The organism is Streptomyces sp. NPDC002867 (assembly GCF_053591895.1).
On sequence record NZ_JBSFUR010000011.1, the window covers coordinates 1 to 110,397 of the forward strand.

At 71.8% G+C, this 110,397-nt stretch carries 106 protein-coding genes, 5 pseudogenes and 1 riboswitch (1 of these 112 only partly in view); of the genes and pseudogenes, 53 read left to right on the top strand and 58 right to left on the bottom strand.

Annotation, left to right across the window (positions count from 1 at the left end; translation table 11 throughout):
* Positions 1-413: 413 nt before the first annotated feature.
* Positions 414-1,055 (bottom strand): DNA-3-methyladenine glycosylase, encoded by a 642-nt coding sequence (locus tag ACWD0A_RS13330; protein WP_451297567.1) that lies wholly within the window; start codon positions 1,053-1,055, stop codon positions 414-416.
* Positions 1,056-1,128: 73 nt separating this feature from the next.
* Between ACWD0A_RS13330 and ACWD0A_RS13335 the strand changes: the two genes are divergently transcribed.
* The 3 genes from ACWD0A_RS13335 to ACWD0A_RS13345 all read left to right on the top strand — a co-directional run bounded on the left by ACWD0A_RS13335 (position 1,129) and on the right by ACWD0A_RS13345 (position 3,193).
* Positions 1,129-1,911, top strand: a complete 783-nt coding sequence (locus ACWD0A_RS13335) for a sporulation protein (RefSeq protein WP_451297569.1) — start codon at positions 1,129-1,131, stop codon at positions 1,909-1,911.
* Positions 1,912-1,954: 43 nt separating this feature from the next.
* Positions 1,955-2,491 (top strand): YbhB/YbcL family Raf kinase inhibitor-like protein, encoded by a 537-nt coding sequence (locus tag ACWD0A_RS13340; protein WP_451297571.1) that lies wholly within the window; start codon positions 1,955-1,957, stop codon positions 2,489-2,491.
* 192 nt (positions 2,492-2,683) lie between these two features.
* Complete coding sequence (locus ACWD0A_RS13345; RefSeq protein ID WP_177148973.1) at positions 2,684-3,193, top strand: HNH endonuclease; 510 nt, start codon at positions 2,684-2,686, stop codon at positions 3,191-3,193.
* A gap of 95 nt (positions 3,194-3,288) precedes the next feature.
* Here the strand turns inward: ACWD0A_RS13345 and ACWD0A_RS13350 are convergent, their stop codons facing one another.
* The 4 genes from ACWD0A_RS13350 to ACWD0A_RS13365 all read right to left on the bottom strand — a co-directional run bounded on the left by ACWD0A_RS13350 (position 3,289) and on the right by ACWD0A_RS13365 (position 6,613).
* Positions 3,289-4,062 (bottom strand): sulfite exporter TauE/SafE family protein, encoded by a 774-nt coding sequence (locus ACWD0A_RS13350; RefSeq protein WP_451297573.1) that lies wholly within the window; start codon positions 4,060-4,062, stop codon positions 3,289-3,291.
* A gap of 79 nt (positions 4,063-4,141) precedes the next feature.
* The gene (locus ACWD0A_RS13355) at positions 4,142-5,101 is read right to left on the bottom strand and encodes an SPFH domain-containing protein (RefSeq protein ID WP_365991747.1); all 960 of its coding nucleotides are present in this window, start codon (positions 5,099-5,101) and stop codon (positions 4,142-4,144) included.
* A gap of 204 nt (positions 5,102-5,305) precedes the next feature.
* Positions 5,306-5,737, bottom strand: coding sequence for an NfeD family protein (locus tag ACWD0A_RS13360; RefSeq protein WP_451297575.1), 432 nt, complete (start codon positions 5,735-5,737; stop codon positions 5,306-5,308).
* An 84-nt stretch (positions 5,738-5,821) separates the two neighbouring features.
* Positions 5,822-6,613: an ABC transporter ATP-binding protein gene (locus ACWD0A_RS13365; protein WP_451297577.1), complete on the bottom strand. Its 792-nt coding sequence runs from the start codon at positions 6,611-6,613 to the stop codon at positions 5,822-5,824.
* Between the two features lie 165 nt (positions 6,614-6,778).
* Between ACWD0A_RS13365 and ACWD0A_RS13370 the strand changes: the two genes are divergently transcribed.
* Positions 6,779-7,564: a hypothetical protein gene (locus tag ACWD0A_RS13370; protein ID WP_451297579.1), complete on the top strand. Its 786-nt coding sequence runs from the start codon at positions 6,779-6,781 to the stop codon at positions 7,562-7,564.
* Between the two features lie 164 nt (positions 7,565-7,728).
* On the opposite strand, the gene ACWD0A_RS13375 is transcribed toward ACWD0A_RS13370, so the two are convergent.
* Genes ACWD0A_RS13375 through ACWD0A_RS13385 form a run of 3 tightly spaced genes read right to left on the bottom strand, consistent with a single transcriptional unit; the run spans position 7,729 to position 9,619 of the window.
* Positions 7,729-7,806 (bottom strand): chaplin family protein, encoded by a 78-nt coding sequence (locus tag ACWD0A_RS13375; RefSeq protein ID WP_451297862.1) that lies wholly within the window; start codon positions 7,804-7,806, stop codon positions 7,729-7,731.
* Positions 7,807-7,836: 30 nt separating this feature from the next.
* Positions 7,837-8,481 carry a response regulator gene (locus ACWD0A_RS13380; RefSeq protein ID WP_451297581.1) on the bottom strand — a complete coding sequence of 215 codons (645 nt, stop codon included), beginning with the start codon at positions 8,479-8,481 and terminating at the stop codon, positions 7,837-7,839.
* Complete coding sequence (locus ACWD0A_RS13385) at positions 8,474-9,619, bottom strand: GAF domain-containing sensor histidine kinase (protein ID WP_451297583.1); 1,146 nt, start codon at positions 9,617-9,619, stop codon at positions 8,474-8,476. Before ACWD0A_RS13385 ends, ACWD0A_RS13380 begins: the two co-directional genes overlap by 8 nt.
* A 183-nt stretch (positions 9,620-9,802) precedes the next feature.
* Here ACWD0A_RS13385 and ACWD0A_RS13390 point away from each other — a divergent pair, with 183 nt between their 5' ends.
* The 3 genes from ACWD0A_RS13390 to ACWD0A_RS13400 all read left to right on the top strand — a co-directional run bounded on the left by ACWD0A_RS13390 (position 9,803) and on the right by ACWD0A_RS13400 (position 12,593).
* The gene (locus ACWD0A_RS13390) at positions 9,803-10,498 is read left to right on the top strand and encodes an SDR family NAD(P)-dependent oxidoreductase (RefSeq protein WP_451297585.1); all 696 of its coding nucleotides are present in this window, start codon (positions 9,803-9,805) and stop codon (positions 10,496-10,498) included.
* Positions 10,495-11,583 (top strand): S-adenosylmethionine:tRNA ribosyltransferase-isomerase, encoded by a 1,089-nt coding sequence (locus ACWD0A_RS13395; protein ID WP_451297587.1) that lies wholly within the window; start codon positions 10,495-10,497, stop codon positions 11,581-11,583. The genes ACWD0A_RS13390 and ACWD0A_RS13395 overlap by 4 nt, the downstream gene beginning before the upstream one ends.
* A 278-nt stretch (positions 11,584-11,861) precedes the next feature.
* The gene (locus tag ACWD0A_RS13400) at positions 11,862-12,593 is read left to right on the top strand and encodes a transglycosylase SLT domain-containing protein (RefSeq protein WP_451297589.1); all 732 of its coding nucleotides are present in this window, start codon (positions 11,862-11,864) and stop codon (positions 12,591-12,593) included.
* Positions 12,594-12,694: 101 nt separating this feature from the next.
* Here ACWD0A_RS13400 and ACWD0A_RS13405 read toward each other — a convergent pair whose 3' ends face one another.
* On the bottom strand, positions 12,695-15,217 hold the full coding sequence (locus ACWD0A_RS13405; protein WP_451297591.1) for an FHA domain-containing protein: 2,523 nt from the start codon (positions 15,215-15,217) through the stop codon (positions 12,695-12,697).
* Positions 15,218-15,526: 309 nt separating this feature from the next.
* Between ACWD0A_RS13405 and serB the strand changes: the two genes are divergently transcribed.
* Positions 15,527-16,753: a phosphoserine phosphatase SerB gene (gene serB, locus ACWD0A_RS13410; RefSeq protein ID WP_451297593.1), complete on the top strand. Its 1,227-nt coding sequence runs from the start codon at positions 15,527-15,529 to the stop codon at positions 16,751-16,753.
* 65 nt (positions 16,754-16,818) lie between these two features.
* Here the strand turns inward: serB and ACWD0A_RS13415 are convergent, their stop codons facing one another.
* From ACWD0A_RS13415 to ACWD0A_RS13430, 4 genes are all read right to left on the bottom strand, one after another.
* Positions 16,819-17,370 carry a SixA phosphatase family protein gene (locus ACWD0A_RS13415; RefSeq protein WP_451297595.1) on the bottom strand — a complete coding sequence of 184 codons (552 nt, stop codon included), beginning with the start codon at positions 17,368-17,370 and terminating at the stop codon, positions 16,819-16,821.
* Positions 17,371-17,442: 72 nt separating this feature from the next.
* On the bottom strand, positions 17,443-17,646 hold the full coding sequence (locus ACWD0A_RS13420; protein ID WP_451297597.1) for a hypothetical protein: 204 nt from the start codon (positions 17,644-17,646) through the stop codon (positions 17,443-17,445).
* 166 nt (positions 17,647-17,812) lie between these two features.
* Positions 17,813-17,929, bottom strand: a complete 117-nt coding sequence (locus tag ACWD0A_RS13425) for an SGM_5486 family transporter-associated protein (RefSeq protein ID WP_256355980.1) — start codon at positions 17,927-17,929, stop codon at positions 17,813-17,815.
* Between the two features lie 4 nt (positions 17,930-17,933).
* Positions 17,934-19,235 (bottom strand): CynX/NimT family MFS transporter, encoded by a 1,302-nt coding sequence (locus ACWD0A_RS13430; protein WP_451297599.1) that lies wholly within the window; start codon positions 19,233-19,235, stop codon positions 17,934-17,936.
* A gap of 114 nt (positions 19,236-19,349) precedes the next feature.
* On the opposite strand from ACWD0A_RS13430, the gene ACWD0A_RS13435 reads away from it, so the two are divergent.
* Positions 19,350-20,036: a FadR/GntR family transcriptional regulator gene (locus ACWD0A_RS13435; RefSeq protein ID WP_451297601.1), complete on the top strand. Its 687-nt coding sequence runs from the start codon at positions 19,350-19,352 to the stop codon at positions 20,034-20,036.
* On the opposite strand, the gene ACWD0A_RS13440 is transcribed toward ACWD0A_RS13435, so the two are convergent.
* The 3 genes from ACWD0A_RS13440 to fabG form a co-directional block, all read right to left on the bottom strand.
* Complete coding sequence (locus ACWD0A_RS13440) at positions 19,999-20,382, bottom strand: hypothetical protein (RefSeq protein ID WP_451297603.1); 384 nt, start codon at positions 20,380-20,382, stop codon at positions 19,999-20,001. The genes ACWD0A_RS13435 and ACWD0A_RS13440 overlap by 38 nt on opposite strands.
* A 179-nt stretch (positions 20,383-20,561) precedes the next feature.
* Complete coding sequence (fabI, locus tag ACWD0A_RS13445) at positions 20,562-21,329, bottom strand: enoyl-ACP reductase FabI (protein ID WP_307716158.1); 768 nt, start codon at positions 21,327-21,329, stop codon at positions 20,562-20,564.
* Between the two features lie 4 nt (positions 21,330-21,333).
* On the bottom strand, positions 21,334-22,053 hold the full coding sequence (fabG, locus tag ACWD0A_RS13450; RefSeq protein ID WP_307716157.1) for a 3-oxoacyl-[acyl-carrier-protein] reductase: 720 nt from the start codon (positions 22,051-22,053) through the stop codon (positions 21,334-21,336).
* A gap of 208 nt (positions 22,054-22,261) precedes the next feature.
* Between fabG and ACWD0A_RS13455 the strand changes: the two genes are divergently transcribed.
* From ACWD0A_RS13455 to tyrS, 3 genes are read left to right on the top strand one after another with little or no spacing between them, the layout of a single operon-like run.
* Complete coding sequence (locus tag ACWD0A_RS13455; protein WP_451297605.1) at positions 22,262-23,824, top strand: TldD/PmbA family protein; 1,563 nt, start codon at positions 22,262-22,264, stop codon at positions 23,822-23,824.
* On the top strand, positions 23,824-25,221 hold the full coding sequence (locus ACWD0A_RS13460; RefSeq protein ID WP_451297607.1) for a metallopeptidase TldD-related protein: 1,398 nt from the start codon (positions 23,824-23,826) through the stop codon (positions 25,219-25,221). The genes ACWD0A_RS13455 and ACWD0A_RS13460 overlap by 1 nt, the downstream gene beginning before the upstream one ends.
* A gap of 54 nt (positions 25,222-25,275) precedes the next feature.
* Positions 25,276-26,547 (top strand): tyrosine--tRNA ligase, encoded by a 1,272-nt coding sequence (gene tyrS / locus ACWD0A_RS13465; RefSeq protein ID WP_451297609.1) that lies wholly within the window; start codon positions 25,276-25,278, stop codon positions 26,545-26,547.
* A gap of 108 nt (positions 26,548-26,655) precedes the next feature.
* Here the strand turns inward: tyrS and ACWD0A_RS13470 are convergent, their stop codons facing one another.
* Positions 26,656-26,934, bottom strand: coding sequence for a GlsB/YeaQ/YmgE family stress response membrane protein (locus tag ACWD0A_RS13470; protein ID WP_451297612.1), 279 nt, complete (start codon positions 26,932-26,934; stop codon positions 26,656-26,658).
* A 223-nt stretch (positions 26,935-27,157) separates the two neighbouring features.
* Here ACWD0A_RS13470 and ACWD0A_RS13475 point away from each other — a divergent pair, with 223 nt between their 5' ends.
* Both ACWD0A_RS13475 and ACWD0A_RS13480 read left to right on the top strand, forming a co-directional pair.
* A complete protein-coding gene (locus ACWD0A_RS13475; RefSeq protein WP_451297864.1) occupies positions 27,158-27,520 on the top strand; it encodes a DUF3099 domain-containing protein in 363 nt (120 codons plus the stop codon).
* Positions 27,521-27,711: 191 nt separating this feature from the next.
* Positions 27,712-27,954 (top strand): hypothetical protein, encoded by a 243-nt coding sequence (locus tag ACWD0A_RS13480; protein WP_177148951.1) that lies wholly within the window; start codon positions 27,712-27,714, stop codon positions 27,952-27,954.
* Here the strand turns inward: ACWD0A_RS13480 and moaA are convergent.
* The 3 genes from moaA to ACWD0A_RS13495 all read right to left on the bottom strand — a co-directional run bounded on the left by moaA (position 27,937) and on the right by ACWD0A_RS13495 (position 31,062).
* Positions 27,937-28,926: a GTP 3',8-cyclase MoaA gene (gene moaA, locus ACWD0A_RS13485; RefSeq protein WP_307716151.1), complete on the bottom strand. Its 990-nt coding sequence runs from the start codon at positions 28,924-28,926 to the stop codon at positions 27,937-27,939. The genes ACWD0A_RS13480 and moaA overlap by 18 nt on opposite strands.
* Before the next feature lie 151 nt (positions 28,927-29,077).
* Entirely contained in the window at positions 29,078-30,700 is a 1,623-nt protein-coding gene (locus ACWD0A_RS13490) for a solute symporter family protein (RefSeq protein WP_451297614.1), read from the bottom strand.
* Positions 30,697-31,062: a DUF485 domain-containing protein gene (locus ACWD0A_RS13495; protein WP_177148948.1), complete on the bottom strand. Its 366-nt coding sequence runs from the start codon at positions 31,060-31,062 to the stop codon at positions 30,697-30,699. Before ACWD0A_RS13495 ends, ACWD0A_RS13490 begins: the two co-directional genes overlap by 4 nt.
* A 274-nt stretch (positions 31,063-31,336) precedes the next feature.
* Here ACWD0A_RS13495 and ACWD0A_RS13500 point away from each other — a divergent pair, with 274 nt between their 5' ends.
* Positions 31,337-32,869 (top strand): S8 family peptidase, encoded by a 1,533-nt coding sequence (locus tag ACWD0A_RS13500; RefSeq protein ID WP_451297616.1) that lies wholly within the window; start codon positions 31,337-31,339, stop codon positions 32,867-32,869.
* 86 nt (positions 32,870-32,955) lie between these two features.
* Positions 32,956-34,338: a CoA transferase gene (locus tag ACWD0A_RS13505; RefSeq protein WP_451297618.1), complete on the top strand. Its 1,383-nt coding sequence runs from the start codon at positions 32,956-32,958 to the stop codon at positions 34,336-34,338.
* A 3-nt stretch (positions 34,339-34,341) separates the two neighbouring features.
* On the opposite strand, the gene ACWD0A_RS13510 is transcribed toward ACWD0A_RS13505, so the two are convergent.
* Positions 34,342-35,064, bottom strand: coding sequence for a VIT1/CCC1 transporter family protein (locus ACWD0A_RS13510; protein ID WP_451297620.1), 723 nt, complete (start codon positions 35,062-35,064; stop codon positions 34,342-34,344).
* A gap of 137 nt (positions 35,065-35,201) precedes the next feature.
* Between ACWD0A_RS13510 and ACWD0A_RS13515 the strand changes: the two genes are divergently transcribed.
* The 5 genes from ACWD0A_RS13515 (at position 35,202) to ACWD0A_RS13535 (ending at position 40,078) form a co-directional block, all read left to right on the top strand.
* Positions 35,202-36,332 carry a DEDDh family exonuclease gene (locus ACWD0A_RS13515; RefSeq protein ID WP_451297622.1) on the top strand — a complete coding sequence of 377 codons (1,131 nt, stop codon included), beginning with the start codon at positions 35,202-35,204 and terminating at the stop codon, positions 36,330-36,332.
* Between the two features lie 63 nt (positions 36,333-36,395).
* Positions 36,396-36,629 (top strand): hypothetical protein, encoded by a 234-nt coding sequence (locus tag ACWD0A_RS13520; RefSeq protein ID WP_005319131.1) that lies wholly within the window; start codon positions 36,396-36,398, stop codon positions 36,627-36,629.
* An 84-nt stretch (positions 36,630-36,713) separates the two neighbouring features.
* A complete protein-coding gene (locus tag ACWD0A_RS13525; protein ID WP_451297624.1) occupies positions 36,714-37,502 on the top strand; it encodes an SURF1 family cytochrome oxidase biogenesis protein in 789 nt (262 codons plus the stop codon).
* A 30-nt stretch (positions 37,503-37,532) separates the two neighbouring features.
* The gene (locus ACWD0A_RS13530; RefSeq protein ID WP_451297626.1) at positions 37,533-39,317 is read left to right on the top strand and encodes a glycoside hydrolase family 15 protein; all 1,785 of its coding nucleotides are present in this window, start codon (positions 37,533-37,535) and stop codon (positions 39,315-39,317) included.
* Positions 39,318-39,322: 5 nt separating this feature from the next.
* Positions 39,323-40,078 (top strand): SDR family oxidoreductase, encoded by a 756-nt coding sequence (locus ACWD0A_RS13535; RefSeq protein WP_451297628.1) that lies wholly within the window; start codon positions 39,323-39,325, stop codon positions 40,076-40,078.
* Between the two features lie 51 nt (positions 40,079-40,129).
* Here ACWD0A_RS13535 and amaP read toward each other — a convergent pair whose 3' ends face one another.
* From amaP to ACWD0A_RS13560, 5 genes are read right to left on the bottom strand one after another with little or no spacing between them, the layout of a single operon-like run.
* Entirely contained in the window at positions 40,130-40,711 is a 582-nt protein-coding gene (gene amaP / locus ACWD0A_RS13540) for an alkaline shock response membrane anchor protein AmaP (protein ID WP_451297630.1), read from the bottom strand.
* Positions 40,712-40,730: 19 nt separating this feature from the next.
* Positions 40,731-41,381 carry a DUF6286 domain-containing protein gene (locus ACWD0A_RS13545; protein ID WP_451297632.1) on the bottom strand — a complete coding sequence of 217 codons (651 nt, stop codon included), beginning with the start codon at positions 41,379-41,381 and terminating at the stop codon, positions 40,731-40,733.
* Complete coding sequence (locus ACWD0A_RS13550; RefSeq protein ID WP_451297634.1) at positions 41,378-41,725, bottom strand: hypothetical protein; 348 nt, start codon at positions 41,723-41,725, stop codon at positions 41,378-41,380. The genes ACWD0A_RS13545 and ACWD0A_RS13550 overlap by 4 nt, the downstream gene beginning before the upstream one ends.
* Positions 41,726-41,731: 6 nt before the next feature.
* Positions 41,732-41,923, bottom strand: a complete 192-nt coding sequence (locus tag ACWD0A_RS13555; RefSeq protein WP_307716139.1) for a hypothetical protein — start codon at positions 41,921-41,923, stop codon at positions 41,732-41,734.
* A gap of 11 nt (positions 41,924-41,934) precedes the next feature.
* Positions 41,935-42,429, bottom strand: coding sequence for an Asp23/Gls24 family envelope stress response protein (locus ACWD0A_RS13560; RefSeq protein WP_451297636.1), 495 nt, complete (start codon positions 42,427-42,429; stop codon positions 41,935-41,937).
* 90 nt (positions 42,430-42,519) lie between these two features.
* On the opposite strand from ACWD0A_RS13560, the gene ACWD0A_RS13565 reads away from it, so the two are divergent.
* Positions 42,520-43,188, top strand: a complete 669-nt coding sequence (locus ACWD0A_RS13565; protein WP_451297638.1) for a hypothetical protein — start codon at positions 42,520-42,522, stop codon at positions 43,186-43,188.
* Positions 43,189-43,266: 78 nt separating this feature from the next.
* Here ACWD0A_RS13565 and ACWD0A_RS13570 read toward each other — a convergent pair whose 3' ends face one another.
* The 3 genes from ACWD0A_RS13570 to ACWD0A_RS13580 form a co-directional block, all read right to left on the bottom strand.
* Positions 43,267-44,058, bottom strand: coding sequence for an enoyl-CoA hydratase/isomerase family protein (locus tag ACWD0A_RS13570; RefSeq protein ID WP_451297640.1), 792 nt, complete (start codon positions 44,056-44,058; stop codon positions 43,267-43,269).
* A 135-nt stretch (positions 44,059-44,193) separates the two neighbouring features.
* Positions 44,194-44,415: a helix-turn-helix domain-containing protein gene (locus ACWD0A_RS13575; protein ID WP_005319113.1), complete on the bottom strand. Its 222-nt coding sequence runs from the start codon at positions 44,413-44,415 to the stop codon at positions 44,194-44,196.
* 391 nt (positions 44,416-44,806) lie between these two features.
* Positions 44,807-46,405, bottom strand: coding sequence for an ABC-F family ATP-binding cassette domain-containing protein (locus ACWD0A_RS13580; RefSeq protein ID WP_451297642.1), 1,599 nt, complete (start codon positions 46,403-46,405; stop codon positions 44,807-44,809).
* Between the two features lie 366 nt (positions 46,406-46,771).
* Between ACWD0A_RS13580 and ACWD0A_RS13585 the strand changes: the two genes are divergently transcribed.
* The gene (locus ACWD0A_RS13585) at positions 46,772-47,179 is read left to right on the top strand and encodes a VOC family protein (RefSeq protein WP_451297644.1); all 408 of its coding nucleotides are present in this window, start codon (positions 46,772-46,774) and stop codon (positions 47,177-47,179) included.
* A 33-nt stretch (positions 47,180-47,212) separates the two neighbouring features.
* On the opposite strand, the gene ACWD0A_RS13590 is transcribed toward ACWD0A_RS13585, so the two are convergent.
* The 3 genes from ACWD0A_RS13590 to ACWD0A_RS13600 all read right to left on the bottom strand — a co-directional run bounded on the left by ACWD0A_RS13590 (position 47,213) and on the right by ACWD0A_RS13600 (position 50,652).
* Entirely contained in the window at positions 47,213-48,661 is a 1,449-nt protein-coding gene (locus ACWD0A_RS13590) for a hypothetical protein (RefSeq protein WP_451297646.1), read from the bottom strand.
* Between the two features lie 80 nt (positions 48,662-48,741).
* Positions 48,742-49,863 carry an alpha/beta hydrolase gene (locus ACWD0A_RS13595; RefSeq protein WP_451297648.1) on the bottom strand — a complete coding sequence of 374 codons (1,122 nt, stop codon included), beginning with the start codon at positions 49,861-49,863 and terminating at the stop codon, positions 48,742-48,744.
* 114 nt (positions 49,864-49,977) lie between these two features.
* Positions 49,978-50,652, bottom strand: coding sequence for a class II aldolase/adducin family protein (locus ACWD0A_RS13600; RefSeq protein ID WP_451297650.1), 675 nt, complete (start codon positions 50,650-50,652; stop codon positions 49,978-49,980).
* Positions 50,653-50,862: 210 nt separating this feature from the next.
* Between ACWD0A_RS13600 and ACWD0A_RS13605 the strand changes: the two genes are divergently transcribed.
* The 7 genes from ACWD0A_RS13605 (at position 50,863) to ACWD0A_RS13635 (ending at position 59,467) form a co-directional block, all read left to right on the top strand.
* Positions 50,863-52,089: an anion permease gene (locus ACWD0A_RS13605; protein ID WP_451297652.1), complete on the top strand. Its 1,227-nt coding sequence runs from the start codon at positions 50,863-50,865 to the stop codon at positions 52,087-52,089.
* A gap of 12 nt (positions 52,090-52,101) precedes the next feature.
* The gene (locus ACWD0A_RS13610; protein WP_451297654.1) at positions 52,102-52,323 is read left to right on the top strand and encodes a hypothetical protein; all 222 of its coding nucleotides are present in this window, start codon (positions 52,102-52,104) and stop codon (positions 52,321-52,323) included.
* Positions 52,324-52,471: 148 nt separating this feature from the next.
* A riboswitch (cobalamin riboswitch) is annotated at positions 52,472-52,618 on the top strand.
* 89 nt (positions 52,619-52,707) lie between these two features.
* Positions 52,708-53,658, top strand: coding sequence for a cobalamin biosynthesis protein (locus ACWD0A_RS13615; RefSeq protein WP_451297656.1), 951 nt, complete (start codon positions 52,708-52,710; stop codon positions 53,656-53,658).
* A complete protein-coding gene (locus tag ACWD0A_RS13620; protein ID WP_451297658.1) occupies positions 53,655-55,187 on the top strand; it encodes a cobyric acid synthase in 1,533 nt (510 codons plus the stop codon). Before ACWD0A_RS13615 ends, ACWD0A_RS13620 begins: the two co-directional genes overlap by 4 nt.
* Before the next feature lie 256 nt (positions 55,188-55,443).
* On the top strand, positions 55,444-57,474 hold the full coding sequence (locus ACWD0A_RS13625) for a putative cobaltochelatase (protein ID WP_451297660.1): 2,031 nt from the start codon (positions 55,444-55,446) through the stop codon (positions 57,472-57,474).
* Positions 57,474-58,082 carry a cob(I)yrinic acid a,c-diamide adenosyltransferase gene (gene cobO, locus ACWD0A_RS13630; protein WP_177148904.1) on the top strand — a complete coding sequence of 203 codons (609 nt, stop codon included), beginning with the start codon at positions 57,474-57,476 and terminating at the stop codon, positions 58,080-58,082. Before ACWD0A_RS13625 ends, cobO begins: the two co-directional genes overlap by 1 nt.
* Positions 58,076-59,467, top strand: a complete 1,392-nt coding sequence (locus ACWD0A_RS13635) for a cobyrinate a,c-diamide synthase (protein ID WP_451297662.1) — start codon at positions 58,076-58,078, stop codon at positions 59,465-59,467. The genes cobO and ACWD0A_RS13635 overlap by 7 nt, the downstream gene beginning before the upstream one ends.
* A gap of 11 nt (positions 59,468-59,478) precedes the next feature.
* On the opposite strand, the gene ACWD0A_RS13640 is transcribed toward ACWD0A_RS13635, so the two are convergent.
* Positions 59,479-60,198, bottom strand: a complete 720-nt coding sequence (locus tag ACWD0A_RS13640; RefSeq protein WP_451297664.1) for a ZIP family metal transporter — start codon at positions 60,196-60,198, stop codon at positions 59,479-59,481.
* Between the two features lie 107 nt (positions 60,199-60,305).
* Between ACWD0A_RS13640 and ACWD0A_RS13645 the strand changes: the two are divergent.
* Positions 60,306-60,719, top strand: a pseudogene (locus ACWD0A_RS13645) (cobalamin biosynthesis protein); the annotation flags it as partial.
* 98 nt (positions 60,720-60,817) lie between these two features.
* A complete protein-coding gene (cobC, locus tag ACWD0A_RS13650; protein ID WP_451297666.1) occupies positions 60,818-61,918 on the top strand; it encodes an Rv2231c family pyridoxal phosphate-dependent protein CobC in 1,101 nt (366 codons plus the stop codon).
* A 70-nt stretch (positions 61,919-61,988) separates the two neighbouring features.
* Here the strand turns inward: cobC and ACWD0A_RS13655 are convergent, their stop codons facing one another.
* Positions 61,989-62,933, bottom strand: coding sequence for an SCO1860 family LAETG-anchored protein (locus ACWD0A_RS13655; RefSeq protein ID WP_451297668.1), 945 nt, complete (start codon positions 62,931-62,933; stop codon positions 61,989-61,991).
* Positions 62,934-63,248: 315 nt separating this feature from the next.
* Positions 63,249-64,334 (bottom strand): amidohydrolase family protein, encoded by a 1,086-nt coding sequence (locus tag ACWD0A_RS13660; protein ID WP_451297670.1) that lies wholly within the window; start codon positions 64,332-64,334, stop codon positions 63,249-63,251.
* A 105-nt stretch (positions 64,335-64,439) separates the two neighbouring features.
* Here ACWD0A_RS13660 and ACWD0A_RS13665 point away from each other — a divergent pair, with 105 nt between their 5' ends.
* The 5 genes from ACWD0A_RS13665 (at position 64,440) to thpD (ending at position 69,057) form a co-directional block, all read left to right on the top strand.
* Entirely contained in the window at positions 64,440-65,537 is a 1,098-nt protein-coding gene (locus ACWD0A_RS13665) for a pyridoxal-phosphate-dependent aminotransferase family protein (protein WP_451297672.1), read from the top strand.
* Between the two features lie 347 nt (positions 65,538-65,884).
* Positions 65,885-66,433: a diaminobutyrate acetyltransferase gene (gene ectA, locus ACWD0A_RS13670; protein WP_307716119.1), complete on the top strand. Its 549-nt coding sequence runs from the start codon at positions 65,885-65,887 to the stop codon at positions 66,431-66,433.
* Between the two features lie 23 nt (positions 66,434-66,456).
* A complete protein-coding gene (ectB, locus tag ACWD0A_RS13675) occupies positions 66,457-67,725 on the top strand; it encodes a diaminobutyrate--2-oxoglutarate transaminase (protein ID WP_451297866.1) in 1,269 nt (422 codons plus the stop codon).
* A gap of 33 nt (positions 67,726-67,758) precedes the next feature.
* Positions 67,759-68,157 carry an ectoine synthase gene (locus tag ACWD0A_RS13680; protein ID WP_177148896.1) on the top strand — a complete coding sequence of 133 codons (399 nt, stop codon included), beginning with the start codon at positions 67,759-67,761 and terminating at the stop codon, positions 68,155-68,157.
* A 3-nt stretch (positions 68,158-68,160) separates the two neighbouring features.
* On the top strand, positions 68,161-69,057 hold the full coding sequence (thpD, locus tag ACWD0A_RS13685) for an ectoine hydroxylase (RefSeq protein WP_451297675.1): 897 nt from the start codon (positions 68,161-68,163) through the stop codon (positions 69,055-69,057).
* 73 nt (positions 69,058-69,130) lie between these two features.
* On the opposite strand, the gene ACWD0A_RS13690 is transcribed toward thpD, so the two are convergent.
* Positions 69,131-70,201, bottom strand: a complete 1,071-nt coding sequence (locus tag ACWD0A_RS13690) for an alkene reductase (RefSeq protein ID WP_451297677.1) — start codon at positions 70,199-70,201, stop codon at positions 69,131-69,133.
* Between the two features lie 151 nt (positions 70,202-70,352).
* Here ACWD0A_RS13690 and ACWD0A_RS13695 point away from each other — a divergent pair, with 151 nt between their 5' ends.
* A complete protein-coding gene (locus ACWD0A_RS13695) occupies positions 70,353-70,862 on the top strand; it encodes a MarR family winged helix-turn-helix transcriptional regulator (protein WP_451297679.1) in 510 nt (169 codons plus the stop codon).
* Between the two features lie 10 nt (positions 70,863-70,872).
* On the opposite strand, the gene ACWD0A_RS13700 is transcribed toward ACWD0A_RS13695, so the two are convergent.
* Entirely contained in the window at positions 70,873-71,931 is a 1,059-nt protein-coding gene (locus ACWD0A_RS13700; protein WP_451297681.1) for an aminotransferase class V-fold PLP-dependent enzyme, read from the bottom strand.
* Positions 71,932-72,006: 75 nt separating this feature from the next.
* On the opposite strand from ACWD0A_RS13700, the gene ACWD0A_RS13705 reads away from it, so the two are divergent.
* Entirely contained in the window at positions 72,007-72,498 is a 492-nt protein-coding gene (locus ACWD0A_RS13705; RefSeq protein WP_451297683.1) for a GNAT family N-acetyltransferase, read from the top strand.
* A gap of 27 nt (positions 72,499-72,525) precedes the next feature.
* On the opposite strand, the gene ACWD0A_RS13710 is transcribed toward ACWD0A_RS13705, so the two are convergent.
* On the bottom strand, positions 72,526-73,236 hold the full coding sequence (locus tag ACWD0A_RS13710) for a DsbA family oxidoreductase (protein WP_451297685.1): 711 nt from the start codon (positions 73,234-73,236) through the stop codon (positions 72,526-72,528).
* A 122-nt stretch (positions 73,237-73,358) separates the two neighbouring features.
* Positions 73,359-73,703 carry an ArsR/SmtB family transcription factor gene (locus tag ACWD0A_RS13715; protein WP_451297687.1) on the bottom strand — a complete coding sequence of 115 codons (345 nt, stop codon included), beginning with the start codon at positions 73,701-73,703 and terminating at the stop codon, positions 73,359-73,361.
* A gap of 103 nt (positions 73,704-73,806) precedes the next feature.
* Here ACWD0A_RS13715 and ACWD0A_RS13720 point away from each other — a divergent pair, with 103 nt between their 5' ends.
* From ACWD0A_RS13720 to ACWD0A_RS13730, 3 genes and pseudogenes are all read left to right on the top strand, one after another.
* The gene (locus ACWD0A_RS13720; protein ID WP_451297689.1) at positions 73,807-74,784 is read left to right on the top strand and encodes a quinone oxidoreductase family protein; all 978 of its coding nucleotides are present in this window, start codon (positions 73,807-73,809) and stop codon (positions 74,782-74,784) included.
* 67 nt (positions 74,785-74,851) lie between these two features.
* Positions 74,852-74,977, top strand: a pseudogene (locus ACWD0A_RS13725) (ketopantoate reductase family protein); the annotation flags it as partial.
* An 82-nt stretch (positions 74,978-75,059) separates the two neighbouring features.
* Positions 75,060-75,851, top strand: coding sequence for a ketopantoate reductase C-terminal domain-containing protein (locus ACWD0A_RS13730; RefSeq protein WP_451297691.1), 792 nt, complete (start codon positions 75,060-75,062; stop codon positions 75,849-75,851).
* Here the strand turns inward: ACWD0A_RS13730 and ACWD0A_RS13735 are convergent.
* Positions 75,767-76,234: an N-acetyltransferase family protein gene (locus ACWD0A_RS13735; protein ID WP_451297693.1), complete on the bottom strand. Its 468-nt coding sequence runs from the start codon at positions 76,232-76,234 to the stop codon at positions 75,767-75,769. The two genes, ACWD0A_RS13730 and ACWD0A_RS13735, sit on opposite strands and share 85 nt — an antisense overlap.
* 168 nt (positions 76,235-76,402) lie before the next feature.
* Positions 76,403-77,932, bottom strand: a complete 1,530-nt coding sequence (locus ACWD0A_RS13740) for an aldehyde dehydrogenase (NADP(+)) (RefSeq protein ID WP_451297695.1) — start codon at positions 77,930-77,932, stop codon at positions 76,403-76,405.
* A 169-nt stretch (positions 77,933-78,101) separates the two neighbouring features.
* On the opposite strand from ACWD0A_RS13740, the gene ACWD0A_RS13745 reads away from it, so the two are divergent.
* The 6 genes and pseudogenes from ACWD0A_RS13745 to ACWD0A_RS13770 all read left to right on the top strand — a co-directional run bounded on the left by ACWD0A_RS13745 (position 78,102) and on the right by ACWD0A_RS13770 (position 84,866).
* Positions 78,102-78,872: an IclR family transcriptional regulator gene (locus tag ACWD0A_RS13745; RefSeq protein WP_451297697.1), complete on the top strand. Its 771-nt coding sequence runs from the start codon at positions 78,102-78,104 to the stop codon at positions 78,870-78,872.
* 171 nt (positions 78,873-79,043) lie between these two features.
* Positions 79,044-80,030, top strand: coding sequence for a hypothetical protein (locus tag ACWD0A_RS13750; RefSeq protein WP_451297699.1), 987 nt, complete (start codon positions 79,044-79,046; stop codon positions 80,028-80,030).
* Positions 80,031-80,086: 56 nt separating this feature from the next.
* Positions 80,087-81,331, top strand: coding sequence for a sensor histidine kinase (locus ACWD0A_RS13755; protein WP_451297868.1), 1,245 nt, complete (start codon positions 80,087-80,089; stop codon positions 81,329-81,331).
* On the top strand, positions 81,328-81,984 hold the full coding sequence (locus ACWD0A_RS13760; protein WP_451297701.1) for a response regulator: 657 nt from the start codon (positions 81,328-81,330) through the stop codon (positions 81,982-81,984). The genes ACWD0A_RS13755 and ACWD0A_RS13760 overlap by 4 nt, the downstream gene beginning before the upstream one ends.
* Positions 81,985-82,086: 102 nt before the next feature.
* Complete coding sequence (locus ACWD0A_RS13765; protein ID WP_451297703.1) at positions 82,087-83,535, top strand: peptidoglycan D,D-transpeptidase FtsI family protein; 1,449 nt, start codon at positions 82,087-82,089, stop codon at positions 83,533-83,535.
* 138 nt (positions 83,536-83,673) lie between these two features.
* Positions 83,674-84,866, top strand: a pseudogene (locus ACWD0A_RS13770) (MFS transporter).
* A 38-nt stretch (positions 84,867-84,904) separates the two neighbouring features.
* Here the strand turns inward: ACWD0A_RS13770 and ACWD0A_RS13775 are convergent.
* From ACWD0A_RS13775 to ACWD0A_RS13795, 5 genes and pseudogenes are all read right to left on the bottom strand, one after another.
* The gene (locus ACWD0A_RS13775; RefSeq protein WP_451297705.1) at positions 84,905-85,876 is read right to left on the bottom strand and encodes an antibiotic biosynthesis monooxygenase; all 972 of its coding nucleotides are present in this window, start codon (positions 85,874-85,876) and stop codon (positions 84,905-84,907) included.
* The gene (locus ACWD0A_RS13780) at positions 85,873-88,599 is read right to left on the bottom strand and encodes a molybdopterin-dependent oxidoreductase (protein ID WP_451297707.1); all 2,727 of its coding nucleotides are present in this window, start codon (positions 88,597-88,599) and stop codon (positions 85,873-85,875) included. Before ACWD0A_RS13780 ends, ACWD0A_RS13775 begins: the two co-directional genes overlap by 4 nt.
* Positions 88,596-89,423, bottom strand: a complete 828-nt coding sequence (locus ACWD0A_RS13785; RefSeq protein ID WP_451297709.1) for an FAD binding domain-containing protein — start codon at positions 89,421-89,423, stop codon at positions 88,596-88,598. Before ACWD0A_RS13785 ends, ACWD0A_RS13780 begins: the two co-directional genes overlap by 4 nt.
* A 442-nt stretch (positions 89,424-89,865) precedes the next feature.
* Positions 89,866-91,021: pseudogene (locus ACWD0A_RS13790) on the bottom strand (hypothetical protein).
* Positions 91,018-91,880: pseudogene (locus ACWD0A_RS13795) on the bottom strand (5-dehydro-4-deoxyglucarate dehydratase). Before ACWD0A_RS13795 ends, ACWD0A_RS13790 begins: the two co-directional pseudogenes overlap by 4 nt.
* A gap of 115 nt (positions 91,881-91,995) precedes the next feature.
* On the opposite strand from ACWD0A_RS13795, the gene ACWD0A_RS13800 reads away from it, so the two are divergent.
* Complete coding sequence (locus ACWD0A_RS13800; RefSeq protein WP_451297711.1) at positions 91,996-93,231, top strand: TerD family protein; 1,236 nt, start codon at positions 91,996-91,998, stop codon at positions 93,229-93,231.
* A 45-nt stretch (positions 93,232-93,276) separates the two neighbouring features.
* On the opposite strand, the gene ACWD0A_RS13805 is transcribed toward ACWD0A_RS13800, so the two are convergent.
* From ACWD0A_RS13805 to ACWD0A_RS13815, 3 genes are all read right to left on the bottom strand, one after another.
* Positions 93,277-94,935 (bottom strand): TROVE domain-containing protein, encoded by a 1,659-nt coding sequence (locus ACWD0A_RS13805; RefSeq protein ID WP_451297870.1) that lies wholly within the window; start codon positions 94,933-94,935, stop codon positions 93,277-93,279.
* A 217-nt stretch (positions 94,936-95,152) separates the two neighbouring features.
* Positions 95,153-96,568 (bottom strand): alkaline phosphatase PhoX, encoded by a 1,416-nt coding sequence (locus ACWD0A_RS13810; protein ID WP_451297872.1) that lies wholly within the window; start codon positions 96,566-96,568, stop codon positions 95,153-95,155.
* Positions 96,569-96,948: 380 nt separating this feature from the next.
* Positions 96,949-98,451, bottom strand: a complete 1,503-nt coding sequence (locus tag ACWD0A_RS13815) for a hypothetical protein (protein ID WP_451297713.1) — start codon at positions 98,449-98,451, stop codon at positions 96,949-96,951.
* 358 nt (positions 98,452-98,809) lie between these two features.
* On the opposite strand from ACWD0A_RS13815, the gene ACWD0A_RS13820 reads away from it, so the two are divergent.
* Positions 98,810-100,648, top strand: a complete 1,839-nt coding sequence (locus ACWD0A_RS13820; protein ID WP_451297714.1) for an endonuclease/exonuclease/phosphatase family protein — start codon at positions 98,810-98,812, stop codon at positions 100,646-100,648.
* A gap of 149 nt (positions 100,649-100,797) precedes the next feature.
* The gene (gene dapA / locus ACWD0A_RS13825; RefSeq protein ID WP_451297716.1) at positions 100,798-101,706 is read left to right on the top strand and encodes a 4-hydroxy-tetrahydrodipicolinate synthase; all 909 of its coding nucleotides are present in this window, start codon (positions 100,798-100,800) and stop codon (positions 101,704-101,706) included.
* A 56-nt stretch (positions 101,707-101,762) separates the two neighbouring features.
* Here the strand turns inward: dapA and dapD are convergent, their stop codons facing one another.
* Positions 101,763-102,785, bottom strand: coding sequence for a 2,3,4,5-tetrahydropyridine-2,6-dicarboxylate N-succinyltransferase (gene dapD, locus ACWD0A_RS13830; protein ID WP_451297718.1), 1,023 nt, complete (start codon positions 102,783-102,785; stop codon positions 101,763-101,765).
* A 300-nt stretch (positions 102,786-103,085) separates the two neighbouring features.
* Between dapD and ACWD0A_RS13835 the strand changes: the two genes are divergently transcribed.
* Entirely contained in the window at positions 103,086-104,105 is a 1,020-nt protein-coding gene (locus ACWD0A_RS13835; RefSeq protein WP_451297720.1) for a hypothetical protein, read from the top strand.
* Positions 104,106-104,163: 58 nt separating this feature from the next.
* Here the strand turns inward: ACWD0A_RS13835 and ACWD0A_RS13840 are convergent, their stop codons facing one another.
* Complete coding sequence (locus ACWD0A_RS13840) at positions 104,164-105,126, bottom strand: esterase/lipase family protein (RefSeq protein WP_451297722.1); 963 nt, start codon at positions 105,124-105,126, stop codon at positions 104,164-104,166.
* Between the two features lie 272 nt (positions 105,127-105,398).
* Between ACWD0A_RS13840 and ACWD0A_RS13845 the strand changes: the two genes are divergently transcribed.
* Entirely contained in the window at positions 105,399-106,715 is a 1,317-nt protein-coding gene (locus ACWD0A_RS13845) for a PucR family transcriptional regulator (protein ID WP_451297724.1), read from the top strand.
* A 15-nt stretch (positions 106,716-106,730) separates the two neighbouring features.
* On the opposite strand, the gene ACWD0A_RS13850 is transcribed toward ACWD0A_RS13845, so the two are convergent.
* The 7 genes in view from ACWD0A_RS13850 to sufD are tightly spaced (at most 50 nt apart) and all read right to left on the bottom strand, a layout consistent with a single transcriptional unit that may run on beyond the window.
* On the bottom strand, positions 106,731-107,096 hold the full coding sequence (locus ACWD0A_RS13850) for a VOC family protein (protein ID WP_451297726.1): 366 nt from the start codon (positions 107,094-107,096) through the stop codon (positions 106,731-106,733).
* A 50-nt stretch (positions 107,097-107,146) separates the two neighbouring features.
* Complete coding sequence (locus tag ACWD0A_RS13855; protein ID WP_177148866.1) at positions 107,147-107,485, bottom strand: metal-sulfur cluster assembly factor; 339 nt, start codon at positions 107,483-107,485, stop codon at positions 107,147-107,149.
* A complete protein-coding gene (gene sufU, locus ACWD0A_RS13860; protein ID WP_307716086.1) occupies positions 107,482-107,952 on the bottom strand; it encodes a Fe-S cluster assembly sulfur transfer protein SufU in 471 nt (156 codons plus the stop codon). Before sufU ends, ACWD0A_RS13855 begins: the two co-directional genes overlap by 4 nt.
* Before the next feature lie 9 nt (positions 107,953-107,961).
* Positions 107,962-109,218 carry a cysteine desulfurase gene (locus tag ACWD0A_RS13865; protein WP_451297729.1) on the bottom strand — a complete coding sequence of 419 codons (1,257 nt, stop codon included), beginning with the start codon at positions 109,216-109,218 and terminating at the stop codon, positions 107,962-107,964.
* Positions 109,215-109,979 (bottom strand): Fe-S cluster assembly ATPase SufC, encoded by a 765-nt coding sequence (gene sufC, locus ACWD0A_RS13870; RefSeq protein ID WP_451297731.1) that lies wholly within the window; start codon positions 109,977-109,979, stop codon positions 109,215-109,217. Before sufC ends, ACWD0A_RS13865 begins: the two co-directional genes overlap by 4 nt.
* A 7-nt stretch (positions 109,980-109,986) precedes the next feature.
* Positions 109,987-110,304 (bottom strand): non-heme iron oxygenase ferredoxin subunit, encoded by a 318-nt coding sequence (locus ACWD0A_RS13875; RefSeq protein WP_177148862.1) that lies wholly within the window; start codon positions 110,302-110,304, stop codon positions 109,987-109,989.
* Positions 110,304-110,397 carry the final stretch of a Fe-S cluster assembly protein SufD gene (sufD, locus tag ACWD0A_RS13880; protein WP_451297733.1) on the bottom strand. The gene runs 1,130 nt beyond the window's last position, so 94 of the gene's 1,224 nt are visible here — the last part of the coding sequence; its start codon lies beyond the right edge, outside the window — the gene reads right to left on this strand; the stop codon is at positions 110,304-110,306. Before sufD ends, ACWD0A_RS13875 begins: the two co-directional genes overlap by 1 nt.

The following is a 110,397-nucleotide window of genomic DNA, read 5'->3' on the forward strand; positions in this document are numbered from 1 at the left end:
CATCCGGAGATGGACGGGGTATCAACATATCTGGCGTTGATTTTTGGCACGCTGTTGAGTTCTCAAGGAACGGACGCTTCCTTCGTACTCACCCTCAGAACCTTCTGGGGCTTTCCTCCGGGCGCTTCCCTTCGGTCTTGCGTTTCCGACTCTATCAGACTCTTTCGTGTCCGATTCCCGGCCGGCGGGATCGCTTTCGGTTCTTCGCTTTCGCGTTTTCCCTTTCGGCGTGGCCACTACTTTAGCTGATTTCCCCGGAGCCTCATAATCGAGTCGATCAGGTCGAATTTCGGCATGCCGAAATCGCACCCGTTCGGGTTCGTCGTCAGTAGTGGATGGCCGCTCCGGAGCTGCTGAAAAGCAGTGCCCCGTTCAAGCGGCTCGGGCTACGTTAGGCGTCTCGCCGTACCGAGTCAAGTTGCCCTGCGGCGCGGCGTGTGGGCCCGATACGGGCTCACCGTGGGGTCGCCCTCGATCCAGAAGCGCCACGGGTGGTACGCCCCTTCGCCGCCGACACCCGTCCGTGGGCCGTTGCGGACCTGGTCAGGGGAGGGCGGGCGGCCCTGGAGGAGGGTCAGCGGCCCGGCGGGACCGTCGCAGAGGTCCGCCCCGTTGAGGGCGCGGTCGACGTCGAGGGCCGTGGCCAGACGGGCCGGGCCTTTGGCCAGTTCCTTGTCATGGCGGGCCGAGATACGTCGACGGCGAGTGAGCTCCGCGCCCACCTGGATCTCCCCCGCCCGCAGGAGGATTCCGCTCGCCTTGCCCTCGGGGCCGCACACCACGTTGAGGCAGTGCCACATGCCGTAGGTGAAGTAGACGTACGCGTGTCCGGGCGGGCCGAACATCACCTCGTTTCGGGCGGTCCGGCCGCGGTAGGCGTGGGAGCCGGGGTCGGACTCGCCCGCGTACGCCTCCACCTCGGTGAGGCGCAACTCGATCGGGCCGTCCTCCGTCATGCGGATCAGCGTGCGGCCCAGCAGTTCGGGCGCCACTTCCAGGACCGGGCGGTCGAAGAAGGAGCGGGCCAGCGGCGTACGGTCGAAGCTCTCGATCATTGCTTCGAGCGTACCGGGGAACCGACTACGGTCGTCGGGCGTATGTAGGGGTCAGGACCTAGAAGGAGTGGACATGGGCTTCAAGAAGCTGCTCGCGAGCCTCGGCGCCGGTGGTGCGTCCGTCGAGACGGTGCTCACCGAGGAGAACGTCGTTCCGGGGGGAGTCGTCCAGGGCGAGGTGCGTATCCAGGGCGGTTCGGTCGATCAGCAGATCGAGGGGCTGTCCGTCGGCCTTCAGGCGCGTGTCGAGGTCGAAAGCGGTGATCAGGAGGTCAAGCAGGACGTCGAGTTCACCAAGCAGCGGCTCGGTGGCGCGTTCGAGGTCAAGGCCGGCGCGGTGCACGTGGTGCCGTTCGGTCTCGAGATCCCGTGGGAGACGCCGGTCACGTCGATCGCCGGGCAGCAACTGCGCGGGATGAGCATCGGTGTGACGACCGAGCTGGAGATCGCGCGTGCCGTGGACTCGGGAGACCTCGACCCGATCAACGTGCATCCGCTGCCGTCGCAGCAGGCGATCCTCGACGCGTTCGTGCAGCTGGGCTTTCGTTTCAAGAGCGCGGACATGGAGCGCGGTCACATCCGCGGGACGCGGCAGCAGCTGCCGTTCTACCAGGAGATCGAGTTCTTCCCGCCGCAGCAGTACCGCGGGCTCAACCAGGTCGAGCTGACGTTCGTCGCGGACGACCGCGAGATGGACGTCGTCCTGGAGATGGACAAGAAGCCGGGTCTGTTCAGCGAGAGCAGCGACTCGTACAAGGCGTTCAAGGTCGGGCACCACGACTTCGCGGCGACCGACTGGGCCGCTTACCTGAACCAGTGGCTCGCCGACGTCGGTGGCCGTCGCAACTGGCTCTAGGCTCGGGGCCAGGACGCAGGACAGCCGAATCGGAGGTTTTGACGTGACCGAGCTGAAGCGTGCGCCGCTTCCGCACGACTTCCACCCGCCGGTGCCGTCGTTCACGGTGGTGAGCGACGACATCGAGCCGGGGTCGGTTCTGAAGGACGCCCAGGTCTACGCGGCGGGCAACACGTCCCCGCATCTGCGGTGGGAGGGCTTCCCGGCGGAGACCAAGAGCTTCGCCGTGACGTGTTTCGATCCGGACGCTCCGACGGGCAGCGGTTTCTGGCACTGGGTCGTGTTCGACATCCCGGCGTCGGTGACCGGGCTTCCGGCGGGCGCGGGCACCGGGAAGTTCGAGGGGCTGCCCGAGGGCGCGATCCAGGCCCGCAACGACTACGGGTCGAAGGACTTCGGGGGTGCCGCTCCCCCGGCCGGTGAGAAGCACCGTTACGTGTTCACGGTGTACGCGGTGGACAGCGAGAAGCTCGGACCGGACGCGGACGCCTCGCCTGCGGTGGTGGGCTTCAACCTGCGTTTCCACACGCTCGCCCGCGCGCACGTGATCGCGGAGTACGAGGGGCCCGCCGAGAGCTGATTGTTCGTTTTCCGTTTGCCCTGCCCTGGTCTTGGAGAGATCAGGGCAGGGCAGTTTTGTTGCCGGGGGCCGGGGGTTCGCTCTCCCGGAAGGCACAGATATTGCGTTGTCCATCTCGGCGCGCCCGGCGAGAGTTGATCCGAGCCCGATGCCCGCCGACGGGGCTGGGCCGGCGAACGGGAGGTGGGCGAGATGCGGGACACGTTGGTGCTGAATGCGAGCTTCGAGCCGCTGTCGACGGTGACACTCAACCGCGCGGTGGTGCTGGTGCTCCAGGACAAGGCCGTCGTCGAGCAGGCCCACCCCGGTCTCCGTGTCCGCGCGGCCGCCGTCGATCTTCCGGTGCCCCGGGTGATCAGGCTCTGCAGATACGTACGGGTGCCGTTCCGAAGACAGGCGCCGTGGTCACGGCGGGGTGTGCTGGTCAGGGACCAGCACCGGTGCGCGTACTGCGGCAGGCGCGCGACGACCGTGGACCACGTGGTGCCGAAGTCGCACGGTGGTGCCGACTCCTGGCTGAACACGGTGGCCTCGTGTGCCGAGGACAATCACCGCAAGGCGGACCGTACGCCGGAGCAGGCGGGTATGCCGTTGCTGCACCAGCCGTTCGTGCCGTCGCCGGCGGAGGCGATGCTCCTCGGGATGAGGTCGGGTGAGCGGGCGGCCCTGCCGGACTGGCTGGCGGCGGACACCGCCGCGTAGCCCGCGACGGCGGCCGTGGTGCAGGCGCCGTGGTGTCTCGTGAGGGAGCCCGTCCCCGTACGGATCGGGGGCGGGGCTCCCTCGCGTACCGGCGCTCAGCGCAGGAGCAGCTGCACGATGGCGCTGGTGCCGACGACCACGATGAACACGCGCAGTGCGGTGGGGTGCAGCTTGCGGCCGATCTTCGCGCCGAACTGGCCGCCGATCGCCGAGCCGACGGCGATGAGGAGGACGGCGGTCCAGTCGAAGTCGGCGACGAAGAGGAAGAACAGTGCGGCGATGCTGTTCACGATCGCCGCGAGGACGTTCTTGACGGCGTTGAGACGCTGGATGGTGTCGTCGAGCAGCATGCCCATGAGGGAGAGGTAGATGATCCCCTGGGCCGCGGTGAAGTAGCCGCCGTACACGCTGGCGAGCAGAAGGCCGCCGAAGAGGACGGGCCCGCCGTCGGTCTTGGTGAGGGTGCCGTTGCGTGCGCGGCGGCGCTGGACGGCGGTCGAGATGCGGGGCTGGAGCACGACGAGGACCAGGGCGAGCGCGACGAGGACGGGCACGATCGTCTCGAAGGCGGTCGACGGGAGCATCAGCAGCAGGACGGCTCCGCCGAGGCCGCCGATCGCGGCGGCGATGCCGAGGCGCGTCACGAGGGGCCGCTGGCCCTTGAGTTCCTCCCGGTAGCCTATGGCGCCGCTGACGGAACCCGGGATGAGCCCGAGGGCGTTCGACACCGTGGCGGTGACGGGCGGCAGCCCGGTGGCCAGCAGTACGGGGAAGGTGATCAGGGTCCCCGAGCCGACGATGGTGTTGATGGTGCCGGCGCCGATTCCGGCGGCGAAAATCGCCAGTGACTCCCAGATGGACAACGCCATCTCCTCCACGATCGGTGAGACGCCTCCCCGCCATCAAGGTCGAGGGGCCTCAACGATCATGCACGAAGGGATGCCGGCGTCAGTCGATGGGGGGCTGTTCGCGGCGCTCGGTGCCGCTGCCGTTCCCGTTGCCCGCCTTGCTCGGTCCGCCGCCCATGCCGGCCATCGGGTTGAAGTTTCCCATGGCTCCGGAGAGCCCCTTGAGGGCGTCGCCGATCTCGCTGGGCACGATCCAGAGCTTGTTGGCGTCGCCCTCGGCGATCTTCGGGAGCATCTGGAGGTACTGGTAGGCGAGGAGCTTCTGGTCGGCGTCTCCCGCGTGGATGGACTCGAAGACCGTACGGATGGCCTGGGCCTCGCCCTCGGCGCGCAGGGCCGCCGCCTTGGCCTCACCCTCGGCGCGGAGGATCGCGGACTGCTTCTCGCCCTCGGCGGTGAGGATCTGCGACTGCCGGATGCCCTCGGCGGTGAGGATGGCGGCGCGCTTGTCCCGGTCGGCGCGCATCTGCTTCTCCATCGAGTCCTGGATGGAGGTGGGCGGCTCGATGGCCTTGAGCTCGACGCGGTTGACGCGGATGCCCCACTTGCCGGTGGCCTCGTCGAGGACTCCGCGGAGCGCGGCGTTGATCTCCTCACGGGAGGTCAGGGTCCGCTCCAGGTCCATGCCGCCGATGATGTTCCGCAGGGTGGTGACGGTGAGCTGCTCGATGGCCTGGATGTAGCTGGCGACTTCGTAGGTCGCGGCCCGGGCGTCGGTCACCTGGTAGTAGATGACGGTGTCGATGTTGACCACCAGGTTGTCCTGGGTGATCACCGGCTGGGGCGGGAAGGGGACGACCTGCTCGCGCAGGTCGATGCGGTTGCGGATGGAGTCGATGAAGGGGACGACGATGTTGAGGCCCGCGTTGAGAGTGCGGGTGTAGCGTCCGAACCGCTCCACGATGGCGGCGCTGGCCTGCGGGATGACCTGGATCGTCTTGATCAGGGCGATGAAGACCAGCACCACCAGAATGATCAGGACGATGATGATCGGTTGCATCGCGTTCCCTGTGCCCTTCGCTGCCGGATGATTCTGCGATTTCTGCGGATCGAGCTGAGGTCGGATCTGACGGCCGTGATGATCAGTTTCCCAGAACAGAGGCTGTGCTGCGGGCAGTTCGGAAGGTTCGGTCCGTTCGGTCCGTTCGGTCCGTTCGCCGGGGGGTGGCTGCGGTCGTCGTCGCGTGGAGTGCCGTCGCCGCGCTCACATCACGACGGCGGTGGCTCCGTCGATCTCGACCACGTCGACCTGATGGCCCTGCTCGTAGGACATGGACGCGTCGAAGGAGCGGGCGGACCAGATCTCGCCGGCGAGCTTGATGCGGCCGCCGTTGCCGTCGACCCGTTCGACGACGACGGCCTGACGGCCTTTCAGGGCATCGACACCGCTGGCGAATCGCGGGCCCTGCTGGGCTCTGTGTCGGGCCGCGATGGGGCGTACGACCGCGATGAGCGCGACGGACACCGCGGCGAAGACGAGGACTTGAGCCACCGATCCGCCGCCGAGCGCCGCGACGACGGCCGCGGCCACGGCTCCCGCGGAGAACATTGCGAATTCGGGCATCGCGGTCAGCACGAGCGGAATGCCCAGTCCGACCGCGCCGATCAGCCACCACACCCATGCGTCGATGTCCACGTGGTCATGGTAGGTCCGCCGGTCACGGTCCGGACAGGGGGCGACGCGGGTCGCGCGTGCTTCTGCCCCTGTTTCTCAGGGAGTTCAGCCGAGCGGGAGGCCCTGCGCGGTCCAGCGCTCGCCGTTGCGCTCGACGACGAGCGGGAGGCCGAAGCAGTGGGAGAGGTTGCGGGAGGTCAGCTCGGTCTCCATCGGGCCGGCGGCAAGTACCTTGCCCTGCCGGATCATCAGGACGTGGGTGAAGCCGGGCGCGATCTCCTCGACGTGGTGGGTCACCATGATCATGGAGGGCGCGTACGGGTCGCGGGCGAGCCGCCCGAGACGGCGCACCAGGTCCTCGCGGCCGCCGAGGTCCAGGCCGGCGGCGGGCTCGTCGAGGAGGAGCAGCTCGGGGTCGGTCATCATGGCGCGGGCGATCAGGGTGCGCTTGCGCTCGCCCTCGGAGAGGGTGCCGAACCTGCGGTCGAGGTACTCGGTCATGCCGAGCCGGTCGAGGAAGGCACGGGCGCGCCGCTCGTCGACCTCGTCGTAGTCCTCGTGCCAGGTGGCGGTCATGCCGTACGCGGCGGTGAGGACGGTCTGCAGGACCGTCTGGCGCTTGGGGAGCTTGTCGGCCATGGCGATGCCGGCCATGCCGATGCGCGGGCGGAGCTCGAAGACGTCGACGCCGCCGAGCTGCTCACCGAGGATCCGGGCGCTGCCGCTGCTGGGGAAGAGGTAGCTGGAGGCGATGTTGAGCAGGGTGGTCTTGCCGGCGCCGTTGGGGCCCAGGATCACCCAGCGCTCACCCTCCTTGACCGACCAGGAGACGTCGTCCACCAGAGCGCGTCCGTCGCGGACCACGGATACGTCCACCAGCTCCAGTACATCGCTCATGAGCGCGTTGTCTCCCCATGCAATCGTCGAGGCCTTCGGGTGCGTGTGGGCGGTTTGTGCGCCTGTGGGCACAGCACCCAGGGAAAACCTACGCCACCTGCCGGGCGCTCCGGTCGCCCGGTCCCGTGCTAGGGGGTGCCCGCCGGGCACGCCTAGGCTGGGAGCATGCTTTCGGAACCGCGTTCAGGCCGCTTGGCGGCATGGGGAAGCGCCCTTTTGGCCGGACTTGTCTCACCGGACGACGCCGTGCACGCGATCGTCGGCGACGATGCCGTGCACCGGGTGGAGGGACTGCCGGGCGAGGCCGGTCCGGTCGGGCTGACGCTCGCGCTCGGGCGGCTGCGGGCGCTGGGCGTGACCGGTTACCGGGTGGCTCTGCCCGCGCCGGGGCATCCGCTCGGACTGAGCGGCCCGCCCGAGTTCAACGCGCGGGCGCTGGAGACCGAGGAGGCCGTCGTCGCGACGGGAGCGGCGTACGGGCTGGTGCCGGAGATCCGCGAGGCGGGTCCGGCCGGAGACGTGCACGTGGACGTCCTGTGGCACTGCCTGCCGGTGCAGGAGGCGCCGCCCGCGGACGTGCCGTCGCTCGGCGAGGCGGAGCGGGAGCTCGCGGAGGCGCTGCGCGAGGCGACGTCGACGCTGACCCGTCTCGATGTGGCCGCGTCGGGGCCGCTGGCGGAGGCGGCGGTGGACGCGTACCGGGCGCGCTCGGAGCGCGGGGCGGCGGAGACGCTGGCTCCGGGCTACCCGCCGCGTGCGGTGCGGGTGTTGGAGCTGGCGCAGCGGATCGGACTACTGATCTCGGTGGCGTACGAGAACGGGCACGGCGGTGCGGTGAGCGCGGCGGAGATGGCGGCGCGGGGAGAGGCGCTGCGGCCGGTGGAGCGGGTGGCGCGGAGGGCGCAGGTGGCGGCGTACAACGCGTATGTGGAGGAGCGGCAGCGGGGGTGACGTGTCCTCCCGAGGCCGGGGCTCCGCCCGGACCCCGTGACGCCCTGCGCGCGGTGACTCCTGCGGCCCTGCGGCCGGGGAGCCGCCCGCGTCGGCCGACGGGCACGTCGGCTCGCGGCCGTGGTCCGTCGGGCGCCGGCGGCCGGCCGCCCGGGGCCGGGGCGTCAGGCGTTCAGGCTCGTGGTGCCGGAGGCCGGGTCGAGGAGGCCGGACACGTTCACCGTGTGGCCCGAGACGTTCAACGGACGTGGACCGGACCCTGACCGTCCGGGTCAGCCGGTCAGTCCGTGCCGCACCGCCCAGAGCGCCGCCTGGGTGCGGTCGGCCAGGTCGAGCTTCATGAGGATGTTGGACACGTGCGTCTTCACCGTCTTCTCGGAGAGCACCAGCGCCCTGGCGATCTCCCGGTTGGACCGGCCGTCGGCTATCAGCCCCAGGACCTCGCGCTCCCGCTCCGTGAGGTTGCCCCCGCGGCCCGTGCCGCCCGGTGAGTCGTCCTCGGACAGCAGCGCGCCCGCGACCTCCGGCTGGAGCAGGACGTGGCCCGCGTGGACCGAGCGGATGGCGCCGGCCAGGGCCTCCGGGTCGACGTCCTTGTACACGAAGCCCGACGCGCCCGCGCGCAGCGCCGGGACCACCGTGCGCTGCTCGGTGAAGCTGGTGACGATCAGGACCTTGGCCGGGTTGGCGAGCTCGCGCAGCTTGCGCAGGGCTTCGATGCCGTCCATGCCCGGCATCTTCACGTCCATCAGCACCACGTGGGGCTTCAGCTCCTCGGCCCGCGCGACGCCCTCCGCACCGTCGCCGGCCTCCCCCACCACCTCTATGTCGTCCTGGACCTCGAGGAACGTGCGCAGCCCGCGCCGCACCACCTGATGGTCGTCGACCAGCAGCACGCGGATCTTCCTGTCAGCCACCGGGGACCTCCATCTCGACCGTGGTGCCTTTGCCGGGCTCCGATTCCACGCTGAGTCTGCCGCCGACGCCGCCCGCCCGGTCCCGCATCGACACGAGCCCGAGATGGCGCCCGGCCCTGCGCACGGTGCGGGGCTCGAACCCCTTGCCGTCGTCGGTCACGCTGAGCAGGGCACCTTGGCCGCGGCGTACGAGCACGACGTCGACCCGGTCCGCGCCGGAGTGGCGCAGCGCGTTGTGCAGGGCCTCCTGGGCGACGCGCAGCAGGGCCTCCTCCTGGGCGGCGGGCAGGGCCCGCACCCCGCAGGTGTCGAAGGTGACCTTGGCGGTGTGCGCACGGTCGAGGACCTGGATCTGGGTGCGCAGCGTGTTGACGAGGCCGTCCTCGTCGAGGGCCGCGGGCCGCAGCTCGACGACGGCGGCGCGCAGCTCGTCGGCCGCTTCGGCGGCGAGCTCGGCGACCTGCTGGAGCTCGCCCTTCGCCCTGCCCGGGTCGCGGTCCACCAGGGCGGCGGCGGCCTGGGCGGTGAGCCGCAGGGAGAAGAGCTTCTGGCTCACCGCGTCGTGCAGCTCGTGGGCGAGGCGGGAGCGCTCCTCGGCGATGGTCAGCTCGCGGCTGCGCTCGTACAGCCGGGCGTTGGTGAGGGCGATGGCCGCGTGCTGGGCGAGGATGCCGAGCAGTTCCTCGTCGTCCTCGGTGAAGCCGCAGCCTCCGTCCTGCCTGGGGCAGCGCTTGTTGGCGAGGAACAGCGCGCCCATGACCTCGTCGCCATCCTTGATGGGCAGGCCCAGGAAGTCGGACATCTCGGGATGGGCGGACGGCCAGCCCTCGAAGCGGGGGTCCTTGCGCACGTCGGCGAGCCGCTCCACCTTCGCCTCCTGCAGCATCGCGGCGAGGATGCCGTGCTGGCGCGGCAGGGGGCCGATGGCCTTCCACTGGGCGTCGCTGACGCCGTCGACCACGAACTGCGCGAAGCCGCCGTGGTCGTCGGGCACACCGAGCGCCGCGTACTCCGCGTCGAGGAGGTCGCGGGCGGAGGCCACGATCGTCTTGAGCACGTCGCGCACCTCGAGATGCCTGCTCATGGCGAGGAGCGCGGTGCTCACGGCGGCCAGGCCGGAGCTCGGTCGGTGACTCATGACCTCACCGTACCGGCGGGCTGTGACAGTGCGTATCGGCCCCGGGACCGCCCCCGCCTAGGCCGGGGGGCGTAGGCCGAAATGCCCCTGCGGGAAGGGGCCGCGGCACGAGGCGGCGGGCCCCTCCGCGTTCCTACGTTGGCGGCACCACACAGGAGCGGTACGGCGAAGGGGATGGGTCTCATGCCGGTTGCGGTGATCACAGGGGCGTCGAAGGGGCTGGGCCGCGCGCTCGCCGCCGGTCTCGCCAGGGAGGGCTGGGACCTGGTGCTCGGGGCCCGCACCGGGGACGTACTGAAGGAGAGCGCCCGGCTGGCCGGTGTCCACGGCACACGGGTGGTGCCGGTGGCGGGGGACGTCACGGACGCCGCGCACCGTGCGGCGCTGGTGGCGGCGGCCGCTGAGCTGGGCGGCCTCGATCTGGTGGTCAGCAACGCGAGCGCGCTGGGAGCGGAGCCGCTGGTGCGGCTGGAGGCCCTGGCCCTGGACGGGCTGCGGGCGGCGCTGGAGACCAATGTGGTCGCGGCGCTGGGTCTGGTGCAGGAGGCGCTGCCGATGCTGCGCAGGTCGCCGGCGGGGGCGGTGGTGGCGGTCAGCTCCGACGCGGCGGCGGAGGTGTACGAGACGTGGGGCGGCTACGGGGCGTCGAAGGCGGCGCTCGACCAGCTGGCCGCGGTGCTGGCCGTGGAGGAGCCGGGGCTGCGGGTGTGGAGCGTCGATCCGGGCGACATGGCGACGGACCTCTATGCGGCTGCTGTCCCGGACGACGACGAGCCGCGGCCGTCTCCGGGGTCCGTGGTGCCCGCCTTCCTGCGGCTGCTCTCGCAGCGTCCGGCCAGTGGCCGGTACACCGCTGCCGCGCTGCTGGGGTCCCGATGAGGACGGTGCCGGAGGGAAGGGTCGTGCTGGAGGCGCTGAGGGTCCCCGAGGAACTGTCCGCGCGGGTGCCCGCGGAGGAGCGGGGTGCGGGGCGCGACGACGTACGGCTGCTGGTCTCACGCGGGACGCGGGTGTCGCACCACGCGTTCCGCGATCTCCCGGGGCATCTGCGGGCGGGTGACGTGCTGGTCGTCAACACGTCGTCGACGCTGGCGGCGGCGGTGGACGGCCGGGTGGGCGGCGAGCCGGTGGTGGTGCACTTCTCCACGCAGGGGGACGACCTGCGGTGGGCGGTGGAGCTGCGGCGCCCGGACGGCTCGGGGAGTACGGCCCCGCGCCCGGGCGGGCCGCGCGGCGCGGTGGTCCGGCTGCCGGGCGGCGCGCACCTGGTGCTGGAGGAGCCTCTGGCGCCGGGGGCGCGGCGGCTGTGGTGGGCGTCGGTGTCGGTCGGCGTGACGGGGCTGCTGGCGCGGCACGGGCGGCCGATCCGCTACGGGTACACGGCCGGGGACCAGCCGCTCGCCGCGTACCAGACGGTCTTCGCGCTGCCCTCCGCCGACGGTTCGGGGTCGGCGGAGATGCCGAGCGCCGCGCGGCCCTTCACCGCGCCGCTGGTGGCGGAGCTGGTGAGCCGGGGCGTGCAGTTCGCGCCGGTCACGCTGCACACGGGCGTGGCGTCGACGGAGGCGCACGAGCCGCCGTATCCGGAGCGCTTCGACGTGCCGGCGACCACGGCGTGGCTGGTGAACGCGGCCCGGGCGGCGGGCGGCCGGGTCGTGGCGGTGGGGACGACGGCGGTGCGGGCCCTGGAGTCGGCGGCGGACCCGGCGGGGGTGGTGGCGCCCGCGGCGGGGTGGACGGATCTGGTGGTGACGCCGCGGTGGGGGGTGCGGGTGGTCGACGGCCTGCTGACCGGGCTGCACGAGCCGGCGGCGTCGCATCTGCTGATGCTCGGAGCGATCGCCAGCGAGGCGGCGCTGACCTGCGCGTACTCCGAAGCGCTGAGGAATCGCTATCTCTGGCACGAGTTCGGCGACGTCCATCTCGTGCTTCCGGACGACGCCCCTCACTCACTGGATTGCTGAAGCAACACACGGTGAGACCGTCGCGTGCCCGATGTGAGCCCGCGCATAGGACGTAGGTCACTTACGAACCTCTTTAGTGCGTATATAAAGGGCGCGTGAGCGGGGACAGGAGGCATGAATCGGACGTTTGGGATCAACGTGATCCACTACCGCGGATCGTACGTCACACCTTTGCCAGCGGATTTTGCTGCCGCTAAGAATTGCCGACGTCGCTTCCGAACAGCGCAGAGCCGAACCGGCCTGGAGCGACTTTCCGCTATTCGAAGAGGTACGTCTGTATGTCCGCGTTCAACACCGCCGCTCTCCGTCGTCTCCGATCGCGCAAGGCCGCGGTCACCGGTGTCGCCGTCGCCGCTTCCGCCGCTCTGGCGCTGTCCCTGGCTCCCGCCGACGCCGAGGCCGGCACGACGACCGAGGTGGCCGCGGCCGCCCCCGTGGCCTTCAAGGTCAACGAGAAGCAGGCCGCCGCGGTGCAGGAGAGCATCGCCAACCAGCAGACCGCCTTCGAGGCCCAGCTCAAGGCCGCGCAGGCGAAGAAGAAGGCAGAGGCCGCCGAGGCCAAGAAGCAGGCCGAGGCGAAGAAGAAGGCCGAGGCCAAGAAGAAGGCGGAGGCCGCCGCGAAGAAGCGTGCCGCCGAGCAGGCCGCCGCCAGCCGGTCCGCCGCGCGCAAGCCCGCGAAGGTCACCTACCCGAACAACCTGGACGGCTGGATCCGCGAGGCGCTGTCCATCATGAAGAAGCACGACATCCCCGGCACCTACGAGGGCATCCACCGCAACATCATGCGGGAGTCCAGCGGTAACCCGCGTGCCATCAACAACTGGGACATCAACGCGATCAACGGTGTCCCGTCGAAGGGCCTGCTGCAGGTCATCAAGCCGACCTTCGACGCGTACCACGTGCCGGGCACCAAGCACGACCAGTACGACCCGGTCGCCAACATCGTCGCCGCCTGCAACTACGCGGCCGACCGCTACGGCTCCATGGACAACGTGAACAGCGCCTACTGAGGCACTGCCGAGGCCACCGCGACGAGGCGGTAGCAGACATACGCCGAAGGGCGCACCCCGCGCGGGGTGCGCCCTTCGGCGTCGTCAGTGGACGTGTGCCGTCACTTGCGCATCACCTCGGGCTCGTGGCGGCGCAGCAGGCGCTGGACCACGAAGCCGCAGATGACGCCGATGGCGAGCAGGATGGTCATGTTCATGCCCCACTGGCCGGCCGTGTGCTCCCACAGCGGGTCCAGGTCGGTGGGGTTCTTCGGGTCCCACGGCGGCATGAGGTGCGCCAGGTCCAGCGTGGTGCCGGCGCCGGCGATGGCCCAGCGGGAGGGCATCAGCCAGGCGAACTGCTCCAGGCCGGGCGAGCCGTAGACCTGGAAGAGGATGCCGGTGAAGACGACCTGGACGATGGCGAACATGACCAGCAGCGGCATGGTCTTCTCGGCGGTCTTCACCAGCGAGGAGATGACCAGGCCGAACATCATCGAGGTGAAGCCGAGCGCGATGACGACGAGGCAGATCTCGACGGCCGGCGGCATGATCAGGCCCTCTTCGGGCAGCCTGCGGGTCGCGAAGCCGATGCCGCAGATGATGACGCCCTGCAGGGCGGTGATCAGGCCGAGGACGATGACCTTGGACATCAGGTACGCCGAGCGGGACAGGCCGGTCGCCCGCTCCCGTTCGTAGATGACCCGTTCCTTGATCAGCTCTCGTACGGAGTTCGCGGCGCCGGAGAAGCACATGCCGACCGCCAGGATCAGCATGATCGTGCCCGCGTCGCCGTTGAAGCGGGACCTGCCGTCGTCGGGGGCGGCCAGGCCGAAGTCGGCCGGGATGACGACGGAGACCAGGCCGAGGACGGCCGGCAGGATCACCATCAGGCCCATGAAGCCCTTGTCGGACGCGATCACCGACGAGTAGCGGCGGATCAGGGTCCACAGCTGGGAGCCCCAGCTCTGCGGCTTGGGCGGGTTCATCTGCTGCGGCGGCGGCATGTTGACCGCCTGCGGGGCGACGGCGTCGAGGTCGGCCGCGTACATCTGGTAGTGCTGCGAACCCCGCCAGCGGCCGGCCCAGTCGTAGTCGCGGTAGTTCTCGAACGCGGAGAACACGTCCGCCCACGTGGTGTAGCCGAAGAAGTTGAGCGCCTCCTCCGGCGGGCCGAAGTAGGCGACGGAGCCGCCGGGCGCCATGACGAGGAGCTTGTCGCACAGCTGGAGCTCGGCCACGGAGTGGGTGACCACCAGGACGGTGCGGCCGTCGTCGGCGAGGCCGCGCAGCAGCTGCATGACGTCGCGGTCCATGCCCGGGTCGAGGCCGGAGGTCGGCTCGTCCAGGAAGATCAGCGACGGCTTGGTCAGCAGCTCCAGGGCGACGGAGACGCGCTTGCGCTGACCGCCGGACAGGGAGGTGACCTTCTTGTCCTTGTGGATGTCGAGCTTGAGCTCGCGCAGCACCTCGTCGATGCGGGCCGCGCGCTCGGCCGGCGTGGTGTCCGCGGGGAAGCGGAGCTTGGCCGCGTACGTGAGCGCCTTCCGGACGGTCAGCTCCTTGTGCAGGATGTCGTCCTGCGGGACCAGACCGATGCGCTGGCGCAGCTCGGCGAACTGCTTGTAGAGACTGCGGTTGTCGTAGAGGACGTCGCCCTGGTTGGCGGGCCGGTAGCCGGTCAGCGCCTTGAGCAGGGTGGACTTTCCGGAGCCGGACGGGCCGATGACGCCGATCAGGGACTTCTCGGGGACGCCGAAGGAGACGTCGCGCAGGATCTGCTTGCCGCCGTCGACCGTGACGGTCAGGTGACGGGCGGAGAAGGAAACCTCACCGGTGTCGACGAACTCCTCGAGGCGGTCACCGACGAGCCGGAACGCGGAGTGACCGACACCGACGATGTCGTTCGGGCCGATGAGGACCGTGGACGACTTGGCGATCGGCTGGCCGTTGACGTACGTGCCGTTGTGGGAGCCGAGGTCGCGGATCTCGAAGCGGCCGTCGGGCGTCGCGACGAATTCGGCGTGGTGGCGCGAGACCTGCAGGTCGGAGACGACCAGCTCGTTCTCGAGCGCACGACCGATGCGCATCACGCGGCCGAGGGCCAGCTGGTGGAACGTCGTGGGGCTGCGGTCGCCGTAGACCGGCGGAGCGCCCTCGGCCTTCTGCACCCCCTGCTGGTGCGGGACCTGGGCCGGCGGCTGCGCCTGCGGGGCCGGCGGGTGCTGCCAGCCCTGCTGGGCAGCCTGCGGCGCCTGGCCCTGCGGCCAGCCCGGCTGCGGGGCCGGGGCCTGCTGGGCGGCGGCCTGCTGGGGGGCGGCGGCCTGGGCGCTGTAGGCGGCGGCAGCGGTGAGGCTGAGCCGCGGACCGTCGGTGGCGTTGCCCAGATGCACGGCCGAGCCGGCGCCGATCTCCATCTGGTGGATCCGCTGGCCCTGCACATAGGTGCCGTTGGTGCTGCCGTGGTCCTCGATGACCCAACTGCGCCCGCCCCAGCTGATCGTGGCGTGCCGCCACGAGACCCTGGCGTCGTCGATCACCAGGTCACCCTGCGGGTCGCGGCCGAGGGTGTACGACCTGGACGGATCGAGGGTCCAGGTCCTTCCGTTCAATTCCAGTACGAGTTCCGGCACTCCATGCCCCACTAGTTGTCCCCCGAGCTACCCCCGTTGCCGGGAGTCTAGGGATGGCGAACATCGTGGGGAACTATTTCAGGCCGGGGTCCGTATCCGAAACTCGGGCCTTGTAACGGCAGTGTTCGGTACGGAGTTGGGACCTTCGTGGCCGGTCGGGGACACCCCGCGGGGCGGCACATCGTCCGCACTGCCCGCGGACGGTGTTCAACAGTGCGTAACCATGACGAACCGGGGCGTAAGCGGCGTCCGGGGCGCGAGTGTCCGGCAGGCGGGACAGGAGGTGGGATCGCGCCCGCCGCCCGATACGGTGGTAGCACCATGAGCGCATCGCAGCCCCCTCTCGACACCGACATCCCGACCCTTCTCGTCAAGATCTTCGGGAAGGACCGTCCCGGCATCACGGCCGGGCTCTTCGAGACCCTCGCGGCCTACTCGGTCGACGTGATCGACATCGAGCAGGTTGTCTCTCGGGGACGCCTCGTCCTGTGCGTGCTCGTCACCGCGCCGACGGCCGGCGGTACGACGGAGGGCGAGCTGCGGGCGACCGTGCACAGCTGGGCCGAGGCCCTGAAGCTGCAGGCCGAGATCATCTCGGGTACGGGCGACAACCGGCCGCGCGGCAGCGGCCGTTCCCACGTGACCGTGCTCGGTCACCCGCTGACGGCCGAGGCCACGGCGGCCATAGCGGGCCGGATCAGCGGCATGGGAGCGAACATCGACCGCATCTTCCGGCTGGCGAAGTACCCCGTGACCGCCGTGGAATTCGCGGTGTCCGGCGTGGAGACCGAGCCGCTGCGCACCGCGCTGGCCACCGAGTCGCACGAGATCGGCGTCGACGTGGCCGTCGTGTCGGCGGGCCTGCACCGGCGGGCCCAGCGCCTGGTCGTGATGGACGTCGACTCCACGCTCATCCAGGACGAGGTCATCGAGCTGTTCGCGGCCCATGCGGGCTGCGAGGACGAGGTGGCCGCGGTGACGGCCGCGGCGATGCGCGGCGAGCTGGACTTCGAGCAGTCCCTGCACGCGCGGGTGGCGCTGCTGGAGGGCCTGGACGCGTCGGTCGTGGACAAGGTGCGTGCCGAGGTACGGCTCACGCCGGGGGCGCGGACCCTGATCCGTACGCTGAAGCGGCTCGGCTTCCAAGTGGGCGTCGTATCGGGTGGGTTCACCCAGGTCACCGACGATCTCAAGGAGCGCCTGGGCCTCGATTTCGCGTCGGCGAACACCTTGGAGATCAAGGACGGCAAGCTGACCGGCCGGGTCGTCGGCGACATCGTGGACCGGGCGGGCAAGGCGCGGCTGCTGCGCGCCTTCGCGGCCGAGGCCGGGGTGCCGCTGGCCCAGACGGTCGCGATCGGTGACGGTGCCAATGATCTGGACATGCTGAACGCCGCGGGGCTCGGGGTCGCGTTCAACGCCAAGCCCGTGGTCCGCAAGGCCGCGCACACCGCGGTCAACGTGCCCTTCCTGGACACGGTGCTGTATCTGCTGGGCGTCACCCGCGAAGAGGTCGAGGCCGCCGACGACGGCACCGAGGAGCACTGAGCGCGCGCTGCGCGATACGGAGGCCCCGGCGCACGGTGTGCGCCGGGGCCTCGCCGTTCCGGGGCTCAGTCGTGCGGGGTCCAGTAGTCGAGCAGCTTGCCCACACCGTGCTCCACCGACTTCCAGGAGCCGGTGAACGAGACGATGGCGAACGCCGAGGTCGGGAACCCGTCCTTGGTCATCCGGGCCAGGGCGTCACCCTCCGCACTGCCCGCGAGGGCGTCGGCGAGGGCGTGCATACCGGGGTTGTGGCCGATGACGAGCAGGTCGTCGACCTCGTCCGGGGTCTCGTTGAGCAGGGCGATGAGCTCTCCGAGGGAGGCGTCGTACAGCCGCTCCTCGTAGACCGTCTTCGGGCGGTGCGGCAGCTCGTGCACGGCGAGCTTCCATGTCTCACGGGTTCTGGTCGCGGTGGAGCACAGGGCCAGGTCGAAGGCGATACCGGTGTCGGCGAGCCTGCGGCCGGCCACGGGGGCGTCCTTGCGGCCGCGCTCTGCGAGCGGGCGATCGTGGTCGGACACCTGGGGCCAGTCGGCCTTCGCGTGCCGGAGGAGGACGATCCTGCGGGACTCGGAAGATCCGGGGGGAGTCCCCCCGGAGGACACAGCGGCGCTCATGCACCCCAGCTTCGCATGAAATCAGCCAACGGGCGCAGGGTGTTGACGCGCTCTCCCCCGAAGGGGAACGCGTCAGCGGACCAGGATCCGCAGGATCTGCCGCAGGAGGTCACCGGCCGCCGGATCGTCCCCGGCCGCGTGCGCGTCCCCGGGGACGGCGATGAGCGTCAGCAGTGCGGCGAAGGCGAGCACGGGCAGGACGAGGGCCCACCACGGCAGCCTGGCGACGACGCCCGTGGCCGGGGAGTGGGACCGGGTGTGCGTGTGGGCCGCCATGGCCGCCTCCGTCAGGTCCGAGGTCGAGTACCTCGAACGTACGGATCATGAAGCGCCGTGCCCATCCGGTGACCCACCCACTTCACCCTGAGCCCGACCCCCTAGGGGTCAGTGGTGCAGGCACCACCCCTTTTGCTCGCCACTTATGCGGCCGGGACCGGCCCTGTCACGGGGCCGCGACCGTGGCGATGATCGCGATCACCACGCCGATGAGAAGCATCGCGCCGAAGACTCCGAGGAGCTTCTTCTGGCCGTTCTGGGGGTTCGGGTCGAGCACTGGCATGGGATCAGTCTCGCACCCGCGTCTCGTCCTCTATCGTCCGGTCCCGTCCTGCCATCACGCCCACGATCATCTGGGGCACCAGCAGGCCCGCCATCAGCCCCAGCGGCAGTGCCCAGCCGCCGCTGTGCTGGTAGAGCACGCCCACCAGCAGCGGGCCCGGGATGGAGATCAGGTAGCCGGTGGACTGGGCGAAGGCCGACAGCCGTACGACCCCGGCGCCCGTGCGCGAACGCATGCCGATCATGGTGAGGGCGAGCGGGAAGGCGCAGTTGGAGACGCCGAGCAGCAGCGCCCAGAGCCAGGCGCCCGCCACCGGCGCGAGGAGCAGGCCGAGGTAGCCGGCGAGTCCGCACACGCCCAGGGCGATGACGATCGGGCCCTGGTTCTTCATGCGGCCGGCGAGACGCGGGATGACGAAGGCGAGCGGCACGCCCATCACCATGGTGACGGCGAGGAGCACTCCCGCGGTGGAGGCCGAGACGCCCGCGTCGCGGAAGATCTGCGGCATCCAGCCCATCGTGATGTACGCGCCGGTGGCCTGGAGCCCGAAGAAGCAGCCGAGGGCCCATGCGGTGGGGCTGCGGGTCACGCGGGGCGCGGGGACGTTCTCGGCGGCTGCCGCACCGGCGGCGTACGGGCGTGCGCGGTCCCGGTCGCGCACCAGGCCGATCCAGGGCAGTACGGCCACCGCGGCGACCGCGGCCCACACCGCGAGCCCGACGCGCCAGCTGCCGCCCAGGGCCTGGGTGACGGGCACGGTCGCGGCGGCGGCGAGCGACGTGCCGAGCGCCAGGGCCATGGAGTAGAGGCCGGTCATCGAGCCGACCCGGTCGGGGAAGTACCGCTTGACGATCACCGGCATGAGGACGTTGCTGACGGCGATGCCCATGAGCGCGAGCGCGCTGGCCGCGAGGAAGCCCGGCGTGCCGCCCGCGAACGGACGGACCAGGAGCCCGGCGGCGATGGCCGCCATGCCGGCGCAGACGACGACGGCGGGTCCGAAGCGGCGGGCCAGCCGGGGGGCGGCGACGCCGAACACGGCGAAGCACAGCGGCGGTACGGACGTGAGGAGTCCGGCGACGCTGCCGCTCATGTGGAGCCCGACGCGCGCCTCTTCGAGGAGGGCGCCGAGGCTCGTGATCGCGGGCCGCAGGTTGAGGGCGGCGAGGACGATGCCGACGACGACGAGCCGGGTGGTCCACACCGCGCGCCGCGCCGCGGCCTCCGGCGCGGCGGCTTCCAGGGCTGCGGCGGAGAAGGGGAGCGCCGTGGCGGCATGGCGGAGGGTCCGGGTCTCGTCGGGCATAGGACCATCATAGAATCATGGGATGATTGGTTGTCCAATCCCGTACGGACCGGGTTCCCCGTGGCCGGGTCCGCGTACGACCATGAGTGGGCGACTTCCACGACAAGGAGCACCATGGCGCTGTCCTCTCCCCGGCGTTCCGCGCTCTCGGACCAGGTGATCGCCGAGCTGCGGAACCAGATCACCTCGGGCGAGTGGCCGGTCGGCTCGCGTATCCCGACCGAACCGGAACTGGTCGAGCAGCTGGGCGTGGCCCGCAACACCGTCCGTGAGGCGGTGCGCGCGCTCGCCCACAACGGCCTCCTGGACATCCGCCAGGGCTCGGGCACCTATGTGATCGCCACCAGCGAGCTGGCCGGCGTGATGCACCGCCGGTTCGCCGGCGCCGACCCCCGTCATGTCGCCGAGCTGCGCTCCACGCTGGAGTCGGCGGCGGCCCGGCTCGCCGCCGAGCGGCGCACCGCGAAGGACCTCAAGCAGCTGGACACGCTGCTGGCCCGCCGCGAGGAGGCGTGGGCGTCGGGCGACGCGGAGCAGTTCGTCACGGCCGACGGGACCTTCCACCTGGCCGTGGTGGCCGCCTCCCACAACGAGGTCATGACCGAGCTGTACGCGGACCTGGCGGACCTGCTGCGCGACTGGCTGCGCGGCGACGTCGGCGGCGAGCTGCGCGAGGAGAACTACATGGACCACGCGCGGATGGTGGAGGCGATCCGGGCCGGGGACGGCGAGGCAGCCGCCGCGGAGGCGGCGGGCTACCCGTTCATGTGCCTGCGGCGGCCCGCTGCGGCCGGTGGCTGATCCAGGCGGCCCGGATCTCCTTCCAGCAGCGCTGGGTGAGCTCCGCGTACCCGGCGGGGCGCAGCTCGACCGGCACCGAGTCGGCGTCGACGTCCCACCAGCGTGCGCACTCGACGTGCAGCTGCACGCGGTCGGCGGCGGGATAGGGGTTGTGGCAGTAGGCGGTGACCTTGGAGCCCTCGATCACCGTGCCGCAGTCGGCCCGGTAGTCGGGGGGCTGCTCCCGCGTGTGCTGCCGGAGGCTCTGCCGTTCCTGACGACTGCCGGTCTGGGACGCCGTCGGTGTCGCCCACAGCAGGACCGTCACTGTGGCGAGTACGGCGGCTTGACGCCAGTTCGTACGCACAAGCAGTACCCCCTCGGCCGAACTGCGGCGCGAGCGCCGCAAAAGCACCACAAGGAAGAGTTGCCCCTCCAGCATCACCGCGGCCCGGTCGCACCGCCCACCCGTAGGGCCGAACGGGCGACGCCCCGCCCCCCGCGCGGTGCGGGGAACGGGGCGTCGCTCTTGTACGTCGTGCCTGGTCAGGCGCCCATGATGTGCACGCCGCCGTCGACGTGGACGATCTCACCGGTGGTCTTCGGGAAGAAGTCCGAGAGCAGGGCGACCACACCGCGGCCGGCCGGCTCCGGGTCGGACATGTCCCACTGGAGCGGGGAGCGCTCGTCCCAGACCTTCGCGAGGTCCGAGAAGCCCGGGATGGACTTGGCGGCCATCGAGCCGAGCGGGCCCGCCGAGATCAGGTTGCAGCGCACGTTCTGCTTGCCCAGGTCACGGGCGAGGTAGCGGCTGGTGGCCTCCAGCGCGGCCTTGGCCGGGCCCATCCAGTCGTACTGCGGCCAGGCGAACTGCGCGTCGAAGGTCAGGCCGACGACCGAGCCGCCGTTCTGCATCAGCGGCAGGCAGGCCATGGTCAGCGACTTCAGCGAGAACGCCGAGACGTGCATCGCGGTCGACACGGACTCGAACGGCGTGTTGAGGAAGTTGCCGCCGAGCGCGTCCTGCGGGGCGAAGCCGATGGAGTGGACGACGCCGTCGAGGCCGCCGAGCTCCTCGCGCACCACGTCCTCGACGCGGGCCAAGTGCTCGTCGTTGGTGACGTCGAGCTCGATGACCTTGGCCGGCTTCGGCAGCTTCTTGGCGATGCGCTCGGTCAGGGTGGGCCGCGGGAAGGCCGTGAGGATGATCTCGGCGCCCTGCTCCTGGGCCACCTTCGCGGTGTGGAAGGCGATGGAGGACTCCATCAGCACACCGGTGATCAGGACGCGCTTGCCCTCGAGAATTCCGCTCATGTGATCAGTGACCCATGCCCAATCCGCCGTCGACGGGAATGACGGCTCCAGTGATGTACGAGGCGTCGTCGGAGGCGAGGAAGCGCACGGTGGCCGCGATCTCCTCCGGCTGCGCGTAACGGCCGAGGGGTACCTGGGAGACGATCCCGGCGCGCTGCTCGTCCGTGAGCGCCTGGGTCATGTCGGTGTCGACAAAGCCGGGCGCGACGACGTTGAAAGTGATGTTGCGCGAGCCGAGCTCACGCGCGAGGGAGCGGGCGAAGCCCACGAGACCGGCCTTGGAGGCCGCGTAGTTGGCCTGCCCGGCGGAGCCCAGCAGCCCCACGACGGAGGAGATCAGGACGACGCGGCCCCTCTTGGCGCGGAGCATGCCGCGGTTGGCGCGCTTCACGACGCGGAAGGTGCCGGTGAGGTTGGTGTCCAGGACGGAGGTGAAGTCCTCCTCCGACATGCGCATCAGCAGCTGGTCCTTGGTGATGCCGGCGTTGGCCACCAGCACCTCGACGGGACCGTGCTTCTCCTCGATCTCCTTGTACGCCTGCTCCACCTGCTCGGCGTCGGTGATGTCGCACTTGACCGCCAGGCAGCCCAGCTCCGCGAGGGCAGCCGGAGGCTCCCCCGAGCGGTAGGTGATCGCGACGTTGTCGCCGTTCTCGGCGAACGCGCGGGCGATGGCGAGGCCGATGCCCCGGTTTCCTCCGGTGACGAGAACCGAGCGGCTCAACGGATCACCCTTTCCCTATGCGGTCTGGTACGTCTGCAAACTATCGGTACGGCACGGCGTACGGAGAATCGGGGCCTGACAGCGCCTTCCACCCGTCGCTGTCGGATCCCTACAGAAACTCCCCGCAAAGCCCCCGCGCAAAGTCCCTTCGAAGGCAACGAGCCACCGTCCCTCCGAACTGGCTGGCGAGGGGCCCGTCCGGCGCGACATGATCGGGGCGACCACGTCTCGACGACAGGAGACATCCGTGCCTCATTCCATCGACGCGGCCTTCACGGCGCTGCCGCTGCGGGCGCTCGCCGACGCGGCGCTCGCCCGGGCGCGTGCGCTCGGCGCCGAGCACGCCGACTTCCGCCTGGAGCGCGTCCGCAGCGCCTCGTGGCGGCTGCGGGACGCCAAACCCGCCGGATCGTCCGACTCCACGGACCTCGGGTACGCGGTGCGGGTGGTGCACGGCGGCGCCTGGGGGTTCGCCTCCGGTGTCGACATGACCATGGACGCCGCGGCCAGGGTGGCCGGGCAGGCGGTGGCCATGGCGAAGCTGTCCGCGAAGGTGATCGCGGCGGCGGGCTCGGACGAGCGCGTGGAGCTGGCGGACGAGCCGGTGCACGCGGAGAAGACCTGGGTCTCCTCGTACGAGGTCAACCCCTTCGATGTGCCGGGCGAGGACAAGAGCGCGCTGCTCGCCGACTGGAGCTCCCGGCTGCTGCGGGCGGCGGGTGTGGCACATGTGGACGCCTCGCTGCTGACCGTGCAGGAGAACAAGTTCTACGCGGACACCGCGGGGACGGTCACCACGCAGCAGCGGGTACGGCTGCACCCGCAGCTCACGGCGGTCGCCGTCGACGAGACGACCGGCGAGTTCGACTCCATGCGCACCATCGCGCCGCCCGTCGGACGCGGCTGGGAGTACCTGACCGGCACCGGCTGGGACTGGGACTCGGAGCTGGAGCGCATCCCGGAGCTGCTCGCGGAGAAGATGCGCGCGCCGAGCGTCGAGGCCGGGCGCTACGACCTGGTCGTCGACCCGTCGAACCTGTGGCTGACGATCCACGAGTCGATCGGCCACGCCACGGAGCTGGACCGCGCGCTCGGCTACGAGGCGGCCTACGCGGGGACGTCGTTCGCGACCTTCGACCAGCTCGGAGAGCTGGCGTACGGCTCCTCCGTGATGAACGTGACCGGTGACCGGACCGCCGAGCACGGGCTGGCGACGATCGGGTACGACGACGAGGGCGTCGAGGCGCAGAGCTGGGATCTGGTCAGGGACGGCACGCTGGTGGGCTACCAGCTGGACCGGCGCATCGCGAAGCTGACGGGCCTCGGCCGCTCCAACGGCTGCGCCTTCGCCGACTCGCCCGCCCATGTGCCGGTGCAGCGGATGGCGAACGTGTCCCTCGAGCCGGACCCGGGAGGTCTGTCGACGGAGGACCTGATCGGCGGGGTGGAGCACGGGATCTACGTGGTCGGCGACCGGTCGTGGTCGATCGACATGCAGCGCTACAACTTCCAGTTCACCGGTCAGCGGTTCTTCCGCATCGAGAACGGCCGGCTGGCCGGTCAGCTGAGGGACGTCGCCTACCAGGCGACGACGACCGAGTTCTGGGGCTCGATGGAGCAGGTCGGCGGGCCGCAGACATACGTGCTGGGCGGCGCCTTCAACTGCGGCAAGGCCCAGCCGGGCCAGGTCGCTGCGGTCTCCCACGGCTGCCCCTCCGCCCTCTTCCGGGGCGTCAACATTCTGAACACGACGCAGGAGGCAGGACGCTGATGTCGCAGAGTCACGTGACCCCGCCGCACGAGATCGTCGAGCGGGCGCTGGAACTGTCGACGGCCGACGGTTGCGTCGTCATCGCCGACGAGCACTCCTCGGCGAATCTTCGCTGGGCCGGCAACGCGCTGACCACCAACGGCGTGACCCGCGGCCGTACCCTCACCGTCGTCGCCACGGTCGACGGCTCCGAGGGCACGGCGTCCGGCGTGGTCTCGCAGTCCGCCGTGACCGCCGACGACCTGGAGCGGCTGGTGCGCGCCGCGGAGGACGCCGCGCGGTCCGCCGGGCCGGCCGAGGACGCCCGGCCGCTGGTCGAGGGCGTGGCCCCCTCCCCCGACTTCACGGACGCGCCGGCGGAGACGTCGTCGGCGGTGTTCGGGGACTTCGCACCGGCGCTCGGCGAGGCGTTCGCCCGGGCCCGCGCGGGCGGGCGGGAGCTGTACGGCTTCGCCAACCACGAGCTCACCTCGACGTACCTCGGCACGTCGACGGGGCTGCGGCTGCGCCACGACCAGCCGACCGGCACGCTGGAGCTCAACGCCAAGTCGCCCGACCGCATGCGCTCGGCCTGGGAGGGCCGTTCCACGCGGGACTTCAAGGACGTGGACCCGGCGGCGCTGGACGCCGGGCTGGCGGAGCGGCTCGGCTGGGCGGAGCGCCGCTTCGACCTGCCGGCCGGCCGCTACGAGACGCTGCTGCCGCCGACCGCCGTGGCCGACCTGCTGATCTACCAGATGTGGTCGTCGACGGGCCGGGACGCGGCGGAGGGCCGTACGGTCTTCTCCAAGCCCGGCGGCGGCACCCGTATCGGCGAAGCGCTGTCCTCGCTGCCGATGACGCTGCGCAGCGATCCGCACGAGCCCGGGCTGGAGGCGGCGCCCTTCGTGATCGCGCACTCGTCCGGCGACGACGCCTCGGTGTTCGACAACGGTCTGCCGCTGTCGCCGACGGACTGGGTGCGTGACGGGAAGCTGGAACACCTGATCACGACCCGGCACAGCGCCGGTCTGACCGGGCTGCCGGTCGCGCCGGGGACGGACAACCTGATCCTGGACGCGGGCGGCGAGCGCTCCCTGGCGGAGATGGTGTCATCCACCGAGCGCGGTCTGCTGCTGACCTGCCTCTGGTACATCCGCGAGGTCGACCCCGCGACGCTGCTGCTGACCGGCCTGACCAGGGACGGCGTGTACCTGGTGGAGAACGGCGAAGTCGTGGGCGAGGTGAACAACTTCCGCTTCAACGAGTCGCCCGTCGACCTGCTGGGGCGCGCGACGGAGGCCGGACGGACGGAGAAGACGCTGCCGCGCGAATGGGGCGACTGGTTCACCCGGGCCGCGATGCCGGCGCTGCGGGTGCCGGACTTCAACATGAGCTCGGTCAGCCGGGGCGTGTGACCGGCCTAGACTGGCTCCCACCGATCCATTCACGTACGAGGAGACGGAAGAACCGTGACGGACATCGTCGACGAGCTGAAGTGGCGCGGGCTGATCGCCCAGTCCACTGACGAGGACGCTTTGCGCAAGGCGCTCGCGGACGGTCCCGTCACCTTCTATTGCGGCTTCGACCCGACCGCGGCGAGCCTCCACGTCGGGCACCTGGTGCAGGTGCTCACCGTGCGCCGGCTCCAGCTGGCCGGGCACCGGCCGCTGGCGCTGGTGGGCGGGGCCACGGGTCAGATCGGTGACCCGCGGCCCACCGCCGAGCGCACGCTGAACGATCCGGAGACGATCGCGCAGTGGGTCAACCGGCTGCGTGCGCAGATCGAGCCGTACCTCTCCTTCGAGGGCGACAACGCCGCGATCATGGTGAACAACCTGGACTGGACCGCGGGCATGTCCGCGATCGAGTTCCTGCGGGACATCGGCAAGCACTTCCGCGTCAACAAGATGCTCACCAAGGACTCCGTCGCCCGGCGCCTGGAGTCCGAACAGGGCATCAGCTACACGGAGTTCAGCTACCAGCTGCTGCAGGGCATGGACTTCCTGGAGCTGTACCGGCGGTACGGCTGCACCCTGCAGCAGGGCGGCAGCGACCAGTGGGGCAACCTCACGGCGGGCCTGGACCTGATCCACCGTCTGGAGCCCGACGCCGAGGTGCACGCACTGGCCACCCCGCTGATGACCAAGGCGGACGGCACCAAGTTCGGCAAGTCGGAGACCGGCACGCTCTGGCTCGACCCGGAGATGACCACGCCGTACGCGTTCTACCAGTTCTGGCTGAACACGGACGACCGGGACATCAACCGGTACCTGCGCGTCCTCAGCTTCAAGAGCCGCGAGGAGCTCGAGGAGCTGGAGAAGCAGACCGCGGAGCGTCCGCAGGCCCGTGCCGCGCAGCGCGCGCTGGCCGAGGAGCTGACGACCCTGGTGCACGGCGCCGACCAGTGCGCAGCGGTGATCAACGCGTCCAAGGCGCTGTTCGGACAGGGCGAGCTCGCCGAGCTCGACGAGCCGACGCTGCGGGCGGCGCTGTCGGAGCTGCCTCAGGCGCGGGTCACAGAGCTCGCCCCGGTCGTCGACCTGTTCGCCGAGGTGGGCCTGGTCGCCAGCAAGTCGGCCGCCCGGCGCACGGTGAAGGAGGGCGGCGCCTACGTGAACAACGTGAAGGTCACCGCCGAGGACGCCGTGGCGACGCCGGAGGAGCTGCTGCACGGGCGCTGGCTGGTGCTGCGCCGCGGCAAGAAGAACCTGGCCGCGGTCGAGGTCGTCACGGCGGGCTGACCGGGCAGGACGGACGACGGCGGCGGCCGGGCGGCTCTGTGCCCCCGGCCGCCGCCGTCGTCGTCCGTGGATCCGGTTACGCCGTCGTCCCGTTGCGGCGTCGGCCCGTCACGCGCGCCGTTTCCTGCCGCCGCGGGCCGCGGTGTACGCCATGTCGCCCAGGAACACGATGACGATGGCCGCCGCGAGCTGAAGCACGTGCCGGCCCCAGTCGATGCCAGGGGTCTCCTGGATGCCGAAGCCCCGGGCGACGGCGTTGCCGATGACGGCTCCGATGATGCCGAAGATGGTGGTCAGCCAGAGAGGACTGTGCTGCTTGCCCGGGATGACCGCCTTCGCGATCAGGCCGAGCACGAATCCCACGACGATCGCCCACAACCAGCCCATGGCTGCCTCCTTGTACGGCTCCCAACGAGCAGTTACGCCTGCCAGTCTCGGCCCGTGGGCCGTACGGCGCATGTCGGAGACACCCATACGCGTCCCGGCGCAGACAGGGCACGCAGACCGGCGGCGACCCGCACTCGAAGGCGGCGCAGTCGCGGCGTACCGTTGATGTGGTCAGCGCGGGATGTCCGGGATCGTCCGGCGCGGGATTCGGGTGGTGGAGCAGATGCGCAGGCGGGGCGGCACGGAGGTCTTCCGGATCACGGGGGCCCGGCAGGGGCTCGCCGACGATGTCCGCGGTCGGCAGCGGCGCTACGTGATCTCGATGTCGGTGCGCACGGTGTCGGTGATCCTGGCCGCGGTCCTGTGGAACGTGGAACGTCATGTGGCCGTCGTCGCCCTGGTGCTCGGCGTTGTCCTGCCGTACATCTCCGTGGTCATCGCCAATGCGGGCCGGGAGAACGCGCCGTCTCTGCCGTCGACGCTCGTCCCCCCGCCGTCGCGACCCATGATCGAGCCGCCGCCCGAGGACTCCACGACGGTCGGCGGATCTTCCCAGCAGGAGCGCCCCAAGTCCGAACAGGGCTGACGACGAGCGCCCGCGACGGGGTCCGCGAACCTCAGGAAAACCTCAGATCAATCATGAAGTTCCTGTGCCCGGGGGCCCGTTACCCGTGACATACTGCCTAGGCGCTCCGCATCCCCCGTCGGAGCGACGGACCGACGCCGGGCAGCTCCCCCCGTGGCTGCCCGGCGTCGCCATGCGGGGACAATGATCGGGTGAGTGACGAAACCCCGATCTGTTCCGCCAAGGGCTGCCGCGCCGACGCCGTCTGGGTCCTCGCGTGGAACAACCCGAAGCTGCACACCCCCGAGCGCCGCAAGACCTGGCTGGCCTGCGAGGAGCACCGGGAGCACCTGTCTCAGTTCCTCGGCGTACGCGGATTCCTCAAGGACGTCGTGACCCTGGAGGACTGGGAGCGCACGCAGCGGCCGGAGGGCGGATCAGCCGCCGATCGCTGACATGGGGCGCTCGGGCTGGAGGAACGAGGGGTCGTCCAGACCGGATCCGGCCTTCTTCCCCCACATCGCCAGCCGCCATATGCGGGCGATCTCCTCGTCCGGCGCGTCCGAGCGCAGCGCCGCCCGCAGGTCGGTCTCCTCGGTCGCGAACAGGCACGTGCGCACCTGGCCGTCCGCGGTGAGGCGGGTGCGGTCGCAGGCCCGGCAGAAGGGGCGGGTGACGGAGGCGATGACGCCGACGCGGTGCGATCCGCCGTCGACGACCCATCGCTCCGCGGGCGCGGAGCCGCGGGCGCTGTCGCCTTCGGGGGTGAGCGAGAAGCGCGTACGCAGAGAGGCGAGGATGTCACCCGCCGTGATCATCCCGTCGCGCTTCCAGCCGTGCTGGGCGTCCAGCGGCATCTGCTCGATGAACCGCAGCTCGTAGTCGTTCTCGACGGCCCAGGCGAGCAGGTCGGGGGCCTCGTCGTCGTTGAGCCCCGGCATGAGGACCGCGTTGACCTTGACCGGGGTGAGTCCGGCGGCGCGAGCGGCCTCGAGGCCGTCGAGGACGTCGTGGTGGCGGTCGCGGCGGGTGAGCGTCTTGAAGACGTCGGGGCGCAGGGTGTCGAGGGAGACGTTGACCCGGTCGAGGCCGGCGGTCTTGAGGGCCTCCGCGGTGCGCTTGAGCCCGATGCCGTTGGTCGTGAGGGACATCTTGGGACGGGGCTCGAGGGCGGCGACACGCTCGACGATGCCGACGAGGCCGGGGCGCAGCAGGGGCTCACCGCCGGTGAAGCGGACCTCGGTGATGCCGAGGTCGGTGACGGCGACGCGGATCAGGCGCACGATCTCGTCGTCGGTGAGCAGATCGGGCTTCTTCAGCCACTGCAGGCCCTCTTCGGGCATGCAGTACGTACATCGCAGGTTGCACCGGTCGGTCAAGGAAACCCGCAGGTCGGTAGCCACTCGGCCATAGGTGTCGATGAGCACTGTGGGCCCCCTCCCCATTCGCGGATCTGACTCTTCCGAGCCTACGTCAGGGCACCGACACCGCGTGTGGCCCATTTGGCACGAGGCACGGCACGGCCGCGTCGTAGGACTGTACGACGCGGCCGCTACGGCGAGGTGTCGGCGGGCTCACTCAGTGGGCACCGACGCCGGTGAGGGACTTGACCTCCAGCTCGGCGTACTTGCCCTGGTCGGGCTCCTCTCTGGACAGCAGGGAGCCGATCCAGCCGAGCAGGAAGCCGACGGGGATGGAGATCAGGCCGGGGTTCTCCAGCGGGAACCAGGAGAAGTCGGCGTCGGGGAACATCGAGGTGGGCTTGCCGGAGACGACCGGCGAGAAGAGCACCAGGACGACCGAGGCCGTCAGGCCGCCGTAGATGGACCACAGGGCGCCCTGGGTGGTGAACCTCTTCCAGAACAGGCTGTAGAGGATCGTCGGCAGGTTCGCGGACGCGGCGACCGCGAAGGCGAGGGCGACCAGGCCGGCGACGTTCAGGTCGCGGGCGAGGGCGCCGAGCCCGATGGACACGATGCCGATGGCGACGGTCGCCCAGCGGGCCGCGCGGACCTCCTCCTTGTCGGTGGCCTGTCCCTTGCGGATCACGTTCGCGTAGATGTCGTGCGCGAAGGACGACGAGGAGGCGAGGGTGAGGCCCGCGACCACGGCCAGGATGGTGGCGAAGGCGACGGCGGAGATCACGGCGAGGAGGATCGCGCCGCCGGCCGAGTCGACACCGCCGATGTGCAGGGCCAGCAGGGGCGCCGCCGTGTTGCCCGCCTTGTTGGACGCGGTGATCTCCGCCGGTCCGACGAGCGCCGCCGCCCCGAAGCCGAGCGCGATGGTCATCAGGTAGAAGGCGCCGATGATGCCGATGGCCCAGTTGACGGACTTACGGGCGGCCTTGGCGGTGGGCACGGTGTAGAAGCGGATCAGGATGTGCGGCAGGCCGGCGGTGCCGAGGACGAGCGCGATGCCGAGCGAGATGAAGTCCAGCTTGGACGTCCCGGTGGCGCCGTACTTGAGGCCGGGCTCCAGGAACGCCGCGCCCTTGCCGCTCTGCTCGGCCGCCTGGCCGAGCAGTTCGGAGATGTTGAAGTTGAACTTGAGCAGCACCAGGAACGTGATGAGCAGGGTGCCCGCGATGAGCAGGACGGCCTTGACCATCTGCACCCAGGTGGTGCCCTTCATGCCGCCGATGGTGACGTACACGATCATCAGCAGGCCGACGAGGGCCACGATGGCGATCTTCCCGCCGTCGCTGGTGATGCCGAGCAGCAGGGAGACGAGGACGCCCGCGCCCGCCATCTGGGCCAGCAGGTAGAAGATCGAGACGACGATCGTGGACGTGCCCGCCGCGGTGCGCACGGGGCGCTGGCGCATGCGGTAGGCGAGGACGTCGCCCATCGTGTAGCGCCCGGAGTTGCGCAGCGGTTCGGCGACGAGCAGCAGGGCGACGAGCCAGGCGACCAGGAAGCCGATCGAGTAGAGGAACCCGTCGTAGCCGAAGAGGGCGATGGCGCCGGCGATGCCGAGGAACGAGGCGGCCGACATGTAGTCGCCGGAGATGGCGAGGCCGTTCTGGAAGCCGGTGAACTGGCGGCCGCCCGCGTAGAAGTCGGAGGCGTCCTTGGTCTGCCGGCCCGCCCACACCGTGATGAAGAGGGTGGCGACGACGAAAGCGGCGAACAGGGTGATGATGAGCGGCCGGTGCTCGGTGGTCGCGCTCGACGCCGCGAGCTGGAGCGTGGGGCTCATGCGTCGGCCTCCATACGGGACTTGATGGCTTCCGCCTTCGGGTCGAGCTTCGCGGCGGCGTGCCGCGAGTAGAACCAGGCGATGAGGAACGTGGTCGCGAACTGGGCGAGGCCGAAGACCAGGGCGACGTTGATGTTGCCGAAGAGCTTCGTGCCCATGAAGCCGCCCGCGTAGTTCGAGAGCAGGACGTAGAGCAGGTACCAGGCGATGAACGCGACGGTCAGGGGGAAGGCGAAGGAGCGGTAGGCGCGGCGCAGTTCGCCGAATTCCGCACTCTCCTGCACCTGGACGAACGACTCTGTCGTGGGCTGGGCGGGGCTGGCGCCCTTACCGCCCGGGGGCGGCGGTGCATCGGTGGCCACGGAGACTCCTCGCGACGCGGGTTCGGTGGTGGTCATGGGGATGTTGCTGCGGGAGCTGTTCGATGTTGTTCCACTCCCTGACAACGGCACGGAGTACACGCCGAACCGGTTCACCTTCGGTCTTTTTCCTTCGCACTTCTTGTCCTACTCGTTGTCGTACATCTGCGCGCATCCATTGAAGAGCCGCCTTGATCGGCGATAGCTTCGCCCGGCATAACCCGCCCATTCGCAAGGGGTGTTTGGGCGGTTTTTTCACGGATGATGTGGAGAACCCATGGCTCATCTGGGATCCAGACGACGGCGCGCACTCGCGCTTCCCGCCGGTCTGGCGCTCACGGCCTCCCTCGGATTCCTGCCGGCGGGTACGGCGTCGGCAGCAATCACCGACGACGCTCCGGCAGCGGTCCAGACGGACGGTCCGAAGCTGTCCTACGTGGTCAACGTCACGGGCGGTCACGGCACCTCGAAGGCCGTCAAGAAGGCGATAGCCAAGGCCGGCGGGTCGATAGTCCACGCGTACGACCAGATAGGCGTCATCGTCGTCCACTCGCAGAACCCTGCGTTCGCGGAGACGATCCGTCAGGTCCGCGGTGTCGAGTCGGCCGGTGCCACGCGCACCGCCCCGCTGGCGCCCGTGGCGGACACGGCCATCGAGTCGGAGCGCCCGCTCACCGCCGAGGAGGCCAAGGCGGCGGCGGGCCAGGCGGAGGCGGGCCAGGACGCGCTCGAGCCGCTGCAGTGGGACCTGCCCGCCATCAAGGCGGACAAGGCGCACGAGAAGACGCTCGGCAGCAAGAAGGTCACGGTCGCGGTCATCGACACGGGTGTCGACGACACGCACCCGGACCTGGCGCCCAACTTCGACCGCGAGGCATCCGTCAGCTGTGTCGGCGGTGTGGCCGACACGACGGACGGTGCCTGGCGCCCGGGCCCGACGGAGAGCGACCACGGCACGCACGTCGCGGGCACGATCGCGGCGGCGAAGAACGGCACCGGCATCACGGGTGTCGCGCCGGGCGTGAAGGTCTCCGGCATCAAGGTCTCGCAGCCCGACGGCTTCTTCTACACCGAGGCCGTCGTCTGCGGCTTCGTGTGGGCCGCCGAGCACGGTGTCGACGTGACCAACAACAGCTACTACACCGACCCGTGGCTGTTCAACTGCAAGAACGACGCCGACCAGAAGGCTCTGATCGAGTCTCACCGGCGCGCCATCCGGTACGCGGAGAGCAAGGGCGCGGTGAACGTCGCCGCCGCCGGCAACTCGCGGATGGACCTCGCGTCCGACGAGCTCACCGACACCTCGAGCCCGAACGACACCACGCCGGTCGAGCGCAAGGTCGACCCGGCCGAGTGCCTGGACATCCCGACGCAGATCCCGGGCGTCGTCACGGTCTCCGCGCTGGGCGCGAAGAACCTGAAGTCCTCGTACTCCAACTACGGCAACGGCGTCATCGACATCTCCGCCCCCGGCGGCGACGCCACCCGCTTCCAGGCACCCGACGCGCCGGCCGTCGACGGCCGGATCCTGTCGACCCTGCCGGGCGGCGGCTTCGGCTACAAGGCCGGTACGTCGATGGCCTCCCCGCACGTCGCGGGTGTCGCCGCGCTGATCAAGTCGACGCACCCGTACGCGTCGCCGGCGATGGTGAAGGCCCTGCTCTCCGTGCAGGCCGACGACACCGCGTGCACCAACCCGTACGACATCGACAAGAACGGGACGGTCGACGCGGTCTGCGAGGGCGACGAGGACAAGAACGGCTTCTACGGTGAGGGTGTCACGGACGCTCTCGACGCCGTTCGCCGGTAATCACCTCTGATCCACCGCTTTTAGGGGCCCGGTGCGGATGTCCGCACCGGGCCCCTTCATGTGGCACTCGGTGCCATATTGGCTGTATGGGTCAGACATCTTCGAGCGGTACGGCCGCTGCCTGGGCCGCTTTGGGCGGCGATCCCGTCCTGGTGGACCGCGTGACGTACGAGGGCCGGGGCGCGCTGCCGGCCCGTCTGCCGGTCATGGAGCTCGCGCGTTCCACCGTGGCCGTGTGCTCGCTGGCGGCCGCGGAGCTCGCCGCCCGCCGCACCGGCGGCCCCGTCCCGGCGGTCCGGGTGGACGACGGCGCCGTGACGGCGGCGTTCCTCAGCGACCGGCTGGTGCGGGTGGACGGAGCGGCCCCGGTGACGTTCGCCCCGCTGTCCCGCTTCTGGCGCGCGGCCGACGGCTGGGTACGGACGCACGCCAACTACCCGCACCACCGGGCCCGGTTGCTCGCCGCGCTCGGCCTCCCCGGCGACGCGGGCGAGGACGCCGTCGCGGCCGCCGTCGCAGAGCGGCAGGCACTGGACGTCGAGGAGACCGTGTACGCGGCGGGCGGCCTGGCCGTCGCCGCGCGCGGCCCGAAGGAGTGGGCCGGGCATCCGCAGGGCGCCGCCGCGGCCGCGCACCCGCTGCTGGTCGTGCGGCGCATCGGGGACGGCCCCGCACCGAGGGCGGCGGGCGGTTCGGCGGCGCTGCCCTGTGCGGGGCTGCGCGTGCTCGACCTGACCAGGGTGCTGGCGGGCCCGGTCGCGACCCGCACCCTGGCCCTGCTCGGCGCAGATGTGCTGAGGATCGACTCCCCCGGCCTGCCGGAGAGTCAGGGGGCCCACAGCGACACGGGCATGGGCAAGCGGTCCACCCGGCTCGACCTGGCCGTCGCCGCGGACCGGGACACGTTCGGGGAACTGCTCGCCTCCGCGGACGTGGTGGTGACCGGCTACCGGCCGGGCGCCCTGGACCGGTTCGGTCTCGCACCCGAGGAGCTCGCGGCACGACGCCCCGGCCTGGTCGTGGCCCGGCTCTCGGCGTGGGGGCGGTACGGGCCGTGGTCGGGCCGGCGCGGTTTCGACAGCCTGGTCCAGGTCGCCTCCGGCATCGCGGAGACCGAGGGCGACGGGGAGCGGCCGGGGGCACTTCCCGCGCAGGCCCTTGACCACGGCACCGGGTACCTGCTCGCCGCCGGAGTGCTGCGGGCGCTGGCCGAGCAGCACGGGACGGGCGGCGCGAGGCTGGTCGACCTGGCCCTGGCGCAGACGGCCGCGTGGCTGGTGAACGGCCTGGGGAAGACCCCGGACACCGCCCCGGCCGAGTACGACGCCGAGCGGTGGCTCACCGAGACGGACAGCCCCATGGGCCGGCTGCGCCATGCCCTGCCCGCGGTCGCGTTCGACGGCGGCCCCGCCGACTGGGCCCGCCCGGCCGGGCTCTGGGGCACCGACACGCCCCGGTGGCGCGACTGACGTTCAGACCCCCGCCGCGTCCAGCAGCGTCCCGGCCGCGTACGTCACCGCCATGGCCAGCGCCCCGCCGGCGGTGTTGCGCAGCACGGCGGGACCCGGCTCCGCCGCGCCCAGACGGGCGCTCCACCAGCCGGTGAGCGCCAGGGCCGCGAGCACCGACAGGACCGTGACGTACAGGCGGACCGAGGAGGGCGGCAGGACGATCGCGAGCAGCGGCAGCAACGCGCCCGCCGTGAAGGCGAGGAAGCTCGCGCCCGCCGCGTGCCAGGGATTGGTCAGCTCGTCGGGGTCGATCCCGAGCTCCACGCGCGCGTGCGCGCGCAGGGCATCCCGTTCGGTGAGCTGTTCGGCGGCCTCCCTGGCCACCTCGCGGGACAGCCCGCGCTCGGCCAACAGCTGGGTGAGTTCGTCGAGTTCGGCCTGGGGCTGCTCGCGCAGCTCGCGACTCTCGACGGCGAGGGCGGCCTTCTCCGAGTCCCGCTGGGTGGACACGGAGACGTATTCGCCCGAGGCCATCGACATGGAGCCCGCGAGCAGTCCGGCGAGGCCCGCGGTGAGCAGGGTCCCGCGCGCGTCGGTCGCTCCGGCGACGCCGACGACGAGGCCGGCGGTGGAGACGACTCCGTCGTTGGCGCCGAGGACAGCGGCGCGCAGCCAGTTGAGACGCGTGCCGAGTCCGCCGCCGTGCGGTTCGTCGTGCGCCTGCCGCGAAGTCTGGTCACTCATTCCGGGAGCGTCTCACCCGAGCCGTGAACCGCGCCCGGGCAACCCGCCGGAACGGGGCCGCAGATCGGGCGGCGCCTGGTGCGAGGCGCCGGGAGCACGGGGCCATCCTGCGTTGTCGGTCCCGGCCCGTATTCTCTGTGACCATGCTCGACGACCGTACGACCGCAGCGACGACGTGGCCGACCGCGTACCCCGAGGGGTACGCGGTCGTCGACGTGGAGACCACCGGCCTGTTCCACTACGACCGGATAGTGTCCGCTGCCGTCTACCGCCTGGACTCCCGGGGCAACATCGAGGACCACTGGTACACCCTCGTCGATCCGGAGCGCGATCCCGGCCCGGTGGAGATCCACGGTCTGACGAGTGAGATGCTCCGCGGCGCGCCGCTCTTCGGTGACATCACCGGTGAGCTCACCGAGCGCCTGGAGGGCCGCGTCCTGGTCGCGCACAACGCCAAGTTCGACTGGGGCATGCTCGCCCGGGAGTACGCGCGCGCGGGGCGGACCGCGCCGACCCGGCAGCGTCTGTGCACCATCGCGCTCGCCAGGGAGCTCGCGCTGCCGCTGCCCAACTTCAAGCTGGAGACCCTCGCCGCGCACTACGGCGTCGTGCAGCAGCGGGCCCACCACGCGCTGGACGACGCGCGGGTGCTGGCCGAGGCGTTCCGGCCGAGTCTGCACTCGGCGGCGCGCGACGGCGTACGGCTGCCGCTGCTGGAGTGCCGCCCGCTGACCGAGTGGTCCGACACCCCGCCCGCCCCGCGCGTCGGCTACCAGCCGTCGTACGGGCGGAGCAGCTGGCGGCCGTCGCGCAGGCGTCCTCCGTGCCCCTACCCCAACCCGGGCAGGTACGAGCCGGGCGGGCAGCTGAAGCAGGGCATGCGGGTGGCGTTCTCCGGCGACACCTCCATAGAGCGCGAGTTGCTGGAGGACCGGGCGACCGAGGAGGGCCTGCACGTCGCGACGAGCGTGTCGCGGCTGACGAGCCTGCTGGTGACCAACGATCCGCACGCGTCGACGTCGAAGGCGGTCAAGGCCGCTTCGTACGGCACACCGGTCGTCGACGAGGCGGCGTTCACCCAGTTGTTGGGGCACGTGGTCCCGGCGGCGGGGACGGCCGCGGCCACGGGAGGCGTCCCGGCGCCGGGGCGCCCGGCGGACCTGCCCGAGCAGGGCTCGGACCGCGCGACGGAGCCGGAGACGGACCACGGAGCGGAGCAGGAAGCGGAGCAGGGAATGCTGCCGGGCATGGCACCCGCATCGGAGTGAACCCCGCGCGACTCGCCCGCCGCCCGCTCGCCCCCGCCCGCCTCGCGTCCCACCCTGTGGCGCATGGCACGTTGCGAGGTTTGCGGAAACGACTACGGCATGTCCTTCGAGGTGCACGCGCAGGGCGCGGTGCACGTCTTCGACTGCTTCTCCTGCGCCATTCACCGCATGGCGCCCATCTGTGAGCACTGCCGGGTCCAGATCATCGGCCAGGGTGTCGAGGCCGAGGGCCACTGGTACTGCGGCGCGCACTGCGCCCGCGCCGAGGGGAGGGCGGGCATCGTCGACAGGGTCTGACCCCGTAGTGCCCCGGCGGCCGGGACGGGGCGCCACCGGGACCCCCCGTCCCGGTGCCGGGGCACTACGGGTACGGTCGAAGCCGTGTACCGCTTCCTGTTGTCCCGGCAGTGGGTGATCCTCACCCTCATCGCCCTCGTTCTCATCCCCACGATGGTCGAGCTGGGCTTCTGGCAGTTGCACCGCCACGAGCGCCGCGTCGCGCAGAACTCCCTCATCGCCCGGAACCTCGACGCCGAGCCGGTGCCGGTGGCCGAGCTGACCTCCCCGGGGCACACGGTCCCGCGGGACGACTACTGGCGGCGGGTCACCGCGCAGGGCACGTTCGACCCGGCCCATGAGGTCGTCGTACGCCGCCGCACCAACGCCGACGACCGCGTCGGCTTCCACGTGCTGACTCCCCTGCTGCTGGCCGACGGCTCAGCGGTGCTCGTCAACCGCGGCTGGGTGCCGGCCGCCGCCGACCAGAAGGCGTTCCCCGAGGTGCCGGCCGCGCCCAAGGGCACCGTCACCGTCACGGGCCGGCTCAAGGCGGACGAGACGACCGGTGCGAGCGGCATCAAGGACCTGACGGGTCTGCCGCCGCGCCAGGTGATGCTGATCAACAGCGGGCAGCAGGCGAAGCTGCTGGACCGCCCGGTGCTCGGCGGCTATCTGGAGCAGACGGAGCCGAAGCCGGCCGCGGCCGGCCCGGAACAGATCCCCGACCCCGACCACGACTCCATCGGCGCGCACATGGCGTATGCCGTCCAGTGGTGGCTGTTCGCCGCGGCCGTGCCCGTCGGCTGGGTGATTCTCGTACGGCGGGAGAAGCGGGACAGGGCGGCGGCGGTCGCGAACGGCACGCCGGAACCGGCCCACGCGGCCGCTTAACGGCCAACCGGGCCGGGAACACGCCAGAGCGTGACCCAACGTATCGAGGACTACGCCCTCATCGGTGATCTGCAGACCGCGGCACTGGTCGGTGCGGACGGTTCGATCGACTGGCTCTGCCTGCCCCGGTTCGATTCCGCGGCCTGCTTCGCGGCGCTCGTCGGCAACGAGGAGAACGGGCACTGGCGCCTCGCCCCCAAGGACGCCGTCCGGTGCACGAGCCGTCGATATGTCGATGAATCGCTCGTGCTGGAGACGATGTGGCGGACTCGCACCGGAACCGTCAAAGTGCTTGATTTCATGCCTCAGCGGGATGAGGCCCCCGATGTGGTGCGCATCGTGGAAGGCGTCAGCGGCACCGTCGAGATGGCCTCCACCCTGCGGCTGCGCTTCGACTACGGCGACATCGTGCCCTGGATGCGGCGCTCCGACGGCCACCGGGTCGCCGTGGCGGGTCCCGATTCCGTCTGGCTGCGCAGCGAACCGCAGGTGCACACCTGGGGCCAGCAGTTCAGCACCTGCTCGGCGTTCACGGTCGGGGCGGGCGAGAAGGTCGCCTTCGTCCTCACCTGGCACCCCTCGCACAAGCCGCGCCCCGCTCTGGTCGACCCCCACGAGGCGCTGCGCCACTGCCTGGAGGACTGGGCCGCGTGGTCGTCCCGGTGCCGGTACGAGGGCCCGTACCGGGAGGCGGTCCTGCGCTCGCTGATCACCCTCAAGGCGCTCACGTACGCACCCACGGGCGGCATCGTCGCCGCCCCGACGACATCGCTCCCCGAGGAGATCGGCGGTGTGCGCAACTGGGACTACCGCTTCTGCTGGCTGCGCGACTCCACTCTGACGCTCGGCGCGCTGCTCGCGGCGGGCTATCTCGACGAGGCCGCGGCCTGGCGCGACTGGCTGCTGCGCGCTGTGGCCGGCGACCCGGCCGACCTGCAGATCATGTACGGGCTCGCGGGCGAGCGCCGGATGGCCGAGACGGAGCTGGGCTGGCTCGGCGGCTACGCCGGGTCCGTCCCGGTCCGCGTCGGCAACGACGCGGCCTACCAGCTCCAGCTCGACGTCTACGGCGAGGTCATCGACTCGCTCTTCCTCGCCAGGGGGGCAGGCCTGCAGGCCGAGCGGCACGCGTGGAACATCCAGTTGAGCCTCCTCGGGTTCCTGGAGTCGAAGTGGCGCGAACCGGACGAGGGGCTGTGGGAGGTGCGCGGGCCGCGCCGCCACTTCGTGCACTCCAAGATCATGGCGTGGGTCGCGGCCGACCGCGCCGTACGCACCCTGGAGGCCGACCCCACGCTGCGCGGGGACGCCGCGCGCTGGCGTGCGATGCGCGACGAGGTGCACCGGGAGGTGTGCGAGAAGGGCTTCGACCCGGTGCGGAACACGTTCACGCAGTCGTACGGCTCGACGGGCCTGGACGCGGCGACGCTGCTGATCCCGCACGTCGGCTTCCTGCCCCCGGACGATCCCCGGGTCCTCGGCACGGTCAAGGCGGTGCAGGCCGAGCTCGGCAACGGCCCGCTGGTGCGGCGCTACAGCACGGAGGGCGTCTCCGTCGACGGCCTGCCGGGCGGCGAGGGCGCGTTCCTGGCGTGCTCGTTCTGGATGACGGACGCGCTGTGCGTGACAGGGCGTACGGAGGAGGCACGCGAGATGTTCGAACGTCTGCTGGCACTGCGCAACGACGTGGGCCTGCTGTCCGAGGAGTACGACCCGGTGGCCGGACGCCAGCTCGGCAACTTTCCCCAGGCGTTCAGCCATATCGGCCTGGTGCACACCGCCCTCGCGCTGGGTCGCCACGAGGCGGCAGGATAGGACCCATGGATCTTGGACTGAAGGACCGCGTCTACATCGTCACCGGCGCCTCCCGCGGGCTGGGCAACGCCTCCGCGCGGGCCCTGGTGGCGGACGGCGCGAAGGTCGTCATCACCGGCCGGGACGAGAAGACGGTCAAGGAAGCGGCTGCCGAACTGGGACCGACCGCGGTGGGCCTGGCGACGGACAACGCCGACCCGGCGGGCGCGGAGCGCGTGATAGCGGCGGCCCGGGCACACTTCGGCCGCTTCGACGGCATTCTCATCAGCGTGGGCGGCCCGGCGCCGGGCTTCGTCGCGGACAACACGGACGAGCAGTGGCAGTCGGCGTTCGACTCGGTCTTCCTGGGCGCTGTGCGGCTGGCGCGGACCGCGGCGGCGGAACTGAACGAGGGCGGCGTGATCGGTTTCGTCCTCTCCGGCTCGGTCCACGAACCGATCCCCGGCCTGACGATCTCCAACGGCCTGCGCCCGGGTCTCGCGGGCTTCGCCAAGTCCCTCGCCGACGAACTGGGGCCGCGCGGCATCCGCGTGATCGGTCTGCTCCCGTCGCGCATCGACACGGACCGCGTGCGGGAGCTCGACGCGCTGTCCGGCGACGCGGAGGCGGCTCGCGCGGGCAACGAGTCGCGGATTCCGCTGCGGCGCTACGGTACGCCGGCGGAGTTCGGCGCGGTCGCGGCGTTCCTGCTGTCGCCGGCGGCGTCGTACCTGACGGGCGTGATGCTCCCGGTGGACGGCGGGGCGCGGCACGGGTTCTGACGGTCTCCCGAAGGGGACGCGGGGTGCGGGGGCGAAGCCTCCGCACCCTCCTCATGTCACGCGTTGCGCCCTGTGCTTCGACACCCGCAGCCTCGCCTCGGTCGGCAGCGACGACAGCCCCGCCGACTCCCGCGCATGCGCCACCGCCTCGTCGGCCAGCCGGGACACCGTCTCGGCCGGGGCCGCATGGGGCTCCAGTTGCAGCAGGACCCGTGCCTGGGGAGCCCTGCGGCTGCGGCCCGTCAACACCACCCGTGCGTGGGAGACGCCCTCCAGCGACTCCGCCTCTCCCGTCATCACGTTCTCCAGCGCCCGGCCGCGCAGCAGCGCGCCCTCTCCGTCGCCGGTGTCCACGAGGACCTCGGCGAGGCGGGCGCGGCGCAGCTGTGCGAGCAGCCACCACAGCGCGAGCAGCACCAGCAGCGCAAGGACGGCGATGACGACCGGCCACCACCAGCCCTCGTCCCGCCACCTCATCCGGTCGGCATCGCTGAGCAGCACGTCGTGCCGTCCGCTCCAGGGCCACCACGAGGGCACGGACAGCCCAGCCCCGGCCACCAGTACGGCGCCGCCCGCGCACACCAGCACCAGCCCGGCGAGTCCGAGCACGATCCGGTTGACCGTTCCGAGCATCCGTCTCACCCCTCGCCCCTCACCGCTTCCCGGCCGGAGGCCGGCCGACGTGGACGGCCAGCGCCGGGGGTCTGGCCAGGCCCAGTTCCTTGAGGCCGATTGCGAGCGCGGTGTCCAGATCGGCGCGTACGTCGTCGAGTTCGCGGAAGTGGGAGCGGGCACGCACCGTGGCCTTGGTGCGTCCCATCCGGACGCGTACGGACTGCACTCCGGACACCTCCATCGCGCGGTCGCGCAGCACGAGCGCCGCCGCCTGCCGGTCCAGCCCGGCCCGCACGTGCGCGCGGTCCCGCTGCATGGGCAGCACCCCGCGCAGCCCCGGCGTCACCGCGAGAACGATCAGCCAGACGCCGACGAGCACCACCGCTCCGGCGACCGCGAGGACCGCAATCTCCTCGAGACGCCATCGGTCGAGGTGGTCGGCCAGGGCTCGCCGCCAGTACATGGCGGGCCGGTCGGCCCGTACCGCGGCGACGTCGTAGAGCAACAGCCCCGATCCCGCGAGGACCACCAGGGCGAGCAGCGCGGCGGGGACGCGGCGCGCCGACCAGAAGCGTCCCGCCCTGCCGTGCTCCCCTTCCGCGGGGACCGGCGCGGGGTCGTAGGCCGCGGCGGAGGCGGACTGGTCCAGTTCGCGGACGGGCCGTTGGGTCTGTTCGGGCTCGGTCATCGAATCCTCCCCTGCGCCGAGTGACGCGAGTGGACGGAGTGCAGGCGCTCGACCTGCACCGCCACCTCGGGCACCTCCATCCCCGCCAACGTCCTTACCCGGTCGGCCACTTGACGACGCACCGCGCCGCATTGGCGGCCGATGTCACCCGGGTAGCCGAGTTCGAGGCTGATGCGGACCCGGGCCGTGTCGTGATGCACGACGACCATCGCGTGGGGCGGCGAGACGCCCTCGGGCAGGCGCTCGAGCGCCTCCCGTGCCGCATGCGCGGCGATCTTGGCCACGACGCGGTCGGCGATGGTCGTCGCCCCGCGTTCGGCGGGGGCAACACGATCGGCCGCCACAGCGCGTCACCGAGGCCCTACGCCACGATCGCGACCCCGGAAGAAGTCGCCGACCTCCAGATCTCCCTCGAGCAGCCTGCCCACCACAAAACCGACCGCTCCCAATGCGGCGACCAGCAGAAACGCCCCGAATCCACCGAAGTACCCGGCGAATCCGAGCGCCATGCCGGCCACCATGCCGACCACGGCCATGCCCATTCTGAGCTCCTCTACTGGAGACGCTGCTCCGGCTCGTCCTCTTCCTCATCGGGCAGCTTGACGTCGCTCACGGCGATGTTGACCTCGACCACCTCCAGACCGGTCATCCGCTCGACAGCGGCGACCACGTTCTCCCGGACGTCGCGCGCGACGTCGGCGATGGCGACGCCGTAGTCGACGACGATCTCCAGGTCCAGGGCCGTCTGCACCTCGCCGACCTCGGCCTTGACGCCTCGCGTCACGTTGGACCTGCTGCTGCCGCCGGGGACCCGGTCGCGTACGGCGCCGAAGGTGCGGGAGATGCCGCTGCCCATCGCGTGGACGCCGACGACGTCCCGCGCGGCGAGTCCGGCGATCTTCTCCACGACACCGTCGGCGATCGTGGTGCGCCCGCGGACGCCGGGGTCGACCCGCTTGCCGATGGAGGTCCTGCGGGACGACGGCTCGCCGCCGGCCGCTTCGTTCCCCGTGCTCTGGGGCCGGTTGCGCTCACCTGTCTCGGTCATCGCGGTTCCTTTCGGGTGGTGGTGACCTCCCTTTGCCCACATTAAGTGCGGTTTCCCCGTCTCGCGCCGTGAATGCGGCAGGCTGGAGGAATGACGACTGCGGAAGCGATGCGGCGAATGCGGCAGGTGCTGGGTCTCGGCAGGCTGGTGGCGCTCGGAGGGCCTGAGGACGGCACCTGGCTCGCTGAACGCGCGGCCGCGTCGGTGCTCGTCAAGGCCGCCGCGAAGGCGGTACGGGGCGCGGCCGTGACCCGGCTCGACGTGAGGCTCGCGGACCCCGCAGCGGCCGACGAGCCCGCGGTGCCCCCGCCGCCGAGCGCTCTTCCGCCGGGGGCCCACCGGCTCGCGGCGGAGGTCGCGGTGTGGAGCGGGGAGCCGCTGCCGGCGGTGACGGCGGCCCTGCGGTCGGCGCTGGCCAGGGCGGCGGCGGACCGGCTGGGCCTGGTGGTCACCGAGGTGGATCTGCGGGTGGCGGCGCTGCCGGACAGTCCCCTGCCGCCGGCTCCGGCCCATGTCCCCTCGCCCGTGACGCCCTCGGACCCGGCGGGTGAGGCCGCCGCGGCGACGGCGGGCGTGGCGTGCCTGACGGCGGAACTGGGCGGCGGCGCCGTGCACACGGCCGCGGACCGGGTACGGGTCGAGGTTGCCACGGCCGAGGGGTTCCGGGCACTGGACGTGGGCCGTGCGGTGCGTGCGGCGGTGTCCGCCGCGCTCGCGGACGGCCGCCCCGTCGCGGTCCTGATCTCGTCGGTCGCCTGACGCCCCGTGGGCAGTACGTCGCATACCGGCCGAGCCCGAGGGCTCGGCCGGTATGCGACGTACGCGTGTGGTGCCCGGTCAGTCGCCGAGACCGGCGAGGTCCCGGAGCCTGCGCGCCTGGGCGGCGCGCTCGGCCGCGCGCTGCTCCTCGAAGGAGCGGCCGGAGGCGCCCTGGAGCAGGGCCTTGGTCTCGATCACGGCGTCGCGAGGCGCGGCGACGAGCGCAGCGGCGAGGTCGCGTACGGCGGCGTCCAGTTCGGCGCCGGGCACGACGAGGTTGGCCAGGCCGGTGCGCTCGGCCTCCTCGGCGTGGACGAACCGGCCGGTCGCGCAGATCTCGAGCGCGCGGGCGTAGCCGACGAGCGACACGAGCGGATGCGTGCCGGTGAGGTCCGGGACGAGCCCGAGGCCGGTCTCTCGCATGGCGAACTGGACGTCCTCGGCCACCACCCGCAGGTCACAGGCGAGGGCGAGCTGGAAGCCCGCGCCGATCGCATGGCCCTGGACGGCCGCGATGGTGACGATGTCACTGCGGCGCCACCAGGTGAACGCTTCCTGGAACTCGGCGATGGCCGCGTCGATCTCCGCGTCGCTGCTGCGCGCGAGGTCGATGAACGACGGCTCGCCCTCGAAGCCCTCAGGGGTGAAGGCCCGCCGGTCGAGTCCCGCGGAGAAGGACTTGCCCTCACCCCGCAGCACCACGACACGCACGTCGCCCGGGAGTGACCGGCCGGCCTGCGTCAATGCCCGCCACAGCGCGAAGTCCTGGGCGTTGCGCTTGTCCGGCTTGGTCAGGGTCACCGTGGCAACGACGCCGTCGACGGTGAGTCGCACACCGTCCTTGTCGAGCACAGGGTCGAGCGAAGTCATGGGACGCCTCCGGTTCGGTGCAGTGGTGCCTACGAAGATAAGCGACTGCACAGTAACCACCCGGACCGGTCGGACGACCGCCCGGGTGGCCACCGCGGAACCGATGGGCCGAAGGAGTCCTTACGACGGGCTGCGTCAGGCCGAGGCGGCCTTCTTGCCCCTCGTCGCTCCGCCGCGTCCACGCAAAACGACTCCGGACTCACTGAGCATCCGATGGACGAATCCGTAGGAGCGGCCGGTCTCTTCGGCCAGCGCCCGGATGCTCGCACCGGAGTCGTACTTCTTCTTCAGGTCTGCCGCGAGCTTGTCGCGCGCGGCGCCGGTCACCCGGCTGCCCTTCTTCAGAGTCTCGGCCACCCGTGCCTCCTCATGGGAAGTGCGCTCTGGACTTCTCATGATCACCCCTCACGGGCGTCCTGGCCACCCATTCGACAAGGTCAGTCCGGAACGCTTGGTCATGCGCTATGCGGCCACCATGACCGGAATCAATCCCTCCGGTCGTACGAGAGGGAACGTATCGCCTGGCCGTTCGCGGAAATGCCTGGTCAGCAGGGCAGGGAGGGGTGCAGGCAGGCCGCAGGGCGGGCGGGGGCGGCCGGCGAGCCGCCACGCCGGGGTACGAGACGCCCTCACGCAGATGATGGATCACGCGTAGGCCGAATGATCCATACGGAGTGGATCAACGGGCGCGCGGAGACGCCCGCGCGGCTTGGCGAGCACGGAGGGGGACCGGAGGCGCCCGAGCGCGTCAGGCGAGCGCCACCAGGTCCGCGTAGTCCGCACCCCACAGGTCCTCGACGCCGTCCGGGAGCAGGATGATCCGCTCCGGCTCCAGGGCCTCGACCGCGCCCTCGTCGTGGGTGACGAGGATGACGGCGCCCTTGTACGTGCGCAGCGCGCCGAGGATCTCCTCGCGGCTGGCGGGGTCCAGGTTGTTGGTGGGCTCGTCGAGCAGCAGGACGTTGGCCGACGAGACGACCAGCGTGGCGAGCGCGAGACGGGTCTTCTCACCGCCGGAGAGCACCCCGGCCGGCTTGTCGACGTCGTCACCGGAGAAGAGGAACGAGCCGAGCGTCTTGCGGACCTCGACGAGGTCGAGGTCGGGCGCGGCGGAGCGCATGTTCTCCAGGACGGTGCGGTCCGGATCGAGGGTCTCGTGCTCCTGGGCGTAGTACCCGAGCTTGAGGCCGTGGCCGGGGGTGACCGCACCGGTGTCGGGCTTCTCGACACCGGCGAGGAGACGCAGCAGCGTCGTCTTGCCCGCGCCGTTGAGGCCGAGGATGACGACGCGCGAGCCCTTGTCGATGGCGAGGTCGACGTCGGTGAAGATCTCGAGCGAGCCGTAGGACTTGGACAGGCCCTCGGCGGTCAGCGGCGTCTTCCCGCACGGTGCGGGCTCGGGGAAGCGCAGCTTGGCCACCTTGTCGGCGACCCGGATCTCCTCCAGGCCGGACAGCAGGCGCTCGGCACGGCGGGCCATGTTCTGCGCGGCGACCGTCTTCGTGGCCTTGGCCCGCATCTTGTCGGCCTGGGAGTTGAGGGCGGCGGCCTTCTTCTCGGCGTTCTGCCGCTCGCGCTTGCGGCGCTTCTCGTCGGCCTCGCGCTGCTGCTGGTAGAGCTTCCAGCCCATGTTGTAGACGTCGATCACGGAACGGTTGGCGTCGAGGTAGAAGACCTTGTTGACGACCGTCTCGACGAGGTCGACGTCGTGGGAGATCACGATGAATCCGCCGCGGTAGGTCTTCAGGTAGTCGCGCAGCCAGACGATCGAGTCGGCGTCGAGGTGGTTGGTGGGCTCGTCGAGGAGGAGCGTGTCGGCGTCCGAGAAGAGGATGCGGGCGAGCTCCACGCGGCGGCGCTGACCACCGGAGAGCGTGTGCAGCGGCTGGCCGAGGACCCGGTCGGGCAGGCCGAGCGCGGCGGCGATGGTGGCGGCCTCGGCCTCGGCGGCGTAACCGCCCTTGGTCAGGAACTCCGTCTCCTGGCGCTCGTACTGCTTGAGCGCCTTCTCCCGGGTCGCGCCCAGCCCGTTGGCGATGCGGTCCTCGTTCTGGCGCATCTTGCGGATCAGGACGTCGAGGCCGCGGGCGGAGAGGATGCGGTCGCGGGCGAGGACGTCGAGGTCGCCGGTGCGGGGGTCCTGCGGGAGGTAGCCGACCTCGCCGGAACGGGAGATCGTGCCGGCGGCGGGGATGCCCTCACCGGCGAGGCACTTGGTGAGCGTGGTCTTGCCCGCTCCGTTGCGGCCGACGAGGCCGATGCGGTCGCCCTTGGCGATACGGAAGGAGGCGGACTCGATGAGGACGCGCGCGCCGGCGCGCAGCTCGATACCGGATGCGGTGATCACGGGGGAAATACTCCAGGGCGGTTGGACGGCGGAAGGGACGGGCGAGCGACGCTTCGACGCCGTCTAATGCACAAGGAGAATTGCCATACGGCTCAGTCTAACGGGGCATGGCAAGTGCTTTTCCGGCTGCGGCCGCAGCCGGGGCGGTCGGTCCCGCGGGTCCGCGGCGCGCCGGGAGGGCCGCGACACAGTGGCGGCGAAGGGTGTACCAGGGTCGACCTGGACGGCCCGGTGCGACACGTTCGGCTGAGCCTTTCCACGCGGTGTTGACGTGCGGGGCCGAGGCGGCCCGGGATTGTCGGTGGGCGGTGCCAGACTGAGACGCAGATCACCATCCTGTCGTCGAGCGAGTGAGGAGTGATCGGGATGACGCAGTCGCCGAGCATCTGTCCCACGCTGGTCTATGCGGACGCCAAGGCCGCGATCAGACAGCTCACCGAAGCCTTCGGCTTCACCGAACACGCGGTGTACGAAGACGAGGACGGCGGCGTGCTGCACGCCGAGCTGACGTATGGCAACGGCATGGTGATGCTGGGCAGCAAGGGCACCGGGAGCGAGTTCGACAAGCTGATGCAGGGGGCGGGCCCGGCCGGGGTGTTCGTCCATGTCGACGACGTGGACGCGCATCACGGCACGGCGGTCGAGCACGGCGCCGAGATCGTCATGCCGCCGACCGATCAGGACTACGGGGCACGGGACTACATGGCCCGGGACGTCGAGGGCAACATCTGGAGCTTCGGCACGTACACCCCGGGGGTGGCGGAGTCGTCGTAGCCCGCGCCGCGCCCGGGGTGCGTGTGCCGCGTGTCAGACGCCGCCGGTGTGCACCTGGAAGGCAGCCCTCCGGACGGCCTTGGCCAGGGCCGGGTCCGGGTGCGCGGCGGCGAGGGCGACGAGGACCTGGACCGTACGGGGGTGGCCGCCGACCCGGACCTCCTCGATGAGCGCCGGGACCGTGCCCTGGACCGCGGAATCGAGGTGGCGCAGGAGCAGTTGGGGCTCACCGTGGTCCGCGACGGCGGCGGCGGTGTCCACCCAGAGCCAGGTGGCTTCCTCCCGGGTGAGGACCTCGGCGGCGTCCTCGGGATCGGCCCCCTCGTACTCGGCGAGCCACAGCAGGGCGTAGGGGCGCAAGGACGGTTCGACGGCGGCCGCGCGGACCTCGGGCTCGGCAGGGGCGCCGACGACGCGGAGCGCCTCGAAGGCCAGTCCCCGCAGCAGGGCGTCCTCGCCCCGTGCGACGGCGAGGAGCTCGGCGACCGCGCTGGAGACGGTGCGGGCGGCGAGCCAGGCGCGGTATTCGGCGCGTGCGGGTCCGGGGGTGAGGCGGGCGCATCCGCGGAGCATGTCCTCGGCGGACTGCTCGATGTTGCCCGCGGGGCTCTGGGCGGCGACGCAGATCTGCTCGAGTTTGACCCACACCGCCCAGTTGCCGAGGGGGGTGAGCGTGGCCTGGCCGCGCTCGAGAGTCAGGGCGCCGACGGCGGCGAGTCCTTCGAGGGCCCAGTCGAGCAGCACGGAGAGGGGGACGTCCTCGCCGTCGCCGTCGACGGGGGCTCCGGGCTCACCGGCGGTGGGCTGCGTCCCGCCGCGGGGGCCGTACGGGACCTCGCAGCGTTCCTCGCGCAGTTCGGCGACGCGCTGCTGCAGCAGATCGAGCAGGGCCGGTACGAGCACGGGGCCGGCCGAGAGCTGGAGGAGGGAGAGCACCTGGGGCACGGCCTCGACGACCTCGGCCACGACGGTGGGTGCGACGTCCTCGGGAGCGGGGTGCGCGAGCGACCATGCGTCGAACAGAGCGACCCAGCCGCGCAGCACCGCCATGTCGTCACGGTCCCAGGCGCGCAGCCGCCAACCGGGGCGTGCGGTGCCGCCGTGCAGTTCGATCAGGCCGGCCAGGCGGGCGCGGTCCCAGCCCGCGCGGACCTGGTCCGGCGTCAGGTCGAGTGCTGCCGCGGCCCGTTCCCGCGCGCCGGCGACGGGCGGGGCGGTGGCCGGGTCGCCGCCGGAGCGCCCTTCGGGCAGGGACGCGGCGGCTCCCGCGGCGGCCCAGCGGGCGATGCGAACGGCGTCGGCGAGGACCGCGCGGGCCTGTCGTGCCAGCTCGGCGGGGGCGGGCGTGCCCTCCGGCGGGCGGGGCGCCGGACGGGTGCGCCGGGTCGTCACGGCCCGTCGTGCGGTGGCCAGGGATCGCGGGCGGACAAGACGGAGTCTGGAGTTGCGCGCCAATTGCTCATCAGGCTTTCGGGACGTCACGGGGAGCAGTCTTCCCGCTGACGGCCCGAAAGCCCAAACGGAAGGCGGGAGGCCGGGCCGGACACGGCTCTCGCCTGCGGCTACATGAGGGGGGTGAGGAAGCGGCGGAGGGCCTCTTCGTACGCCTTGGGGTCGGCGTTCCACATCGCCGCGTGCGGGGCGCCGGGCACGGTGTGCAGGCCGATCAGACCGGGGCGTTCGGCCGCCAGCCGGCGCGAGTACTGCCAGGGGGCGATCGTGTCGTCCGGCCCGTGGAAGATCAGCACCGGGACGCGGACGGCCGACGGGTCGGCGGCCTCGGCGATCCGGTCGCCGTGCGGGCCGGTGCGGCCGAGGGCGGCGCGCACGGCGAGGGGAAGCAGCGGGCCCGGGGTGTGCCGGGCGGCGGCCAGGGCGCGCAGGGTCGTCTCCCAGTCGAGGACCGGCGAGTCCAGCACGAGCCCGCTGATGCGGTCGCGCAGGCCGGAGTTGGCGGCGGCCCGCAGCGCCATCGCGGCGCCGGTGGACCAGCCGTGGACGATGACGCGCTCGGCGCCGTGCCGCACGGCGTGCCGTACGGCCGCGTCCAGGTCGCGCCACTCGGAGTCCCCGAGGTGGCTCAGGCCGTCCGGCGGGCGGGGAGCGCCCTCGTCGCCGCGGTAGGCGAGGTTCAGCACGGGGAACTGCTGGTCGCGCAGGAAGGGGAGCAGGTTCAGCGGGTGCTCCCGGGTCGTGCCGATGCCGTGGACCGTGATCACCCAGGTGGAGCGCCTGCCGGGGACGAACCATGCCGGGAGGGCGCCGAGTTCGCCGGGGATGAGGACGTCGGCGTGCGGGATGCCGAGGGCGTCGGCCGGGTCGCCGCTGTGCAACTGCGGGGTGAAGCGGACTCGGCTGCCGGGGCGGAGGCCGCCTGCGACGACGCGCTCCAGGCGGCGTACCACGGTGTCCGCGGAGTGCGTGACGTCGTCGAGGACGGGACCGACGACGGCGTGGACGCCGGAGCCCTCCAGCCCGTACGTCCCCCGTCGCAGGGAGGCGAGGCTGCGCGTGAGCGCCACGCGGCCGGAACCGGTCCCGTGCACGGTGAGTCTCGGGTCGCCCGGGAGGGGGCGGGACGCTCGCAGGGCGGCGCTGCTCGCGTGGCGGCCGGCGGCGACCGTGGCCGCGCCGACGCCGATGAGTGTGGTGACGGCCGCTGCCGTCGCTGTAGCGGGGCGCACGGATCCAGTGTCGGCGGGGGCGGGCGGGGGTGCCAGTGGGCACGGGCGCAGGGCCGCTCGCGCGGGGGCGTTCCCCCGGCGCCTGAAGCGCCGAGGGTCGGGCGGAGGGGCCGGTCAAGGGGTGTCGCGGTGGGGTTGGCCGTAGGTGTGGAGCCGGGCGGCCGCTGCCGAGAGTTCCGCTTCGGAGAGGAGGCGGGGGGTCAGCGACGGGAGCGAGGACGCCTTCAGCCAGACCTGGCACATCCATTCCAGCTGGGCCGTGCGGTCGTGCGCCTGGGGCAGGGTCGCCCCGTAGGCGACGGTGCCGTGGTTCTGGAGGAGGCAGGCCGTGCGCTCGCGCAGGGCCATGAGCATGTTGCGGGCCAGTTCGGGTGTGCCGTACAGCGCGTAGGGCGCCACGCGGACCGGGCCGCCGAGTGCCGCCGTCATGTAGTGGACCGGCGGCAGCTCGGGCACCAGCGTGGAGACGGCGGTGGCGTGTACGGCGTGGGTGTGCACGACGGCCCCGGCCGGTGTGCTGCGGTAGACCTCCAGGTGCAGCGGCAGCTCGCTGGTGGGGGCGAGCGTGCCGATGACCTGATGGCCTTCGAGGTCGACGGCGACGGTGTCGTCGGGTCCGAGCCGGTCGTAGGGCACCCCGCTCGGGGTGACGAGCACGAGGTCGCCGACGCGGACGGAGACGTTGCCGGACGTGCCGACCACGAGACCCTCCGCCGCGGTTCTGCGGGCCGTCGTGACGACGTCCTGCCAGGCCCGTTCGATCGTGTCCGTCTCCGCGTGATCCGTCATGCGGAGATCCTGTCAGGCGCGCCTCTTCGGGCGACAGACGACGGAGTGTGTTCGAGTGGATGCCCGGTGCTGTCGCGAGTGCCGAAAAGGGGCAAGCGGAATGCGCGGTACCTGCTTACGGACACCGCAGGGCCGGGCACAGTTCATCTTCCGTTCACCCAGGTTGCCTACGGTCGCCGAGTCAATGACGTCAAACGATTGCCTGGGTAAATGGAACACATCACGCTGCTGCTCGCGATTGTGATCGTGACAGCTCTCGTGTTCGATTTCACGAACGGTTTCCACGACACCGCCAACGCGATGGCGACGACCATCTCGACCGGCGCTCTGAAGCCCAAGACCGCGGTGGCCATGTCCGCCGTTCTGAATCTCGTCGGCGCTTTCCTGTCCGTGGAGGTCGCGAAGACGATCTCCAGTGGCCTCGTCGACGAATCAGGCATCTCACCTGAAGTCATCTTCGCGGCGCTCGTCGGCGCCATCCTCTGGAACCTGCTGACCTGGCTCATCGGTCTGCCGTCCAGCTCCTCGCACGCCCTGATGGGCGGCCTCATCGGTGCCACCGTCGCGTCCGTCGGTTTCGACGCGGTCAACGGCGGCGTCGTCGTCACCAAGGTGCTGATCCCCGCGGTCGCCGCGCCGCTCGTGGCCGGTCTCGCCGCGTTCCTGGCCTCCCGGCTGACCTACAGGATCGGCCGGAACGCCGACCCGAAGGCCACCTCCAAGGGCTACCGCGCCGGCCAGATCACCTCCGCCGGCCTCGTCTCCCTGGCGCACGGCACCAACGACGCGCAGAAGACGATGGGCATCATCACCCTGGCCCTGGTCGCCGGGAACGTCATCGCCCCCGGCTCCAACCCTCCCCTGTGGGTCATCGTCTCCGCCGGTGTCGCCATCGCCCTCGGCACCTACCTCGGCGGCTGGCGCATCATCCGCACCATGGGCAAGGGCCTGACCGACCTCCAGCCGCAGCAGGGCTTCGCCGCCCAGACCGGTGCGGCGAGCGTCATCCTCGCCTCCTCCAACCTCGGCTTCTCCCTGTCGACCACCCACTCGTGCTCCGGCGCGGTGATGGGCGCGGGTCTCGGCCGCAAGGGCGGCGTGGTCCGCTGGTCCACCGCGACCCGGATGTTCGTCGCCTGGGGTCTGACCCTGCCGGCCGCCGGTCTGGTCGCCGCGGGTTCGGAGTTCGTCACCCAGCAGGGTGACTGGGGCGTCGCGGCCGTCGCCGTCTTCCTGGTCGCGTCCTGCGCCGCGATCTGGTTCGTCTCCCGCCGCCAGGTCGTCGACCACACCAACGTCAACGACACCGAGGACCAGGAGCCCGCCGGCGTCGTCACCACCGCCATCGCGGCCGTCACCCCGCCGCCCGCGGGCGAACTCAAGACCACCATCCCGGCCCCGGCCGAGCCCGAGCCGGCCCGTCCGGCCACGGTGTAAGGAATCATCAGCATGAAGATCGACTGGGCAGCTCTCGGCTCCGTGTTCGGCGTGAGCCTCGTCGCCACCGTCGCCCTGGTGGGCCTGTTCACCCTGGGCATCGTGGGCCTGACCAAGCACGAGGCGGCGGCCGCCGACGGCGGGTCGGCCCCCATGGTCCGCACCGGCGCCTACGCCTGCTTCGCCCTGTGCGCCGCGGCCGTGGCGTACGGCATCTACCTGATCGTCACCTGACTCCTCTCCGAGTCCTTTCGTCCGCTGACGACGCAGACCCGCCCGGAGCCGGGCCGGAGGCACCCCGTGTGCCTCCGGCCCGGCTCCGGCGTGTGCGGGGTGTGGGGCTTCGCACACTGTCCCTCCGCAGGTCAAGGGTGAGTTGACGGGCGTTCGCGGGCGTGGTGGACTGCCGGGGCCATCTACGGCGGCAGAAGAGGAAGTCCGGTGCGAATCCGGCGCGGTCCCGCCACTGTCACCCGGGAAGATCACACCCCGGGGAGCCAGGAACTCTCGCCGCCGGTCACGTCGAACCAGGGCGCGGACCCTGAGTGAGGACTTCTGCCATGCCCGGCTGCCGTTCAGCCCTCTCCGTCGGACCCCGCCTGCGGGATCACTGACCCCGTGCGTGCCGACCGCGTATTCGTGTACGGCGCCACCGCGGGCCTCGTCGTCGACCAGCTCGTCGGCGACCCCCGCCGCGGGCACCCCGTCGCCGCCTTCGGGCGGGCCGCGGGCGCCGTCGAGCGACTGCTGTGGCGTGACCACCGGGGCCGGGGCGCCCTGCACACGGCTCTCTGCGCCGGCGGCGCCGTCGCCGTGGGCGCGCTGGCGTCCCGTGCCGTGCGCCGCTCCCCCGCCGCGTCCGTCGCCCTGACCGCCGCCGCCACCTGGGCCGTGATCGGAGGCACCACGCTCGGCCGGGAGGCGCTCCTCGTCGGCGAGGTGCTGGCCACGGGAGACGTCGAGGCGGCCCGCGCGCGGCTCCCCCATCTGTGCGGGCGCGACCCGCAGTTCCTTGACGAGCAGCAGATCGCCCGCGCCGTCGTCGAGTCGGTCGCCGAGAACACGTCGGACGCCGTCGTCGGCGCCCTGGTGTGGGGCGCTGTCGCGGGCGTTCCCGGGCTCCTCGGCTTCCGTGCCGTGAACACGCTGGACGCCATGGTCGGCCACAAATCGCCGCGCCACCGGCGCTACGGCTGGGCCTCGGCACGCCTCGACGACGTGGCGGGCTGGCCCGGCGCCCGGCTCACCGCGGCACTCGCCGCGATCGCTGGTCCCGACCCCCGGGGGGCGGTACGCGCCTGGCGGGCCGACGCGGCGAAGCACCCGAGCCCCAACGCGGGCCCGGTGGAGGCGTCGTTCGCGGGGGCGCTCGGCGTCCGGCTGGGCGGGACCCTGTCGTACGGGGGCCGCGTCGAGCACCGGCCGGTGCTCAACGGAACCGGGCGGGCCGTGGAGTTCGGGGACATCGGGCGGGCCGTGCGGCTGTCCCGGCGGATCGGCGTGCTGACGCTCGCGACATGCGCGGGCGCGCGACTGGCCTGGGGGGCCATGAGGGGGAGGCGTACATGAACGGCGGCGGACTGCTGGTCGCGGGGACCACGTCGGACGCGGGCAAGAGCGTCGTGACCGCCGGGATCTGCCGGTGGCTGGTGCGGCGGGGGGTGAAGGTCGCGCCCTTCAAGGGCCAGAACATGTCGCTGAACTCGTTCGTGACGCGCGAGGGCGCGGAGATCGGGCGGGCCCAGGCGATGCAGGCGCAGGCGGCCCGTGTGGAGCCGACCGCGCTGATGAACCCGGTGCTGCTCAAGCCCGGCGGCGACCGCTCCAGCCAGGTCGTCCTGATGGGAAAGCCCATCGGCGAGATGAGTGCGAAGGGCTACCACGGGAACCGGCAGCGCGAGCTGTTCGAACCGGTCATGGCGTGCCTGGAGGAGCTGCGGGGCACGTATGACGCCGTGATCTGCGAGGGGGCGGGCAGTCCGGCCGAGATCAACCTGCGGCGCACGGACATCGTGAACATGGGCATCGCGCGGGCCGCGCGGCTGCCCGTCCTCGTGGTCGGGGACATCGACCGCGGCGGGGTGTTCGCGCAGTTCTTCGGGACGACGGCACTGCTCGCCCCCGAGGACCAGGCACTCGTCGCCGGCTATCTGGTCAACAAGTTCCGCGGGGACGTGACGCTGCTGGAGCCCGGACTCGACATGCTGCACGGGCTCACCGGGCGGCGGACGTTCGGCGTCCTGCCGTACGCGCACGGGCTCGGCATCGACGAGGAGGACGGCCTGAGGGTGTCCCTGCGCGGCGCGGTCCGCGAGTCGGTCGTCGCTCCGCCGGTCGGCGAGGACGTGCTCCGGGTCGCGGTGTGCGCGGTGCCGCTGATGTCGAACTTCACCGACGTCGACGCGCTGGCCGCCGAACCGGGCGTCGTCGTCCGGTTCGTGGACCGGCCCGAGGAACTGGCCGACGCCGACCTGGTGGTCGTCCCCGGCACGCGCGGCACGGTGAAGGCACTGGCGTGGCTGCGGGAACGCGGGCTGGCGCAGGCCCTGGTCCGCCGCGCCGCGGAGGGCAGGCCGGTGCTCGGCATCTGCGGTGGTTACCAGGCGCTGGGCGAACGCATCGAGGACGACGTCGAGTCGAAGGCGGGCGAGGTCGAAGGGCTCGGGCTGCTGCCGGTACGGGTGCGGTTCGCGCGGGAGAAGACCCTCGCGCGCCCCGTCGGCGAGGCGCTCGGCGAGCGGGTGGAGGGGTACGAGATCCACCACGGTGTCGCCGAGGTGCTGGGCGGGGAGGGGTTCATCTCCGACGACCGAGGACACAGCCCGGAAGGCTGCCGGGTCGGGTCCGTGTGGGGCACGCACTGGCACGGCTCGCTGGAGAGCGACGGCTTCCGCCGGGCGTTCCTGCGGGAGGTCGCCGCGCAGGCGGGCCGCCGGTTCGTGCCGGCGCCGGACACGAGCTTCGGCGCGCTGCGCGAGGAGCAGTTGGACCGCCTCGGGGATCTGATCGAGGAGCACGCGGACACGGACGCGCTGCTGCGGCTGATCGAACAGGGCCCGCCTGCCGGGCTGCCGTTCGTCCCGCCGGGTGCGCCGTGAGGGGCGAGGGCGCCGGGAGCGCCTGCGGCGGGCTTGTTCCCCACTCCGCCCTCCCCCTCCGCCTGGCGACGTGGGTGGTACCCCCATCCCGAACCGGAGCTCCGCCCCAGACCCCGTTTCGGGGGCTCCGCCCCCAGACCCCCGCCCCTCAACCTCCCCCTACGGCCTGGCGGCCGCGGGCGGGCGTCCCCTCGGCGAAGCCAGGGGGAGTGCCCCCAGCGGGGCTGGTTTTCCCCAGCAAAGGAGTGATCAAAGGATGAGCACCCCCTATCCGTTCACCGCGGTCGTCGGAATGGACGACCTGCGGCTGGCCCTCCTGCTCAACGCGGTCAGTCCGGCGGTCGGCGGCGTGCTCGTGCGCGGTGAGAAAGGGACCGCCAAGTCGACCGCCGTGCGGGCGCTCGCGTCGCTGATGCCGGATGTCGACGTCGTCGCCGGGTGCCGGTTCTCCTGCGCGCCCGCGGCGCCGGACCCGGCGTGCCCGGACGGTCCGCACGACGGCGGGGCCGCCTCGGCGCGGCCGATGCGCCTGGTCGAGCTGCCCGTCGGCGCCTCCGAGGACCGGCTCGTCGGCGCGCTCGACATCGAACGGGCCCTCGCCGAGGGCGTGAAGGCCTTCGAGCCGGGCCTGCTCGCGGGCGCGCACCGCGGGATCCTGTACGTCGACGAGGTCAACCTGCTGCACGACCACTTGATCGACCTGCTGCTGGACGCCGCTGCCATGGGCGCCTCGTACGTCGAGCGGGAAGGCGTCTCCGTACGGCACGCCTCGCGCTTCCTGCTCGTCGGCACCATGAACCCCGAAGAGGGCGAACTGCGGCCCCAGTTGCTGGACCGCTTCGGCCTCACGGTGGAGGTCGCCGCCTCCCGGGACCCCGACCAGCGGGTGGAGGTCGTACGGCGCAGGCTGGCGTACGACGACGACCCGGCCGGTTTCGCGGCCCGCTGGGCGGACGAGGAGGCGGCGCTGCGGGAGCGGATCGTGGCGGCGCGGGAGCTGCTGCCGCGGGTGGTCCTCGGCGACGCGGTGCTGCGTCAGATCGCGGCCACGTGCGCGGCGTTCGAGGTGGACGGCATGCGCGCGGACATCGTGATGGCGCGTACGGCGACGGCGCTGGCGGCCTGGGTGGGCCGCGACGAGGTCACCACCGACGACGTGCGCCAGGCCGCGCTGCTCGCGCTGCCGCACCGCAGGCGGCGCAATCCCTTCGACGCGCCGGGCCTCGACGAGGACCGGCTCGACGAAACCCTGGAGCAGTTCGGCGACGACGAGCCCGATCCCGACCCGGACCCCGGTCCCGACGGAGGCGGCCCCGGCGGGGGCGGTCCCGACGGCGGTGGGGTGCCGCCGCAGGGCCAGGGCCCGGACGCGTCGTCCGAGCCCGCCGAGGCGGAGACGCCGCCCGCACCGGCCCCCGGCGCCGGGCGGGGTGAGCAGCAGCCGGTACGGGCCTCGGAGCCGTTCCGCGCGAAGGTGCTCAGCGTGCCCGGCCTGGGCGAGGGCGCGGCGGGCCGCAGGTCCCGGGCGCGTACCGACCACGGGCGGACGACCGGATCCCGCCGGCCCCGGGGCGCACTCACGAAGCTCCACCTGGCCGCCACCGTGCAGGCCGCGGCCCCGCACCAGCGCGCTCGCGGGCGCAGCGGTCCCGGCCTGGTGGTCCGCCGGGACGATCTGCGGCAGGCGACCCGCGAGGGGCGCGAGGGCAACCTCGTGCTGTTCGCGGTGGACGCCTCGGGATCGATGGCGGCACGGCAGCGGATGAGCGCCGTCAAGGGCGCGGTCCTGTCGCTGCTGCTGGACGCGTACCAGCGGCGCGACAAGGTCGGCCTGGTCACGTTCCGCGGGAAGGACGCGGAGCTGGCGCTGCCCCCGACGTCGTCGGTGGACGCGGCCGCGGCCCGGCTGGAGCAGCTGCCGACGGGCGGCCGTACGCCCCTGGCGGCGGGGCTGCTCAAGGCGCACGAGGTGCTGCGCGTCGAGCGCCTGCGCGACCCGTCGCGCCGCCCGCTGCTCGTCGTGGTGACGGACGGCCGCGCCACGGCTCGGGGTGCGGGCGACGCGTTCGCGCTCGCCCTGCGCGCCGCGCGGCTGCACGCCGCCGAAGGAACCGCGTCGGTCGTCGTGGACTGCGAGTCGGGACACGTACGGCTCGGTCTGGCCGGCGCCCTCGCCGGCGAACTCGGCGGCACCGCCGTCACCCTCGACGAGCTGCGCGCCGACTCGATCGCCGGTCTCGTCAAGGACGTCCGCTCCGTACACGCCATCAGCAGAAGGGCCGCCTAATGCCGCAGGGACAGCCGACCGTCGTACCGGACGACGGACTCACCACCCGTCAGCGCCGCAACCGTCCGCTCGTGTTCGTGCACACGGGCATCGGCAAGGGCAAGTCGACCGCCGCGTTCGGGCTCGCGCTGCGGGCCTGGAACCAGGGCTGGCCGGTCGGGGTCTTCCAGTTCGTGAAGTCGGCCAAGTGGAAGGTCGGCGAGGAGAACGCGCTCAAGGTGCTCGGCGCGAGCGGCGAGGGCGGCACGGTCGCCTGGCACAAGATGGGCGAGGGCTGGTCGTGGATCCAGCGCCCCACCGCCGAGGGCGAGCTGTCCAACGAGGACAAGGCGCGTGAGGGCTGGGAGCAGGTCAAGCGGGACCTGGCGGCGCAGACGTACAAGCTCTACGTGCTGGACGAGTTCGCCTACCCCATGCACTGGGGGTGGATCGACACCGACGAGGTCGTCGAGGTGCTGCGCGAGCGGCCCGGCACCCAGCACGTGGTGATCACCGGCCGCAACGCCCCGCAGAAGCTGATCGACTTCGCCGATCTGGTGACCGACATGTCGAAGGTCAAGCACCCGATGGACGTCGGGCAGAAGGGCCAGCGGGGCATCGAGTGGTAGCACGTCTCGTCATCGCCGCGCCGTCCTCCGGCGCGGGCAAGACCACGGTCGCGACGGGCCTGATGGCCGCGTTCGCCGACCGCGGTCTCGCGGTCTCGCCGCACAAGGTCGGCCCGGACTACATCGACCCCGGCTACCACGCGTTGGCCACCGGGCGGCCCGGCCGCAACCTCGACGCGTACCTGTGCGGCACGGAGCTGATCGCTCCGCTCTTCGCGCACGGTGCGCGCGGCTGCGAACTGGCCGTCGTCGAAGGCGTGATGGGCCTGTACGACGGAGCCGCGGGCCAGGGTGAACTCGCGTCGACCGCACAGGTCGCGAAACTCCTGCGGGCACCCGTCGTGCTGGTGGTGGACGCGTCGTCGCAGTCCCGGTCGGTGGCGGCGCTGGTGCACGGGTTCGCGTCCTGGGACCCGGAGGTCCGGATCGGCGGGGTGATCCTGAACAAGGTCGCCACCGACCGGCACGAGCGGCTGCTGCGGGAGGCGCTGGAGGAGTCGGGGGTGCCGGTTCTGGGCGTACTCCGACGGGCGCCTGCGGTGGCGACGCCGTCGCGGCACCTCGGGCTCGTGCCGGTGGCCGAGCGGCAGGCCGAGGCCGTCGATGCCGTGCGGGCGCAGGCGGAGCAGGTGCGGGCGGGGTGCGATCTGGAGGCGCTGCTGGCCCTCGCCCGGAGCGCGCCGGCGTTGTCGCATGCTCCGTGGGAGCCGGACGTCGTGAAGCGGCCGCACGGCGGTGGTGGTGGGATGGTGCCCACCGGCCCCGCCCTGCGGGACGACGGCCCCCACCCCGTCGTCGCCGTCGCCGGCGGGCCCGCGTTCACCTTCTCGTACGCCGAGCACGTCGAACTGCTGAAGGCCGCCGGCGCCGAGGTCGTGACCTTCGACCCGCTGCGGGACGAGCAACTCCCGGATGGGACGCGCGGGCTCGTCGTCGGCGGCGGATTCCCTGAGGTGTACGCCCCCGAGCTGTCGGCGAACGAGTCGCTGCGCAAGGCCGTCGCCGAGCTGGCCCGGTCCGGGGCGCCGGTCGCCGCCGAGTGCGCCGGGCTGCTGTACCTCGCGCGTTCCCTGGACGGGAAGCCCATGTGCGGGGTGCTGGACGCGGACGCGCGCATGACCGGGCGGCTCACGCTCGGCTACCGGGAGGCCGTGGCCGTGGGCGACAGCCCGCTCGCCGCGGCCGGGACGCGCATGCGTGGCCACGAGTTCCACCGCACGGTGCTGGAGCCGGGGGCCGGGGCCACGCCCGCGTGGGGCATGGTGCGTCCGGAGCGCAGGGTGGAGGGCTTCGTGCACCAGGGCGTGCATGCCAGCTATCTGCACACCCACTGGGCGTCGCGGCCCGAGGTCGCCGCCCGGTTCGTCGACGCCTGCCGGGCATGACGGAGGCCGGGTCATTCGGCGAGGCCGACCACCAGCCAGATGAAGCCGACACCGCTGATCGTGCACAACAGGGTGGAACGGGCGGGGTGTTCGTGGTGCGCCTCGGGCAGGATCTCGGCCGCCGCGAGGTAGAGCAGCGCGCCGCCGAAGAACCCGAGGTAGCTGCCGAGAAGTTCCTCAGGAAGAGTGAACAGCAGCGTGGACGCCGCCCCCACCACGGGCGCGAGCGCGTCGGCGATGAGCATGACGACCGCCTTGCGGCGGGTGTTCCCGTACAGGCTGGTGATCGTGTACGTGTTGAAGCCGTCGGCGAAGTCGTGGATGACGACGGCGAGCGCGACGGTGGCGCCCATGCCGCCGCCCACCTGGAAGGCGGCGCCGAGGGCGATGCCGTCCATGAGGCTGTGGGTCACCATCGCCGCGGCCGCCGTCAGCCCCACCTGCGGTACGCGTCGTTCCCCGCCGTGCGCGGCCTGTCGTACGGCCAGCAGCCGTTCCACGCAGTGGGCCACGAGGAAGCCGCCGGCGAACAGCAGCAGCGCCTGCGGTACGCCGAACACCGGCCGGCCCGCCGCCTCCGCCGCCTCGGGCAGCAGGTCGAGCCCGACGACGCCGAGCATGAGGCCGCCCGCGAGGCCCAGCACGAGGTGGCGGCGGTCGGTGACGCGGTGCGCCATCCAGCCGCCGAACAGCGTCATCAGGAACGCGCCGAGCGCGACGAACACCGCCATGCGCCTTTGCTAGCCCATCGACCGGCCGCCGTGCACGTCGCCGCCGCACCGGATTGACTTCCCCGCCCCGCCTGTGCCCCGACTCCGAGGAGTGCCCCATGACCGGTCCGCCCGCTCTCGTCGTCGGCGTCGGCGCGTCGAGGGGTGTGCCCGTCGACGAGGTGGTGGAACTCGTCCTGACGGCGCTGCGCGAGGCGGGCCTGGCGGCGGCGGACGTGGTGGAGGTCGCCACGCTCGACGTGAAGGCCGGCGAGCCGGGAATCGTGGGCGTGGCCGGGCGGCTGGGCGTTCCCCTGGTGGCGTACTCCGCCGCGCGGCTCGCCGCCGTGCCGGTGCCCGGCCCGTCCGGCGCGGCGCTGGCGGCCGTCGGGACGCCGTCGGTCGCCGAGGCGGCGGCCCTGGCGGGCGGCGGCGAACTGCTGGTGCCCAAGCGCACGTCGTGTCCCGTGGGGCGGCCCGCGGGTGTGACGTGCGCCATCGCGCGGAGCTCCACGCGAACGTCCCCTGCCTCTGCCGGGATCCGGCGGCAGGAGACATGATGACCGTCGTGCGTTCTTCCACCCCCCACACATCGAGGAGACCCCTGTGACCCGTCTTCCCGTACCGTTGCGCGGCGGCCATGTACACGCGCACTGACGACCGGGGCCATCCCGAACACCCGGAGCGTTCCGAGCCGTCCGGGCACGATCTGCGCCACCACGGGGACGCCGAGGTCAGGGACGGCGGCTCGGGCCTGGTCGACCTCGCGGTCAACGTCCGTACCGGCACGCCCCCGCGGTGGCTCCGGGAGCGCATCGCCGCGTCGATGGACTCGCTGGCGGCCTATCCGGACGGGCGCGCCGCGCGGACCGCGGTCGCGGCCCGGCACGGGCTGCCGATGCAGCGGGTGCTGCTGACGGCGGGTGCGGCGGAGGCGTTCGTGCTGCTCGCGCGGGCGCTGCCGGTGCGCAGGCCGGTCGTCGTGCATCCGCAGTTCACGGAGCCGGAGGCGGCTCTGCGGGACGCGGGCCACGACGTGGGGCGCGTCCTGCTGCGGGAGGAGAACGGCTTCCGGCTGGATCCGAAGGCGGTGCCGGATTCGGCCGATCTGGTCGTGATCGGCAATCCGACCAATCCGACGTCCGTCCTGCACCCGGCCGCGCGGATCGCCGAACTGGCGCGTCCTGGGCGGCTGCTGGTCGTGGACGAGGCGTTCATGGACGCGGTGCCGGGAGAGGTGGAGGCGCTCGCGGGCCGCACCGACGTACCGGGCCTTGTCGTGCTGCGCAGTCTCACCAAGACGTGGGGACTCGCGGGCCTGCGGATCGGGTACGTGCTGGCGGAGCCGGCCACGATCGCCGCGCTGGAGCGCGCCCAGCCGCTGTGGCCGGTGTCCACGCCCGCGTTGGCCGCGGCGGAGGCGTGCATGGGCGGCGCCGCGCTGGCGGAGGCCGAGGACGCGGCGCGTCAGATCGCCGCGGACCGCGCCCATCTGCTGGCGGGTCTCGCGGAGTTCGACGAGGTACGGGCGGTGGACAGCGCCGAGGGCCCGTTCGTGCTCGTCCGGGTCCGGCGTGCGCAGGAGGTGCGGGAGCGGCTGCGGGGGCTGGGCTTCGCCGTCCGGCGCGGGGACACGTTCCCGGGGCTGGACGGCGACTGGCTGCGGCTCGCGGTCCGGGACAGGGTGACGACGAATCGTTTCCTGCAGGCCCTGGACCAGGCCCTGGTCATGGTGGGCTGACGCACGGGCCCGGCCTCCCGGCCCGGCCGGGCCCCTCCCCCTCGGTGGGGCCCGGCCGGACCGGAGCGGGTCAGCCCCGGGAGCCGGAGCGTCGGCGCGACAGGACGATCGTGGCCGCGCCGGCGGCGAGCAGCAGACCGGCGCCGCCCGCGATGTACGGGGTGCTGGAACTGCCGCCGGTCTCCGCCAGGTTCTCCTCGGGCTCCTTCCCGGTCTGCGGCGCGATGTTGTCGGCCGGGGCCTTCGACGGCTTCTCCGTGGGCTTCTCGGACGGCTTCGTCGGGGCGTCGGGCGCTTCGCAGGCCGCTTCGACGAGGGTCACCTCGCCGGTGACCGCGGCGACGTTGAGGTCCAGCGGGTCGACCGACACCGTGAGGCGCAGGGCCGTCGCCGCGGCCGTGCGGGACGTGGTCTGCGTCTTCGACAGGTCGAGGGTGACCTCGCCGACGCCGGGCACCGCGACGCGCGTCTGTCCGCCCGCGCTGAGCGTCACCTTCTTGCCGAGCACCTTGACGTGTCCGAGCACGTTGGAGGTGGCGGCGGGCTTGCTCCCCGCAGCGCACACGGCCTCGGAGGTGGCCTTCTCGACCTCGACGAGCGACAGCAGGGGCAGTCCGGGCACGTGCACGCGGGCGCGGACCAGGTTGCTGTACGCGGCGGCCCGGCCGTCCTCGACAGTGGCCCTGGCCGTGGCCACGTCGGCACGCAGCACCTGGAACGGCCGCCCCTCGTCGACGCCGTCCAACCGGACGCTCAGGGCGGTCTTCTCGGCGCTGCCGGGGGCGCGCACCTCGTTGAGAGTGGCCTTCAGCGGGACGTGCGCGGTCTTGTCGATCAGGGAGACGTCGAGACCGGTACGGAGGACGACCGCCTCCGCCTTTCCGTCGCCGCCGGTGGCGTGCGCGGGCGACGCGAGAGCCAGCGGGACGGCGGCCAGTGCGGCGGCGGCCGCTCCCGCGACGGCCTTGCGTGCGGGCACACGGGCGGCGGGCAGGCGGAAGGTGTTGCTGTTCACGGTGGTGGAACCCCCACAGGAGACATGGCGCCGCCGCGTCCACGGGGACACGTGGACGCGGTGGCGAAGACACCCGCATCCTTTACGCACGGAGAGTGAACCGACAGTCAACCGAGGCGAGTTCACCCTAAAGTGAGGTTTCCGCGTCAGTATTCGATTCTTGGGGCACGGGTGTTCCTCGTGGCCCCGCCTGTCACCGCCCGCGTGAGGTGCGCCGGTCCACCGGCCGGCGCACGGGAAAGTGCTTCAACGAGTGCGGCACGGCCGGGTCACGCCGGGTCAACACGCCGCCCGGGGGCGGCCGGCGGGACCGCGTCAGCCGACGATCCGTCCGTTCAGCACCACCCGCCGCGGGCCCGCGAGCGCCCGGACGTCGGCACGCGGGTCCTCGTCGTACACGACCAGGTCCGCCGGGGCGCCCTCCTCCAGCGCCGGGCGGCCGAGCCACTCCCGCGCGCCCCACGTGGTCGCCGACAGCGCCCGGACCGGCGGGATGCCGGCCTTCACCAGCTCGGCGACCTCGTCGGCGACCAGCCCGTGCGCCAGCGAGCCGCCCGCGTCCGTGCCGACGAAGACGGGGATCCCGGCGTCGTAGGCGGCGCGCACGGTGTCGTACCGGCGCTCGTGCAGCCTTCGCATATGGGCCGACCAGCGCGGGAACTTGCTCTCGCCGCCCGCCGCCAGTGCGGGGAACGTGCCGATGTTGACCAGCGTCGGGACGATCGCGACGCCGCGCTCGGCGAACAGCGGGATCGTGTCCTCGGTGAGTCCCGTCGCGTGCTCGATGCAGTCGATTCCCGCCTCCACGAGGTCGCGCAGCGAGTCCTCGGCGAAGCAGTGGGCCGTCACCCGCGCGCCCAGCCGGTGCGCCTCGGCGATCGCGGCCTCCACCGCGTCGCGCGGCCAGCAGGCGGTCAGGTCGCCCGCGTCGCGGTCGATCCAGTCGCCGACGAGCTTGACCCAGCCGTCGCCGCGCCGGGCCTCGTGGGCGACGTAGGCCACGAGGTCGGCGGGCTCGATCTCGTGGGCGTAGTTGCGGATGTAGCGGCGGGTGCGCGCGATGTGACGGCCGGCCCTGATGATCTTCGGCAGGTCCTCGCGGTCGTCGATCCACCGGGTGTCCGATGGGGACCCCGCGTCGCGCAGCAGCAGGGTGCCCGCGTCCCGGTCCGTGAGCGCCTGCTTCTCGCTGGTCGCGGCGTCGACCGGGCCCTGGTGGTCGAGTCCCACGTGGCAGTGGGCGTCGACGAGTCCGGGCAGGGCCCAGCCGTGCACGGTGACCGCCTCGGCGCGAGGACGGTCGTAGGTGATGCGGCCCTCCACGACCCACACCTCGTCCCGTACGTCCTCGGGTCCGACGAGCACCCGCCCCTTCACGTGCAGCACCGTGTCATCGCTCATGCCCAGCACTGTACGAGGCGTACAAAGGCGGGTGCCCGGGGCCTCGGCAGGCTCGGCCGGAGGCCCGGGCGACGGGCCGGCACCGCTGATCGAAGAGAGCTCGCCGTGACACACCCCCTGCTCGACCTGGCCCCGTTGACCGCCTCGCACTTCGCCTCGATCGAGCGCAGGGTCGCCGCGCTGCTGGGCACCGGCCAGGACGTGGTGATCATGCAGGGCGAGGCGCTGCTGCCCCTGGAGGGCTGTATCCGGGGCGGCGCGCGGGCGGGCTCGACGGCACTGAACGTGGTGACCGGCCCCTACGGGCAGACCTTCGGCGACTGGCTGCGCGACTGCGGCACCCGTGTCGTCGACCTCGACGTGCCGTTCCACACCGCCGTGACGGCCGGGCAGGTGGAGGAGGCGCTGGCGGCGCACCCGGAGATCGACTTCGTCTCGCTGGTGCACGCCGAGGCCGCGACCGGCAACACCAACCCGGTCGCGGAGATCGGCGAGGTGGTCCGGGCGCACGGCGCGCTGTTCATGCTGGACGCGGTCGCCTCGGTGGGGGCGGAGCACCTGCTGCCGGACGCCTGGGGCGTGGACCTGTGCGTGATCGGTGCACAGAAGGCGATGGGCGGCCCGGCGGGCGTGTCCGCGGTGTCGGTGAGCGAGCGCGCCTGGGAGCGCATCGCGGCGAACCCGGCCGCGCCCCGGCGTTCGTACCTGTCGCTGATGGACTGGAAGGAGCGCTGGATCGACGGCGGGCGCCGGGCCCTGCTGCACGCGCCCGCCCAGCTGGAGATGCTGGCGCTGGAGGCGTGCGTCGAGCGCATCGAGGCGGAGGGGCTCGATGCGGTGATGGCACGGCACGCCTCGGCCGCGGCGGCCACGCGCGCGGGCGCGCTGGCGCTCGGCGGCGGTCTGACCCCGTACGTCCACGAGGCGAAGGACGCGGCTCCGGTCGCGACGACGCTGCGCGCCCCGGACGGCCTGGGCGCGCGTGACCTGGTGGCGGCGGCGCTCGCCGCCGATCCCTCGCTGCCGCTGATCGCCGGTGGAGGGGCGCTGGCGAAGGAGATGATCCGGGTCAACCACTACGGCGTGGACGCGACGCGCGGTGTCGTGCAGTCGTCCCTCGCGGCGCTCGGCGCCGCGCTGGCAGAGCAGGGCCGCCAGGTGGACCTGGAAGGTGCGCGGCGGGCGGTCGGCGAGAAGTGGTAGCACCTGCCCGCCCCTCATCCCGTAAAACATATTCACAGCAGAACCCGTAAAGGCGGGGAGCAAATTCAAGTGAACAGCTCCCCGCATTCTGCTGCCCCCGATCTCCGTACCTAAACGTACGGATTCCGATCGACTTCCGGAGGCGATTCGAGGGGGTGTCAACGTGGTTACGGACATGTGACCGACCCCACATCGGACGCGATTTGCCCGCTTAAATACGGGCAAACCAGCGCGATCGTCTGGCGATCGGCGGGACGGCTCGCGCCCGCGCGATAACACAGAAGGCGCTCTGACCCAACCCCCTGGCCCGATGCAATCTCGGAATTTGCTCGGTAAATTCAATTCGCATGACCGCCGCACAAGAAGACCTTGTACGAGCCCGAGAAGAATTGACCGATTCACCGGACCTGCTGGAGATCGACACCCCGCGAGTGGAGGACGGAGCCGCGATCTGGCGCATCGCCCGCGACTCCGAGGTCCTGGACCTCAACTCCTCGTACAGCTATCTGCTGTGGTGTCGCGACTTCGCGGCCACCTCCGTCGTGGCACGCGGCCCCGACGGCGAGCCGATCGCCTTCGTGACCGGCTACGTGCGGCCCGACCGTCCGGAGGCGCTCGTCGTCTGGCAGGTCGCCGTCGACCGCGAGCACCGCGGCCGGGGGCTGGCCGGCGTCCTGCTGGACGCCCTGACGGCCAAGGTCACCGGCGGCCGCGGGGTGCGCGAGATCGAGACGACGATCACGCCGGACAACACGGCGTCCGACCGCCTGTTCACCTCCTACGCCCGGCGTCACGACGCGGAGCTGCGCCGCGAAGTCCTCTTCGACGGCGGCCTGTTCCCCGAAGGAACGCACCAGCCGGAAGTGCTCTACCGCATCGGCCCCCTCGCCGCCTGACCCCCACCCCCATGGAGACCGCTGTGACCATCACCCCGCCCGCCCTGAGCGTCTTCGAGACCCTCGAATCCGAGGTGCGCAGCTACTGCCGCGGCTGGCCCGCCGTGTTCGACCGCGCGCAGGGCAGCTACCTGCACGACGAGGACGGCCACACCTACCTGGACTTCTTCGCCGGCGCCGGATCGCTCAACTACGGGCACAACAACCCCGTCCTGAAACGGGCGCTGATCGACTACCTCGAGCGGGACGGCATCACCCACGGCCTGGACATGGCGACGAGCGCGAAGCGCGCCTTCCTGGAGTCGTTCCAGAACATCGTGCTGCGCCCGCGCGACCTGCCGTACAAGGTCATGTTCCCCGGCCCGACGGGCACCAACGCGGTCGAGGCCGCGCTGAAGCTGGCCCGCAAGGTGAAGGGGCGCGAGGCGATCGTCTCGTTCACCAACGCCTTCCACGGCATGTCGCTGGGCTCGCTCGCCGTCACGGGCAACGCCTTCAAGCGCGCCGGCGCCGGCATCCCGCTGGTGCACGGCACCCCGATGCCGTTCGACAACTACTTCGACGGCCAGGTCCCGGACTTCCTGTGGTTCGAGCGCCTGCTGGAGGACCAGGGCTCCGGCCTCAACAAGCCGGCCGCCGTGATCGTCGAGACGGTCCAGGGCGAGGGCGGCATCAACGTGGCCCGGGCCGAGTGGCTGCGCGCGCTGGCGGACCTGTGCGAGCGCCAGGACATGCTGCTGATCGTCGACGACATCCAGATGGGCTGCGGCCGCACAGGCGGGTTCTTCTCGTTCGAGGAGGCCGGGATCACCCCGGACATCGTCACGCTGTCCAAGTCGATCAGCGGCTACGGACTGCCCATGTCGCTCTGCCTGTTCAAGCCCGAGCTGGACATCTGGGAGCCGGGCGAGCACAACGGCACCTTCCGCGGCAACAACCCGGCGTTCGTGACGGCCGCGGCCGCGCTCGGCACCTACTGGGCCGACGGGCAGATGGAGAAGCAGACCATCGCGCGCGGCGAGCAGGTCGAGCGCGCGCTGCTCGCGATCGTCGACGAACTCGGCGGCGAGGGCGTCGGCTTCCGCGGCCGCGGGCTCGTGTGGGGCATGGAGTTCGACGACAAGGCACGCGCCGGCAGGGTGTGCGCCCGCGCCTTCGAGCTGGGACTGCTCCTGGAGACGTCGGGCCCCGAGAGCGAGGTCGTGAAGCTGCTGCCGCCGCTGACCGTCTCCGCCGACGAACTGGACGAGGGCCTGCGCATCCTGGCGCGCGCCGTCCGCGAGACCGCCTGACCACCGCAGAGACCAGAAAGGCAACGACTCACCGTGATCGTCCGATCGTTCAAGGACATCGAGAACACCGACCGCCATGTGAAGGCCGCGTCCGGCACCTGGGAGAGCAAGCGCATCGTGCTCGCCAAGGAGAAGGTCGGCTTCTCGCTGCACGAGACCGTGCTGTACGCGGGCACGGAGACGTCGATGTGGTACGCGAACCACATCGAGGCCGTGCTGTGCGTGGAGGGCGAGGCCGAGCTGACCAACGACGAGACGGGCGAGACCCACTGGATCGAGCCGGGGACCATGTACCTGCTGGACGGTCACGAGAAGCACACCATGCGCCCCAAGACGGACTTCCGCTGCGTCTGCGTCTTCAATCCGCCCGTGACCGGACGGGAGGACCATGACGAGAACGGCGTGTACCCGCTGCTGACGGAGGAGGGCTGAGACATGACCACCGCACCCGCACGCACCGACCTGTACCCGACCCGTGGCGCGACCGAGGTGACGACCCCGCGAAAGGACCCGGTCGTCTGGTCCGCTCCGGGCACGCCCGGCCCGATCGCCACGGCCGACCTGATGGGCTACGAGCGCGACGGCTTCCTCGCCGTCGACCAGCTCATCCGTGACGACGAGGTGGCGCTCTACCGTGCCGAGCTGGACCGGCTGATCGCCGACCCGGCGGTACGGGCCGACGAACGCTCCATCATCGAGCCGCAGTCCCAGGACGTGCGGTCGGTGTTCGAGGTGCACCGGCTGAGCGAGGTCTTCGCCGCGCTGGTGCGCGACGAACGGGTGGTGGGCAGAGCCCGTCAGATCCTCGGCTCGGACGTGTACGTCCACCAGTCGCGTATCAACGTCAAGCCGGGCTTCGGCGCCTCGGGCTTCTACTGGCACTCGGATTTCGAGACCTGGCACGCCGAGGACGGACTGCCGAACATGCGGACCGTGTCCGTGTCGATCGCGCTGACCGAGAACCTGGACACCAACGGCGGCCTGATGATCATGCCGGGGTCGCACAGGACGTTCCTCGGCTGCGCGGGTGAGACGCCGAAGGACAACTACAAGAAGTCGCTGCAGATGCAGGACGCCGGGACGCCGTCGGACGAGGCGCTGACGCGCTTCGCCGACGCCCACGGGATCCGGCTGTTCACGGGCCGCGCCGGTTCGGCGACCTGGTTCGACTGCAACTGCATGCACGGATCGGGCGACAACATCACGCCGTATCCGCGCAGCAACGTCTTCATCGTGTTCAACAGCGTGGAGAATGCGGCGGTGGAGCCGTTCGCCGCTCCGGTGCGGCGGCCGGAGTTCATCGGGGCCCGGGACTTCACCCCGGTGCGCTAGCCGGGCACCCCGAGCACGGCGGGGCCGGTCTCCTCCCCCTCCGGAGACCGGCCCCGCCCGCGTGTCCGGCCGCTCAGACGAGGGCCGGGTAGTCGATGTAGCCCTGGTCGCCGCCGCCGAAGAAGGAGGACGGGTCGGGGGTGTTGTACGGCCCGCCGGCCCGGAGACGGGCCGGCAGGTCGGGGTTGGCGAGGAACAGGGCGCCGTAGGAGATCAGATCGGCGACGCCGTCCTCGATCAGGGCCAGCTCCCCCGGGCCGGTCGGGCCGTCGGTGGCCGCGTTGAGCACGACCGTGCCGCCGAACCGCTTGCGCAGCGTCTGGACGAACTCCCTCTGGCCGGGGGTGGCCTCGATGAGGTGCAGGTAGGCGAGCCCGAGCGGTTCGAGTCGCTGGACGAGGGCGGTGTAGACGGCCTCGGGCTCCGGCTCCTCGATGTCGTTGTACGGGTTGGAGGGCGAGAGCCGGATGGCGGTGCGCTCGGCGCCGATCTCGTCGGCCACGGCCTTGACCGCCTCCACGGCGAAACGGATCCGGTTCTCGTCGGAACCGCCCCACTCGTCGGTCCGCAGGTTGGTGTTGGGCGCCAGGAACTGGTGGATCAGGTAGCCGTTGGCGCCGTGCAGCTCGACCCCGTCGAAGCCCGCCTCGACGGCGTTGCGCGCGGCGGCGGCGAAGTCGGCGATCGTCGCCCGTACCTCCTCGGCGCTCAGCTCCTTGGGCGTGACGAAGTCCTTGGGGCCCTCGTGGGTGTAGACCTGGCCCTGCGCGGCGACGGCGGAGACGCCGACCGGGACGAGGCCGTCGGGCAGCAGCACGGGGTGGCCGATGCGGCCGGCGTGCATCAGCTGGGCGAAGATCGTGCCGCCCGCGGCGTGCACGGCGTCGGTGACCTCGCGCCAGGCGGCGATCTGCTCGCGGCTGTGGAGCCCGGGGGTGTCGGGGTAGCCCTGGCCGACGACGGAGGGCTGGATGCCCTCGGTGACGATCAGGCCGGCGGAGGCGCGCTGCGCGTAGTACTCTGCGACGGACGGCGTGGGCGTCAGGCCGGGGCCGTGGGCGCGACTACGGGTCATCGGCGCCATGGCGATGCGGTTGGCGAGCTGCCTGCCGCCGAGGCGGATCGGGTCGAATGCGGTGGTCATGATCGTCCCCAAACTTATATGGTCGGCCAACTAATGAGACGTCACTGTACCTCATTCATTGGCCGACCAAGGTAATATCTGTGACAGCATCGTGAACACGGGCCGACCGGCCCGCAGCCGCTGCCCCCAGGGGGTGTCCGAGGAGGTCGCCATGTCCGCCGCGCCCGAGACGCAGGGCTACGCCGCCTGCGCGGAAGCGCTCCCCCACGCCGCACGCGGCGGCCCCGTGAGCCACGCGCTGTCCCGGGTGGCGAGGCTGCACCGCATCGCCGCGGGAAAGCTGCTCAGGGAGCTGGACCTCTACCCCGGTCAGGAGTTCCTGATGATGCGCCTGTGGGGCGCCGGCCCGGTACGGCAGTCGGAGCTGATCAAGGAAGTGGGGCTGGACCCCTCGACGGTCACCAAGATGCTCCAGCGCCTGGAACAGACGGGCCACGTCAGCCGCAGCCCCGACCCCGCGGACCGTCGCGCGGTGGTCGTCGAGGCGACGGAGCGCAGCTGCGCGCTGCTCGCGGACATGTCGGCGGCCTGGACCGCACTGGAGGAGCAGACGCTGGCCGGCCTGGACCCGGACGAACGCAGCGAACTGGCCCGCCTGCTGGGCAAGGTCGAGGCCAGCCTGTGCACCGAGACGGCGGACTGCGGAGAAGCGGAGGCGTGAGGGCCGCGCGCTAGCGCGGGCCGATGCGCTCCAGCGCGCGGTCCACGTCCTCGTCCGTGTTGTACAGGTGGAACGCCGCCCTCAGCCGGCCCGCCCGCGCCGAGACGACGATGCCCGCCTCGGCCAGCTCCGCCGCGCGGGCGCCGAGGCCCGGGACCGCGACGATCGCCGAGCCGCCCGGAACCGGCTCGTGCCCGAGGGACACGAGGCCGGCCCGGAAACGCCGCGCCAGCGCCACCACGTGCGCGTGCACCGCGCCGATGCCGATCTCCTCCAGCAGCGCGAGCGACTGCTCGCCGCCGTGGTAGGCGAGGAAGGCCGGGGGCTCGTCGTAGCGGCGGGCCGAGTGTGCGAGCTCGTCGATCGGGCCGTACGTCGTCTCCCACAGCCGCTCGGCCGCGAACGTGCCCGCGTGCATCGGCGCCAGCCCGTCCTGCGCCTCCTCCGTCACGGTCAGGAACGAGACGCCCCGCGGGCACAGCAGGAACTTGAAGCCACCCGTCACGGTGAAGTCCCACTCCCCCGCGCGCAGCGGCAGCCAGCCCGCCGACTGGCTGGCGTCCAGCAGCGTACGGGCGCCGTGCGCCGCCGCGGCCGACCGTACGGCGGCCATGTCCGCGATCCTCCCGTCCGCCGACTGCACCGACGAGAAGGCCACCAGCGCCGTCCCGGGCCGCACGGCCTCGGCCAGCGCGTCCAGCGGCGCGTACCGCAGCTTCAGGTCGCCGCGCACCGTGAACGGAGTGATGACGGACGCGTACTCCCCCTCGGGGAAGAGGACTTCGGCGCCCGGCGGCATCGACGCGGCGATCAGCCCGACGTGCACCGAGACCGAGCCGCCGACGGCGACGCGCCCCTCGTCCACGCCCGTGAGCCGGGCGAACGAGCGGCGCGTGGCGTCCACCGCGCCCGACTCCCCCGAGCCGCCCGGGCGCCCCTCGGCCAGTTCCTCGGCGAGCCGGGTCACCGCGCGGACCGTGCGGCGCGGCAGCAGCCCGCACACCGCGGTGTTCAGGTAGGTCGACGCGGGGGCGAACTCGCCGCCGCCGAGGGCGTGAAGTCTCTCCATGGGGCCACCCTCCGATGATCGGGACGCCCGGTCAACAACGCCCCGGGCGCCGGCCCCGGCCGGTACCGTCGTGTCATGCCCGCACTCACTCCGGCCGTCCAGCGCCTCCGTGCCGATCACGCCCCCGCCCTCCTCGCGTTCGAGCGGGAGAACCGGGACTACTTCGCCGCGTCGGTCCCCGACCGGGGCGACGAGTACTTCGCGCGGTTCGACGAGCGGCACGCGGCGCTGCTCGCCGCACAGGCGACCGGACTGTGCCACTTCCACGTCCTCGTCGACGAGGGCGAGCGGGTGCTGGGGCGGGTCAACCTCGTCGACGTGGCCGACGGCAGCGCCGAGCTCGGCTACCGCGTGGCGAAGAGCGCGGCGGGCCGCGGCCTGGCGACCGCCGCCGTGCGAGAGGTCTGCGCACTGGCGGCGGCGGAGTACGGGCTGACCGAGCTGCGGGCGGTGACCACGGTGGACAACGCCGGTTCGCGCGCGGTGCTGGCCCGTACCGGCTTCACGGCCACGGGCGAGCTCGTGGTGGACGGCCGGCCGGGCATCGCGTTCGTACGGCCCCTGTAGGAGCCGCGCGCGGCACCGGGGACGGCGTCAGGCGGAGGGGACCTCGCAGGACCCGTCGGCGTCGCAGGCCGGGGAGTCGTCGGCGCCGACCGGGGTGAGCGCCCGGCCCTGCCACGCCTGCTCCAGCGCCTGCGTGAAGACCTCCGCGGGCTGCCCGCCGGAGACGCCGTAGCGCCGGTCGATGACGAAGAACGGCACCCCGGGCGCGCCCAGCTCGGCGGCCTCGCGCTCGTCGGTCCGTACGTCGTCCGCGTAGGCGCTCTCGTCGGCCAGGACCGCGCGCACCTCGTCCTCGCCGAGCCCCGCCGCGACGCCGAGCGCGATCAGGACGTCGGCGTCGAAGACCGACCGCTCCTCGGCGAAGTTGGCCCGGTAGGCGAGGTCGAGGAGCTCGTCCTGGCGACCGCGGGCCTTGGCCAGGTGCAACAGGCGGTGGATGTCGAAGGTGTTGCCGTGGTCGCGTCCCTCGGTGCGGTAAGCGAGGCCCTCCGCACGGGCGTTGGAGGCGACGTGCTCCTCCATGGCCCGCGCCTCCTCGCGAGTGCGCCCGTACTTCGCGGCGAGCATGTCGATCACGGGGGCGGTGTCGCCCTTGGCGCGGCGCGGGTCGAGCTCGAGGGAGCGGTGCACGACCTCGACCCCGTCGCGGTGCGCGAAAGCGGCGAGCCCCTTCTCGAACCGGGCTTTGCCGATGTAGCACCAGGGGCAGGCGATGTCGCTCCAGATCTCGACGCGCATGTCTTCTCATCACTCCAGGTCGTGCGGCTCGGGGCATGCGGAGGCCACCTCCGCGCCAGGGTCAACGCTCACGGGCGCCTCCCCATTCCGGACGAGACGCAGGAGTGGAGGACGAGGCTCCGCTACGCCCCGTCGTCGGGCCGCAGCACCAGCTCCAGCAGCCCCGGGAATCGTGCGTCGAACTCCTCGCGGCGCAGGCGGTTGACCCGCTTCGGGCCCTGGTCGCGCTGTTCGACCAGGCCCGCCGCGCGCAGCACCGTGAAGTGGTGGCTCAGGGCCGCCTTGCCGACCGGGACGTCGAAGCCGCCGCAGCTGCGGGTCCACACCGGGGAGCCGGCCAGTTCGCGGACGAGCTGGAGGCGGACCGGGTCCGCGAGGGCGGCGAGGGCCGTCAGGACGGACACGTCGTCGGGGTGGGTGTGCACCGGCGCGGGACGGTGACCGGCGGTGGGCGACTGGTCCGGCATACCGTTCCCCTCCATCCTCTTGCCGAGTGTTCGACCGCGATCTTACACTCCGAGTGTTCGCTTTCCATTGAACACTCGTCTCGTCGAAGGGTGGCACCCCGCCATGCGTACGATCCGGATCACGGAGTTCGGCGGCCCCGAGGTACTGCGGCTCGTCCGGGCGGAGGTCCCCGAACCGGGGCCGGGACAGATCACCGTCGACGCCGCCTACGCGGGCGTGAACTTCGCCGACCTCAAGGCACGCTCCGACGGCTATCGCGTCCCGTCCCTGCCGTTCGTCCCCGGCCTGGAGGTCTCAGGCCGCGTCCGGGCCGTCGGCCCCGGCGTCGAGGGATTCCTGCCGGGGCAGGCCGTCGCCGCGCTCACCCCGTCCGGCGCCTACGCGGACGTCGTCGTCGCGGACGCGGCCACGGCCTTCCGGCTGCCCGACGGCATCGACCCGCGCACGGCGGCGACCCTGCCCACGGTGCTGCCGACCGCGCACGCCCTGCTGCACGAGGTCGGCCGGCTGCGGGCCGGGGAGAGCGTGCTCGTGCACGGCGCGGCCGGCGGCATCGGCACCGTCGCGGGACAGCTGGCCCGCGCGGCCGGCGCGGGAGCGGTGTACGGGGTGGTGTCCTCGCCCGCCAAGGCGGAGCACGCCCTCGCGCACGGCTACGACGAGGTGTTCACGGGCGACGACTTCGCCGCCGACGCGCTGCGCGCCACGGACGGACGCGGCGTCGACCTGATCCTCGACCCCGTCGGCGGCGACACCTTCCGGCGCGGCCTCGGCGCGCTGGCCGCCTTCGGGCGGCTGGTGTCCTTCGGCAACGCCTCCGGGGACGAGCCGTGGCAGCTCGGCCAGGCCGACCTGATCGGAAGCGGTCGCTCCGTGGCCGCGTTCTCCGTCCTCGCGCTCGCCCAGTCCTCCCCCGGCATCCTGCGCCTGATCACCGAACGCGCCCTGAGCCGGGTGTCGGACGGCACCGTGAGGCTTCCGGTGACCGCCGAGTTCCCGCTCGCCGAGGCCGCGGCCGCGCACACGCTGATGGGCGGACGCACCTCGACCGGCAAGCTGCTGCTGCGCGTCGCCGACTAGGTCCGCGGGCACAGGCCCCAGGGGCCTCCCCCGCCGCACCCACCTCACCGCAACCGCAAGGATTCCCATGAATGTTCTCGTCGTCGGAGCCGGTGCCACCGGAGGTCTCTACGGCGCGCGCCTCGCCCAGGCCGGCACGGACGTGACCTTCCTCGTCCGGCCGCGGCGTGCCGAGGTCCTGCGCGAGCGCGGGCTGCGTCTCACCGGGGCCGGCGAGGACGAGGTGATCACTCCCCGGCTCGTGACGAGACGGGCTGTCCGGTCCCTACGACCTCGTGCTGCTGTCCGTGAAGGCCACCGCGCTGAGCGGCGCCCTGGACGATCTCGCGCCCGCGGTCGGAGCCGGCTCCGCCGTGGTCCCGCTCCTGAACGGAATGGCGCATCTCGACGAGCTGAACGCCCGCTTCGGCGCCGGCCGGGTGCTGGGCGGTGTCGCCAAGGTCGCCACGACCCTCGACGGCCGGGGGGACATCGTGCGGCTCGCGCCACGCGCCCTGCTGAACCTCGGCGAGCAGGACGGCCGCCCGTCCGCCCGCGTGGACGCCGCCCGCATCCTGCTGCGGGACGCGGGAGTGGACTCCGATGCGCCCGCGGACATCATCGCCGCGATGTGGCACAAGTGGGTGTTCGTCAGCACCGTCGGCGCGCTGACCTGCCTCATGCGCGGCACGGTCGGCGACATCAACGCCGTCCCCGGCGGTCACGAGATCGGCCCGGCCGTCCTGGCCGAGGCCGCCGCCGTGTCGGCGGCGGCCGGCTTCCCCCTACCGGACGACGAACTGACCTTCATCAAGGAGACGGTGACCCGCAGCGGCGTGCCGTTCTCGTCGTCCTTGTACCGGGACGTGGTGGCCGGCCTGCCCACCGAGGCCGAGCACGTCCTCGGGGACCTGGTCGCCCGTGCCCGCGCGCACGGCGTGGCCACGCCGCTCCTCGACCTGGCGGCGCTCCACCTGCGCGTCCACGAACACCGGCTGAACGGTCAGCCGTTCAACTCCAGCCGCAGCACCAGGTGGTTCCCGGAGCGGGGTTCGTCCGGATCCGGGGACCAGCCCTGGCGGGCGTAGAAGCGCTGGGCGCGGGTGTTGTGCGCGAACACCTCCAGACGGACCGTCGGCACACCTGCGCGCCGCCACGACGCGACGCAGGCGGCGTGCAGTTCGGTGCCGATGCCCGCGCGCCAGCGCGCGGGGTCGACATGGAACTGGGTGAGGTGCATGACGCCGTCGATCTCGCGCGAGGCGGCGACGCCCGCGACCGTGCCGTCCCGCTCGGCGCACAGCACGGCGCCGCGCCCTATGCCCGCCTCCCAGCCCCCTCGCATACGGGCGTGTTCTGCGGGGCTGTCGAACAGTTCGTCGGCGATGTGGCCGCGGTAGTAACTGGCGCGCGCCTCGGCGTGCAGGGCGGCGATGGCGTCGAGATCGGCCGGTACGGCGTTCCTGATCATGTGCCGGGGGACGCGGACGGCTCACGCGCGGTTGCCCGCATGGGCGGCGACCGCCGATGCGGCTGCCCGCCCGGGCGTCCTCGGCCGCCCGCAGGGCGCCGGGCTCGGCAGGGGCGCCGAGCCCGGGTGTCCGGGACCAGGTCCTGAATCAGCCCTCCGGGAGGGTGGTCAGTGCTCGGGGCGGCCGTCGACGCGCCGGGGCAGGCCGAGCGGGTTGTCGTCGCGAAGCTCCGGCGGCAGCAGCGCCTCGGGGGTCGTCTGGTACGTGACCGGGCGCATCCAGCGCTCGATCGCGGTGCCGCCGACCGAGGTCGAGGTGGAGGTGGTCGCCGGGTAGGGGCCGCCGTGGTGCTGGGCGGCGGCGACGGCGACACCGGTCGGCCAGCCGTTCACGAGGACGCGGCCGGCGAGCGGGGTGAGTTCGGCGAGGATCGAGGCGCCGTTGCCGTTGCCCTCGGCCTCCTCGCCGGACAGGTGGACGGTGGCGGTGAGGTTGCCGGGGAGGCGGGACAGGACCGCGGTGACGTCGTCGTGGCTGTCGTAGCGGGCGACGACGGTGACCGGTCCGAAGCACTCCTCCAGGAGGAGGTCGTGCGCACCGTCCGCGGCGAGCCGCGCGGCGGGGACGGTCAGGAAACCGGGGCTGACGGTGTGCTCGGAGCCCGCGCCGGGGGTCACGGGGGTCTCCACGTCCGGCAGGGCGGCGCGCTCGGCGACTCCGGCGACGAAGTTGTCGCGCATGCGGTGGTCCAGCAGGACGCCCGCGGCGGTGTCGCTCACCACGTCGGTCAGCGTCTTGACGAGCTGGTCCCCCGCCGGGCTCGCGGGCGCGAACACCAGACCGGGCTTGACGCAGAACTGCCCGACGCCGAGCGTCATGGAGCCCGCGAGGCCGGTGCCGATCTGTTCGGCGCGCTCGGCGGCGGCCGCCTCGGTGACCACGACCGGGTTCAGCGAGCCGAGTTCGCCGTGGAAGGGGATGGGGACGGGCCTGGCCGCCGCCGCGTCGAAGAGCGCGCGGCCGCCGCGTACGGAACCGGTGAAGCCCGCAGCCGCGACCAACGGGTGCTTCACCAGCTCGACGCCCGCGTCGAAGCCGTGGACCAGGCCGACGACCGTCTCGGGGATGCCGTGCCCGGCCGCCGCCCTGCGCAGGAGGGCGGTGACCAGCTCGGAGGTAGCCGGGTGGTCGGGGTGGGCCTTGACGACGACGGGACAGCCCGCGGCGAGGGCGCTCGCGGTGTCGCCGCCGGGCACGGAGAAGGCGAAGGGGAAGTTGGACGCGGCGTAGACGGCGACGACCCCGAGCGGCACCTTGTAGCGGCGCAGGTCGGGAACCGGCGGGGTGGCGGTGTCGTCCGGGTGGTCGATGATCACGTCGAGGAAGGCGCCCTCGTCGACGATGTCCGCGAAGGCGCGCAACTGGTAGCAGGTGCGGGCCAGTTCCCCGGTGAGGCGTACGGGGCCGAGCGCGGTCTCGGCGTCGGCCGCCTCGACGAGCCGGTCCCCCGCGCCGTCGAGGAGGGCCGCGGCGGTGCGCAGGAAGGCGGCGCGGACCGTGCGGTCGGCGAGTGCGGCACGGGCGGCGTGCGCGGCTCGTACCGCGGTGTCGACCTCCTCGGCTGTGGCTTCCACCGCAACCTGTTCGCGCTGCTTCCCGGTTCGGGGGTCGACACTCCAGACTTGTGCTGCTGCCACCGCGCATTCCTTCCCGGTCTCTGCCATCCCCCAGGATTTGTTCGGTATTCTGAACAGTGTTCCTGGTGATGAATCTTCTGGGGACTCTATTTCCGGGCGTTCCGCGGGGTCAAGGCGTTCCGCGCGGTCAGGACGGGTGCCGGAGAGCGGTCGAGAGGGGCGAAGAGCGATGTCAGCAGTCGATTCCGGTGGAGCGCAGGTCAAGTCCGCGGTGCGGACGGTCGAGTTGCTCGAGTACTTCGCCGGCCGCCCGGGCATGCACTCCCTCGCCGCAGTCCAGGAGGCCGTGGGCTATCCCAAGTCCAGCCTCTACATGCTCCTGCGCACGCTGGTCGAGCTCGGCTGGGTCGAGACCGACGCCACCGGCACCCGGTACGGCATCGGTGTGCGGGCCCTGCTGGTGGGCACCTCCTACATCGACGGCGACGAGGTCGTGGCGGCGGCCCGGCCCACCCTGGACCGGCTCTCCGACGACACCACGGAGACGATCCACCTCGGCCGCCTCGACGGAACCAACGTCGTCTACCTCGCCACCCGGCAGTCGCAGCACTACCTGCGCCCCTTCACGCGCGTCGGCCGCCGGCTCCCGGCGCACTCCACCTCGCTCGGCAAGGCGCTGCTCGCCACGTACAGCGACGAGCAGGTGCGCAAGATGCTGCCGGAGACGCTCGCGCCGCTGACCGAGCACACGATCACCGACCGCGAGAAGCTCATCGAGGAGCTGCACGTCGTCCGCGAACGGGGCTACGCGGTCGACCGCGAGGAGAACACCCTCGGTCTGCGCTGCTTCGGCATCGCGATTCCCTACCGCACGCCGGCGCGCGACGCGATCAGCTGCTCGGTGCCGGTGGCCCGGCTCACTCCCGCGCACGAGCAGATGATCAAGGATGCCCTCTTCGACGCCCGCGACCGCCTGACGCTGGCGACCAGGCGCCTCTGACACACCGGTCGGTGCGACGACCGGGTGACCCGGTGGGCGGGGCGGCGTCCTGTCCGTGCCCGGTCTCCGCCGTGCGGCGCGTCTCGCCGAGACCGGTCTCCGCCGTGCGGCGGAGGCGGATCGTCGCGACGCAGGAGGTGTCCGGGCGCCCGCGCCGAGAGTGTGGGGGTCATGACACCGACATCGCTCCCGGCTGAGGCCGACACCCTCCTTCCCGTACGGCGCAGCCCGCTGCGGTCCGCTCTGCGTGCCGTCGCGATCGCCGCCTGCCTGCCGTACCTGGGGCTCAAGATCGCCTGGATCTCCGGCAGCCGCATCGGCATCCCCGAGGGCAGCATCCTGCTGGAACACCCCGCGCTGATCGCCGTCGTCAACAGCGTCACCGTGCTGATGGACGCGACCGTCGTCGTCCTCGCGCTGCTGCTCACACAACCGTGGGGCATGCGCGTACGCGCCTGGCTGCTCGGCGTGCCGATGTGGGGCGCGACCGGGCTGCTCACGCCGATCATGATCGGCTTCCCGGTGCAGCTGGCGGCCTCCGCGGCGGGCGGCACGGCGACGCAGGACGCGGGCGAACCGTTCCTGGACGGCTGGGTGTTCAACGTCGTCTACGGCGGTTTCATCCTCCAGGGCCTCTCTCTCGGCACGCTCTTCCTGCTGTACGCCAGGGACCGCTGGAGCCACCTGTGGCAGGGGCGGGTGTGGGACCTGCCCTCCGCCGTGACGGGCCGGCCGGTACGCGCCCTGACCGTGGCCGGCGCCCTCCTCGCACTGTTCCCGGCCGTCATGCACGTGATGTGGGCGGCCGGATCGACCGTGGCACTGCCCGCCGCCCGCGTGGCGCAGCGCACGAGCGACTTCTGTGTCCTGGAGGGTGTGCGCGTCGCCTTCGTGGCCGTCGCCGTCGCCGGAACGCTGCTGCTCGCGTTCCGTGCCGCCCCCGCACTGCCGGTGAAGCTGCCGCTCGGCGCCGCCTGGATCGGGGCGAGCGGACTGGGCGCCTGGGGCGGCTGGCTGGCCACGACCGCCGCGATGCCCCAGTCCGATGACGCCGAGCAGACCACGGCCCTGCTGACGCTGACCTACGCTGGGGAGATGATCTCCGGCCTGCTGCTCAGCGCCGCCGTCGCCCTGCTGCTGCGCAGGCGCGGCGCGTGAGCGACCCGCTCGCGGCGGGCCGCGGAAGGAGCACCGGCGGGAGGGGGTCCGGCGGGATGTGGCGCGTCGTGCTGCGGGGCCTGTTCGGGAGGCGGGCGCGGCTCCGCTGGGTCCATCTCGTGCTCGGCGGCGCGCTGTTGATGCCGTTCTGGCTCGTCGGGACGACCGTGGTCGGGCCGCTGGGCGAGACGGGAAACCTCTTCACGACCTCGTTCGTCGTGCAGTTCGGTGCGTACCTCGTCGCCCTGCCGCTCGCCGCTGTCGCCGCGCTGCTGCCGCTGGCCAGACCGCTGTCGGTGGGCGTGGCCCGGGCGCTCACCGGGGTGCCCGCCGAGCTGTTCGCGGACGGACCCGCGCACAGCTGGGCCGCGCGCCTGCGCACCTCGGCCTGGTTCACCCTGCATCTGGGCATCGGCGCGCTGGTCAGCGGCGCGTCGCTCGCGCTGCCCCCGTTCGCGGTCACGCTGATCGTCGCGCCGCTCAGCCGCTCGGTGCAGGACTTCCTCCATGTGCCGTGGTCGATGCGCCCGTTCGACCGTCTCCTGCTGCTGCCGCCCGCGGGGTTCGCCATGCTCCTCGCCCTCGCCGCGTGCTCGGCGGGGGCCGGGGCCCTGCTCGCGCGCCAGGCGCCGGTGCTGCTCGGCCCGACCCCCGCCGACCGGCTCGCCGTGGCCGAGCAGCGGGCCGCCGAGCTCGCCGAACGCAACCGCCTCGCCCGCGAGCTGCACGACTCGGTCGGCCATGCCCTCAGCGCGGTGACCCTGCAGGCGGGCGCCGCGCGCAGGGTGCTGGATCGCGACGTGGAGTTCGTCCGGGAGGCGCTGACCGCGATCGAGGAGACGACGAGGCGCACCGTCGGCGAACTCGACGCCGTCCTCGGCCTGTTGCGGCAGGACGGAGAGGGAGCGGACCGCGCCACCGGTCCGACGCTGGACACGCTGGACGGTCTGGTGTCCCGCAGCGGGGTGCGCGTCGCCGTGCACACCGAGGGAGATCCGGCCTCGGTGCCCGCCCACGTCTCCCGCGAGGCGTACCGCATCGTCCAGGAGGGGCTGAGCAACGCCCTGCGGCACGCCGGGGCGGTCCCGGTGTCCCTGTGGATCGCCGTACGCGGCGAGGAGTTGGAGATCACGATGGAGAACCCCCTGCCCGACCGGGCTCCCGTGGCGCGCCCGGGCGGCGGACGCGGCCTGCGCGGCATCACCGAGCGCGCCGCGCTGCTCGGCGGCCGGGCGGGTGCCGGGCCGCGGGGCGCGGTGTGGCGGCTGTCGGCCCTGCTGCCGCTGGGAGCCGGCCGATGAGCGCGGTCCGTATCGCCCTCGCCGACGACGAGCGGATGGTCCGCACGGCGCTGCGCGTCATCCTCGACGCCGAGCCGGGCCTGGAGGTGGTGGGCGAGGCGGCCACCGGCGCCGAGGCGGTGTCGATGGTGCGCGAACGGCGGCCGGACGTGGTCCTGATGGATGTGCGGATGCCGGAGATCGACGGGATCCGGGCCACCGAGCAGATCCTCGGCACGATGGACTCGCCGCCGCGGATCGTGGTGGTGACGACCTTCGAGAACGACGCGTACGTGTACGACGCGCTGCGCGCGGGTGCGTCCGGGTTCCTGCTCAAGCGTGCCGCCGCCGAGGAGCTGGTGCAGGCGGTGCGGCTGGTCGCGAGCAGCGACTCGCTGCTGTTCCCCGCGGCGGTGCGTTCGCTGGCCGCCGAGTACGGCCGTCGCGCTCCGGCGGACCTGCCCGCCTGGGCGGGCCGGCTGACCGAGCGGGAGGCGGAGGTGCTGCGGCTGATGGCCACGGGCCTGACCAACGCGGAGATCGCCGGGCGGATGGGCGTGGGCGCGGCCACGGTGAAGACGCACGTGGCCTCGGTCCTCGCCAAGACGGGTGTGCGGGACCGTACGCAGGCGGTGATCGCGGCGTACGAGTCGGGGTTCATCTCACCGCGGTGACCGGACGGCGGGGCCGGTTCCCGAGAGGGCGCCGCATGAGGAAGTCCTGAGAAAACGGCATCCGCGGAACACCGGGCGGTCCGCCGCTCGTCCTCCCACGGGATGAACAAGACGATCAGGCGCGCCGCCGTCTTCAGCCTGCTGCTGGTCCTCGCCCTGCTGGTGCGGGCGACCTGGGTGCAGGCGTACGAGGCGAAGGCGCTCGCGAACGACGAACGCAACCGGCGGAAGGTCATCGCGCAGTACGCGCAGCCGCTCGGTGACATCATCGTGGCCGGCTCCCCGGTCACCGGCTCGGAGAGGACGGACAGCGGCGATCTGGCCTACCGGCGCACGTACACCGACGGCGCGCTCTACGCGGCCGTCACGGGTTACAGCTCGCAGGCGTACGGGGCGACCCAGCTGGAGGGCATCTACTCCGGTGTCCTGGACGGCACCGACGACCGTCTGAAGAACCCCCTGGACGCGCTCACGCGCGCGCACCAGGAGCCGGGTGACGTGCTCACGACGATCGACCCGGCCGTGCAGAAGGCCGGGTTCGAGGCGCTCGGCGACGCCAAGGGCGCGGCCGTCGCGATCGACCCGGAGACCGGCGAGATCCTCGGCATGGTCAGCACGCCCTCGTACGACCCGTCGTCGATCAGCGGCACGAACGACGGCGACACCTGGCGCACGCTGACGGCCGACGAGGACAAACCGCTGGTCAACCGCGCGCTGCGGCAGCCGCTGCCGCCGGGCTCGACGTTCAAGCTGGTGGTCGCGGCGGCCGCGCTGGAGGACGGCCTGTACGCCTCGGTGGACGAGCGGACCGAGAGCCCGGACCCGTACCGCCTGCCCGGCACGGTCACCGACCTCGAGAACGAGAACCCGTCCGCTCCCTGCGAGAACGCCACCATCCGCACGGCGCTGCAGTACTCGTGCAACAACGTCTTCGGCAAGATGGCGGTGGCCCTGGGGCAGGACAAGGTCCGGGCGATGGCGGAGAAGTTCGGCTTCAACGACGACGAGCAGGACGTGCCCGTGCGGGCGTCGGCCAGTGTGTACCCGAAGGGGATGAACGAGTCCTCGACCGCGCTGACGGGCATCGGCCAGTTCGACGTGACCGCGACGCCGCTGCAGATGGCACTGGTGTCCTCGGCCATCGCCGACGACGGGGTGCTGGCCTCGCCGCACATGGTCTCGAAGGTCGTCTCCGCCGACGGCGACACCCTCCGGTCCTACGAGGACGGTGAGGCGCGGCGGATCGTGTCGTCGTCGACGGCGGAGCAGCTGCGCAGCGCGATGGTGACGGTCGTCGAGGACGGCACCGGCTCCAACGCGCGGATCCCCGGCGCCGAGATCGGCGGCAAGACCGGCACCGCCCAGCACGGCGAGAACAACAGTAAGACGCCGTACGCCTGGTTCACCTCCTACGCCAGGTCCTCGGACACGGGCAAGCAGGTCGCGGTGGCCGTGGTGATCGAGGACTCGGGCGCGGAGCGCTCGGAGGTCAGCGGCAACGGCCTGGCCGCTCCGGTCGCGCAGAAGATGATGGAGGCGGCGCTGAGGTAGGCGGTGCGTCACTTCTGCGAGGGCTGTGACGGGGCTCGCGGAAGAGACGCCTACGGCGACTGCCCTATGTCGCAGGAGGGCCTCAGGTGTCACCGTGACCGCGGGGGCCGAGCGGCGGCCGGGAAGCGGAGGGCGTACGTGCGCTGGACGGGGGGAGCGGTGCTCCGTGACGGCACCGCGAGGCTGTATCTGTCCGGAGTGGTCGTCTCCGGTTTCGGCTCGTCCGCGATGTGGCTCGCCGCCGGAATCTGGGTCAAGTCGCTGACGGGGTCCGACTCCCTGGCGGCGCTCACGACGTTCACGATGTGGGCGCCGACGCTGATCGGCCCGCTGCTCGGCACGGTGGCCGACCGGTTCCGCCGCCGGCCGCTGCTGATCTGCTCGAACCTCGCGACGGCCGTCCTGCTGCTCCCGGTGCTCGCCGTGGACTCGGCGGAACGGGTGTGGATCCTGTTCGCGGTGCTCGTCCTGTACGGGGCGGGCTCGGTGGTGCACGACGCGGCCGAGGCCGGGCTCGTCGCGGCCGCCGTGGACGGCCGGCTCCTCGGCGACTTCAACGGCCTGCGGACGACCGCGAACGAGGGCATGAAACTGCTCGCGCCGCTGACGGGCGCTGCGCTGTTCACCCGCTTCGGGGGCCCCTCGGTGGCGGTGCTGGACATGGTGTCGTTCGCCGTGGCGGCGGGGATCTTCGCGCTGCTGCGGGTGCGCGAGGAGAAGCCGGTACGGCAGGCGGCCGGGGACGGACTGCTCGAAGGGGCGCGCCGGGTGTGGGTTCACCGGCGCTGCGGCCGCTGGTCCTCGGCGGTGCGGCGGCGATGGGGCTGGCAGGCCTGAACGGCGCACTGGTCTTCGCCGTGGCGGACACGGTGCTGGACCGCTCCCCCGCGTTCGTCGGCGTGCTGTACGCGGCGCAGGGCGTGGGCTCGGTGCTGAGCGGGCTGCTGGCGGGACCGCTGCTGCGCAGGCTCGGGGAGCGGGGCTTCGCGGCGGCCGGTGTCGCGGTGTTCGCGACGGCGGCCGCGCTGCGGATGCTGCCGTACGACACGGTGGCCCTGGTGTGCAGCGCGGCGATCGGCCTGGGGCTGCCGTGCGTGCTGATCGCGGCGATGACGGCGGTCCAGCGGGAGACGCCGGACACCGTCGTGGGCCGCACGGCGGCGACGGCGAGCACCCTGATGTTCGTCCCGAACGCGGTGACGCTCGCGGTGGGCGCGGGGCTGGTGGCGTTCCTGGACGTCCGCGCCCTGCTCCCCGCGATCGGCGCCCTCGGCCTCCTCACGGCCCTCCTCCTGACCCGCCGCACCCAGGACACCGGTGCGACGTCGTGATCTATGGGCGGGACCGATGGCACTCGGGCGTCGCCAGGTCAGGGCAGCGTCCAGATCTGGGTCGTCACGACGTAGAAGACAACGACCCAGAACACGGTCACCGCGGCCACGACGCCGAGGCCGACGAGGTTGGTCTTCGCCGCCGGTTCGTCCGGGGACGGCCGCAGCCACCGCTTGAGCAGCGGGTTCACGTAGTAGGGCATCGTGAAGAAGCTCATCACGAAGCTCGACAGCAGATTGCCCACCAGCAGCCCGAGCCAGAGCGGCATCCTCAGCGGCGACAGGACGAGCGTCAGCAGCACGACAGTCGGGTACAAGCCCACCCAGACCGCGATGGCGGTTTTGGTCTCCGAAGGCGGCGGCGCTTCCTTGCCGTTCTCTTCGAAGGCGAACCAGCTGCCGAACGAGTTGTCGATCGTGCGCAGTTTGAAGTCGTTGAACTTCTCGCCCTCAGCGAGGACTTCCCGCCGCTCGGTCGACGTCAGCCAGGCATCGAGATGTTCGGCGCTGTCGAATCGGTACAGCGTGGTCCATTCGTCCTGAAGTCCCTCGATCGGTCGGAAGACCTCGGTCCCGCGAAAGCCTTCGAAATTGCTCTCCTCCCGGCTCATGCGGCCCTGCCAGTCGAGAAATTCGTCGACGTGGTCCGGATGGACGCGGTGGGAGACCACAACGGTCACGAGCGGATCCGCCGGCTGCGTGCCACCGCTCACAACCTGCTGGGTAGCGGGACCGTCAAAGTATTTGCGGCCGGCATCGAGAAACCTCTGCCTGGTTGCGCTGTTGATCCACGCTTGCAGATGGGCTATCGAGTCGAATCGGTATACGACAACCCAGTCGGACTGCAGGGGTGTCGGCGGGGAGATCTCGGCGCCGAGGTACCCGGGATAGTCGGCGGCAGCGGCGTTGAGCTCCTCCTGCCACGTTTCGTACTCCTGCTCCAGGCCAGACAGAACCTTCTGGCCGATGATGGCCGTCGCAGCGGCTTCATCGAGCTTTTCTGTGTTCATGTGCTCAAGCCCGTCGGCGACGAATGGTATGCGGTGAGCCGGCTGTAGATCCGTTCCGGCGTCAGGGGCAGCGCACGGCAGCGGACGCCCGTGGCGTCATGGAGCGCGTTGGCCAGCGCGGGGGCTACCGGGTTGATGCAGCATTCCGCCATTCCCTTCGACCGCATGGGCCCAACGGAATCCGACGAGTCCACCAGGAGCACGTCGGTGCGGGGGATGTCGGCGTAGGCGGGGATGCGGTAGTTGCGGAAGTTCGGGTTGACCATGCCACCCTTCGCGTCGACATGGTAGTTCTCGGTCAGCGCGAAGCCGATTCCCTGGGCGACACCGCCTTCGACCTGTCCCCGGACCTGCGCGGGGTTGACGACTACGCCGGCGTCGGTCGCCTGAACGCTGTAAAGGATACGGATCTCACCCGTCACCCGGTGGACGGCGATCCGGAACCCCTGCGTATTGAAGGTGACGCTTCGGGGCGAGCCGTAGGCCTTGCGGGCGGCGGTGAACCGGATTCCGCGCGCTCGGGCCAGTGCGACGAGCTCGGCCAACGACACGCGCTGCTCGCCGCAGACGACGCCCTCGTCGTCCATCGAGCACATCACCACATGGACACCCGTGTGCGCGGCAGCGAATTCCAGGATGCGGTCACGTACCGCATTGGCCGCTCGAAGTACTGCGTTGCCCGCCACAAAAAGCCCAGCACTCGCAAAGGCGCCCGTGTCGAATCCCGTGCGGTCGGTGTCGGACTGCACCAGGCGAATCCGCGACGGCGTCGTGCCCAGCTGGTTGGCCGCGATCTGGACATGGGCGGTCGAGGTACCCTCGCCGAATTCCGCTGTTCCGACGGCCACCTCGTACATGAGGTCGTCACCAAGCGTGACCCAGGCTTCTGAGATGTGTTCGGTCGGGGGCGCGGTCTCGTGCAAGGAACTCGCGACGCCGGCCCCGACGAGCCACTCGGGCCCGGGGGACGGCTCACCGGCTGTACGGGCCATGGCCTCGTCCACGAGATCGATGCACTGCGCGAGCCCGTCCTCGGTGAACGTCACGTCGTCGGGCCCGGCATGCATGGCGACGAGCGGGTCACCCGGTCGCACGATGTTGCGTCGTCGCAGTTCGAGCGGATCGATGTGCAGTGCGCGTGCCAGTTCGTGCATGGCCGATTCCATGGCGAACGCCGGTTGCGTCATCCCATAACCGCGCAGTGCCCCGCTCGGAACGGTGTTCGTATAGACGGAGAAGCCGTCGTACTTCTTGTTGGGGCAGCGGTAGGTCATGACCGCGGCGCCGCCTGCGTACAGCGTTTCGCCGCCGTGGTTGCCGTAGGCGCCGGTGTTCGAGACATTGCGGACGTGGATCGCCGTGAGCGTTCCGTCCGCCTTCGCGCCGAGCTTGACCGTCAATGTCATCGGATGCCGTGGCGAGGCCGTGGTGAACTCCTCCTCTCGGGTGTACTCGAAGCAGACAGGCCGCCCGGTGTCCAGGGTGGCGAGCGCGACCAGATCCTCCGAGATCACTTCCTGTTTGCCGCCGAAGCCACCGCCGACGCGTTTGCAGAACACACGGAGCTGGTCCGGGCGCAGCCCGAACAGATACTCGAGTTTGACTTTCGCGATCGAAGGCGACTGCGAACTGGTGCGGACGTTGAGACGACCGTCCTGCATCCAGGCGATCGAGCCGTGCGTCTCGAGATGCGCGTGCTGCACGCGGGGTGACGAGTACGTGCCTTCGTGGACCACGTCGGCCTCGGCGAACCCTGCGTCGATGTCGCCGATGTGCGAGTGGACCTCGAGCAGGATGTTGCGCACGGGATCGCGGACGAATGGATCGTGCGTATCGTGCAGTTGGGGCGCCCCCTCGGCCATCGCCTCTTCGGGGTCGAATACCGCCGGCATCGACTCGTACTCGACGACGACCCTTCGGCAGCCCTCTTCTGCCGCCCCGACCGTGTCGGCCAGGACCGCGACGACGCGTTGGCCGACGAAACGGACCGTGTTGTCGAGGACGAAGGTGTCGTCCGGATCGACAAGATGGTCGGTGTGGATCGCCGTGGTAAAACGCTTGCGCGGCACATCTTCCCAGGTGTAGACCCGATGCACACCGGGAACCGCGAGTGCCGCTGACTTGTCGATCGAGACGATCCGGGCATGCGCGTGTGGTGAGTGCAGCACTTTGAGGTGCAGCATGCCTTCGATACGGGTGTCCATCGTGAACTCGGCGTGACCGGTTACCACGTCGTTCGCTGCCGGCGCACTGACGCTCGCCCCGACGGCCTTTCCCGGCGCGGCTGTCTCTACGCCGACGACGCCCTTCACGGCATCCTCGATCCCCCGATAGCCGGTGCAGCGGCAGAGGTTGCCCTTCAACGACCGTGGCAGGTCCGCTTTCTGGGCCTCGGTGAACGTCGCCGACGTCATGATCATCCCTGCGGTACAGAAACCGCACTGGAACCCCGGGGCGTCGCGGAACTGCCGCTGCATCGGATGCAGGTCGCCGGGTGATCCGAGGCCCTCGATCGTCGTCACCTCGCGGCCGTCCGCGCGGAAAGCGGGGGTGATGCAGCTGTGTACGGGAATGCCGTCCAACCACACCGTGCACGCGCCGCAATCCCCTGCGTCGCAACCCTTTTTGACGCCGTAGTGGCCGAGCGAGCGGAGGAAGGTGCGCAGGCACTGGCCGGGGTCTGGTTCTTCGTCGAAGATGTTGCCGTTCACGATGCAGGTCATGCCGGACCTCCGGCGATGAGTTCGCGACGAATCTCTTCGGCGAAGTGCTTCGTCAGGTGGCGACGGTGGTCCGGGGTCCCGTTGGGATCGGCGAACCAGACGTCGGCGGGGATGACGTCGATGCTCTCCTGCAGAGTCCGGGCATCGGGCATGGTGTCGAAAGCAATGCGCACGGGCCGTGCGGTGCCGGCTGTGACGGTGAGCAGCAGGTCGCTCGTTCCCGGCGTCTGCGTACCGATGAGGAATACGGTCGAACGGCCGAGGCGGGTCAGCGTGAAGCGGCGGTCCGCGGTGCGTTTGCGCAGGGCGCGCGCCGGAATATCGATGCGCCGCAGGACTTCTCCGGGAGTAAGAATGTTCCGATGGTCTCCGGTCACGAAGTCGAGGGCATCGACAATACGCGTGGACCCGTCAGGGGCCCACAGCTCGTACTTCGCCTCGAGTGCGACCGTCAGCGTGATCATGGGGCCGGCGGGCAGAGACATGCAGATATTGCCGCCGACGGTCGCCGAGTTCCAGACTTTGAACGAGGACAGGAACGCCTCGCAGCTTTTCGCGAAAAGGGAGCCCGCGATCCAATCACCTTGCGGCTCGAAGGCACGCAGGTCGCGGATGGTGCATGTCGCGCCGATTTCGAGGCCCGCGTCGCTGGGGACCAGGGGGTCCCAGCGCAACGCTGTCAGGTCGATCAGGCGGCGCAGGTTCGGCTGTTCGGCGGAGAACAGCCACGTTCCGCCTGCGAGCCAGGCGTCACCTTCTCGCCAGTCCACGCCTGGCCGATCGGGCGGCCGCCGGATGACTTCGGTGATGGTGTTGAGATCCATGGGAACTGATCTCCCTCACGACGGCAATCGTGCGACGGACCGCCTACTGCAATGGATCGACCAGCACGTGGCACCTCTCGCGTTCACTGGGCAAGCTGTGGACATACCTCTTGGATCGCGGGTATGCCGCTCGGTGCACACGCCGGATGTCGACGGGGCACGAGATGCGCTGGGAGCGGCACTACCTCGAGCAGCGGAAACGAAATGTCGGCCGCTGCGGTCGAACTGCTCGAACTCGGACCGGCGGGCGCATCAATTCCATTCGAGGATATCGCAGAACGGGCCGGCCTCGCCAAGTCAGGACCTCGGCGTGAAGGTCGCGCGGCTCGTCCGGCCGGAGGTGGCCGGCACCCTCGCACACGCATCAATGCGAACGTGGGCAGCATTTTCTATCGGGCCGATACCTTCCCGTGCGACCTGATCCGGCAGGAGCGTGGGCGCGTCAGGTGAGGTCGGCCAGGGCGGTGCGGATCGCCGTCAGGTCCGCGTCCGACGCCGGCCCCGCGTGGTACAGGCGCAGTTCGGTCACCCCCGACGCGGCCGCCCTCGCGGCGTCCGCCGCGAGGGTCCCCGGGGAGCCGCCCATCCCCGCGACGACGGCCAGGTTCGCCGCGAGCACGGCGCCGTCCGGCGCGTGGCGCGCGAACGGCTCCAGCAGGCCGGGGCCCTGGGCGCACGGCACCACCACACCGTCCGCCACCGACAGGATGTGCGCCGCGTCGACCCCCGCGTTGGCCCCCGCAGTGGTGCGCCACCGGGTCAGCGTGGACCAGGACCCGGAATCCGGGCGGCGCCGCCGCGCGCACCGCGGCGATCGCGGACTCCTGGAACGTACGGGCCGTGTGTGTACGGAACTCGAGGACGGGCGTGGCCAGTTCGGGGTCGAGAAGGCGCTCGCCTGGCGGCGCCGCACCCCGCCAGACCGGTTCGAGCGCCTGCCGCACGGCCCGGGCCAGTCGGTCCGGCGCGATCCCCCGGTCCGCGTAACCCTGTCGGCAGGACGGGCAGAAGCAGAGCGACATGAGGTACTGCGCCGCGTCCCCGAGCCCCACCCCCGCGATCTTGTCGTGCGCGTGCAGGTGCGCGAGGCCGTACCAGCCGCAGGACTCCAGCTCGGTGCCGCGCGCGCCGGGCCGCGGCGCCGCCTCGGCCGCGAGGGCGACGAGGTGGTCGCGCACGGCGGGCTGCGCGATGCAGGGCGCCCAGGGATAGCGGTCGCCGTGGGCGTTGACGACGGAGGTGTCCGGATGCTCCGCACCGAGGCGGGAGTTGTGCGCCAGGACCACCCAGCTGTGGACGTCGAGGCCGGCGTCCGCGAGGGCGGCCGCCGCCTCGCCGAAGGCGTCGCCCGGCGCCCAGTCCCCGGGCCCATACGGCCGCAGCCCGCGCCCCGCCCAGTACGCCGGGTCCGGCGGGTAGAGCACGGCCGCGTGCGGGGCGGTGACGATCCGGTGACGCGGGTGGCGCGGGGTCAGGGCCCGGGTGGAGTGGTAGGCCGCGGCGAGCGTCACCTGCCGGACGCCGAGGTCCGCGATGCGGTCCGCGGTGTGGGGGTCGCCGGTCACGTCCCAGCGGTAGAGGAACGCGGAGGCCCTCACGCCCGCTCCTCCAGCAGCGCGCGGCCGCGCGCGATCAGCGCCGCGAGCGCGGCGACGTGGTCGGCGGAGGGTTCGGACAGGGGCGGCCGGACCTCGCCGACGGCGAGCCCCTCGAGCCGTACGCCCGCCTTGACGAGCGAGACGGCGTAGCCGCGGCCCTGGTTGCGCAGTTCGACGAGGGGTGCGAAGAAGCCGTCGAGCAGCCGGTTCACGGTCTTGTCGTCGCCGTTCGCCAGGGCCCGGTGGAAGGCGACCGCGATGTCGGGGGCGAAGGCGAAGACGGCGGAGGAGTAGAGGGGGACGCCGATGGCGCGGTAGGCGGGCTCCGTGAGCTCGGCGGTGGGCAGCCCGTTGAAGTACAGAAGTCCCGCTCGGGCACCTCGGCGCGCACCGCGCTCACGATGCGCTGCATCAGGTCGAGGTCGCCGTGGCCGTCCTTGAGGCCGATGATCCGCTCCACTCGGGCGAGTCCGACGACGGTCCGGGGGGTGAAGACGGCGTTGTCGCGCTGGTAGACGATCACGTCGAGGGCGGTCGCGGCGGCGAGCGCGGTGTAGTGGCGCACGAGACCGTCCTGGCCGGCCACGACGAGGTAGGGCGGCATGGCGAGCAGCCCGTCCGCCCCCGCGTCCTCGGCGATGCGCGCGTACCGGACGGCGAGCGCGGTGCCGTATCCCGTGCCGGCGAGGACCGGGACCTCTCCGGCGCTCTCCTCGACGGCCGCCTCGACGCACAGACGGAACTCGTCCGGGGACAGGGCGTGGAACTCCCCGGTGCCGCAGCAGGCGAAGACCGCGGCGGCGCCGGCGTCGCCCGCGTTCCTCGCCGAGGTGACGGCCGGGGACGCCCAGCTGGTCATGGCCCGCTGGACCGGCGCGTACAAGTTCGGCAACGAGCGGGCCGCGCGCAGCCACCCCCGTAACCGGTGACGACGGTAAGGGAACGGTAAAGCGGTCTCGCTCGTTACTCCTGGCATGACAGCTATGACCCCCGGCTCGAACATTCCCCTGGCCACCGCCCGTGTGGCGGTGGACGTCGCCGCCCCGGTGCGGCTCGACGTATCGGGCCTGCTGCTCACCGCCGACGGCAAGGTGCGCTCCGACGACGACTTCATCTTCTACAACCAGCCGCAGGGCCCCGGCGTCACCTACCGCTCCGGCGGGGGCACCGCCCCGGACGCGATCGTCGTGGACACCGCGGCCGTCCCGCCCGGCATCGAGAAGATCGTCGTGGCGGCCAGCCCGGACGCCGCGGGACAGACCTTCCAGGGCATCGAGCCGACCGCGACCCTCCGCAACGCGGACGACGGCAGCGCGATCGCCACCTTCACGCCGCCGCAGCTGGGCGCCGAGACCGCGCTGGTGGTCGTCGAGATCTACCTGCGGAACGGCGCCTGGAAGGCCCGCGCGGTCGGCCAGGGCTATGCGAACGGCCTGGCCGGCATCGCCACCGACTTCGGCGTCTCGGTCGACGAGGAGCCCACGGCCGCCCCGGCCCCCGCGCCGACGCCCGCTCCCGCTCCGGCCCCCGCCGCGCCTCCCACGCCCGCCCCCGCGGCTCCCGACCCGCGCATCGCCGCCGCCGCACCGCCGCCGGCAGCGCCGCCCGCCCCCGCCGCACCGGCCGCCACCGGGAAGATCAACCTCGACAAGGGCCGCGTCAGCCTGCAGAAGAACCAGACCGTCTCCCTGGTCAAGGGCGGCCGCCCGCTGCTCTCGCAGGTGAAGATGGGCCTCGGCTGGGAGCCGGCGTTCCGCGGCAAGGACATCGACCTCGACGCCTCGGTCATCGCCTACGGCCCCAGCCGCAACCACCTGGACAGCTGCTACTTCGGCAAGCTGTCCATCCTGGGCGGCTCCATCAAGCACTCCGGCGACAATCTGACCGGCGAGGGCGCGGGGGACGACGAGGTCATCGTCGTCGACCTCGGCCGGCTGCCCGCCGACGCGACGGGCCTCGTCTTCACGGTGAACTCCTTCTCCGGGCAGAAGTTCACCGAGGTCGCCAAGGCCTACTGCCGTCTGATCGACGCCGCCACCGGGGAGGAGCTGGTCCGCTTCGACCTCACGAGCGCCGAGCCGCAGACCGGCGTGATGATGGCCAAGCTGATCAAGCAGTTCTCCGGGGAGTGGGAGATGACCGCGATGGGCGACTTCGTGAAGTCGCGCACGGTGCGCGGCATGGTCAAGCCGGCGGCACAGGCTCTGTGACGCCCGCACCACCGGGGGCGTCCTCGCGGCGTCCCCGGTGGCCGCTCACCTCCAGGGCCAGTCGGCCGACATCCCCTGTTCGATGAGGGGCACCATCCGGAAGGCGGCATCGGTCAGCCCGCCGAAGGTGTGCCGGTTGGCGCCGCCCGAGGGACCGTGGCCCACCTGGTAGCCCGCCAGGTTCCAGGTGTAGACGGGGACGCGGGCGGGGACCTGGCCGGTGGGATCGCCGCAGTGGTGGTACGCGGCCTGCTCGTCGGTGACGATCAGTACCCGGTCGTGGCTCCGGTAGTGCGCCCGCACGGCTGCGGTGGTGCTGGTGCCGCCGAGCATGCCGAAACGCTCCAGCACCTTCAGCACCGACTCCCCCTTCGTGTACGCCACCGGGGTGTGGCCCGTGCCGAACTGGACGAGGTCCGCCTTCTCGGCGCGCATCGCGACGGCCGTGCCGAAGATCGCCGCCGCGTCGGCGCGGTTGAGCTCCGAGCGGTCGGACAGCGGCGACCACATCGACCCCGAGCGGTCGACGAGCACCAGCGTCCGCCCCGGCAGCGCGGGCACGTTCGCCAGCGAGTGTCCGAGGGCCACCTCCAGCGGGTACGCCCAGCGGAGCGACGGGGCGTGCTGGTACGCGGCGAGGTAGCGGAAGGGGAACTGCCGTGACGCGGCGACCGCTTCGGGGTCCGAGATCCGCGCCGCGACCTGTGCGGCCACTTCGTCCGAGACACCGGCCTCGTCGAAGTTCCGGAGGTTGCGGACCAGGGCCATCGGCCCCATGGAGGGGATGACGGCCTCCCAGGCCGCCGCGTCCATCGGCCCCTGGAGCCAGCCCGCCAGCGCTTCCCACGTCATGCCCGCCGCGGCCAGGCGCTCGGCACCACCGGGCGCGACGACGGCGGCCCGCCGCTCCCCAACGGGCAGCTCCATCAGCTCACGGTGCGCCGTGAGCACCCGCAGTGAGGCGGGCGGCTCGGCGCGGTCGGCGTGGTGCCTGCGGTCGAGCGCGTACCGGAACAGGTCGCCCTGCCAGGGCTTCGCGGGATCCGGCGAGGCGTGCACCAGATTGAGCACGTCACCGAAGCGGTACCCCTTGCTCGCGGTGTCGTACTTGAGCAGCGACCGCGCTCCGTACAGCCGCCGCACGGCGTCCGCGACACCGCGCTTGACGGGCTTGGGCACGGTGCGGCCGTACCGCGACGTCCAGTACGCGAGCAGTTCGCCGGGCTCGTCGGCGCGCTGCAGCACGGAGTCGACGACCCGGCGGTTGTACCCGCCCCGGGTGGCGCCCGCCGCGAGTCGCGCGTGCACGAACTCGGCGGCGCCCACGATCGACGCGGTCCGCATGTGGGCGCGGCTCCGCAGCCAGCCGAGCAGCTCGGCGGTCCACTGCGGGTCCTCGACGGCGAGCCTGCGCACGAGCGCGGCGAACCGGTCGTCGCGGTCGCCGGCCGCCTCGTAAAAGGTCCGCTGGCCCACGAAGTCGGCCAGCGCGAGCAGATAGAGCTCGGAGTGCGGGTCCCGCTGGAACCCGGCGGCTCCCTCGTACGTGCGAAGGACGGGAAACGCGGCCGGGGCGGGCCGACTGGAGCGCACGTGGGAATGCGGTGCGGGTTCCTCGTCCAGATAGAGAACGCGGCCGCCGGGGCCGACGTAGGAATACGGTGCGGCCTCCGTGCGGGCCGCGGCGCTGTTGAAGCGAGTGATAGGAAATCCCCCCGAATTTCCGGAGATGCACACCGGGCGCACGGGAAACGGGCGCCTCACGAAACTGCGCCTCCCGAGATCCAGGATGGCAGCGGCGTCTTTTTGTCAGAGGAAGTAGCCGCGGCCGGCGCACCGGGAGGTGCAGTTCGTGGTGACGACTCTAGAAAACGGGATGCCGGGCGCGCCACGTATTTTCCGGCGCGCCCTGGAGGGGCGGTCAGTGCCGGTCCGGCTGCCGCTTCCAGGGGCCGGTGACGGCGAACATGATGCCGGGGGTCTGGATGCTCGCGTACAGGGTGCGGCCGTCGGGCGAGAAGACGACACCGGCGAACTCGCTGTAGTCCGGGTCCTCCTGGGTGCCCACGTTCAGCTCGTTGCGCGCGATCGGGTACGTGCGGCCGCTGTCGGTGGCGCCGAACAGGTGCTGCACGCCCTCGCCGTCCTCGGCGATGATCAGGCCGCCGTACGGGGACACCGTGATGTTGTCCGGGCCGTCGAAGGCGCCGTCCTGCGACGGGTCGGGTTTGACACCGAGCAGTACCTTCAGGGTCAGCGTCCGCCGGCGCGGGTCGTAGAACCAGACCTGGCCGTCGTGCTGGGCGGGGCTTTCCTCGCGGGCGTACGAGGAGACCACGTAGACGCCGCTGTCGCCCCACCACATGCCTTCGAGCTTGCGGCCCCGGGTGATCTCGCCGTCCCTGAACTGCTTGCGCACGGAGACGGTCCGGGCGTCACGGTCGGGGACCTCGGCCCAGTCGACGCCGTAGACCGTGCCGATCTTCGTGGCGCGGGACAGGTCGTCCACGAACCGCCCGCCCGAGTCGAAGCACTTGGCGGCCTGGAGCACGCCCGCGTCGTCGGCGAGGGTGCGCAGCTGCCCGCGTCCGTGCTGGAAGCCGTGCGGCGGAACCCAGCGGTAGAGCAGGCCGTTGGGGCCCGAGGCGTCCTCGGTGAGGTACAGGTGGGCGCGCTTGGGGTCGACGACGACGGCCTCATGGGCGAAACGGCCGAGCGCCTTGACGGGCTCGGGCGCCCGGTTGGCGCGGCGGTCGTAGGGGTCGACCTCGAAGACGTAGCCGTGGTCCTTGGTCATGCCGTTCCGGCCGGCCCGGTCCTCGGTCTCCTCGCAGGTGAGCCACGTGCCCCAGGGGGTCGTACCGCCGGCGCAGTTCTGCGCGGTGCCGGAGACGCCGACCCACTGGGCGACCTCGCCGCCGCGGTGGCTCTCGACGACCGTGCAACCGCCGGGCGCGGCCGGGTCGTAGACGAGGCCCTCGGCGAGCGGAACGGGGTGCGCGATCCTGCTGCGGTCGCCCCTGAGCTCATGGTTCACGACGAGCAGGGTCGAACCGCGGGGCCCCTCGAACGTCGCCGTCCCGTCATGCTTGCCGGGCGTGAACTCGCCGGAATCCAGGCGCGTGACGCCGGTGCGGGTGAGGATGCGGTACGAGAATCCCGCGGGCAGCGAGAGGATGCCGTCGGGGTCGGGCACCAGGGGGCCGTAGCCGGGCTCCCGGTCCAGTTCCTCGCCCGCGTCCGCGAGCGCTCCGGGCGCGGTGGCGAGCGCCCCGACGGCTCCGGCGAGGGCTACGCCTGCGGAGTGTCTGGTGAATTCCCTGCGGCTGAGCGGCATGAAGGTCTCCTGGGTGGCCACGCATCGATCGGACGTGCGCCACGATGACGCGCGCGCCTGAACACGTCCTGAACGCCACCCGACACCGGCGCCCCTGTCCGGGGGCTGCCGCCCCGCCCCCGGCTGCGGCAGCTCCGCGCCGGGGGTGCTTTCCCCACCCCGCCCTTCCCGAAACCGGGGCTGCGCCCCAGACCCCTGCGGCGCGCGGGCGCCACTCCCGGACACGGCCGCTTCGCGCCGCGTGCCCGGAGACGGGCCCGCGGCCGCCGTCCCCGCGGGGACCACCGGCTTCCGCCATCGCCTCCACCGGCGGGGGCGGGGCAGATGCCGCAACGTCCGGTACCCGCACGGACGTCCCCGAGGGCCGGGAGGCCCAAATGTCAGTGGGCCGAGCGGGACTTGAAGGCCGCCTTGCGGGCGTCCTTCGCCACCCGCTTGTCGCCGTGCAGCCTGCCCATCGCCTCCAGCACGTCCGCCGTCCGCGGATGCTCCACCCGCCACGCCGCATCGAAGAACCCGCTGTGCTGGCCGACCAGGCCCTCCACCAGGCCTTGGAGTTCCTCGACCTCGCCGTCCGCGTCCAGTTGCGCCGCGATGGTGTCGATCGCGAGCCAGAAGATCATCGACTCCGGCGGCGGCGGCACGTCGGACGCGCCGCGCTCCGCGAGCCACACCCGGGCCAGGCCGCCGAGTTCGGCGTCGTCGAGGACCGCGCGGACCTCCGGTTCGGCGTGCGGGCCGACCAGCGTGAGGGCCTGCTGACAGTGGAGGCGGCGCAGCGGTGCCCCGCCGTCGGCACCGCGGGCCGCGGCCAGCAGGTCGCGGGCGGCCGCGGCCGGTGCGCGCCGGGCCAGCCACTGCTCGGTCTCGGCGCGCGCGGCGGGCTCGGGGAAGTGCGTGAGCCGGTCGAGCAGGACCTCCGCGCCCTTGTCCGCGAGTTCCCCCACGGCGGGTGCGTCGACGCCCGCCTCCAGCATCCGGGCCCGGATACCGTACAGGCCGAGCGGGGTGAGCCTGACCATCCCGTACCGGGAGACGTCCTCGTCGTCGGCCGCGGTCTGGGTCGCCGCGTCCTCGGTCTCCTCCGCCATCAGCGCCTCGTCGACCGGCCGGTACTCGACGAGCCCGATGGGCTCCAGCAGACGGAACTGGTCGTCGAGGCGCATCATCGCCTCGGAGACCTGCTCCAGCACGTCGTCCGTCGGTTCCCCCATGTCCTCGGGCACGATCATCGACGCCGCGAGCACGGGCAGCGGGACCGGATGGTCACCGGCGCCGCCGTCGGAGACGGTCAGCAGGTACAGGTTGCCGAGGACGCCTTCCAGGAACTCGGCCTCCGCCTCCGGGTCCCAGCCGAGCGCCTCGAAGTCGACTCCGCCGTCCGCCCCGACGACGTCGGCGATGTCGTCGAAGAAGGGCGCGCTCGCGTCGGCGAGGACGACGTCCAGGGCGTCCAGCCACAGGCCGAGTACGTCCTGCGGCGAACCCCCGGTGACCAGCGCCAGGTTGGCCCCGGCGCCCGCGCCGCCCGCGACGTCGTCATCGGCGACGTCGCCGCCGGTCACGTCACCGGCACCAGCGGCGGCGTCATCGGCGGCGTCGTCGGCGTCCTCGACCTCGACGAGCCCGGTGTCGACGGCCACGCGCCACGCCTCGCTCGCGCACGCGGCCCCTTCCTCGTCCCCGGCGAGGCCCAACACGGCGGCCGCGTCGGGCAGTTGCTCGTCGACGAGCTCGCCGCCGGCGCCGACCCGCGTCCCCGGTCCCGCCCAACGGGCGAGCCTGACGGCCCGCGCGAGCAGCGGGGCGCCGAGCGCGGCCCGAGCCAGCTCCGCGTCCGAGTGCAGTCGGACCGGCGGAAGGGTGGGGCGGTCTTCGGGCATGTGCTGGTTCTCCTCCGCGGCGTACGGGATCCGGGGCAGGCTCACGGGCCCCCGGACGTAAGGGACCCGGACGCAGGGGGACCCGGGCGGTGCCAGCGTAGACGCATTCGAGGAGGTTTCGCGGCGCACTGGGAAGAGGCCACCTCCAGGGGTGCCTGTGGGGCACATGGTGCGACTGGGACGCCCCCGGCCGTGGAAAGCCGTCACGCCGCCGTGTTCACCCACGCGCCCACCCCCGTACATCCGGCGACTCTTGACAACTGCCCTGTCGAGCCAAGAGATTGACGCGCGTAGAACACGCAGGACCCCGCCGGCGCCGCCGGCACCCCTCATCCCTCACACCTCCGGAGAAACCCCGATGCCTTCCCCCGTCGTACCGAGAACGCCCGCCGTCGCCGCTGTCGTCGCCGCCGCGCTGGCCGCCGGCCTGCTCGCCGGTTCCACCGGCGCCACCGCGGCCGAGACCGCCCCGGTGCGGATCCACGACATCCAGGGCACCACCCGGACGTCCCCGCTCGTGGGGCGCCAGGTCACCGATGTGCCGGGCATCGTCACGGGCGTTCGGACGTACGGCTCCCGGGGCTTCTGGTTCCAGGACCCGCAGGCCGACGACAACGACGCCACCAGCGAGGGCGTCTTCGTCTACACCGGCTCCGTCCCGACCGTCGCCGTCGGCGACCAGGTGCTGGTCTCCGGCACGGTCGGCGAGTACATACCGGGCGGCACCAACTCGGGCAACCAGTCGCTGACGCAGATAGCCAGGCCGGCCGTCACGGTGGTCTCGCGGGGCAACGAAATCCCCGCGCCCGTCACGGTCTCGGCCTGGTCCGTCCCCGGCGCGTACGCCCCCGACGGCGACCCGGGGGCCGGCAACAGCATCAACGCCCTTCCCCTGCGGCCGCGTACGTACGCCCTGGACTACTACGAGTCGCTGGAGGGCGCCAACGTCCGCATCGGCACGTCCCGCGTGGTCGGCGCCACCGACCCGTACGCGGAGCTGTGGGTGACGGTCAAGCCGTACGAGAACGACAACCGCCGCGGCGGCACGGTCTACGGCTCGTACACCTCACAGAACACCGGGCGCCTGCAGATCCAGTCGCTGACACCCCTCGCCGAGAAGCCGTTCCCCAAGGCGAACGTCGGTGACGTGCTCGCCGGCACGACCGAGGGCCCGCTGGACTTCAACCAGTTCGGCGGCTACACCCTGACCGCCCGCACCCTGGGGACGGTGACGGACCGCGGCCTCGAGCGCGAGAGCACGCGCCCGCAGCGGAACGGCGAACTGGCGGTGGCCACGTACAACGTGGAGAACCTGGACCCGTCGGACCCGCAGTCCAAGTTCGACGCGCTGGCGAAGGCCGTCGTCGAGAACCTCTCGTCGCCCGACATCCTCGCGCTGGAGGAGATCCAGGACGACAACGGCGCGAAGAACGACGGCACGGTCGCGGCCGGGCAGACGCTGAAGAAGTTCACGGACGCGATCGTCGCGGCCGGCGGTCCGGCGTACGCGTGGCGGTCCGTGGACCCGCAGAACAACAAGGACGGCGGCGAGCCCGGCGGCAACATCCGTCAGGTCTTCCTGTTCAACCCGGACCGGGTCTCCTTCACCGACCGCGCGGGCGGCGACGCCACGACGGCGACCGGTGTCGTGCGCGAGCACGGCCGGGCGGCCCTGACGCTCTCGCCCGGACGCGTCGACCCGGCGAACTCCGCCTGGGAGAACAGCCGCAAGCCGCTGGCCGGCGAGTTCACCTTCCGCGGCCGCACGGTCTTCCTAATCGCCAACCACTTCGGCTCCAAGGGCGGCGACGAGGGCCTGACCTCGCACCACCAGCCGCCGAATCGTCCTTCCGAGGCCAAGCGCCTCCTCCAGGCGCAGTCGGTCAACGCCTTCGTCAAGGACATCCTCAAGGCCGACCGCAGGGCCGACGTCGTGGTCCTCGGCGACATCAACGACTTCGAGTTCTCGGCGACGACGAAGGCCCTGACGGACGACGGAGCCCTGTACCCGGCCATCACGTCCCTGCCGCGCTCGGAGCGCTACTCGTACGTCTTCCAGGGCAACAGCCAGGTCCTCGACCAGATCCTGACGAGCCCCTCGATCGACGACTTCTCCTACGACAGCGTGCACATCAACGCGGAGTTCGCGGAGCAGAACAGCGACCACGACCCGCAGGTGCTGCGCTTCCGCCCGTAAGGAGCAGCCGCCGGTGTGCGGGCCCCGCGGCCCGCGCACCGGCCGGCACCGCTGTGACCAGGCGCTCCGGGGACCTCTCAGCGCTGCTTCACTTTCACACGAAGCAGATGTAACTGGAGCTTTACCGGCCCTGCGGCCACACTGCGGACATGTCATCCTCCCGCCCTTTCGGCCGCGCCCTGTGCGCCATGGTCACGCCCTTCACCGACGACGGCGCCCTGGATCTCGACGGCGCACGGAAGCTCGCCGCCCGGCTGGTCGACGACGGCTGCGACGGACTGGTGCTCTCCGGCACCACCGGTGAGTCCCCCACGACGTCCGACGCCGAGAAGGCGGCCCTGGTGCGGGCGGTGACCGAGGAGGTCGGCGACCGGGCCGCGATCGTCGCGGGCGTCGGCACCGCGGACACCCGCCACACCGTGGAACTGGCACGCGAGGCCGAGCGGGCGGGCGCCGACGGGCTGCTCGTGACCGCCCCCTACTACAGCCGCCCGCCCCAGCCGGCGATCGAGGCGCACTTCCGCCGGGTGGCCGACGCCGTCGGTGTTCCGCTGATGCTGTACGACATCCCCGGCCGCACGGGCGTGCGCATCGAGCCGGAGACGATGCTGCGGCTGGCGGACCACCCCCGCGTCGCGGCGGTGAAGGACTGCGCGTACGACCTGCTGGGCAGCACCAAGGTCATCGCCGGCAGCGGGCTCGCGTACTACTCGGGCTGCGAGGAGACGAACCTGCCGCTGTACGCGGTGGGCGGCGCCGGATTCGTCTCGACGGTGGCCAACGTCGCCGCGCCCCATCTGCGCGCGGTCCTCGACGCCTACGACGCCGGGGACACCGCCCGGGCCGCCCGGCTCAACCAGCTCGCCCTGCCGCTCTCGGAGTCGATGATGGCCTCGGGGCTGCCGGGCACGGTGACCGCCAAGGCGCTGCTCGGCGCGCTCGGCCGGCCGGCCGGGCCGGTCCGTGAACCGCTGCAGCCCGCCGGCCGCGAGGCGACCGACGGGCTGCTGGAGGCGTACCGGCGGCTGGAGCGCGCGGCCGGTCAGCCGACTGCGTAGATGCCGCCGAGCACGGCGACGTCTTCGAGCACGTCCTCGAGGAGGAACCGCGAAGATCAGTTGTGGCTGTGGAGCACCTCGTTGAGGCCGCCCCAGACCGCGTTGTTCGGGCGGGCCTCGACGGTGCCGGTGACCGAGTTGCGGCGGAAGAGGATGTTCGACGCGCCGGACAGTTCCCGGGCCTTGACGATCTGGCCGTCGGGCATCGTGACGCGCGTGCCGGCCGTGACGTACAGGCCGGCCTCGACGACGCACTCGTCGCCGAGCGCGATGCCGACGCCCGCCTCGGCGCCGATCAGGCAGCGCTCACCGACAGAGATGATGACGTTGCCACCACCGGACAGGGTGCCCATGGTGGAGGCGCCGCCGCCGATGTCGGAACCGTCGCCGATGACGACGCCCGCGGAGATACGGCCCTCGACCATCGAGGTGCCGAGGGTGCCGGAGTTGAAGTTGACGAAGCCCTCGTGCATGACGGTGGTGCCCTCGGCGAGGTGCGCGCCGAGCCGGACCCGGTCGGCGTCGGCGATCCGCACGCCCTTGGGAGCCACGTAGTCGGTCATCCGCGGGAACTTGTCGATCGAGGTCACCTGGAGGTGCAGCCCCTCGGCGCGGGCGTTGAGGCGCACGGTCTCGAGCTGGTCGACCGCGACGGGGCCGAGGCTGGTCCAGGCGACGTTCGCGAGCAGCCCGAAGAGGCCCTCCAGGCTCTGACCGTGCGGCTTGACCAGCCGGTGGGAGAGCAGGTGGAGGCGCAGGTACGCGTCGTGGGCGTCCAGCGGCTTGTCGTCGAGCGAGGCGATGACCGTGCGGACGGCGACGACCTCGACCCCGCGGCGGGCGTCCGGGCCGATGGCCCGCGCGGCGCCGTCGCCGAGGAGCTCCACGGCACGCTCGGCGGTCAGCCGCTCGGTGCCGGCGGGGCCGGGCTCGGTGCCGGCGGGGCCGGGCTCGGCGGTGAGCTCGGGGGCGGGGTACCAGGTGTCGAGGACGACGCCCTCGGCGGTGACGGTGGCCAGGCCTGCGGCCACGGCGCCGGTGGTGCGCTGAGCAGTGGTGCTGTCGGACGAGTCAGTCATGACAGGAAACCTAACCGGCCGGGGCCCGCATCGGCGAACCGGTCTCAGGTGCCGGGCGTCCGCGTCGCGCGGAACGGCACGGGGAAGAGGGGTGACACGACGCTCGGGGGCGGAGTCCGTCACTCCGGCGGCCCCGGCTACCTTGTTCGTCCGGACGGCCGCCGCGGCGGCCGTCCCGCCGTCGTCTGACATGGGGGGACTTCAATGGCTTACGGAAACACGCCTTATCCGGGGGGCAACACGCCTTATCCGGGGCCGCCCGCGTGGGGCGCCTGGGCACCGCCGCCGCCCAAGCCGGGGGTGATACCACTCGGGCCGCTCGGCCTCGGCGAGATCCTCGGCGGGGCGTTCGCCACGATCGGCCGGCACTGGAAGCAACTGCTCGGCTTCGCGCTCGCCGTCTACGGCGCGGCCCTTGCGGTGTTCGGCGGGGCGCTCGCGCTCGCCTACCTGTCGATGAAGGAGGAGCTGCACCGGCTGCTGGACTGGTCCGGGGAGAGCGCGCCGGGCAGCGACCAGGTCGTGCCGCTGGTGGCGACCTTCGCGGTCGTGTACGTCCTCGGCATCGTCGTGCTGCTGGTGGCCAACGCCGTCGTCTACGCCTCCTGCCCCGCGGTCCTGCAGGACGCGGTGCTCGGGCGCCCGTCGGGCATCGGGGTCATCTGGAGCCGGGTGCGGCCGCGCGTGGGGGCGGTGCTCGGCACCGTCGTGATCACCGCGCTGATCGCCGCGGTCCCGCTGGTGCTGATGACCCTGGCCTTCATCGGCATGATCGTGACGATGATCGCGCTGGCCGTCGACGGCTCGGGCGAGTGGGGCTGGCTGATCCTGGTCGGCTTCCTCGGCATGCTGGCCACCGGGCCCGTGGCGATCTGGCTGTGGGTGCGGTTCAGCTTCGCGCCGGCCGTCGCCGTCTTCGAGGGGCAGGGCACCATCGGCGCGATGGCGCGCTCGGCGCAGCTGGTGCGGGGCGCGTGGTGGCGGGTGTTCGGCATCTCGCTCCTGGCCTTCGTGATGGCGGCCGCGGCGAGCTACCTCATCCAGCTGGTGTTCCAGCTGCTGAGCCTGATCCCCACCGGACCGGCCTCCCTGTCGGACGGGGCGGCCAACGGCGGTGTGGCCGTCACGATCGTGCTCACGACGATGGTGTTCGGACTGCTGACCACGCTGGTGGGCCAGATCCTCACCTCGGCCTTCCCGCAACTGGTCGTCGCTCTGCTCTACGTCGACCAGCGCATCCGCAAGGAGAACCTGGCACCCACGCTCGCCGAGGCCGCCGGGCTGCCGCCGCAGCAGCCGCCGGCCGCGTACGGGGCCTGAGACGCCGGAGCCCCGCGGCCCGGGAGCCGGGCCGCGGGGCTCCGCGCAGCGTGCGCGCTCACAGGAACTGCATGCCGTATCCCGTGCAGGTGGGCCGGAAGTCGTCGGGCCCGTCGGCCAGGGCGTTCACGGTCATCTGGAGCGTCGGGTCGTCGTCGAACAGCCCCATGTGGCCGGCCCTGTCGTCGGGGCACATGTCCTGCAGGACGATGTTGTTCACGTTCTTGCCGGTCAGGGCCTGGGTGGCGTACGGGGTGACGACCTTCTCGTACCTGGTCATGATGACGGTGTACTCGGGTCCGTCCGGCACCCGGTCACCGTCGGCCCACATCTGTCTGGTGTAGTCGCTGGTGCGGGTCTGCTCGACGACGCCGGGGAACCGTGCCGTGTTCGACAGGCCGGTGCCGAAGCCCATGAGGTTCAGCTTCTCGCCGAGGTCCACGATGCCGTTGAGGTCGGTGCCGTGGGAGCTGGGGGCCCAGCCGACATAGTCGCCGACCTTCTTCGCGCCGCCCATCTTCTTCATCCACCACATCGGCACGCTGCCGCCGAGCGAGTGGCCGACGATGTCGACTTTCCCGGCACCGGTCGCCTGCTGGACCCGCGTCACGAAGGCGTCCAGCTGCGCGGCCGAATCGCGGTTGGAGCCGAGCCCGCCGACGCGCTGGAAGGACAGCGGGGTGAAGCCGTAGTTCATGGCGTAGACGCAGTAGCCGTTGTTCTTCAGGCGCGGGGCGGCCTTCACGAAGTTGGCGCCGATGTTGAAGAAGGTGCCCGGCAGGAGGATCACCGGCTCGGGATGCTCGGCGCCGGGCCTGCACGACCAGTCGTTGGCGCCCGGCACGGCCCCCGGGGAGACCGCGTAGTTCCACAGCGCCTGCGGGACGCCGCCCTCGCGCAGCGGTTTCTCCTCGGCCGCCTGCGCCGGGGCGGCGGCGCAGGTGACGACGGCGGCCGCGGACACGGCGGCTGTGGCCAGTGCGGCGCGCAGGCGACGGGCGGACCACTCGATCCCTGACATCGGTTGCTCCTGTGGGGGGTCGATCAGCCCGTCCCGGGGCTGATGTCGGCGGAGTCGTACGGGGCACGGGGATGCCCGGGAGCAGCCTGCCGCGACTTGGGCGCGCCCGGTCCCGGGCGGCGTCCAAACAATCCGCCGGGGGCTTGTGAGCCGTCACAACACCCTCCCGGGGTACTCGCCCCTCGCCCGCGCGTCGGCATTGACACCCCGCGTGTCCTGCGGCGACCTTTATTACCGGTAAGTAAGGTCAGCAGCGTCGACAGGTCGCCACCGTGGACAGTGAGGGGTACGTGACCATGGACCGTGAGGCGTACGTGCCGCTCGCCTTCGGCGGGGTTCCGGTGCACCAGCGCCTGGCCGGATCGGTGGACGAGCTGGCCGCCCGTGTTCTCGCACGCCTCGTCGACCATGTGCCCGTCTACGGCACACTGCCGGCCGAGCAGTTGCGCAGTGAGACCCAGCGGGTCATCTGCCAGGGCATACGCGCCTTCATCGGCGTCCTGCGCACCGGCGAACTGCCGGACGAGACGCAGTTGCAGGTCCTGCGGCAGTCCGCCGCCAAGCGGGCCGAGGAGGGCGTTCCGGTGGAGGCGGTGATCAGCGCCTACCACGTGGGGGCGCAGGAGTGCCTGGAGCGGATGTCGGCGCACGCGACGCCCGAGGACCTGTCGCAGGTGAGGACCGCGAACCAGCTGGTGCTGCGGTTCCTGGAGCGGATGACGGCCAACGTGGTGGCGGGTTACTTCGCGGAGCGCCAGGCGGCCGCGGGCGAGGAACAGTCGGCCCGGCAGGCGATGCTCACGGCGCTCGTCGACGGGGAGGACGTACGGGTGACGGCCGCCCGCTGGGGCATCGGGCTCCCCGCCTGCTATCTGGTCCTGGCCCTGGCCGTGGGCACCCACCCCGACGAGCGGGCCCCGGGGGTCAGTCCCGTGATCGCCAGGCAGCGGAAGCTGCGGCGGCTGCGGGTGGAGCTGGAACGCCACGCCGAGGGCCAGGTGCTGTCGGCCCTCACCGGCGACGGCGGGCTCGCGCTCATCCCGTACGACACGGACGCCGCGCTGCTGGCCGACCGGGACTGGAACCGGCTGGCCACCGCGGTGTCGCACATGAGCCGCGTGGCCGGGGTCGACATCGTGGCCGGCGCTGCGGCGGCCGCCCCGGAGGGCGTGGGGGCGGCGGTCCGGCTGGCGGAGGAGGTGCGGCGGGTGGCGGTGTCGGCAGGCCGGGGACCGGGTGTCCACCGGCTCGGGGACGTGCTGCTGGAGTACCAGCTGATGCAGCCGGGCCCGGCCCGCGACGCCCTGGCCGAACTGATGCGCCCGCTCGCCGGCCGCCCCGAACTCCTCGGCACGCTGCGCGAGTTCCTGGACAGCGGACTCAGCCGCCAGCTGACCGCCGAGCGGCTGCGCGTGCACCCGAACACGGTGGACTACCGGCTGCGCCGCGCGGCGGAGGCGACCGGGCTGGACGCCACGTCGGGCGCCGACATCATGCGGGTGCGCGCGGCGCTGAGCGCCCACGACGCGCTGAGCGCCCGGCCGGGAGCGGCGGACGGCGCCGCGGACGGCGGCACCGAGGCGCGATGACGTGACGCCCTGGCGTCAGTCGAGCAGGGTCTTCTTCGGCCGCAGCACGCAGAACTCGTTGCCCTCGGGGTCGGTGAGGACCACCCACGTGACGTCGTCCCCCTGCCCGACGTCCGCACGCCGCGCCCCGAGCGCGATGATCCTCTCGACCTCGGCAGCCTGGTCGTCGGGGGTGAGGTCGATGTGCAGCCGGTTCTTGACGGTCTTGGTCTCGGGCACGGTGAGGAACACGATGCCCGGCAGCGCGCTCGGGTCGGCCCCGATGACGATCTCCTCGGGATCCTCGTAGAGGATCTGCCAGTCGAGGACCCGCGTCCAGAACCGGGCGAGCGCGGCGGCGTCATGACAGTCGATCGCGATCTGGTACAGAGAAACGGCCATGCCCGCCAGTCTGCCTGGCGGGCATGGCCGTTCCCGGGAGATCGCCCGGATCAGACGTTGAAGCCGAGCGCGCGCAGCTGCTCGCGGCCGTCGTCCGTGATCTTGTCCGGACCCCACGGCGGCATCCAGACCCAGTTGATCTTCAGCTCGCTGACGATGCCGTCCGTCGCGGCCTTCGCCTGGTCCTCGATGACGTCCGTCAGCGGACAGGCCGCCGACGTCAGCGTCATGTCGAGGGTCGCGACATTGGAGTCGTCGATGTGGATGCCGTAGATCAGGCCCAGGTTGACGACGTCGATGCCCAGCTCGGGGTCGACGACGTCGTACAGCGCCTCGCGGATCTCTTCCTCGGAGGCAGGCTTCAGCGCCGCCCCAGCGTTCTCGGTCATGCCGTCTTCCTCTCGGCGTCGGTGCCGTCGCCCAGCGCCTGGGCGGTCGCGTCCTTCCACGCCATCCAGCTCAGCAGCGCGCACTTCACGCGAGCCGGGTACTTGGAGACACCGGCGAACGCGACCGCGTCCTCCAGCACCTCCTCCATCGCGTCGTCCGGCTCGATCTGGCCCTTGGACTGCATCAGCTCCAGGAAGGTGCCCTGGATCTTCTGCGCCTCGGCGAGCTCCTTGCCGACGAGGAGCTCGTTCAGCACGGAGGCGGAGGCCTGGCTGATGGAACAGCCCTGGCCCTCGTACGACACGTCCGCGATGCGCGACCCGTCGTACTTCACCCGCAGCGTGATCTCGTCACCGCAGGTGGGGTTGACGTGGTGCACCTCGGCGTCACCGTCCCGCAAGCCCCGGCCGTGCGGGTGCTTGTAGTGGTCCAGGATGACGTCCTGGTACATCGAATCCAGCTTCACGACCAACCCCTACCCGAAGAAGTTCCGTACGTGCTCCAGGCCGTCGACCAGGGCGTCGACCTCGGCCGGCGTGGAGTACAGATAGAACGACGCCCGCGTGGTCGCAGGAATTCCGTACCGCAGGCAGACCGGCCGCGCGCAGTGGTGGCCGACCCGGACCGCGATGCCCTGCTCGTCCAGGACCTGGCCCACGTCGTGCGGGTGGATGTCACCGAGCGTGAACGAGATCGCGGCGCCGCGGTCCTCGGCCGTGGTCGGGCCGATGATCCGGAGATCGGGCACCTCCAGGAGCCGCTTCACCGCGTACTCGGTGAGCACGTGCTCGTGCTGGGCGATCTTGTCCATGCCGATCGAGGTGAGGTAGTCCACGGCCGCGCCGAGGCCGACGGCCTGCGCGATCGGGGGCGTACCCGCCTCGAACTTGTGCGGCGCGGGAGCGTACGTGGACGAGTGCATCGAGACGGTCTCGATCATCTCGCCGCCGCCGAGGAACGGCGGCAGGTCCTCCAGCAGCTCCTGCCGGCCCCACAGCACACCGATGCCGGTCGGACCGCACATCTTGTGGCCGGTGAAGGCCACGAAGTCGGCCTGCAGCGCCTGCACGTCCAGCACCATGTGCGGGGCGGCCTGCGAGGCGTCGATCAGGACCAGCGCGCCGACCTCCTGGGCGCGGCGGACGATCGCCTCGACCGGGTTGAACGTGCCCAGGATGTTGGAGACCAGCACGAAGGAGACGATCTTCGTCTTCTCGGTGATGACCTCGTCGATGTTCGACAGGTCGAGCCTGCCGTCGTCGGTGAGGCCGAACCACTTCAGCTTCGCGCCGGTGCGCTGCGCGAGCAGCTGCCACGGAACGATGTTGGAGTGGTGCTCCATCTCGGTGATGACGACCTCGGTGTCGCTGTCCACCCGGTAGGGCTCGTCGGCCCAGCCGAGCATGTTGGCCACGAGGTTGAGCGACTCCGAGGCGTTCTTGGTGAAGATCACCTCGTCGCGGCTCGGCGCGTTGATGAACGCGGCGACCTTGTCGCGCGCGCCCTCGTACAGCGCCGTGGCCTCCTCGGCCAGCACATGCACGCCGCGGTGCACGTTGGCGTTGTGCTGCTCGTAGTACTCGCTGAGCACGTCGAGCACCTGGCGCGGCGTCTGGGAGGTCGCCGCGTTGTCCAGGTAGACGAGCTTCTTTCCGTCGTGGATCACCCGGTCGAGGATCGGGAAGTCCTTGCGGATCGCCTCGGTGTCGAGGAGGCCCGGCAGATGTGTCACGCGGATACGCCACCCTTCGTGTAGGACTCGTACCCCTCGGCCTCCAGCTTGTCGGCCAGCTCGGCACCGCCGGACTCGACGATGCGGCCGCCGGAGAAGACGTGGACGAAGTCGGGCTTGATGTAGCGCAGGATGCGCGTGTAGTGCGTGATCAGCAGGGTGCCGACCTCGCCGGTCTCGCGGACGCGGTTGACACCCTCGGAGACGATGCGCAGGGCGTCGACGTCGAGGCCGGAGTCGGTCTCGTCGAGGATCGCGATCTTCGGCCTGAGGAGCTCCAGCTGGAGGATCTCGTGGCGCTTCTTCTCACCGCCGGAGAAGCCCTCGTTGACGTTGCGCTCGGCGAAGGCCGGGTCCATGTGCAGACGCTCCATGGACTCCTTGACCTCCTTCACCCACGTGCGCAGCTTGGGGGCCTCGCCGCGGATGGCGGTGGCGGAGGTGCGCAGGAAGTTGGAGACCGAGACGCCGGGGACCTCGACCGGGTACTGCATGGCGAGGAAGACGCCGGCGCGGGCGCGCTCGTCGACGGACATCTCCAGGACGTCCTCGCCGTCCAGGGTCACGGTTCCACCGGTGATCGTGTACTTGGGGTGGCCCGCGAGGGAGTACGCGAGGGTCGACTTGCCGGAGCCGTTCGGGCCCATGATGGCGTGGGTCTCGCCCTGCTTCACGGTCAGGTCGACGCCCTTGAGGATCTCCTTGGTGGCGTTGTCGGCCTCGACGGAGACGCGCAGGTCGCGGATTTCAAGCGTTGCCATGGGGACTTCAGTTCTCCTGTGTGACGGAGACGAGAACATCGTCCCCTTCGATCTTTACGGGGTATACGGGCACAGGGCGCGTCGCGGGAAGGCCGGACGGCTTGCCGGTGCGGAGGTCGAAGGCCGATCCGTGCAGCCAGCACTCGATCTGGCAGTCCTCCACCTCGCCCTCCGACAGCGAGACGTTCGCGTGCGAGCAGATGTCGTAGATCGCGAACACCTCGCCCTCGGTGTGGACGATGGAGACCGGCGTGCCGTCGAGTTCCACCCGCTTCGGGGTGTCCTCCTCCAGCTCGCTCAGCCCACAGGCTCGGACGAAGGCCATCAGACGGAAGCCTCCAGCTCGGCCTCGATCTTGGCGATGAGGCGCTCCTCGACGTCCGGCAGACCGATCTGCTGGACGAGCTCCGCGAAGAAG

What these genes read in the sequence shown, in the direction of transcription:
- ACWD0A_RS13555 (WP_307716139.1), bottom strand. Translation starts at nt 41,923, where the DNA reads ATGGGCATGGCCGTGGTCGGCATGGTGGCCGGCATGGCGCTCGGATTC.
- ACWD0A_RS13815 (WP_451297713.1), bottom strand. Translation starts at nt 98,451, where the DNA reads ATGCCCGAAGACCGCCCCACCCTTCCGCCGGTCCGACTGCACTCGGAC.
- ACWD0A_RS13500 (WP_451297616.1), top strand. Translation starts at nt 31,337, where the DNA reads ATGGCTCATCTGGGATCCAGACGACGGCGCGCACTCGCGCTTCCCGCC.
- ACWD0A_RS13345 (WP_177148973.1), top strand. Translation starts at nt 2,684, where the DNA reads ATGCGGGACACGTTGGTGCTGAATGCGAGCTTCGAGCCGCTGTCGACG.
- ACWD0A_RS13620 (WP_451297658.1), top strand. Translation starts at nt 53,655, where the DNA reads ATGAACGGCGGCGGACTGCTGGTCGCGGGGACCACGTCGGACGCGGGC.
- ACWD0A_RS13820 (WP_451297714.1), top strand. Translation starts at nt 98,810, where the DNA reads ATGCCTTCCCCCGTCGTACCGAGAACGCCCGCCGTCGCCGCTGTCGTC.
- ACWD0A_RS13385 (WP_451297583.1), bottom strand. Translation starts at nt 9,619, where the DNA reads ATGAGTCACCGACCGAGCTCCGGCCTGGCCGCCGTGAGCACCGCGCTC.
- ACWD0A_RS13745 (WP_451297697.1), top strand. Translation starts at nt 78,102, where the DNA reads ATGTCAGCAGTCGATTCCGGTGGAGCGCAGGTCAAGTCCGCGGTGCGG.
- ACWD0A_RS13490 (WP_451297614.1), bottom strand. Translation starts at nt 30,700, where the DNA reads ATGAGCCCCACGCTCCAGCTCGCGGCGTCGAGCGCGACCACCGAGCAC.
- ACWD0A_RS13560 (WP_451297636.1), bottom strand. Translation starts at nt 42,429, where the DNA reads ATGACCGAGACAGGTGAGCGCAACCGGCCCCAGAGCACGGGGAACGAA.
- ACWD0A_RS13425 (WP_256355980.1), bottom strand. Translation starts at nt 17,929, where the DNA reads ATGCCAGTGCTCGACCCGAACCCCCAGAACGGCCAGAAGAAGCTCCTC.
- ACWD0A_RS13875 (WP_177148862.1), bottom strand. Translation starts at nt 110,304, where the DNA reads ATGGCCTTCGTCCGAGCCTGTGGGCTGAGCGAGCTGGAGGAGGACACC.
- ACWD0A_RS13365 (WP_451297577.1), bottom strand. Translation starts at nt 6,613, where the DNA reads ATGAGCGATGTACTGGAGCTGGTGGACGTATCCGTGGTCCGCGACGGA.
- ACWD0A_RS13350 (WP_451297573.1), bottom strand. Translation starts at nt 4,062, where the DNA reads ATGGCGTTGTCCATCTGGGAGTCACTGGCGATTTTCGCCGCCGGAATC.
- serB (WP_451297593.1), top strand. Translation starts at nt 15,527, where the DNA reads ATGAGCGCATCGCAGCCCCCTCTCGACACCGACATCCCGACCCTTCTC.
- ACWD0A_RS13330 (WP_451297567.1), bottom strand. Translation starts at nt 1,055, where the DNA reads ATGATCGAGAGCTTCGACCGTACGCCGCTGGCCCGCTCCTTCTTCGAC.
- ACWD0A_RS13570 (WP_451297640.1), bottom strand. Translation starts at nt 44,058, where the DNA reads ATGACTTCGCTCGACCCTGTGCTCGACAAGGACGGTGTGCGACTCACC.
- ACWD0A_RS13435 (WP_451297601.1), top strand. Translation starts at nt 19,350, where the DNA reads ATGGCGCTGTCCTCTCCCCGGCGTTCCGCGCTCTCGGACCAGGTGATC.
- ACWD0A_RS13545 (WP_451297632.1), bottom strand. Translation starts at nt 41,381, where the DNA reads ATGACCGAGCCCGAACAGACCCAACGGCCCGTCCGCGAACTGGACCAG.
- ACWD0A_RS13750 (WP_451297699.1), top strand. Translation starts at nt 79,044, where the DNA reads ATGACACCGACATCGCTCCCGGCTGAGGCCGACACCCTCCTTCCCGTA.
- ACWD0A_RS13430 (WP_451297599.1), bottom strand. Translation starts at nt 19,235, where the DNA reads ATGCCCGACGAGACCCGGACCCTCCGCCATGCCGCCACGGCGCTCCCC.
- ACWD0A_RS13400 (WP_451297589.1), top strand. Translation starts at nt 11,862, where the DNA reads ATGTCCGCGTTCAACACCGCCGCTCTCCGTCGTCTCCGATCGCGCAAG.
- ACWD0A_RS13710 (WP_451297685.1), bottom strand. Translation starts at nt 73,236, where the DNA reads ATGCGCGTCGAGATCTGGAGCGACATCGCCTGCCCCTGGTGCTACATC.
- ectA (WP_307716119.1), top strand. Translation starts at nt 65,885, where the DNA reads ATGACCGCCGCACAAGAAGACCTTGTACGAGCCCGAGAAGAATTGACC.
- ACWD0A_RS13780 (WP_451297707.1), bottom strand. Translation starts at nt 88,599, where the DNA reads ATGACCTGCATCGTGAACGGCAACATCTTCGACGAAGAACCAGACCCC.
- ACWD0A_RS13715 (WP_451297687.1), bottom strand. Translation starts at nt 73,703, where the DNA reads ATGCCGGACCAGTCGCCCACCGCCGGTCACCGTCCCGCGCCGGTGCAC.
- dapA (WP_451297716.1), top strand. Translation starts at nt 100,798, where the DNA reads ATGTCATCCTCCCGCCCTTTCGGCCGCGCCCTGTGCGCCATGGTCACG.
- ACWD0A_RS13765 (WP_451297703.1), top strand. Translation starts at nt 82,087, where the DNA reads ATGAACAAGACGATCAGGCGCGCCGCCGTCTTCAGCCTGCTGCTGGTC.
- ACWD0A_RS13475 (WP_451297864.1), top strand. Translation starts at nt 27,158, where the DNA reads ATGCGCAGGCGGGGCGGCACGGAGGTCTTCCGGATCACGGGGGCCCGG.
- ACWD0A_RS13505 (WP_451297618.1), top strand. Translation starts at nt 32,956, where the DNA reads ATGGGTCAGACATCTTCGAGCGGTACGGCCGCTGCCTGGGCCGCTTTG.
- ACWD0A_RS13720 (WP_451297689.1), top strand. Translation starts at nt 73,807, where the DNA reads ATGCGTACGATCCGGATCACGGAGTTCGGCGGCCCCGAGGTACTGCGG.
- fabI (WP_307716158.1), bottom strand. Translation starts at nt 21,329, where the DNA reads ATGAGCGGAATTCTCGAGGGCAAGCGCGTCCTGATCACCGGTGTGCTG.
- ACWD0A_RS13690 (WP_451297677.1), bottom strand. Translation starts at nt 70,201, where the DNA reads ATGACCACCGCATTCGACCCGATCCGCCTCGGCGGCAGGCAGCTCGCC.
- ACWD0A_RS13700 (WP_451297681.1), bottom strand. Translation starts at nt 71,931, where the DNA reads ATGGAGAGACTTCACGCCCTCGGCGGCGGCGAGTTCGCCCCCGCGTCG.
- ACWD0A_RS13775 (WP_451297705.1), bottom strand. Translation starts at nt 85,876, where the DNA reads ATGAACACAGAAAAGCTCGATGAAGCCGCTGCGACGGCCATCATCGGC.
- ACWD0A_RS13415 (WP_451297595.1), bottom strand. Translation starts at nt 17,370, where the DNA reads ATGAGCGCCGCTGTGTCCTCCGGGGGGACTCCCCCCGGATCTTCCGAG.
- ACWD0A_RS13695 (WP_451297679.1), top strand. Translation starts at nt 70,353, where the DNA reads ATGTCCGCCGCGCCCGAGACGCAGGGCTACGCCGCCTGCGCGGAAGCG.
- ACWD0A_RS13335 (WP_451297569.1), top strand. Translation starts at nt 1,129, where the DNA reads ATGGGCTTCAAGAAGCTGCTCGCGAGCCTCGGCGCCGGTGGTGCGTCC.
- ACWD0A_RS13625 (WP_451297660.1), top strand. Translation starts at nt 55,444, where the DNA reads ATGAGCACCCCCTATCCGTTCACCGCGGTCGTCGGAATGGACGACCTG.
- ACWD0A_RS13395 (WP_451297587.1), top strand. Translation starts at nt 10,495, where the DNA reads ATGAGGACGGTGCCGGAGGGAAGGGTCGTGCTGGAGGCGCTGAGGGTC.
- thpD (WP_451297675.1), top strand. Translation starts at nt 68,161, where the DNA reads ATGACCACCGCACCCGCACGCACCGACCTGTACCCGACCCGTGGCGCG.
- ACWD0A_RS13585 (WP_451297644.1), top strand. Translation starts at nt 46,772, where the DNA reads ATGACGCAGTCGCCGAGCATCTGTCCCACGCTGGTCTATGCGGACGCC.
- ACWD0A_RS13460 (WP_451297607.1), top strand. Translation starts at nt 23,824, where the DNA reads ATGTCGCAGAGTCACGTGACCCCGCCGCACGAGATCGTCGAGCGGGCG.
- amaP (WP_451297630.1), bottom strand. Translation starts at nt 40,711, where the DNA reads ATGCTCGGAACGGTCAACCGGATCGTGCTCGGACTCGCCGGGCTGGTG.
- ACWD0A_RS13600 (WP_451297650.1), bottom strand. Translation starts at nt 50,652, where the DNA reads ATGACGGATCACGCGGAGACGGACACGATCGAACGGGCCTGGCAGGAC.
- ACWD0A_RS13605 (WP_451297652.1), top strand. Translation starts at nt 50,863, where the DNA reads ATGGAACACATCACGCTGCTGCTCGCGATTGTGATCGTGACAGCTCTC.
- ACWD0A_RS13760 (WP_451297701.1), top strand. Translation starts at nt 81,328, where the DNA reads ATGAGCGCGGTCCGTATCGCCCTCGCCGACGACGAGCGGATGGTCCGC.
- ACWD0A_RS13510 (WP_451297620.1), bottom strand. Translation starts at nt 35,064, where the DNA reads ATGAGTGACCAGACTTCGCGGCAGGCGCACGACGAACCGCACGGCGGC.
- ACWD0A_RS13370 (WP_451297579.1), top strand. Translation starts at nt 6,779, where the DNA reads ATGCTTTCGGAACCGCGTTCAGGCCGCTTGGCGGCATGGGGAAGCGCC.
- ACWD0A_RS13455 (WP_451297605.1), top strand. Translation starts at nt 22,262, where the DNA reads ATGATCGGGGCGACCACGTCTCGACGACAGGAGACATCCGTGCCTCAT.
- ACWD0A_RS13420 (WP_451297597.1), bottom strand. Translation starts at nt 17,646, where the DNA reads ATGGCGGCCCACACGCACACCCGGTCCCACTCCCCGGCCACGGGCGTC.
- ACWD0A_RS13355 (WP_365991747.1), bottom strand. Translation starts at nt 5,101, where the DNA reads ATGCAACCGATCATCATCGTCCTGATCATTCTGGTGGTGCTGGTCTTC.
- sufC (WP_451297731.1), bottom strand. Translation starts at nt 109,979, where the DNA reads ATGGCAACGCTTGAAATCCGCGACCTGCGCGTCTCCGTCGAGGCCGAC.
- ACWD0A_RS13390 (WP_451297585.1), top strand. Translation starts at nt 9,803, where the DNA reads ATGCCGGTTGCGGTGATCACAGGGGCGTCGAAGGGGCTGGGCCGCGCG.
- dapD (WP_451297718.1), bottom strand. Translation starts at nt 102,785, where the DNA reads ATGACTGACTCGTCCGACAGCACCACTGCTCAGCGCACCACCGGCGCC.
- ACWD0A_RS13850 (WP_451297726.1), bottom strand. Translation starts at nt 107,096, where the DNA reads ATGGCCGTTTCTCTGTACCAGATCGCGATCGACTGTCATGACGCCGCC.
- ACWD0A_RS13520 (WP_005319131.1), top strand. Translation starts at nt 36,396, where the DNA reads ATGGCACGTTGCGAGGTTTGCGGAAACGACTACGGCATGTCCTTCGAG.
- ACWD0A_RS13840 (WP_451297722.1), bottom strand. Translation starts at nt 105,126, where the DNA reads ATGTCAGGGATCGAGTGGTCCGCCCGTCGCCTGCGCGCCGCACTGGCC.
- ACWD0A_RS13565 (WP_451297638.1), top strand. Translation starts at nt 42,520, where the DNA reads ATGACGACTGCGGAAGCGATGCGGCGAATGCGGCAGGTGCTGGGTCTC.
- ACWD0A_RS13610 (WP_451297654.1), top strand. Translation starts at nt 52,102, where the DNA reads ATGAAGATCGACTGGGCAGCTCTCGGCTCCGTGTTCGGCGTGAGCCTC.
- ACWD0A_RS13810 (WP_451297872.1), bottom strand. Translation starts at nt 96,568, where the DNA reads ATGCCGCTCAGCCGCAGGGAATTCACCAGACACTCCGCAGGCGTAGCC.
- ACWD0A_RS13800 (WP_451297711.1), top strand. Translation starts at nt 91,996, where the DNA reads ATGACAGCTATGACCCCCGGCTCGAACATTCCCCTGGCCACCGCCCGT.
- ACWD0A_RS13855 (WP_177148866.1), bottom strand. Translation starts at nt 107,485, where the DNA reads ATGACCGAGAACGCTGGGGCGGCGCTGAAGCCTGCCTCCGAGGAAGAG.
- ACWD0A_RS13735 (WP_451297693.1), bottom strand. Translation starts at nt 76,234, where the DNA reads ATGATCAGGAACGCCGTACCGGCCGATCTCGACGCCATCGCCGCCCTG.
- ACWD0A_RS13755 (WP_451297868.1), top strand. Translation starts at nt 80,087, where the DNA reads ATGTGGCGCGTCGTGCTGCGGGGCCTGTTCGGGAGGCGGGCGCGGCTC.
- ACWD0A_RS13535 (WP_451297628.1), top strand. Translation starts at nt 39,323, where the DNA reads ATGGATCTTGGACTGAAGGACCGCGTCTACATCGTCACCGGCGCCTCC.
- ACWD0A_RS13470 (WP_451297612.1), bottom strand. Translation starts at nt 26,934, where the DNA reads ATGGGCTGGTTGTGGGCGATCGTCGTGGGATTCGTGCTCGGCCTGATC.
- ACWD0A_RS13705 (WP_451297683.1), top strand. Translation starts at nt 72,007, where the DNA reads ATGCCCGCACTCACTCCGGCCGTCCAGCGCCTCCGTGCCGATCACGCC.
- cobC (WP_451297666.1), top strand. Translation starts at nt 60,818, where the DNA reads ATGTACACGCGCACTGACGACCGGGGCCATCCCGAACACCCGGAGCGT.
- cobO (WP_177148904.1), top strand. Translation starts at nt 57,474, where the DNA reads ATGCCGCAGGGACAGCCGACCGTCGTACCGGACGACGGACTCACCACC.
- ACWD0A_RS13785 (WP_451297709.1), bottom strand. Translation starts at nt 89,423, where the DNA reads ATGGATCTCAACACCATCACCGAAGTCATCCGGCGGCCGCCCGATCGG.
- ACWD0A_RS13660 (WP_451297670.1), bottom strand. Translation starts at nt 64,334, where the DNA reads ATGAGCGATGACACGGTGCTGCACGTGAAGGGGCGGGTGCTCGTCGGA.
- ACWD0A_RS13640 (WP_451297664.1), bottom strand. Translation starts at nt 60,198, where the DNA reads ATGGCGGTGTTCGTCGCGCTCGGCGCGTTCCTGATGACGCTGTTCGGC.